Origin of the sequence: Lysobacter sp. Root983 (assembly GCF_001429345.1) — a bacterium.
Taxonomy (GTDB): Bacteria; Pseudomonadota; Gammaproteobacteria; order Xanthomonadales; family Xanthomonadaceae; genus Lysobacter.
Map to the genome: position 1 here is coordinate 472,362 of NZ_LMJO01000017.1, position 110,360 is coordinate 582,721.

Sequence of the window (110,360 nt, forward strand, 5' to 3'; positions counted from 1 at the left end):
TCGGGCGACAGCGCGTACCAGTGCAGCCAGCCGTTTTCTTCCGAACTGAACAGCAGGCGGCCATCGCGGCCCCAGCGCAGCGGCTCGGGCACCGCGAACTGGGCGTAGCCGCCGGCTGTGTCGCCCGAGCGGAACAAGCGACGCGCCACGCCGCTGTCGGCATCGGCGACCCAGACCTCGAAGGGGTTGGCCGCGGTCAGATCGAAGGCCTGGCCCGGACGCGTGCCGGCCGTGCGCAGGAAGGCGATGCGCTTGCCGTCCGGCGACCAAACCGGCGCGCTGTCGTTGTTGTAGTCCGGGGCGATCCAGCGCACCGAGCGCGCAGCCAGATCGAGCACGCCGATGAAGCTGTGATCGCCGCGGTTGCTGACGAACAGCAGACGGCCGCCGTCCGGCGAGAAGCCCGCCGCACTGTTGGCGCCGCGCGTCTTCAGCAGCGCTTCCACGCACCAGGCCGGCGCCTTGGCGAACGCATGCGCATAGCAACCCACGCCCTTGCCCTGCACGATCAGCGCGTCGCCGCCGGGCGCGAAACTCACGCTACGGCCCGCGGCCACGCGCTTGGGCGCGATCGCGCCGTCGGTAGGCACCGCCCATACCGCCTGTTCGGCGCCGTCGGGATCGCCGGTGGGATTGCTGGCGTTGCCGGCCGCGTCCGGACCGCCGCCGCGCACATAAGCCAGGGTGCGGCCGTCCGCGCTGAGCGCAAGCGAGCTCAGCAACTGGCCGTCGTCTTCGCTGTAATCGGTGAGCTTGCGCGGCGCGAACTCCGGCGCGCGCGCGACCCAGAGGTTGCGCGCGCCGCGCTCGTTGGCGACCCAGGCGATGACCGGCGCCTTGGCCGCGGCCACCGGCGCTTCCGGCTGCGGTGCGGACAGCAGGTCGGCGATCTCCATGCCCTGCGCCGAAGGCGCGCCGACCAGCGCGCCGACCAGCATCCAACCCTGCCACCGCTGCCTCATGCGTTTCGCTCCGTGATTGTTGTATAGAGTGTTCGGTACGGCCGCTACCGCGCCTCAACGCATCAGCACCACTTCCTCGGCGCTGGTGGGATGGATCGCGATGGTGTCGCGCAGGTCCTCGAGGGAAATGCCGCGTTTGAGCGCGACCGCGAAGCCCTGCAGGATTTCGTCGGCGGCCTCGCCCATCAGGTGGATGCCGACCACGTGGCGCTCGTCGCCGATGCAGATCAGTTTGAACAAACTGCGCTGCGGAGAATTGGCCAAAGCGTGCAACATCGGCCGGAAGCCGGCGCGGTACACGTGCACCTGGTCGCCGTGGCGCTCGCGCGCCTGCGCTTCGGTCAGGCCGACCTGGCCGATCGGCGGATGCGAGAACACCACGGTGGGAATGTCGCGCTGGTCCAGCAGCGCGCTGGCGCCGCCGTAGAGGCGGTCCATGAGCCGGCGCGCGGCCGCGATCGCGACCGGGGTCAGGGCGGGATCGGCGGTGACGTCGCCGACCGCGTGAATGCCTTCGACGTTGGTGGAATGGCGCACGTCGACCTGGACATAGCCGTCCGCATCGACGAGCACGCCGGCCGCCTCCAGGTCCAGCGACGCAGTGTTGGCCCTGCGCCCGGTCGCGAACAGCAGGCGGTCGTAGCGCTCGCTCAGCGCACCGCCGGTATCGCGCAGGCGCACGCCCTCGCCGTCGCGCTCGACCGCGGACAGGTGGTAGCCCAACTGCAGATGCACGCCGGCGTGGCGGTAATCCTCGGCCAACTGATCGACCAGTTCGCCATCGAAACCGTCCAGCAGCCTGCCGCGCACCAGCAGATCGACGTGGCTGCCCAGCGCCTGCAGCAGGCCGGCCAGTTCGACCGCGATGTAGCCGCCGCCGACGATGGCCACGCGCTCGGGCGCGGCGGTCCATTGGAAGAAATCGTCGGACACGCCGCCCAGCTCGGCGCCCGGCAGCGGCGGCCGCAGCGGATGCCCGCCGGTGGCGATCAGGATGTTGCCCGCGCTCAGGCGCACGCCGTCCATGCATTCGACGGTGCGCGCATCGATGAAGCGCGCGCGCATCGGCGCGACCACGATACCGGCCGCGTCGAGGCGGCGGCGGTAGCTGTCGTGGATGTTGGCGATGTAGCGCTGGCGATGGGCGATGAAGGTCGGCCAGTCCAGCGCCGGCGCTTCGCCGACGTCGAAGCCCAGATCGCGCGCCATGCGCAGGCGGCCGGCGACATCGGCGGCCAGCCACATCGCCTTCTTCGGCACGCAGCCGACGTTGACGCAGGTGCCGCCCAGCAGATGCGGTTCCAGCAGGGCGACGCGGGCGCCGTGTTCGGCGGCGCGGAAGGCGCCGGCCAGGCCGCCCGAGCCGCCGCCGATCACGATCAGGTCGAAGTCGCGTAGTACGTCGCTCATGCGAATCGCTCCGGTCGATAGGGCGTGGGATCGATCGCGGGCGCGCGCCCGCCGATCAGGTCGGCGACGAGTTGGCCGGTGCCGGCGCTCATGCTCACGCCCATCATGCCGTGTCCGGTGGCCAGCCACAGGCCATCGCGGCCGGGCACGCGGCCGATCAGCGGAATGTCGTCGCTGCTCATCGGACGCCAGCCGTACCAGCGCTCGCGTTCGACCGGGCCGACCGGCTCGTGCAGATACTCAGCCGCGCCGCGCTCCAGCGCGGCCAGGCGACGCGGATTGAGGCTGTCGTCGTAGCCGGAGAATTCCATGGTGCTGCCCAGGCGGTAGCCGCTGCCCCAGGTGGTCACGCAGACCTTGCGCTCGCGCAGCACCACCGGCCGGCGCGGCACGCGCGCCGGGCGGTCGTAGGTGATCGAATAGCCTTTGCCGGGCTGGATCGCGCGCTTGAGTCCGGCCAGACCGATCGCATCGGATAGCTGCGGCGACCAGGCACCCAGTGCGAGCACGACCTCGCGCGCATGCAGCGCCCCCTGGCTGGTGCCCAGCGCGACGCCCGCGCCGTCGGTGTCCAGCGTCTGCAGGCGGCAGCCCTCGACGATCACGCCGCCACGCGCGCGCACCGCCTGCGCCAACGCATCGACGTAGCGATCCGGGCGCAGCACCGCATCGTGGTCGAAGCGGATCGCGCCGGCCAGGCCGGGCTTGAAGGCGGGATCTTCGGCCTCGTAGCGGCGGCCGTCGATCAGTTCGATGCGGATGCCGAGCTCGCGCAGCAGGTCGAGTTCGATCTGACCGGCGGCGAACGTGCGCTCGTCGCGGAACACGTAGTCGACGCCGCTTTGTTCGAACTCGCACTGCAGGCCGTAATCGCGCACCCAGTCCTGCAGCCGCTCGCGCGAGTCGTTGAGCAGCGCCGATTTGGCCAGCGCGCTCTGGCGCCAGTCGCGCGCATTGCAGCGCAGCGCGAAACGCAGCAGCCAGCCCCACAGGCGCGGGTCCAGGCGCGGGTGCACGTACAGCGGCGCATCCGGGGTGAGCATCCAGCGCAGCGCCTGCGCGATCACGCCGGGCGCGGCCAGGGGCGTGGCGTGACTAGGCGTGATCGTTCCACAGTTTCCGTGCGAACTGCCGCTGCCCAGGGTGTTGGCTTCGAGCACGCAGACCCGCCGCCCGTCGTTCAGCAAGGCCAGCGCCGAGGCCAGGCCGATGACGCCGCCGCCGACGACGGCGATGTCCGTGTCGCGCACCGCGTCCGCACGCGCGTTTTGCAGGGATTCACTCGACAAGGCAGTGCTCGGGTCGATCGAAGATCCGGAAGTGTGACCGCAATCCAGCGGCGGGTGTCATTCGCGGCTTGCGCCAACGAAAAACGCGTCGCCCGGGCACTTACGGTTCAAAGACTCGGCGAGCCGACCCCGCAGCGATGCGCCGGCCCGCGTGAGTAACGGAATAAACAGTAACGGATGTGGACTCCATCCACCAACCATCTTTCGACACTTTGGGGAATCACGCACATGCAAGCGAAGACCGCCCTGCTTAGCGCCGCCATCGTCGGCGCGCTCACCCTGCTGGCCAGCCAGTCCGAAACGCTCTCCAACGCCGTGCAACGCCACGCGCCCGGTTTGGGCCAGGCCGCGACCGCCGACGTCGGCCGCACCGCCCATTCGCATCCCGCCGGCAGCGGCCTGCAGCCCCTGCTGGCGCGAGCAGCCGACGGCGCGCGCCCCGGCAGCGAGCAGATGTTCGCCTCGACCTCGCCCGCCGAAGCCGACGCCTCGCCGGCCGCCGACCGCGCGCGCGGCCTGCTCGAAGGCCCGGCCGCGCGCGAAGCGCACCGCGTCGCCGCCGACGGCTTCGTCGCCCGCGACGTGATCGTCGACCGCGACGGCACCGAGCACGTGCGCATGGACCGCAGCTATCAGGGCCTGCCGGTGATCGGCGGCGACATGGTCGTGCATACGCGCAACGGCAAGCTGCTCTCGATCACCCAGGGCGACGAGATGAAGACCTTCGCGCGCCCAGGCATCAAGCCCACGCTGAGCGCGGCCCAGGCCGAGATCGAAGCCGGCGCGGCCTTCGACGGCTCGGTGACCGAAATCGAATCGACGCGCCTGGTGGTGTTCGCACGCGGCGGGCAGCCTACCCTGGCCTATCAGGTCGACCTGCTCGGCGATCGCCGCAACGATCAGGCGCCGGGCAACATGACCTATTACCTCGACGCCGCCAACGGCAAGGTGCTGCTGGAAGACGACCGCTTCCACTCCGCCGCGGCCACCGGCACCGGCAAGACCCTGACCCTGGGCAACGTCGGCATCGGCACCAACTCGGTCAGCGGCGGTTTCCAGATGACCGACGTCACCCGCGGCAGCGGCTCGACCTGGGACGCGAACAACCGTCAGAGCACCTCCGGCGCCACGCTGTTCAGCGACAGCGACAACAGCTGGGGCAACAACACCGTCTCCGACCGCGCCACCGTCGCCGCCGACGCCCACTACGGCGTGGCCGCGACCTGGGACTATTACAAGAACACCCACGCCCGCAACGGCATTTCCAACAACGGCGTGGGCGCCAAGAGCTACGTCCATTACGGCACCAACTACGTCAACGCCGGCTGGAACGGCGTGATGGTCTACGGCGACGGCGACGGCGTGACCTACCGTCCGCTGGTGGCGCTGGACGTGGCCGGCCACGAGATGACCCATGGCGTGACCGGCGCCACCGCGCGCCTGGGCTACTACAACGTCAAGGACGCCGGCGGCCTCAACGAGGCGGTGTCGGACATCTTCGGCACCCTGGTGGAGTTCACTGTCAACAACGTCAACGACCCCGGCGACTTCGTGATCGGCGAGGAGATCTTCATCAGCAATCCCGGCGATAAGAAGGGGCTGCGCCTGATGTTCAAGCAGGACGCCGACGGCAAGTCCTTCGCCTGCTATCCGTCCGGCGGTTTCAGCGCCTCGCTGGCCTATCAGCGCGGACCGCACGATCCGCACAACACTTCCGGCGTCGGCAACCGCCAGTTCTATCTGCTCAGCCAGGGCGCCGTGGCGCCCAGCGGCTTCGGCTATACCAATGCGCAGATGGTCTGCAACGGCGACACCAGCCTCGTCGGCATCGGCCGCGCCAAGGCCGGCGCGATCTGGTACCGCGCGCTGACCCGTTACTTCGTGTCCAGCACCACCTATCCGCAGGCGCGCACCGGCACCCTGCAGGCGGCGGCGGATCTGTACGGCAACGGTTCGGCCGAGTACCAGGCCGTGGCGCGCGCCTGGTCGGCGGCGGCGGTGAACTGATCCGGATCGCAGGCTCCACCCGAACGGCCCGCACCCGCGGGCCGTTCGCGTTCAGGGCAGCGCGGGCAGGACCGGCCGGCGCAGCGCGGGCCGACGCGCGTAGGTGAACCAGCGCCACAACCATTCCATCGGGCCGTAACGCAAGCGCGCGAACCACAGACGCGCGAACGCCAGTTGCAAGCCGAACAGCACGCAGGCGCCCAGCACCTGCGCCACGCGCGAGGCCTCGCCCCACAGGCCCAGGCCGTAGCCGTAGAACACCAGGGTGCCGATCACCGACTGCATCAGGTACAGGGTCAGCGCCATGCGCCCGGCCGGCGCGAACGCCAGCGGCCAGCGCGCGCCGCGCTCGAGCGCGCGCACGATCCAGGCCAGGTAGGCCAGCGACATCAGCGGCGCGGCCAGCATCTGCAAGGTGGTGGCGAACATGTCCGAGGCGCTCAAGGTCCTACCGGTAAGCACCGGCTCGCTGTCCACCGCCAGCCCGATCAGGGTGATCGCCAGGCCCAGCGGCCCCGCGCCCCAGCGCAAGGCGGCGTAGAAGCGCGGATAGCGCGCGGGCGCGACGATGGCGCCGCTGCGCACGAACCAGGCGCCGATCGCGAACAGGCCCAGCGCCATCGGCACGAACATCCAGTAGCTGGGCAGGGTCGCCGCCACGAAGTAGTCCCAGCGCAAGGCGCTGGCCTGCGCGTAGCTGCCCTGCGCATAAGCCGCGATCTCGCGTGCGCGCAGGGCCTGATCGACCGCGAAGTCGCCCAGGTCCGCCGCGTCCTGGCCGACCAGCGCGATCGCCAGCGAGCTCAGCAGCAGCATCGCCACCAGCATCAGGTTCAACAAGGCGCCGATCGGCCACAGCGCGCCCTGCGGCGCGTTGCGCAGGAGCAGCAACGCGAACGCCGCCAGCGCGTAAGAGACCAGGATGTCGCCGGACCAGATCGCGAGCGCATGGATCAGGCCGATCGCCAGCAGGCCCACGCTGCGGCGCAGGTACAGCGGCAGGAAATCGACGCCGGCCGCACGCGCGCGTTCGCTCATGCTGGCGAAGCCCATGCCGAACAGCAGCGCGAACAGGGTCCAGAACTTGCCCTGCACGAAGATATAGACGAAGCCGTCGGCCAGCCGATCCGGCCAGGCCTGCGCGGGCGCGATGCCGGTGCCGACGTCGAACAGGGAGCCGGTGAAGGATTCGACGTTCATCAGCAGCACGCCGAGCAGGGCGATGCCGCGCAGCGCGTCGAGGCTGACGATGCGCTGGCTGGACGCGAGCGGGCCCAGGGCGGCCGGAGCTTGGGAATTCATGCCGGCACTCTACGCGCCGTACCCAGCGCGGCGGATCGGCTGGAAGTTGGGGGCAATGAGTGTGCCAGCAACGAAAACGGCCCGCAGCGCGGGCCGTTTTCTTGTCGATGCGCGGCGCAGCTTAGTGCTGGTGACCGCCGTCGCCGTGCACGTGGCCGTGCTCGACTTCCTCGGCGCTGGCCTCGCGCACTTCCACGATCTCGACCGCGAAATGCAGGTCCTTGCCGGCCATCGGGTGGTTGAGGTCGACGTCGACCACGCTCATGCCGACCTTCTGGATCGTCACCGCGCGCGGGCCGAAGTTGGTCGGCAGCACGGCCTGCATGCCCGGCTCCAGGCGCGCGTCCTTGAAATACTTCTTCGGCACGCGCTGGGTCAGGCCTTCCTGACGCACCCCGTAGGCATCGGCGGCGGCCACGTCGACTTCGAACTTCTCGCCGGCCTCGCGACCGTCCATGGCGGTCTCCAGGCCCGGGATGATGTTGCCGTGGCCGATCAGGATCGCCAGCGGATCGCGGCCTTCCGAGCTCTCCAGCGGCTCCTGGCCCAGCTCGTGGGCAGCGCGCTCGGAGACGGTGTAGTGGAAACGGACGACGCGATCTTTCTCGATTTTCATTGCGGGACTCGACTGGCGGCCGACACAGCGGCGCGGATGGGTAAGAAAGCGGCGACGGCGGTAGGCCGGCGCGGCGAAGGCTTGTCGTCGCCGGCGCCAGCCGCCAAGCTAACGGCCGTGACGAAGGCCGCGCATTATCCCGGCAACACCGCCCCCGCGCCAGCGCGCGGCACGAGCCCGTGGCCGGTCGCGGCGCCGCGCTGGCTGGCGATCGGCCTGGCCTGCGCCCTGCTCGCGGCCTGCGGCGGCGGTCGCGAAACCGTGCGCCGCCCCGCTCCGACCATCAGCCCGCGGGTCTGGCCGGTCGTCGAGCCGGCCGACCCGGCCTCGGCCAATGCGGTGCTGATGCGCGCGATCAGCCTGGTCGGCACGCCCTACCGCTACGGCGGCAATACTCCCGAGGGCGGCTTCGACTGCTCCGGCCTGGTCAACTACGTCTACCGCGACATGCTGGCGCTGAATCTGCCGCGGACCTCGCGCGACCTGGCCGGCTTCCAGGGCCCGAAGATCGCGCCCGAGCGCCTGGCGGCCGCCGACCTGGTGTTTTTCGGCAGTTCCGGCAACGTCAGCCACGTCGGCATCTACGTCGGCGAGGGCCGCTTCGTGCACGCCCCCAGCACCGGCGGCACGGTCCGCCTGGACCGTCTGGACGGCCCCTACTGGCGCGACCATTACAGCGGGGCGAAACGGGTTCTGAAGTAGTCGGCGGCCAAAATGTGAGCAAAATCACAGGCTTGTTAACGGACTGCTAACGAAATTTGAACCTTCTGCTCCCTTTCGGCAGGCATGATCGCTCGGTGTTGATTCAGTGATGACCGCGTGACGACCCAGCTTCTCCGCCAAGGCCGCCCAGCAGCCACCACCGCCCCCCGCCTTGCGCGGGCCGCATTCCGCATTGCATTTGCCCTCTGCCTGGCCGCCCTGGCGCTGCCGGCGCTGGCGCAGGAGCAGCCCTCCGCCGTGGCCTCGCTGGCCGGCGGTTCGGCCATGAGCGGCGACTCCGCCGACACCCCGGCCCCGGCCACCCGCCACCTGCTGCCCGACGCGATGACCCTGCCGGATCGCGCCCTGCTGCTGGCCACCGATCTCAACCGTCTGCTGGCGCCCGGCGCCGCGAACCTCAACAAGACCAACGCCAGCGCCGCTCCGGCCGGCGAAGGCCGCATCAAGGGCATGCTGCAGCGCGCCCTGGCCCTGCTCGGCACGCCCTACCGCTGGGGCGGCAACTCTCCGGACAAGGGTTTCGATTGCAGCGGCCTGGTCGGCTACGTGTTCCGCAACGCCCTGGGCATCGAGCTGCCGCGCGTCTCGCGCGAGATGGCCAAGACCGGCGAGCTGATCAGCGACCGCGACGACCTCAGCGAAGGCGATCTGGTGTTCTTCGGCCGCAAGGGCCGGGTCGACCACGTCGGCATCTACCTCGGCGAAGGCCGCTTCGTGCACGCCCCGCGCACCGGCAAGGACGTTACCGTGTCCAGCCTGGACACCGGCTACTGGAGCGGCAAGTTCATGGAAGCGCGCCGGGTCGAAGGGATCTGAAGCGCCAAGCCGCTAAATCTCCAATAAGAAGGCCGCCTCAGGGCGGCCTTTTTTGTTCCTGCCTCGCCCCTACCCACCTCCGCCTTTTCAACGGGGGAGCCGCCTAAGGGCTCACAGCGGGTCGGAACTCTGGCTGAGGTAGCGCTCCACCGTCGCCTCGATGCCCTTGCTCAGCTCCATCACCTTGAGCGCGTACTCGGCCAGGCGCTTGTCGTCCTCGCTGGTCGGGGTCCAGGGCGGCACCGGGGTTGGCTTGCCTTCGACCTGGTCCATGGCCACGAACACGATCACGCAGTGGGTGCACAGCCGCTCCTCGGGCTCGCCGTCGTCCAGGCCCGGGTCGCGCGCTTTCACGTCGACCGCGAAATGCATGCTGGTGGTGCCGGTGTGGATCAGCTTGGTGTGCACGGTGACCAGGTCGCTGATCCGGATCGGGGCGACGAAGCGGATCCCGCCCACCGCGACGGTCACGCTGTACTTGCCGCTCCAGCCGACCGCGGCGGCATAGCCGGCCTGGTCGATCCACTTCATCACCATGCCGCCGTGGACCTTGCCGCCGTAATTGACGTCGGTGGGCTGGGCGAGGAATCGCAGGTTCAGTTCGCGCTGTTGGCCTTTCATGCCGCCACTCCCTTGCACAGATGACGGACCACGGCCGCGCCGACGCCGAGCACGGCGCCGCGCAGGCGTTCGTCGGTAAGCACCCCGGTCTCGGGCAGGCGCTCGGCGGCCGCGCCCACCGCGACCTGCTGCGGCACCACCAGCAGGCCGAGCTTGGACAGCGCGTCGCGCAGCACCAGCAGCGAACGGATTCCGCCCAGCGGCCCCGGCGAGGCCGAGACGATGCCGGCCATCTTGTCCTGGAACAGCAGGGTGCCGGAGCGGCCGTCGGCGGTGGCGCGCGACATCCAGTCCAGAGTGTTCTTGACCAGCGCCGGCATCGAGCCGTTGTACTCGGGCGTGCTGATCAGCAGGCCGTCGCAGCCGGCCATCAGCGCCTGCAAGCGGTGCACGTTGTCGGGCATGCCGGCGGCCTCGAGATCGCCGTCGTAGACCGGCAGCGAGTAGTCGCGCAGATCGATCAGCTCGACGTCCGCGCCCGCGGCGCGCGCGCCTTCGGCCAGGATCGGGATCAGGCGGCGGTTGTAGGAAGCCTGACGCAGGCTGCCGGCGAAGGCGAGCAGGCGCGGACGCGGCGGCGGGGTGGCGATAGTGCGATCGGCGTCGGGCGCGCGCGGATCGGAGGGGCTGGCGGACATGCGCTGGCTCCGTGAGTCGGGGCGCCGATTATGCGCACAGCCGCCGTGCTTGCGGCGATACGCGCGACCGGCGATGCTCGCCGCGATCGCTCGGGGAGACAGGACATGGGACGCACGATACTGGCGGTGCTGGCAGGGCTGGTGGTGGCCTGGATCACGATCACGCTGTGCGAGTTCGGCGGAGTGATCCTGCATCCGCCTGCGCCGGGCACGAACCTGGCCGACCCCGACGCGCTGGCCGCGCACATCGCCGGCGCGCCGCCGGCCGCGATGGCGCTGGTGCTGTTGGGCTGGGTCGCGGGCGCCTTCGACGGCGGCCTGGTCGCGGCGCTGATCTCGCGCCTGCACAAGCGCGGCGCGGCCCTGAGCATCGGCGTGCTGGTGGTGCTGGGCGTGATCGCCAACAGCCTGATGATCCCGCACCCGCTGTGGATGACCGTCGCCGGCCTGCTGCTGCCGATCCCGGCGGCCTGGCTGGCCTCGCGCCTGGCCGGCGGCCGACGCAAGGACGCCGCATGAGTCGCGGCGAGGTGCGCAACGCCGGCAAGGCGATCCTCTACACCGTCGGCCTGTTCGCGGCCGCGTTCGCGATCGGCGCCTGGCTGGCCGGCTACGCCGCACCCGGCCACGAAGCCGCGTGGTGGATCAGCGGCGCATTGCTCGCGGTCGGTCTGGTGGTCGGTCTGAAAGTATTGGAAGCCGCGGCGCTGCTGGCCGCGCCCTTCTGGCTGGCCAAGATGGCCGCGCGCTGGGCGGTCACCGGCAAACCGCTGGACCCGCGCAAGGACGGCGACCGCCACGACTGGATCGCCTATCTGCTGTTCGTTCCCTCCTACGCCTTGTTCGCGCTGCTGACCGGCGCCGGCATCGGCTTCGTCAGCGGCGGCCTCGGCTTCTTTTTGAGCGCGCTACTGTACGGCGCGGTCGGAGTGGTGCTGGGCGCGGTGGCGGCGAAGATCCTGTTGAAGCATGCGTTGGATGCGGGCTGACCCACATGCCTTCCAAGTCCGTCTCCCCGGTCGGCTGGTACGTGGGTTCTTACTTGCTGCGTTTCGTCGAGTTGAACGATCCGGGCAAAGACGATCCTCAGCAGGAGTTCCTCACCTGGGAAAACACGGTCATCGTTCAGGCCGACAATCTGGATCACGCCTACGACAAGATCGTGGCGCTGGCGGCATTCGAAACGGAGTCCTACCAGGGCGGCCCGGAGGGCGTACCGGTGCGTTGGGTATTCGAGGGAATGACCGAGCTACTGCCGATCTACGAAGAACTCGCGGATGGCGCCGAAATCATGTGGGCCGAACACGAGCCCACACGACTGGAACATCTGCGGCAACGCATTTGCAGCCGGGACGAACTCATCAGGCCGTCGGCGGATGACGCGGAGCCCTCGCCTTCGGGCTAGTGATAGTCGGGACGACGGCGCTGGCACACGCCGTGTCGCGACGATGCGGTTCGCCTTTGGCTCACCGCATCCTACGGGCTGTCGTCGACGCTCCGACCGCGCTCTGAAGTCACTTCTTCCGGCCCAGGCAAATGGTGCTTGGGCTCTCGCGGAGATGATGGTCGCAGGAGCAACGGCATTTGCGCCTGCAGCGCTGCACTACCCTCACCCCACCCCTCTCCCGCAAGCGGGAGAGGGGGCTCAATGCTAGAGCGTGGCGTAGACGCGAAGCAGGCCGCCTGCCAACTCACTTCGCCGGCGCGACGAACTCTCCATAGGCCTTGAGCTGCTCAGCCACCGCCTTGCCATCACCGACCACCACGATCGACTGATCGGCCGGCACGAAATACTTCTTGGCCAAGGCCTGCACCTGCCCAGCATCCACCGCTCGAATGCGCGGCACATACTGCCCCAGGAAATCCGACGGCAGCCCCATCAGCCACTGATTGGCCAAGGTCGCCGCGACCGAACCCTGCTGCTGGTTGCTGATCATGTAACCGCCCGCGATGTAACGCTTGGTGTCCTCCAGCTCCTGCGCCGGCACCGCTTCCTGGCCCAGACGCTCGAACTCGTGGAAGAACTCCTTCAGCGCCGCGCCGGTGACCTCGTTGCGCACGTCCGCGCCGCCCTGCACGCGCCCGCCGGCGCGCGCGGCCTGCAGGCCCGCGCTGGCGCCGTAGGTGTAGCCCTTGTCCTCGCGCAGGTTCTGATTGACGCGGCTGCTGAAACCGCCGCCCAGCACCGTGCTGGCCAACTGCATCGGCACGTAGTCGGGATCGGTGACCGGAATCGCCGGGCGGCCCAGGCGCAGCGTCGACTGCACGCTGCCGTCGCGCTGGATCAGCACGAAACTGGGCTTGGCCTCGCGACGCGCGGGCGCCGTGTCGGCGATCGCCTCGCCGCTGGCCTTCCAGTCGCCGAAGGAGGCCTGCGCGAACTTGAAGCCGTCCTCGGGCGTGACCCGGCCGGTGATCACCAGCAAGGCGCGATCGGGACGGAAACGGCGCGCGTGCTCGGCGCGCAGCTGCTGCGGTGTGATCGCCGAGATCATGCTCTCGGTCGGCTGCGTGCGCGCGTAGGGATGGTCGCCGTAGGTAGCCGTCAGCAGTGCGCGCGAAGCCTTGAACGAGGGCTGCGCTTCGGCCGCCTTCAGCGCCTGCAGGGCGTTGGCCTGGGCCAGCTTGACCTCGCCGTCCGGGAACGCCGGCGTGCGCGCGATCTCGGCCAACAGGGCCAGCATCGGCGCGGCGTTGGACACCAGCGCATCGCCGTAAAGGTTGATGCCGTCGTTGTTGGCCGAAGCGCCGACGCTGCCGCCGTAGCCTTGCGCCGCTTCGGCGATGGCCTTGGAATTGCGCTGCGCGGTGCCCTCGTTGAGCAGGCCCGCGAGCTGCGCGGCGAAGCCGGACGCGTCGGCCGCATCGGCGGCGTAGCCGGCGTTGCGGATCGCCAGCACGTAGTCGACGCGCGGCATGCCGTCGCGCGGCAGCACCCACACCTCCAGGCCGTTGGACAGCGTCTTCTTGACGATGTTGGGCACGGGCAGCGGGCGGTCGGGCGCGTATGCGGGCAACTGCGCGGGCAGCGCGGCCTTGGGGCCGGCCTGCGCGGCGCCGGCGAAAGCCAGGCTCAAGGAGATCGCGACGGCGATCAGGTTCGGATGGGTCTTCATCGTCGTCTCCTCAGTTCTTCTTGGCGGCGGCGGGCGCGGCGGCCGGGGCCAGCATCGCCGCGGGCTTGCGGTCGATCACGGTGCGGTTGGCCGGGGTCAGATAGGTCTTGGCCACGCGCTGTACGTCGGCCGAGGTCACGCCTTCGATCCAGCCCGGAATCTGGTTGACCACCCCGGCATCGCCCCACAGGGTCTGCAGCTTGGCCAGCGCGTCGGCGCGGTCGATGAAGGTCTCCAGGCCGTTGTACCAATTGGCCAGCAGCTGGGTCTTGACCCGCTTCAGCGCGGCATCGTCCACGCCCTGATCGGCGACCTTGGCGATCTCTTCGTCGAACGCCTTGAGCAGCGCGTCGGCGCTGGAGGTGGGCTTGTACAGCGCGTTGACCACGAACAGGGTCGGGCCGTCGTATTCCCACTCGCTGGTCAGGCCGTACAGCAGCTCCATGTTGAGCGCGAGCTCGCGCCCCTTGACCGTGCCCTGATAGAAGCGCGAAGCGTCGCCGTCGGCGAGCAGCGCGCCCAGCACCGCCATCGGCGCCTGGTCCTTGCTGCCGCGGTCGGGCATCTTCCAGCCCACCGCGATCGCCGGCACCTGGGCCAGCGCGTCGGATTGGACGATGCGCTTCTCCTGGGTGTTGAGGCCTTCGCGATAGTCCGGCGCGGCCGGCGTCTTGCGCGCCGGGATCTCGCCGAAGTACTTCTGCGCCAGCGCGAAGCCCTGCTCCGGCGTGATGTCGCCGGCCAGGCCGAGCACGGCGTTGTTGGGGCCGTAATAGTCGCGGTGGAACGCGGCCACGTCCTCGAGGCTGGCGTTCTCCAGGTCCTGGAAGCTGCCGTAGCCGTCGTGGTTGTTCTCCCACTTCTGGAACGCCTGCTGGCCGATGTCGATCCACATGAAGCCGCCGTAGGGCTGGTTCTTCACGTTGACCCGGATCTCTTCCTTGACCACGTCCTGCTGGTTCTTGAGCGTGGTCGGGTTGAAGTCCAGGGTCTTCATGCGGTCGGCTTCGAGCCACAGGATCGGCTCCAGGGCCGAGGCCGGCGCGACTTCGATGTAGTTGGTGAAGTCGGCACGGGTGGAGCCGTTGTTGCGGCCGCCACCGCCGGTGATCACCCGGTCGAACACGCCTTCCTTCGCGTTCGGCGTGCCTTCGAACATCAGGTGCTCGAACAAGTGGGCGAAGCCGGTGCGGTTCTTGGGCTCCAGGCGCATGCCGACGTGGTAGACCACGCTGACGCCGACCGTGGGCGAGGTGTGATCCTCGGACACGACCACGGTCAGACCGTTGTCGAGTTTCTTGACCGCGACCGGCAAGGTCCAGCGATCGGCGTCGGCCGCAAATGCGGCCGAAGTCGTCGTCAGGCCGGCCAGCAGCAGCGCGAGATGGCGCAGGCGCATGGAAGTCTCCGTTTTCCCCAGAAGACGCCCACCCTAACCTTGCCCGGCACCGGCATACCGGGCCAGAAGTCACGTGAAGACGCGGCGCTTAACGCGGACCGGGCGCGATGCGGGAATAAGCTGCAAAATCGCGCGCCGATGCTGGCTGCGCCTGCGCGAATCGCCGACACTGTGCGCCCCCTCGCATGCCCCGAACCCGCCCGATGCCATCGCTGCGCCAAGCCGCACTCGCTCTCGCCCTGTCCCTGGTCGCCATAGGAAATGCCGCCGCCGGCAGCACCGCCGCCGAAGCCCTGCTCCCCGAAGCCAGTGCCTATTCCAGCCGGGACAGCTGGCGCCAGCCGGTGGCGCCGTTCCGCATCGCCGAACGCAGCTGGTACATCGGCACCGCCGGCTTGAGCGCGGTCCTGATCAAGACCGACGCCGGCGCCGTGCTGATCGACACCGGCCTGCCGCAGGCCGGCGACATGCTGCTGAAGCACATGCGCGCACTCGGCGTCGAACCTTCGCAGCTCAAACTGATCCTGCACAGCCACGCCCATATCGACCACATCGGCGCCCTGGCGCAGATACAGCGCGCGACCGGCGCCCAGGTGGTCGGCAACGCCGAGGCCGCGGTGCTGCTGGCGCGCGGCGGCAGCGACGACATCCACTTCGGCGAGGGCATGCTGTTCCCGCCGGTGCAGGTCCAGCGCATCGTCATGGACGGCGAAACCGTCGAGCTCGGCGGCCTGCGCTTCACCGCCCATTTCACCCCGGCGCACACGCCCGGCAGCATCAGCTGGACCTGGGACGACCGCATCGACGGCAAGCCCGCCCACATCGCCTACGCCGACAGTCTGAGCGCGCCCGGCTACCAGTTGGTCGACAACCCGCGCTATCCGCGCATCGCCGACGACTACCGGCGCGGTTTCGCCGCCGTGCGCGCCCTGCCCTGCGACCTGCTGCTAACGCCGCACCCGGACGCCAGCGGCTGGGACCCGGCCGACACCGCCGCCCCGCACAAAACCCCGATGAGCTGCCGCGCCTACGCCGACAAGGCCGAGCGCGCGTTCGACAAGACCCTGGCCGAACAAACCGCCAAGGCCAAGGAAGCCCGCTGATGCCCTACACCCCCATCGTCGCCACCCTGGGCTATGTGCTGTCGCCGGACGGGCGCGAGGCGCTGATGGTCCACCGCAACGCGCGTCCCGACGACCACCAGCTGGGCAAGTACAACGGCCTGGGCGGCAAGCTCGAGCGCGACGAGGACGTGGTGGCGGGCATGCGCCGCGAGATCTTCGAAGAGGCCGGCATCGTCTGCGACGAGCTGCACCTGCGCGGCACCATCAGCTGGCCGGGCTTCGGCAAGCACGGCGAGGACTGGCTGGGTTTCATCTTCACCATCACCCGCTATACCGGCACGCCGTTCGCGAGCAATCCCGAGGGCACGCTGGAATGGGTGCCGCTGGAGCGCCTGCACGACCTGCCGATGTGGGAAGGCGACCGCGAATTCCTGCCGCTGGTGTTCGACGCCGACCCGCGCGCCTTCCACGGCGTGATGCCGTACCGCGACGGCCGCATGCAGTCCTGGCGCTACTCTCGCGCTTGAAGCCGGCGCGCTTGAAGCCGGCGCGCTTGAAGCCGGCGCGCTTGAAGCCGGCGCGCTTGAAGCCGGCGCGCCTGAAACCTCAGCGTCGCGCCTCGGTCGCCATGCGCAGCGCCAGCGCGGCCAGCACCGTGCCCATCAGCCAGCGCTGCACCGACAACCAGGTCGGGTGACGGCCGAGAAACGCGGCCATGGCGCCGGCGCTGATCGCGATCGCCGCGTTGACGGTCACGCTGATCGCGATCTGCAGGCTGCCCAGGGCCACCGACTGCGCCAGCACGCTGCCCTTGGCCGGATCGATGAACTGCGGCAGCAACGACAGATACAGCACCGCCGCCTTGGGATTGAGCAGGTTGGTCATCAGGCCCATCGCGAACAGGCGCCGCGGGCTGTCCTGCGGCAACTCGCGCACCTGGAACGGCGAGCGCCCACCCGGCTTCAGCGCCTGCCAGGCCAGGTAGCCCAGATAGACCGCGCCGGCCATGCGCAGCGCGTCGTAGGCGTAAGGCACCGCCATCACCAGCGCGGTGATGCCCAGCGCCGCGCACAGCATGTAGAACACGAAGCCCAGCGCGACGCCGCCCAGCGAGATCAGGCCCGCCTTGGGCCCCTGGCAGATCGAGCGCGAAATCAGATAGACCATGTTCGGCCCGGGTGCGAGCACCATGCCCAGCGCGATCAGGGCGAAGGCGATCAGATTGGCGGTGTCGGGCATCGCAGGGGCTCCGGGAAGTAACGCGCCGCGCGATCGTCGTGCGGCACGGGATCAGGCGCTGTCCTTGCCGGCCGCCTCGACCGACTCCAGGCCGACGTTGGTCGACGCCGCCTCGTAGACCGCACGGTCGAGCAGGCCGGTTTCCTTGGCCACCAGCACCGGCACCAGCATCTGCCCGGTCACGTTGGTCATGGTGCGCATCATGTCGAGCACGCGGTCGATCGCGTACAGATAGCCGATGGTCTCCAGCGGCAGGCCGGCGGCGCTGAGCACCACCGTCGCCATCACCACCGCCGTGCCCGGCACGCCGGCGGTGCCGAAGCTGCCCAGCACCGAGGCCAGCATGATCACCAGGTACTGCGACAGCGACAGGTCCAGGTCCGCGTACTGGGCGATGAACACCGCCGCCATCGCCGGATAGATCGCGCCGCAGCCGTCCATCTTGATGGTCGCGCCCAGCGGCACCGCGAACGCGGCGTAGTTCTTATCCACGCCCAGGTTGTGGGTAACGCTGCGCAGCGAGACCGGCAGCGCGGCAAAACTCGACGAGGCCACGAACGCGACCTGCATGCCCGGGAACGCGCCGCGGAAGAACTTCAACGGATTCAGCCCGTGCGCCAGCAGCAGCGCGCTGTACACCACCGCGATGTGCAGGCCGCAGGCCAGGTACAGCGCGATCACGAACTTGCCCAGCGGCAGCAGCTTCTCGAAACCGTAGCCGCCGATCAGCGCCGCGATCAGGCCGAAGGTGCCCAGCGGCGTGAACTCCAGCACGAAGCGGGTGATCTGGATCATGGTGTCGCTGGCTTCGCCGGCGAGCTTGCGCAGCCCGGCCACGCGATCGCCCAGCTTGACCAGGGCGAAGCCGATCAGCCCGGCGAAGAAGATCACCTGCAGGACCTTGCCCTCGGCCATGGCATGGAAGGGATTGGACGGCACCACGCCCAGCAGCACGTCGATCGCGGGTGGCACCTCCTTGGGCTTGTAGTCCCCGGCGATCTGCAGCGTGCCCACGCCCTCGCCCGGCGCCACCAGATGCGCGACCGTCAGGCCGACGCCGACCGCGAGCACCGCGGTGAACGCGAACCAGGCGAAGGTGCGCCCGCCCAGCGCGGCCACCGATTTCTGTCCATGCAGGGAGGCGACCGCGTTGATCACCGCGAACAGCACCAGCGGCACCGCGATCATCTTGATCAGGGTCACGTAGAGCTTGCCCAGCGGCCCGAACCAGGTCTCGGCCGCGGGGCCCATCAGCCAGCCGGCGAGCGCGCCGAGCACGAAACCGCCCAGCACCCGTTGCCAGAACGGGATCTTGAACCAGGCCGACACCAGGGTCATGCGCATACCTCGCCGCGACGAACCAGCACCTTAGCCGAGGCGCCCGACCGCGGCGACCCCCGCCGGTGCAACACCGGTATCCCATTCCAGCAACAACCGCAGGTCATAATCGCGGTTTCGTCCGCCACCGGTCCCCGAGATGTCCCGTACGCGCACCGCCTGCCTCGCCCTCGCCGTCACCCTGTCCCTCAGCGCCTGCGCCAGTTCGGCGCCACCGCGTGCCGCCAGCGCCGCCGCCGTGGGCGCCGCGACGCTCGCGGTCGACGTGCCCACCATCCGCCATCCCCAGGACGAAACCCCGCAGTGGTGGTTCCGCGACGGCGCCAGCCAGGCCGCCGCGCGCGGCGCGATGGGCGGCAAGGCCAAGAACGTGATCCTGTTCGTCGGCGACGGCATGAGCCTGACCACGGTGGCCGCCGCGCGCATCTACGAAGGACAGAAGAAGGGCGGCCCGGGCGAGGAGAACCGCCTGAGCTGGGAGCGCTTCCCCTCCACCGCGCTCAGCAAGACCTACAACACCGACTCGCAGACCCCGGACTCGGCCGGCACCATGAGCGCCATGGCCACCGGCGTGAAGACGCGCGCGGGCGTGCTCAGCATCGGCCAGCAGGCCGCGCGCGGCAGCTGCACCGGCGCCCTGGCCGCGCCGATCCTGAGCTTGTGGGAACTCGCCGCCGGCAGCGGCCTGGCCACCGGCGTGGTCACCACCACCCGCGTCACCCACGCCACCCCGGGCGCGACCTTCAGCCATTCGGCCGACCGCAACTGGGAGAACGACGCCGACCTGCCCGAAGACGCCAAGACCGCCGGCTGCCACGACATCGCCCGGCAGATGATCGAATCGCCCTATGGCAACGGCCCGGACGTGCTGATGGGCGGCGGCCGCACCAACTTCATGACCGTCGAGCAGCGCGATCCCGAGTACGACGACAAGGTCGGCCAGCGCCTCGACGGCCGCGACCTGATCGCGAGCTGGAAGCAGCGGCACCCGGACGGAAGCTACGTCTGGAACGCCAAGCAGTTCGCGGCCGCGCCGGCCGGCAAGCCGCTGCTGGGCCTGTTCGAACCCGACCACATGCAGTTCGATCACGACCGCCCCAAGGACGGCGCCGGCGAACCCAGCCTGGCCGAGATGACCCGCGCCGCGATCGCGCGCCTCAACCGCCTCAGCGCCGACAAGGGCGACAGCGGCTGGGTGCTGCTGGTCGAGGGCGGCCGCATCGACCACGCCCACCACTACGGCAACGCCTACCGCGCGCTCACCGAAACCGTCGCCCTCAGCGACGCGGTGCGCGCCGCCAGCGAAGCGACCTCCGCCGACGACACCCTGATCCTGGTCACCGCCGACCATTCGCACACACTCAGCTTCGTCGGCTATCCGGTGCGCGGCAATCCGATCCTGGGCAAGGTGCGCGGCACCAGCGGCGAAGACGGCGACGCCGCCGACTACGCGCGCGACTCGCTGGGCATGCCCTACACCACCCTCAACTACAGCAACGGCCCCGGCTACGTCGGCGCCAGCGCGCAGCAGCCCGAAGGCCCCAAGCGCTTCCTGCACACCGCCAGCGGCACCCAGCAGGCCGAGCACGGCCGCCCGGATCTGACCAAGGTGGACACCGAAAATCCCGACTACCTGCAGGAATCGCTGGTGCCGACCAGCAACGAATCCCACGGCGGCGACGACGTCGGCATCTGGGCCCGAGGCCCCGGCAGCGACGCGGTGCGCGGCAGCGTCGAACAGAACACGATCTTCCACTTCATGCTGCAAGCCATGCCGAAGCTGCGCGCGGCGCTGTGCGCCAAGGGCGACTGCGATGCGCAGCAGGTGCCGGTGACGCTGCCCAAGCCGGAAGATTTCAAGAGTCGCTGAGAGTCTCGCGGCGCATCGGGGGCACTCCCCGAACCCAGCCTGACCGCATCGCGGTCGGGCGTTGGGTGCAACGCGAGTCGATGGCGCGCGAGTGTGCACCCCACCCGTTTTCGTGGGGATGACAACCAAAGGCGTCCTTAGCTTCGATGGCCACTACGCGCGCACCTGCGGTTCCGTCCTAAAGGCACTGGATCCCCGCCTTCGCGGGGATGACGGCAAAAGCAGAGCCGAGCTGTACCAGCGGTTGCCGTTGCCGTTGCCGTTGCCGCGGCATTTGAATCCAAAAGCAACGCACTCACCCGACCAACCGTAGACCCGTAGGGCGGCGCGCAGGACGCGCGCCGTTTTTCGAATGGACAGGGATGTCCATTCGAAAAATCCCGGCGAAAGCCCAGAACTCGCAGGGGAGGGTTGGTCACGCTAGCCCTTCTCTTTGGTTACGTTCTCTTGGGCTAGCAAGAGAAAGTAACCCGCATGCGCAGCAGGCGGAAGCCTTTGACTTCCGTGAAGAACCCGCGCAAAGCAAAGCAAAAGCAAATCCTCCCNTCGCAGGGGAGGGTTGGTCACGCTAGCCCTTCTCTTTGGTTACGTTCTCTTGGGCTAGCAAGAGAAAGTAACCCGCATGCGCAGCAGGCGGAAGCCTTTGATCTTCGGTCAGAAGAGGCGACAGCAAAGCAAAAGCAAATCCTCCCCAACCCTCCTTTGACAAAGGAGGGAGCTAAGAGCTAAGGGCTAGGAGCTAAGAGCAAGCGGTCGGCGTTCGGTCGCACTCGAACCTGCGGTTCGTACGCGCGCGCCTAGAACGGCTTGGCCAACACCAGATACACCACGCCGACCAGCAACAACACCGGCAGCTCATTGAACAAACGCAGCGTCCTAGAGCCAGGCAGCGCCCGCCCCTTATCGACCCTCTTGAGCCAGCGCCCGGACACGATGTAGTGCCCCAGCATCAACACCACCAGCGTCAACTTGGCATGTAGCCACTCCCCGGTGATGCCGAAATGCAGCCATAAGGTCAGTCCCAGCAGCGCCGCCAGCCCGAACATGATGTGACCGAAGCGATACAGGCGCCGGCCCATCAACACCAGGCGCGCCCGCACCGCCGGCTCGTCGCCGACTTCGGCCAGATTGACCAGGATCCGCGGCAGATAGAACACCCCGGCCATCCATGCCATCACGAACACGACATGGGCGGTCTTGGTCCAGAAATACGCATTCATCGCAGGCTTCCTGTGGGTGGCGGTTGCGGGCCGGGCGCGCGGCCGCGCTAGGATGCCACGCCGCCGCCCGCGGACGACGCCACCGCCCCGATGCAGGACACGATGAGCAAACAGTACGACCGCGACTACTTCCAACGCTGGTACCGCGACCCCGAGATCGGCGGCCGCGCGCGCCTGGAGCGCAAGGTCGCCCTGGCCGTGGCCAGCGCCGAATACCATCTGGAGCGCCCGATCCGCAGCGTGCTCGACATCGGCGCCGGCGAGGCCGCCTGGCGTGCGCCGCTGCTGAAGTTGCGCCCGAAGCTGCGCTACCTGGGCTTCGACAGCAGCGAGTACGCGGTCGCCCGCCACGGCGCGCGCCGCAACCTGCACTACGCGCATTTCGGCGATTTCGAGACCCTGCGCCCCTGCCCGCCGGTCGACCTGCTGGTGTGCAGCGACGTGCTGCACTACCTGACCCCGCGCGAACTCGAACGCGGCCTGCCCGGGCTGGCCGAGCTCTGCGGCGGGGTCGCGTTCCTGGAGACCTTCACCCGCGAGGACGGCGTCGACGGCGACACGGTCGGCTTCAAGCGCCGCCCGGCCCGCTATTACCGCGAACGCTTCCAGGCGGTCGGCTTCGCCCCGCTGGGCTCGCATCTGTGGCTGGCCCCCGGGCTGCGCGAAGGCGCGGCCGCCCTGGAAACCGCGGGCTGAACGCCGACCCCGGCTTAACCCCGGGCCCTCCGCTATCGGCTATGCTGCGCCGCAGCAAACCGCCGTTCGCTCACCGTCGTTCCTGGGGATCCGCCCGATGCTGCTTTACCAGATGCACGAACTCGGCCGCGCCTGGCTGGCGCCGATGACCTACTGGGCCGATGCCGGCTCCAAGATGTTCGCCGCCCCCGGCAGCTGGCTGTCCACCGTGCCCGGCGCCTCGCGCGTGGCCGCGGGCTACGAGTTGCTGTACCGGATCGGCAAGGACTACGAGAAGCCCGAGTTCGGCATCCACTCGCTGCAGATCGACGGCGACACCTACCCGGTGATCGAGCGCGAGATGAAGCGCAAGCCGTTCTGCCGCCTGCTGCGCTTCAAGCGCTACGCCGACGACGCCGACAACATCGCCGAGCTCAAGGACGATCCGCCGGTGCTGGTGGTCGCGCCGCTGTCGGGCCACCACAGCACCCTGCTGCGCGACACCGTCAAGACCCTGCTGCGCGACCACAAGGTCTACATCACCGACTGGATCGACGCGCGCATGGTGCCGGCCAGCGAGGGCGCCTTCACCCTCGACGACTACGTCGCCTACATCCAGGAATTCATCCGTCTGATCGGCGCCGAGAAGCTGCACGTGATCAGCGTCTGCCAGCCGACCGTGCCGGTGCTGGCGGCGGTGTCGCTGATGGCCGCGCGCGGCGAAACCACGCCGCGTTCGCTGGTGATGATGGGCGGCCCGATCGACACCCGCGAAAGCCCGACCCAGGTCAACGACCTGGCCGTGCACAAGCCGCTGTGGTGGTTCGAGGGCAACCTGATCCATCACGTGCCGGCCAACTACCCCGGCAGCGGCCGCCGCGTGTATCCGGGCTTCCTCCAGCACAGCGGCTTCGTGGCCATGAATCCGGAGCGCCACTTCCAGTCGCACTGGGATTTCTATCAGGACCTGCTCAAGGGCGACCTCGAGGACGCGGCCTCGCACCGGCGCTTCTACGACGAGTACAACGCCGTGCTCGACATGCCGGCCGAGTACTACCTCGACACCATCCGCGTCGTGTTCCAGGAACATCTGCTGCCGCGCGGCCTGTGGGACGTGGCCGGCGAGCGCGTGAACCCCGCCGCGATCGGCAAGACCGCGCTGCTGACCATCGAAGGCGAGCTCGACGACATCTCCGGCCAGGGCCAGACCCGCGCCGCGCACCGCCTGTGCACCGGCATCGCCGAGGCCGACCATCAGCATATCGAGGTCAAGGGCGCGGGCCACTACGGCATCTTCAGCGGCCGCCGCTGGCGCGAGCAGGTGTATCCGCAGGTACGCGACTTCATCGCCAAGTACGCGGCGTAAGGGCTAGCGACCCTCCCCTCTCTTCCGCTGTGCGGGAGAGTGGACATAACGAAGGCCCGGCGGAGCGATCCATCGGGCCTTCGCTTTTTCGCCATGCGCATGCCACGACAACCGCATCATCCGCATGCTGGCTACCCCGCGACGATGCGGTTCGCTTTCGCTCACCGCATCCTACGACAGGCAATTGCGGATCGGTTGTTCCCGCCTCTTCCTTGCCGTTGCTGTTGCATTCAAATCCCAAAGCCACGCACTCGCACGACCAACCGTAGACCCGAAGGGCGGCGCGCAGGACGCGCGCCGTTTTTCGAATGGACAGGGATGTCCATTCGAAAAATCCCGGTGCAGGCACCGCGCTCGCAGGGGAGGGTTGGTCACGCTAACCCTTCTCTTTGGTTACTTTCTCTTGGGTTAGCAAGAGAAAGTGACCCGCATGCGCAGCAGGCGGAAGCCTTTGACCTTCGGTCAGAAGAAGCGACAGCAAAGCAACAGCAAATCCTCCCCAACCCGCCCGGCCAACAGGCATAGCCTGCCGGCGTTCACCCGTGCACGAACCTGCGGTTCGTAAGCCACACGGCTTCACCCTTTTACAAAGGAGGGAGCTACAAGCAAGAGCCTGCCGGCATTCAGCCGTGCTCGAACCTGCGGTTCGTAAGCCGCACGGCTTCACCCTTTGATAAAGGAGGGAGTCAAAGGCAGAAAAGCCTTCGCTGAGGCCTCACCCTTTGTTGGGTGGGTCAAGAGGGACTCGCTTAGCCTCAAAAACGACGAAGGCCTGGCGGAACGATCCGCCAGACCTTCGCGTTTTACCTACGCTCCGCTCAGTTGTACTGCGAAGACTTCACCAGCAGATGCTTGGCCAGCGCACCGTGGAAGATCGCGACGCCGCGGGCGATGTGCAGGGTCACGAACAGCAGCACCACGCCCAGGGCCACCGACAGCGGCCAGGTCCACGGCGCCGAGTGCATCACGTTGACGCTGTCGATCCAGAAACCGGCCTGATGGCTGCCCAGCAGCACCGCGATCGGCGCCAGGATCAGCGACAGCGACACGCTCAGGCCGGTCACCGCGATGGTGAAGTAGAGGATGCCCAGCGGCATCATCAGTAGCATGTACAGCAGCGTGCCCCAGGTGCGCGGATCGACGAACATGTCCTTGATGCGGTCGAACAGCGGCTTGCCGCGTCCGCTGTACAAGGGCCTGCGCGGCATGCGCTCGCCCAGCATCACCTCGACCAGGCGCCCCTCGACCAGCGACAGCACCCGCACCGAGCCCAGGAACAGGATCACGAACGGAATGCCGATGATCAGCAATGCCAGGCCCGCCGACAGCGAGGCGCCGGTGACCACCCAGGTGAAGTAGAAGATGCCGGTGGCCAGCGACAGCAGCATGTAGAACAGCGCCGCGTAGGTGCGCGGCTCGGCGATCACGCCGAAGAACTGGCCCAGCGCCGACTTGCGCGGCTGCGGCCGCGGCGTGCGCAAGGCGGTCTGCACCGTGACCTCGGTGTCGCGGTAGATTTCGGCGACCTCGTCGGGCGCGCCGTAGCTGCCGGCGACCGAGGCGATCACGTCGGCCTCGCTCTTGCCGGGATTCTCGGCCATCTCCGAGCGCAGGTATTCCTCGGCGTCGTACAGCGCGTCCTGGACCAGGGCCGGGTCGGCGCCGCCCAGCGCCGCGCGCAAGCGCTCCAGGTAATCGGGGATCGAAGTCGGAAGCGGAGTGGCGTGGCTGGCGTTCATACGGACGGTCCTTCAAGGACGGAATCGACGGAATCTCGGGTGGCGCGCCAGGCCGCGGTCCATTCGTGCAGGACCTCGCGACCGGCGTCGGTGATGCGGTAGTAGCGGCGCGGCGGTCCCGACACCGAGGGCTCGACGTGGCTGTCGAGCAGGCCGGCGGCGCCCAGGTTGCGCAGCACCGGATACAGCGCGCTCTGCTTGCCGCTGAGCACGCCCTCGCCTTCGCGCTCCAGGCGCTTGGCGATCTGATAGCCGTACATCGGCTCCTGCGCGCCGCCGAGCACGGCCAGCAAAGCCAGCGACACGGTGCCGGCGCTGAGCTCTTTCTGGAACTTGCGGAGATGGAGTTCTAGGTCGGTCATGGCCCGGTCCTACTAGCTTGGTGTCCACAGTAGTGCGAACTTCGCTATACCGCGCATGCCATTAGTAACTAGGCCTTACTACCGCTCCCGATCGGCCGCCGCGCTACCCTGCCGGTCCCGCCGATACGGAGTCCGCCATGGACCTGCCCCGCCCCGGTCCCGCGCATGCGCGGCTGATGCGTCTGGCCGGCCGCTGGAGCGGCGAGGAGCAGCTTTCGCCTTCGCCCTGGGGCCCCGGCGGCCGCGCGATCGGACGCAGCCAATGCCGGCCCTCGCTGGACGGCATGGCCCTGATCCAGGACTACGAGGAGGAGCGCGACGGCCAGGTCGTGTTCCGCGGCCATGGCGTGTTCCTGGTCGAACCCGGCAGCCAGGCCGTGCTGTGGTGGTGGTTCGACAGCATGGGCTTCCCGCCCGAACCCGCGCGCGGCGACTGGGACGGCGAGGTGCTGCGCCTGGAGAAGACCACTGCGCGCGGCGAAGCGCGCTACCGCTACGAGTTCGGTCAGGATCGCTACCGCTTCGTGATCGAGAACCGCTTTCCGGGCCAGGACGAGTTCACCGAATTCATGCGCGGCGACTACACTCGCTCGACCTGAAGGGGAGAACCTACGATGCGTTCGAAGCCGTACTCGTCCAAGCCCTCGGCGTGGCTGTCGCCGCTGCTGATCGCCGCGACCCTGTCCCTGCCGCTGGCCGCCGCGGCCGCCGACGCGGCCAAGCCGCGCTCGATGCAGGAGATCCTCGACGCCACCAAGCCCACCGACTGGCGGGCGCTGGATCCGCGCGACACCCTCTACCTCAATCTGCCGCGCGGCCGCGTGGTGATCGAGCTGGCGCCCGACTTCGCGCCCGCCCACGTCGCGAACATCCGTGCGCTCGCGCGCAACGGCTATTGGAACGGGCTGAGCATCAACCGCTCGCAGGACAACTTCGTCGTGCAATGGGGCGATCCGGCCGAGGACGACAAGAGCCGCAAGCCGCTGGGCAAGGGCACCAAGGCCAAGCTGCCGGCGGAATTCGCGCGCAGCAGCGACAAGCTGCCCTTCCACGTCCTGCCCGACCCGGACGGCTGGGCGCCGCAGGTCGGCTTCGCCGACGGTTTCCCGGCCGCGCGCGATACCTCGGCCAAGTCGGCCTGGCTCGCGCATTGCTACGGCATGGTCGGCGCCGGCCGCGACGTCGCCGCCGATTCCAGCAACGGCACCGAACTGTACGTGGTGATCGGCCAGTCGCCGCGCCAGCTCGACCGCAACATCACCGTGGTCGGCCGCGTGGTCCAGGGCATGGAGCTGCTGTCGGTGCTGCCGCGCGGCACCGGCGCGCTGGGCTTCTACGAGAATCCGGCCCAACGCGTGCCGATCGCCTCGATCCGCCTGGCCGCCGACCTGCCCAAGAAGGATCGGGTCGGGATCGAAGTGCTGCGCACCGACAGCGCCGCCTTCGACGAGATCATCGAGTCGCGCCGCAACCGCCGCGACGAGTGGTACAAGCAGCCGGCCGGCCACATCGACCTGTGCAACGTGCCGCTGCCCACGCGCGAAGTCAGCGAAAAGGCCCCGGCCGCCAAGCCCGCCAAACCCGCCAAGGGCAAGGCCAAGTAAGCCGCGCGCCGCCGCGACGCTCAGCCGTCGCGGCGGTGGTTCAGCACCTGATGCTGGAACAGGCACATCCGCACCACGCTGCGGTAGCGGCCGTCGCTGAAGAACTCGTCCACCAGCACACCCTCGCGCTGGAAACCCGCGCCCTCGTAGATCGCGATCGCGCGCAGGTTATCCACGTCTACCAGCAAGTACAGCTTGTACAGGTTCAGCACCCGGAACGCGTAGCTGATCGCCAGCCGGGTCGCCGCACGCGCATAGCCGCGGCGCTGCTGCTCGGGCGAAATCATGATCAGGAACTCGCCGCGCCGATGCAGGTGGTCGATCTCGACCAGCTCGACCAGGCCCACGCGTTCGCCGTGCGCGTCCTCGACGATGAAGCGGCGCTCGGACTGGTCGTGGATGTGCTTGCGGAACAGTTCCTCCAGCTCGACGAAGGACTCGTAGGGCTCCTCGAACCAGTAACCCATCACGCTGCGATTGTTGTTGAGCTGATGGACGAAGTGCAGGTCGCTGCGCTCCAGCGGACGCAGGGTCACCGAGGGCGCGGGGGCGGATTCGCTCGTGTTCATGCGCGCACCCTACTCCATCGCCGTGGACGCCGGATGACGCGCGCGCGGCGCCGATTCCGCGCCGTCACATGGCCTTAGCCCGGCCACGCCTAGCCTCGTTTCTGCTCTCCCGCGATAGGAACCAACCATGCCCCTGCTGCGACTGCGCGTGACCGGTAGCGAAGACGATGCCCGCGCCATCGGCAACCTCCTGGTGAGCCTGGACGGCATCGAACACGTCGAGGAAGTCGCCGACCTGATGCCGCGCATGGACGACTCCGATTCCAGCTCGGCCGGCCTGCCCGACGACCGCGGCCCTGGCACCCACGAGCTCGAAATCGACGCCCCCAACCGCGCCAGCGCGGAGAAAGTGCGCGAGGCGGTGGAGGCGCTGGCGTTCGATCTGGATGTGCTGGTCGAGTTCGAGAGCGAAGAGGAGCGCTGACCCAGCTGGCGCAGCTTTGCGATCCGTTCTTGGCGAGCGCTGTCGAGACATGAGCGGCGGGGTCGCGCGACTCACAAGCCAATCCCCCTCAATCCCCCTTTTCCAAAGGGGGAAGACAAACGGGGCTGTCGCTCGCGGTCAGTGCATCGCTTTGAGCGCCGCGGTCGCGCCCGGCAGCAGCACGCGCAGGCGCGCATCGTCGGAGATGTCGGCGCTGACGTAGATCGCCTGCAGGAACGCGAGCAGGTCGTGGCGGCGCGCCAGCCAGGCCGGGTCGCGGTAGGCCTGCTTGGCATCGCCCAGGCGCGCCGGCAAGGCGGTGAACCACGCCGTCCATTGCGCCTCGTCGCGAAAACCGCGCCGCGCCGCGTACAGCACCGGCGCCGCCAGCCGCTCGGACTCGCCAAAAACGTAGGCATGCCCGCTTTCGGGCACCGCCTGGGCCGCGACCGCATCGACGATCGCGGCCAACTGGGCCTCGTCCAGCGCCGGATTCAAGCTCAATTGCATCAGCCAGTCGGCGCCATGGGCGACGCCGTGGCGCCAGCCGTTGCGCGCGTCGTAACCGCGATAGTCGCGCACCGAGGTTTCGTAACGCACCGCGCGCGCGACCATCGTGGCGCGCTCCTGCGCGCTCATCCAGGCCGCGACGCGATCGGTGCGCGCGACCTCGGCCAACACCAGGGCCGCGAACGGATGCACATAGCCTTCGCCTTCCGGCCCGTCCAGGCGGAAGTACAGAAGGTCGCTCAATCGGCGCAGCGCCGGGGCCGGCAAGGCACCCTTGCGCATCCAGGCCGACAAGGCCTCATAGGCGATGCCGTCGCGCAAGGTCGGATCGGGATCGCCGAGACAGAACACCAGCCCCTGCGCCAACGCCTCGAGGCGGACCGGATCGGCGAGCGCGAATTCCTCGCGCTTCAAGGTCTCCAAGGCCGCGCGGTCCCAGCCCTGCGGGGGACAAGCGAAGGACGGCGACGCAGCGGCGTATCCCGGCGCGGCGAGCAGCAGCAGCCAGCACGCGACGGCGCGCACTCAGGCCGCCTTGCGGCCGCGTCGGCGCAACAGACGCAGCAACCACAGCGCGCCCAGCACCACCACGCCCAAGGGCAGCAGCACCGCGAAGGCGCGGATCATCCAGGCCACCACGCCGGTCACGATCGCGCCGAAATCGCCCAGGGCCTGGCCGATCTCACTGCGGTTGGCCTGCGATTGCGGCGCGTTGAAGCGCAGCGTGAGCAACTGGGTGTCGACCCGGCGCTGCTGCTGCGCGCCTTCCTGCTGCGCGCCCTGCAACTGCGCCTCGATCTGGGCGATCTGGGTCGAGAGCACCATCATGTCCTGGATCTTCAGATCGTGGCGGCCCTGGAACTCCAGCAGCCGCGCGTGTTCCTTGCGCAGGCGATCCTGCAGCAAGGTGTTGTCGCGCATCACCACGGCCAGATCCTCGGCATGGGTGTTGCGGCTGGCGATCTCGTCGCCCTTGCCGGCCAGCGCGATCAGCGGGTCCACGCCCGCAGGCACCACCCGCACCTGCAGGCTGGCGCTGGGGACGTCGCCGCCCTGCTGCTGCAGGCCCAGCACCGCGCAGGGACCGAACTTGCCGCCGTTGCAGGCGTCCTGGGCCGCGCGCAGGCGCTTGGGTATCTCGGCCGCCTCGATCTTGAGGTCGACCTCGTGCTCGTAGGCCAGCTTCACGCCCAGATCGGCGGCGCCACCCGCCGCGCGGCCGGGCGAAGCGGCGGTGCTTTCGGGCGAAGCGGCGGCCGCCTCTTCCTGCGGCGCATGTTTGCTGCAAGCGGCCGCGGCCGCCAAGGTCAAGGCCAACGCGGCCGTGGTCCAAACGCTGCGCATCGCGATTCTCCCCGAGCCCCCTGTGGGCTGGGCCGACTATGACATCGCCGCGATGGGCGCCACCAGCGGGGGTGGCGCCCGACGTTCAGCGCGCCGCAAGCCGGCCCTGTCGCGACGGTCGCTCGGCCCGATTACGCCGGAGGCCGGGGAATGTTGATGACCTGCGGGTCGCATTCGAACGACTGTCCGGTCTTCTCGTCCTCGACCGTCACGCCGAAGTAGATCGCCTGCGCGGTCTTGTTCTGGGCCTCTAGCTGCAGCGAGCGGTTCTGGATCCGCAGGGTCGCGTACTCCGGCGCCGCCCTGTTGTCGTTGCTGATGCGCACCGAGCGCATTTTGAAGCGCGCCGCCGTGCTGGGCACGAACACCACGTCGATGGTGCCGGCCTGGTCGATCTCGTAACTGGCGCGGTCGAAACCGCAGACGTAAGCCGCGTCCGGCGTATGCGGAAAGCCCTGGTTCTCGCCTACGTGGGTAACGGAAAGAAAGATGGTGAGGATGATGCCGCCAACCGGGTCTGCCATGACCTGCTCCTTGTCGGTACTGCCGTGGGGTTTCCTGTCCACGCGGACTGGAAACCGGTCCGTCGCGCGCACCCCGGCGGGTACGCGCGACGCCGGCCCATGCTAGCAACGAGGCATCGCAGCCGCTGCCGATCCGCGTCGCGAAGCACGGGCTCGCAAGCGCCGGTCCTGCATCGGCCGCCTCAGAACCGGTGCTTGAAGCCCACCGTCACGAACCGCCCCAGCCCGTCGTACTGGGTGATGTCGTAGGGCAGCGCGCCGCCGGCCGGATCGAACGGCGGATCGCGGTCGGTCAGGTTCTGCACCGACAGGTACAGCGTGCTGTCGCGCAGGCCTTGGTAAGCCAGGTACAGATCGAAGGTGTGGCTGTCGTCGACCTTGCCGCGCAGGCCTGGGTTGCTGCGCGCGTCCACCACCTGCTGGGCATAGCCGCCGATGTAGCGCCACGACAGCTGCGCGTTCCAGTCGCCGCGGTTCACGCCCAGCGAGGTGATGCCGCGCCACTTCGGCAGCGCGCCGAAGCGGTTGCCGCCCGCGCCCTCCAGCGCCGCCTGGCCGGCGACCTGCGGCTGTTCGTAGCTCAGCAATCGGGTCCAGCTGCCGTCCAGGGTCCAGTCGGTCGCGCCCGCGTGCCAGACCTGGCGGCCCTCGATATCGAAACCGGTGGTGGTCAACGTGCCCTGGTTGGCGTAGCGGTTCTCGATCAGCTGCAGGCGGCCCTGCGCATCGCGGGTGACGCGACCGGGATAGGCGGTCGGGTTCGACACGATCGCCTGCAGGCTGTCGGGTCCGATCAGATCGCGTTGGCGGATGCGATACAGGTCCACGCCCAGGCTGGTGTCGGCGCTGGGCGACCACAGCACGCCGAGATTGACGTTGCTGGAGCGCTCGGCGTCGAGGTCGGGATTGCCCGCGCGCAGGATGGTGACGCCGCGCGAACCGCCGGGCTGCACCGGATCGTAGGGATCGATCACGCTGCCGTAGCTGATGGTGGTGCTCTGCGCGATCTCCGGCAGCGACGGCGCGCGGAAGCCGCGCGAGGCGTTGAGGCGCAGCAGCCAGTCCTCGTTGGGCTGCCAGCGCAGGCCCAGCTTGGGCGAGAACGCGCTGCCGAAGTCGCTGTAGTGATCGCCGCGCCCGGCCAGCTGCACTTCGACGGTGTCGAAGGGCTTGAGGCTGAACTCCACGAACGCGGCCGAGACCCGGCGCTGGCCGTCGATCAGGTTGATCGCCGGACGCAGCTCGGTGCCCGACAGCACCTGCGGACTGGTGCGCGCGTCCTGGGCCTCGTCGCGGAACTCCACACCCGCGGCCACGCCCACGTCGCCGGCGCGCCACTGCCAGGGGAAGCCCGACACCTTGGCGTTGACCGTGGCCAGGCGATAGGTGCCGGGGCGACGCGTGGACAAGCGCAGGGTCTCCAGCGCGCCGGGCGTGCGGCCCGGATTCAAGAAGTCGTAACTGCCGTCGGCCAGCACGCGCTCGAACGCGTAGCGGTCGACGAAGTTGCGCACGTACTCGCGCTGGCGGCTCTCGGAATAGTTGGCCGCCAGCTCCCAATCCCAGACCTCGCCGCGTCCACGCAGGCCGACCAGGGTGCGCTGGAACTGCGATTGGTTGATCTTGTAGCGCGGGCCGAGGTCGAGGAAGGTGGTTTCGAACGGCGTCGGCACGCCGTAGGGATTGTTCGGATGCCCCACCGGCAGCACCACCGGGATATCGACCAGGCGCCCGGTGTTGCGATCGTAGGCGCGCAGGCCCGCGCCCACCGACAAGGGCGCGCCGAAGTAGGTGCCGTTGTGGCTGGTGCTGTAGAGCAGCTCGGCGAAACCCTGCACCGAATCGTTGAACCAATAGTCGCCGGCCAGCGAGGCCTGATAGCGCTCCGCGTCGGGCAGCAGGGTGCGATAGGGCTGGGTGTTGAACGCGCAGGCTTCGCCGGGCAGCGGGCTGCCGAAGTCGGCGTAGGGCCGCGCCACGGTGCCAGGCTGGCAATTCGGGAAACGCTGCGGCGCGCGCGGGTTGCTCAAGTAAGCGCCGCCCTGGGTGGACCAGCCGGCGAGCCGGCCGCCCGGCTGATCGCGGTAGTCGCCATCGCGGGTCAGATCGCGTTCGTCGGCATCCAGGCGGCCGCGGTCCAGCACGTCCAGACTGAAGCGTAGGCTGTAGCCGTCCTTGTCGGGATCGCCGACGCCGGCGCGCAGGCCCAGACTGCGCTGGTCGATGCCGCCCTCGGTGGCCGCGCCGTAGGCCGCGTCCAGCTCCACGCCTTCGATCTTGCGGCGCAGGATGATGTTGACCACGCCGGCGATCGCATCCGAACCGTACAGCGCCGAGGCGCCGTCCTTGAGCACTTCGATGCGCTCGACCGCGCCCAGCGGCAGGGCGTTGAGATCGACGAAATTGTCCTGGGTGTTCTGGGCGAAACCATAGGCCGCAACGCGATAGCCGTTGACCAGCACCAGGGTGTTCTTCTGGCTCAGGCCGCGCAGCGACACGCCCGCCGAACCGTTGGCGAAGCTGCCGGTGTACTGCTCGTTGAAGCTGTTGCCGCTGTTGGCGGTGAGGCTGCGCAACAGGTCCGACACGGTGACCTTGCCGCTGCGCTCGATCTGGGCGCGGTCCAGCACCAGCACTGGATTGACGCCGGCTTCGTCGCTGCGGCGCAGGTTGGTGCCGGTGACCTGGACCGCGTCCAGGGTGACGCCGGCGTCGGCGGCGGCTTCGTCGGCCTGCGCCAGCGGCGCGGCCAGGGCCAGCGCCAAGGCCAGAATCAAAGGTCGGCGGCGCGGGGAAGGCGAAACGGAAAACGACATGCAAGCACTCCAATAGACGGACAAGGAAAGGCAAGAGAGACGAAAGGTCCGTCCGTAGCGGCACGCCGCAGCGCACCCGCGCCACCACGCGTGCGGCGCGACCTGGGAGAGGGAGAGATAGCCGCGAGTCGAATGCGCTCGCGTGCCGCTCCGGACGGTGAGCGGTGGCAGGCTCAGCCCGTGACGGGCATCGCCTGCGATCTACACCGGGCGACGCGGTCGCGCGGCGGAGCGATGAGGAGGCGGCGCGCAGGCAGCGCGCGGAGATCGAAGTGCGGGGTCATGCGGAACTCGTGCGGGGACGGCGGCGTTACGGAAGGCAGGTGTCGCGCTCAGCGACGACACGACTCCGTACAGCGCAGGGCGCCCGCCGGCAGGCGGCGGAAACGCGGGTTCACAGGTCCGATGACGATCACGGTTCGCAGGTCTTGCTCGATGCCGCGAGCGGCGGCGGTGGAGAATTTGTTGCATCGCGGCATGCGAGCGTCAAGCCGGGTTTCGACGCCGGCCGCGGCTCGCGACACGTCATGCCGGGATTTCCAAACGAAGCCTGAACGTGCGGCGCGCGCGAGCCGGTCGGCTATGCTGCACGCGAGGCCACGGCCCGATCAGCGAACCACGATGTCCGACGACAAGCCCATCGACCACTACGACAAACCCGCCGGCGGCTGGGATGCCCTGCGCAGTTCCTGGCAGGCGCTGCGCGACCAGCAGGTCGTGATCAAAGGCGCCGGCACTCTGCTCAAAGCCAATCAGCCCAAGGGTTTCGATTGCCCGGGCTGCGCCTGGCCGGACCGCAACGCGCATTCGACCTTCGAGTTCTGCGAGAACGGGGTTAAAGCGGTCGCCAACGAGGCCACGTCCAAGCGGGTGACGCGCGAGTTCTTCGCCGCCCACAGCGTCGCCGAGCTGGCAGACATGGACGACCGCGCGCTCGAGGCGCAGGGCCGGCTGACCGAGCCGATGTCCTATGACCCCATAAGCGATCGTTATGTGCCGATCGCCTGGGAACAGGCGTTCGCACGCATCGCCGGGGCCCTGCAAGGCCTGGACAGCGCGAACGAAGCGATCTTCTACACCTCCGGACGCACCTCCAACGAGGCCGCGTTCCTGTACCAGTTGTTCGTGCGCGAGTACGGCACCAACAACCTGCCCGACTGCTCCAACATGTGCCACGAGCCCTCGGGCGTGGCCCTGACCGAACAGTTGGGCAGCGGCAAGGGCTCGGTCACCCTGGACGACTTCGAACGCGCCGAGGCGATCTTCGTGTTCGGCCAGAACCCCGGCACCAACCACCCGCGCATGCTCGGCGAGCTGCGCAGCGCGGCCAAGCGCGGCTGCCGCATCGTCGCCTTCAATCCGCTGCGCGAGCGCGGCCTGGAACGCTTCGCCGACCCGCAGTCGCCCACCGAAATGCTCAGCGGCGGCAGCACCCGCATCGCCAGCGAGTACTACCAGCCGCGCATCGGCGGCGACCTCGCCGTCGCCACCGCGCTGGCCAAGCAGGTGGTCGAGGCCGGCGCGGTCGACCAGGCCTTCGTCCACACCTATACCCGCGGCTACGACGCCTTCGCCGACGCCCTGCGCGCGACCCCGTGGCCGGCGCTGGAACGCGAATCGGGCCTGAGCCGCGAACAGCTGGAGCAGGCCGGGCGCATCTACATCGACAGCCGCGCGACCATCCTGTGCTGGGGCATGGGCATCACCCAGCACCGGCGCAGCGTGGCCACCATCCAGATGCTGGCCAACCTGCTGCTGCTGCGCGGCAACATCGGCAAGCCCGGCGCCGGCCCCTGCCCGGTGCGCGGCCACTCCAATGTGCAGGGCGACCGCACGATGGGCATCTACGAACAGCCCTCGGCGCGCTTCCTGGACAAACTCGGCGCGGCGTTCGGCTTCGCGCCGCCGCGCGAACACGGCTACGACACCCTGGCCGCGATCGAGGCCATGCGCGACGGCCGCGGCAAAGTGTTCTTCGCCATGGGCGGCAATTTCGCCGCCGCCACGCCCGACACCGGCCTGGTCTACGAAGCGCTGCGCAACTGCGCGCTGACCGTGCACGTGAGCACCAAGCTCAATCGCTCGCATCTGGTCCACGGCCGCGAGGCCTTGATCCTGCCCTGCCTGGGCCGCACCGAGATCGACCTGCAAGCCACCGGCCCGCAGGCGGTCACGGTCGAGGATTCGATGAGCATGGTGCACCTGTCCTCTGGCATGAACCCGCCGGCCTCGCCGCAGCTGCTGTCCGAGCCCGCGATCGTCGCCCGCCTGGCCGCCGCCACCCTGCCCGACAGCGCGACGCCCTGGCTGGCCCTGGTCGAGGACTACGACCGCATCCGCGAGCGCATCGCCCAGGTCGTCGACGGCTTCGAGGATTTCAACCGCCGCGTGCGCACGCCCGGCGGCTTCCATCTGCGCCATCCGGGCCGCGAACGCGAATTCCCGACCGCGACCGGCAAGGCGCAGTTCTTCGTGCATGCGCTGGCCGACGCCGACGCCGACGCGAGCGCGCCGGCCCTGTTGCAGCTGATGACGGTGCGCTCGCACGATCAGTACAACACCACCGTCTACGGCCTGGACGACCGCTACCGCGGCGTGCACGGCCTGCGCCGCGTCTGCTTCATCGGCCGCGAGGACCTGGAAGCGCTGGGGTATGCCGACGGCGATCTGATCGACATCACCTCGGTCTGGGACGACGGCCGCGGCGGCATCGAGGAGCGCCGGGTCGAAGGTTTCCGCCTGGTCGAATACGACATTCCGCGCGGCTGCCTGGCCGCCTACTTCCCCGAGACCAATCCGCTGGTGCCGCTGGGCAGCCATGCCGAACGCGCGCGCACGCCGGCGTCGAAATCGATCCCGGTGCGACTGAGCCGCAGCGCCGTCGCCGTCGCGCGATGAGCGAGGACCCCGCCCTGGACTTGCTGCGCCTGTTGGCCGAGGAGGACCGCCAATCCATCCATCGCGTCGCCAAGCGCCTGGGCCTGGGACTGAGCGAGCTGCAGCGCCTGCTGGCCGCGCTGGGCGACGACCCGCGCTACGACGGACTCGACCTGATCGTGCAGCAGCGCGAGGGCGAGCGCGTGCTGCTGGCGCTCACCGACAAGGGCCGCCGCCTGTGCGGCCAGGCATGAACGACGCCCTGCATTCGGTGCGCACCCTGCGCTTGCACGGCGACGCGCGCGGCGAACATGAGGACGCGGTCGTGGTCGAAGCGCCGGTCGCGCTGCTCTACAACGGCCTCGCATTCGCGGTGATGATGGCCACGCCGGAATCGCTGGAGGACTTCGCGCTCGGCTTCGCGCTCAGCGAAGGCATCGTCGCCGCGCCGCAGGAGTACCGCCTGGTCGACGTGGTGCGCAGCGAGGCCGGCGTCGCCCTGCACGGCGCGATCCCGCAATCGCGCTACGACGCCATCGCCGACCGCCGCCGCAACCTGGAGGGCCGCAGCGGCTGCGGCCTGTGCGGGGTCGAATCGCTGCGCGAAGCGGTGCGTCCGGTCGCGCGCGTGGACAACCCCCTGCTCGTCGGTCGCGCCGAGATCCGCGCCGCCCTCGACGCGCTGGCCGCACAGCAACCCTTGAACGCGCGCAGCGGCGGCGTCCACGCCGCCGGCTTCGCCCACCCCGGCGGCCTGCTGGTGCGCGAGGACGTCGGCCGCCACAACGCCCTCGACAAGCTGATCGGCGCGATGGCGCGCTCGGCGCCCGCGCTGGACCCGCGCACGGGCTTCCTGGTCATGACCTCGCGCGCGTCCTACGAACTGCTGCACAAGGCCGCCACCGCCGGCATCGGCCTGGTCGTGGCGATCTCGGCCCCCACCGACCTGGCCATCCGCACCGCCGAGGACTCCGGCATCACCCTGGCCGCGTTCGCGCGCGGGGATTCGTTGAACGTCTACACGCAGCCCGGACGCATCGTCAGCGACTGAGGAGCGGGCACGAGCTCAGCGCAGATGCTTGTCGAGGAACCCCAACACGCGCTCGTAGTACTGACGCTTGGATTTCTCGCCGTAGAAGCCATGGGTTTCCTGGGAGGGGAAGTAGCCCTCGTAGGGCTTCCCTGCCTCCTCGAGCGCGCGCTTCATCATCCGCAGATGCTCGGGCGACACGCGCTCATCGCGCATGCCCTGCACCAACATCAGATCGGCCTTGATCTTGGCGGCATGTGCGGTCGGCGACTGACGGCGCAATTCGGCCATGTCGTCGCCCAGGGTCCGATCCAAGTAGGCACGGCCCCAGCGCGAACGCTGCACGTCGCCCCAACGATGCATGGTGGGTAGATCGTAGGGGCCGGCGAAACCGATCGCGCAGCGGTAAAGGTCGGGCTCGCGCGCGGCCGCCATCAGCGCCGCATAGCCGCCGTAGCTGGCGCCCCAGAGACAGATGCGCTCGGCGTCGACGCCGGCGTCCGCGATGGCCCAGCGGGTGGCGTCGTTGAGATCATCGATCATCTTCGCGCCCCATTGGCGATGGCCCGACTCGACGAAATCGCGCCCCCGTCCGCCCGAACCGCGGAAATTCACTCGCAACACCGCGTAGCCGCGCGTCGCCAGCATCTGTACCTCGTCGTCGTAGCCCCAGTCGTCCTGGATATCGAAGGGGCCACCGTGCGGCATCACCACTAACGGCAGCGGCGCTGCGGGCGACTTGGTGGGGGCGGTCAACCAACCGCGCAAGACCACACCGTCGCGGTTCTTGAGCTCGATCGCGCGCGTGGGCGCCATCTGCGCCGCCGTCAGCCAGGGCCGGCGCTTGGCGAGCAACTTCAGGTCGCCGCTGGCGGTGTCCAGCAAGTAATAGCGATCGGGTTCGCGCGGGCTGCTGACGGTGACCACCGCCGACCGGCCGTCGCGGGTGGCGCTGGTCACACGTGCGAATTCGCCCGGAAACGCGGTTTCCATGTCGGCGGTGAGCGCCGCATGCGGATGCGAGGCGTCGAAGAAGCGGGTCTTGGGTCGCAGGCCGCCGTAGACCGCGCCGATCGGCTCGTGACCATCGAACGACCAGACCAAGCGCTGCGGGTCGCTGTCGGGGTCGCTGGCGACGACGCTGCGTTCGCCGCTGGCCAGATCGATGCGTTCGATCACATCCGGCCCTTGTTTCCGCTCGCTCCACAGGTAGCCGTAGCGGCCGTCGTAGCTGGTGCCCACCGGCAGGACTTCGACGCCGCTGACGGTCTCGTCGTTGATCTGGGTCCAGTCTTCGCCGCGCAGCAGGTAGACCTGCTGGCGGTCGTCGGTTTCCCAGGCCCAGCTGAAGCGCACCGTCCCCTTGCGGTCGGCAAGGAAGTCGGCGTTCGGGATCGGTGCGTCGACGATCTCCTCGCGCTTGCCGGCGCCGTCCTTGCTGACCCGGACCACGCGGGTCCAGCATTCCTTGATCGTGACCTTGCGGCAATCCGAAATCAGCATGCGCTCGGGATCGTCGACCAACGCGTCGATCACGTTGCCGGCGAAGGCGCGCCCCTTGCTGTTGTCCACGTCCAGCGAGCGCAGCACGCCCAGGCTGTAGGGCTGATCGCGCGTGCCCCAGCGCACCGAGGTGGAGGCGAACAAACGCGTATCCGACACCCAGGTTTCGCTGTCGACGAAACCGTCCTTGCCCGGATCCAGCTGAGCGGCGATCTGCATATCGCTGCGACGCACCACCACCAGCACGGTGCGGTCGTCCAGAGGCACGCGCGCGGCCAGGTAATCTCCGCGTGGCGACAGGGTCAGCGACTCGTACTGCGGCCGGCGCAGGAACTCGCCCAGGCGATCGGTAGTGGAGGCCGGCACGGCGGGCGCGGCCCCGGCCACGCCCGCGGCCAGCGGCAGCGCGCAGGACGCGGCCAAGAGTAGTAGGCGCATCGATGTCCCCGTCGCCGCAGGTAGCGCGGCCGTCGTCGCGCACGATAACGCAGCCGCATCGGCAAAGCCCGGGGGCGACCAACGGCCTATGCGGAGCGCCCCAGGCGCGCGATATCCTGCGCGGATCGCGGCGTCCGCCGCCCCCTCGAGACCCCGTATGCGCCTGTTGCGTAAGTCGCCGCTAGCCCTGGCCCTGCTGGCCGTAACCCTGGCCGCCTGCCAGCCGAAGACGGCCGACGCGCCGCAGGCGCCCGCGGCCGCCGCCAGCGCCGCGGCGACCACCTCCGACGCCGCCGTCGACGCCCGCTTCGCCGAACTGTCCAAGCAGTGGCTGGACGGCTGGCTGGAGCTGAACCCGGTGTCCGCGACCCAGATCGGCGAGCACCGCTACGACAGCGAGGTCGACGACCTCAGCGAGGCCGGCCGCAAGGCACAGGTCGATTTCGCCAAGAAGCTGCTGGGCGAGTTGGACACGGTGGATCTGAGCAAGCTCTCGCGCGAGAACCAGATCGACGCGGCGATCCTGCGCAACCAGCTGCGCTCGGACGTGTGGGGCATCGAAACCCTGCAGGGCTGGGCCTGGGACCCGCAGGTCTATAGCGGTCTGGCCGGCGGCGCGATCTACAACCTGATGGCGCGCGAGTTCGCGCCGATGCCGCAGCGTCTGAAGTCGGCGACGGTGCGCATGGAGAAGATCCCGCAGATCTTCGCCCAGGCGCGCGCCAACCTCGACCCGACGCGGGTGCCGAAGATCCACGCCGAGACCGTCGCCAAGCAGAACGCCGGCGTGCTCAGTCTGGTCGATACCTTCATCGTGCCCAATGCGGGCCAGCTGCAGGGCGCGGACCGCAAGCGCCTGGACGCGGCCGTCGCCGGCCTGCGCAAGGCCGTGGCCGAGCAGCAGAAGTGGCTCGACGAAACCCTGGTGCCGAACGCCAAGGGCAACTTCCGCATCGGCCAGACCCTGTACGACGAAAAGCTGCAGTACTCGCTGAACTCGTCGCTGTCGCGCGCCGAAATCAAGCAACGCGCCGAGGCCGAGCTGGTGCGCGTGCGCGGCGACATGTACGCGATCGCGCAGCAGGTGCTCAAGGACAAGCCGGGCGCGCCCGCGCTGCCGGACAAGCCCAGTGCGCCGGAGCAGCAGAAGGCGATCGAAGCCGCGCTGGAGCTGGCCTATGCCGAGAAGCCCGCGCGCGACAAGGTGGTCGATTTCGCCAAGCAGACCCTGGCCGACGCCACCGCGTTCACCCGCGCCAAGGACCTGGTCACGGTGCCCAACGATCCGGTCAAGATCATCCTGATGCCGGAGTTCCAGCGCGGCGTGGCGGTGGCGTACTGCGATTCGCCGGGCCCGCTGGATCGCGGCCTGGACACCTACTATGCGATCTCGCCGATTCCGGACGACTGGAGCGACAAGCAGGTCGATTCGTTCCTGCGCGAATACAACAACCGCATGATCCACCTGCTGTCGATCCACGAGGCGATGCCGGGCCACTACCTGGAAGGCGCGCACTCGGCCAAGTCGCCGTCGACGTTGCGCGCGGTGCTGCGCTCGGGCCTGTTCGCCGAGGGCTGGGCGGTCTACACCGAGGACATGATGGCCGACGCCGGCTATCTGGATAACGACCCGCTGTTCCGTCTGGTCCAGCTCAAGTTCTACCTGCGCACCATCGCCAACGCCATCCTCGACCAGGGCGTCCAGGTCGACAACTGGACCAAGGAACAGGCGATGGAGCTGATGACCCAGCAGGCCTTCCAGCAGGCCAGCGAGGCCGAAGGCAAGTGGGTGCGCGCGCAGCTGACCTCGGCGCAGCTGCCGACCTATTTCGTCGGCGCGCAGGAGCACTTCGACATGCGCAAGGCGGTGGAGACCAAGCTGGGCGCGCAGTTCAACGCCAAGGCCTACCACGATCAGGTGCTGTCCTACGGCGCGCCGCCGGTGCGGTTCGTGCGGCAGATGATGTTGAACGAACCGATCAAGTGACGCGACGGGCCGTGCGCAATGCGCACGGCTTTGCCATCGCGTCATCCCCGCGAAAGCGCGGATCCGGCGACTTTAGTACGAGGCCAGCAGCGCATCGCTAGCGACACCGAAGACCGGCGCATTCATGCGCCGGTCTTTTTTTGCCCGTTCGATCGACGGCAGGGTCGGTCGGCGATTCCCAAAGCGCGACGGTGGCGGGGCGCTGACCGTCCCCGGCCCCGCCGATCGCGGCTCAATGATCGCGCCCGTTCCACGGCACGATCTTCAGCGTCGTCAGGTCGACGCCGTCCAGGCAGCGCACATTGATGCAGCCCATCGCCGAACCGTCCGGCCCCTTGCCTTCGCTGAAGGGCGAGATCCCGCAGTTCGGGCAGAAGTGGTGCGCGATCACACCGGTGTTGAAGCGGTAGGTGCCCAGTTCGGCTTCGTCGGTGGTCAGGCGCAGCGCCGCACGCGGCACGAACCAGAGCAGACCGCCGCGACGGCGGCACATCGAGCAATTGCAGTCCAAGGCCTGATCGATATCGCCGTCGACTTCGTAAGCGACCTTGCCGCAATGGCAACTGCCGGTGTGGGTGGTCATCCTGATGCTCCCTGTGCCTGTCGCGCCACCGTCGGCGCGACGTGAGCTTAACGTTTCGGCGCTATGCTCGCCTGCGTTCCGCACCTATCACTCTCGGACGGCGAAACACCGATGAGCCCCACGCGCAGCAAGAAGCCCGCCCCCGCCGGCGATCTGTTCTCCGCGCCTCCCGCCGACGACGGCAGCGGCGGCGACACGCGTCATGTCCCGCCGGTGGACGGCATCCGCGTCGGCATCGGCGGCTGGACCTACGCGCCCTGGCGCGACAACTTCTATCCCAAGGGCTTGGTGCAGCGGCGCGAGCTGGAATACGCGAGCCGCGAGTTGAGCAGCATCGAGATCAACGGCACCTTCTACAGCGCGCAGAAACCGGCCACTTACGCCAAGTGGGCGGCGGAAACGCCGGACGTCTTCGCGTTCTCGCTCAAGGCCCCCGGGCGGATCACCCAGTCCGGCGCACTGGCGCGCAACATCAAGGCCGCGCAGGCCTTCATCGACGGCGGCCTGGCCGAGTTCGGCCAGCGCCTGGGCCCGATCCTGTGGCAGCTGGCGCCCAGCCGCAGTTTCGACGCCGACGACGTCGCCGCCTTCCTCGACGGCCTGCCGCGCGAGCTCGACGGCCGGGCCCTGCGCCACGTGCTGGAAGTGCGCCACGACAGCTTCCGCGATCCCGCCTACCTGCGCCTCGCGCGCGAGCGTCGGGTCGCCACCGTCTACACCGACTCCAGCGACTACCCCTCGCTGGCCGACATCACCGGCGACTTCGTGTACGCGCGGCTGATGCGTTCGCGCGCCGAAGTCGCGACCGGCTATCCCGAATCCGAGCTCGACGATTGGGCGCGACGCGCGCGCGCATGGGCCGAAGGCGGCGATCCGGCCGACCTGGCGCATGTCGGCGCCGTCGGCGAGGCCGGCGCGCGCCCGCGCGAGGTCTATCTGTATTTCATCAGCGCCGCCAAGGCACGCAATCCGGCCGCGGCGATGGCCCTGTTGCAGCGTCTCGGCGCGCGCTGAGTCCCGCGACGGCGGTGCCGTCGCGGGCACATGGCTAACGGCACTGTCCGCAGCCCGCACCACGGGCGAGGCTGCGGTCTGTCCACGTCTTCCCCGCAACGCGAGTACGCGCCATGGCCAGCCGTCGGGATTTCCTCGCCACCGCCACCCTCACTGCCACCGGATTGGCGCTGGCGCCTCTGGCTGCGTGCAGCCAGGACACGCCGCGCCCCCTGGACAACGGCCCGAACAAACCGGCCGGCGCGCTCACCGCCGAGCAACCGTTCCGCGGCCCACTGCTGAAACGCGCCATTCCCTCCAGCGGCGAGCGACTGCCCGTGATCGGCATGGGCACCTCGGGCAGCTTCGAGGTCGGCGCCGGCGCGGACGCGCGCGAGCCCCTGCGCGAGGTGCTCAAGCGATTCATCGATGCCGGCGCGACCGTGATCGACACCGCGCCGACCTATTCCAGCGCCGAGGACGTGCTCGGCGACCTGCTGGCCGAAACGCGGGCGCGGCCCAAGCTGTTCCTGGCCACCAAGCTGTCCGGCGTGAGCGGCCGCGACGAAGGCCTGGCCCAGTTCGGCGAATCCTTGCGCCGCCTGAAGACCGACAAGATCGACCTGCTGCAGGTGCATAACCTGCGCGATACCCGCACTCAGCTCGCGCTGGCGCGCGAGCTCAAGCAGCAAGGCAAGGTGCGTTACGTCGGCCTGACCCACTACCGCGACGATGCCCACGCGCAACTCGCCCAGGACATGCGCTCGCTCAAGCCCGAGTTCGTGCAGATCAACTATTCGCCGGTCGCGCGCGCCGCCGAACGCACGATCTTCCCGCTCGCGCGCGAGCTGGGCATCGCGGTGATCGTCAACCGCGCCTTCGAGGACGGCCGCTTGTTCGCGCAGGTACGCGACAAGCCGCTGCCGGAGTGGGCGGCGGAGGTCGGCGCCGGTTCCTGGGCGCAACTGTTCCTGAAGTTCGTACTCAGCGAACCTGCGGTGACGGTGGTGATTCCGGCCACCTCCAAACCCAAGAACCAGACCGACAATCTTCAGGCCGGCGTCGGCGCCATGCTGGACGCCAAGCAGCGTGCGGCCCTGATCGCGGCGATCGGTTGAAGCGTGCATGAGCGCGGCCGCGCCGACGCGTCAGCTGGCCCGCCTGTTCGGTATCGACCAACGCGAGGCCGAGCCTGCGGCGGCCGGCGCGCTGTTGTTCTTCCTGCTGTTCGCCGGCTATTTCATGCTGCGCCCGGTGCGCGAGACCATGGGCATCGCCGGCGGCGTGGACAACCTGCAGTGGCTGTTCACCGGCACCTTCGTCGCCACGCTGGCGGTGATGCCGCTGTTCGGCTGGGTGGCCGGACGCGTGCAGCGCCGCCACGTACTGCCCTGGACCTTCGGCTTCTTCGCCCTGAACCTGGCCGGGTTCGCGCTGGGCTTCCACTGGGCGCCGGACAATCTGTGGTTCGCGCGCAGCTTCTACATCTGGCTGTCGGTGTTCAATCTGATCGCGATCTCGGTGGCCTGGAGCGTGTTGGCCGATCTGTTCCCGACCGCGCAGGCCAAGCGCGTGTTCGCGCTGATGGCATCCGGCGCGAGCTTCGGCGGCCTGCTCGGCCCCTTGCTGGGCGTGGTCCTGGTCGGCCGCATCGGCCATGCCGGATTGTTGTGGCTGTCGGCGGCGCTGCTGGTCGCAGCTATCTATGTCGCACGGCGCTTGCAGCGCTGGCGCGACGCCCACCCCCTGCATGCCGAAGCCAGCGCCGCGGCGCGCGCGCGTCCGCTCGGCGGCAGCCCCTTCGCCGGCTTCACCGACGTACTGCGCTCGCCCTACCTGCTCGGCATCGCCGCCTTTGTGTTGTTGCTGGCCAGCGTCAGCACCTTTCTCTATTTCGAGCAGGCGCGGCTGGTCGAACTCACCTATCCCGACCGCACCGACCAGACCCGCGTATTCGGCACCATCGACGTGCTGGTGCAGAGCCTGGCGATCCTGTCGCAGTTGTTCCTGACCGGTCGCCTGGCGCAGCGGCTGGGGATAGGCGTGCTGCTGGTGGCGGTGCCGGTGGTGACGGTGTTCGGCTTCCTGTGGCTGGCGCTGGCACCGACCTTCGCGGTGCTGGCGGTGGTGATGGTGGTGCGCCGCGCCGGCGAATACGCCTTCGTGCGGCCGGGCCGCGAGATGCTGTTCACCTCGGTGCCGACCCAGGCCAAGTACAAGGCCAAGAACTTCATCGACTCGGTGGTCTATCGCGGCGCCGATGCGGTCAGCGGCTGGGCCAAGGCCCTGGTCGACGCGGTCGCCCAGCAACCGGCCCTGGCTGCCCTGATCGGCGCGGCGATCGCGCTGGCCTGGGCCTGCACCGGCTTCGGGCTAGCCCGCGCGCAAGCGCGCCAGACCGCCACCGAGGCACTCCTGCCCCAGGACGCCTCGGCTACGCGCTGAGCGCACTCATTGCGCCGCTTCCAGCGCGTCCAAGTCGGCGCCCACGATCAACTCCAGATTGCGGCTGACCTGGTCCGCGTCCCAATCCCACCAGGCGATGCGCAGCAAGCGTTCGATCTGCGCCGGCTCGTAGCGCATGCGCAGCACCCGCGCCGGATTGCCGCCGACGATGGCGTAAGGCGGCACGTCCGCGCTCACCACCGAGCGCGCGGCGATGATGGCGCCGTCGCCGACGCGCACGCCGGGCATCAGCATGGCTTGGTAGCCGATCCAGACGTCGTTGCCGACCACCGTATCGCCCTTGTACGGCAGCTCCTCGGGCAGCGGCGTGCTGCGCTCCCAGCCGTTGCCGAAGATATTGAAGGGATAGGTCGAGAACCCCGACATGCGATGGTTGGCGCCGTTCATCACGAAGGTCGCGCCGCGCGCGATCGCGCAGTAGCGGCCGATGATCAGGCGGTCGCCGATGAAGGGGAACAGGTACAGCACGTTGCGGGCGAACCCTTCCGAATCCTCGGGATCGTCGTAGTAGCTGTACTCGCCGACCTGGATCTGCGGGTTGTCGACGGTATTGCGGATGTAGCAGATCTGCGGAAAACCCCGCATCGGATGCGGGTCGTTGGGATCGGGGCCGTGCATGCGGGCTCCTGCGTGCGTGACGAGGCGGAAGTATGCCAGCCACCTGTCGACACCGGATTCACCGCATTTCGTTCATACCGTAGACGTCGTAGCGTTCGATACGGCCCACGCGCGCGATCGCTTCCTGCACGCGCCTGCGCGCGATGAGTTCGGCCTTACCTGCGCACCAGGTGCGATCGCCCGGCAGAGGTTCGGCTTGGCGGTAGGCCTGCAGCCACTCCAGAATGTCGCCGCGCTCTTCCGGCGAGGCCAGCAGTTCCAGCAGCGCCAACTCGGCCTCGTCCAGGCGCGCGGCAATAAGCAGCGCATCCAGATAGGTCTCCTGCGAATCCTTGCGATGCTCGCGCAGATAGTTAAGCGCGCGCTGTACGCCATCGGCATCATGCTTTTGCAGCGCTCCGCGCAGTTGCACCGAGACCTGGACCATCCTCCCGTAACCGCTGATGTCGTCGCCCGCGCGCGCCGCCGCGGCCAAGGCTTCATCGGAGCGGCCCAGGGAGGCGTAGAAGTCGCCCAGGTTCAAGGTCTGGCTGACGTTGGCGCCGCCGTCTTCGGTGTGAAGCGAGGCGCGGCGCAATTCCAGCAGCGCCTCGTCTAGATGGCCGAGACGGCGCAGGGCGATGGCGCGGTTGTTCATCAGCCAGACTTCGTCACCCAGATTCTTATACGGCGCCTGGCCGGCCGGCGCTTCGGCGATGCTCGCCAACACTTGACTGGAATGGGTCAGCGCCGCCTCGGTCCGGCCCGCGGTCAGCAGGGCGTAGCTAAGCTGCCTGCTCAGTTCCAGCGAATCGGGCTGTACCTCGGATAGCGAGCGGTAGAGCTCCACTTCCTGCGCGGCCGCGTTTTCGACGTCGAACGCCCCGGCATCGCGATCCACGATCGCGTCGAAGCGCTTGTCGGCGCGCAGCTTGACCAGTTCGATCGGCGTGGACACGCGCCGGATCGCCGCAGTTGCGGCATCGGCCTGCCCACGGTCGATGCGCATCACCGCCAGCTCGTACCAGGCCAGACTTGCACCCTGCCCTTTGCGGCGCCAGTTGGCGTCGTACAAGGCCTGCAACAAATCCAGGCGCACCTGCGAACGCGGCTCCAGCCGGAAGATCAGCGGGAAGATATGCTGGTCGTCGAGGTTGTCCAGTAAGTCCGGCCAATGCTCGATCAAATGGATCAGCGATTCGGCCGCCGCCGTGTTGTCGCCCTGCATGCGCTCCAGGATCGACAGGCGAAACCAATCGTCGGCGTCGCCAGGATCGGTGGCGACGGCGCGCCGGTGCAGTTCCAGCGAATGCTGGTACTGCTCCATGCGCCAAGCGTTCAGGCCGGCGATCGACAAGGTGCGGCGTTGCTCTTCGGCGGACAGGCGGGCGAACCGCCTATCGCCGATGGCCGCGCTCAAGGCACGGTCGGCTTCCTTGCGGTATGCGCATTCGGCCAGGGTCAAGGCGGCAATACGGCGCTTCTCGTAAGTCCGGAAGAAGAACGGCTTGCGTGCTTTCTCCGCGATGACGGCCTGTGCGCCAAGATGCTCGCATTCGCTTTGCGCGAACGCCGTCGGACCGAAGCACAAGATCAGAGTCAGTGCGACACCAGTCCTGCGAAGTGTGCCGCGCATGTCGTTCCCCTACCGGCGCGCTGCGCCGACGGCTCTCCAAGATACGGGCAGGTTAGCCGAAGTAGTACCGCCGTTGGCGGACCGCGCAGGACGTATACACGCGTCGGCACGGCGCCGGCGCGCTCAGCGATACATCGGCTGGCGCTCGATACGCCCCACTTTCGACACCGCTTCCTGCACATCTTTGCGTGCCCCCGATCTCCAGACCCTGCCCGCACCAGGCGCGCTCGGAAGGCTGCGACGCAGGCACCTCGAAGTCCTGCAGCATTACCAGCATGTCGATGCGGTCCGTGAGCGACCGCAACTGCTCGATCAGGACCTGCGCGATGCAACCGCACACTGGCCTGGACCATCTTCCCCGAGCCGCTCATATTCGATCCGGCGCGCACGGCCGTGGCCAGGGCCATGCTTGCGCGCTGCCTTCCAACGCCGACGCGCGGTGGGCGATCCACCGCGCGCCGTCAGGCTCAATACGCGATGCTGAAACGACGTCGGCTATGCGCCGGCTGCTCCAGTTCGTCGATCAAGGCCAGCGCGTAGTCCTCGACCGAAATCGCGGAATTGCCGGCCTCGTCGACCAACAACTGCTCGCCGCCCAGGCGGAAGCGGCCGGTGCGCTCGCCGGGCGAGATCAGGGCCGCCGGGCTGAGGAAGGTCCAGTCCAGGGTGGGCTCGGCGCGCAGCGATTCGAGCACGTCGCGGCCGCCCAAGGCGGCGCCCTTCCACTGCGCGGGAAAGTCCGGGGTATCGACCAGCTGCACGCCGGGCGCGACCTCCAGGCTGCCGGCGCCGCCGACCACCAGCAGACGCGGCACGCCGGCCTGCTTGGTCGCGGCGACGATGGCCGCCGAGCCGCGGTTGAAGTAGCCGCGTACGTCGTCCTGGGCATGGCCGCTGAAGGCGCTGATCACGGCCTCGTGGCCGGCCAGTTGCTGGGCCAGGCGGTCCTGGTCGAGCACGTCGGTGGCGAACACGCTCAGGCCAGCTTGCGCGCTCAGCTTTTCCGGGTGGCCGACCAGGGCGGTGACCCGGTGGCCGCGCGACAGGGCTTCGTTACGCAGCGCCGAGCCGATGAAGCCGCTGGCGCCGATCAGGGCGATGTGCATGGGAATGCTCCGTTGGGGTTAGGTGGCGCTAGTATTCCCACTGCAAGATCGCCCGATAAGACGCGTATATGGACTAGAACTATGAAGCTGGACTTCACGATAGACCGCCTCAAGCGCATGGCCCTGTACGCCCGCGTGGTCGAGCTGGGCTCGATGAGCGCAGCCGCGCGCGAACTGGACATGACCCCGTCGGCGGTGAGCCAGCAGTTGCGGCGGCTGGAAGAAGAGATCGGCGTGGTCCTGCTGCACCGCTCCACCCGCAAGCTCACCACCACCGAGGCCGGGCAGGCCTACTACGAGGATTGCGCGGGCATGCTGCACGCCGCGCGCGCGGCCGAGCGCCGGCTCGGCGATCTGCGCGACGAACCGCGCGGCGAGTTGCGGGTGGCGGTGCCGGCGGGTTTCGCCAGCCATCTCGCCGGCGCGTTGGCGCCCTTGTTGCGCGCGCATCCGGCGTTGTCGCTGCGCCTGTTCGCCGAGGATCGCCAGATCGATCTGATCGGCGAGCGCATCGATCTGGCGGTGCGCGTGGGCCGCCTGGTCGATTCCAACCTGGTCGCACGCCGCCTGGCCGAGTGGAACTATCTGCTCGCGACCACGCCCGCCTACGCACAGGCGCACGGGCTGCCGCGCACGCCGGAGGAGCTGGGCCAGCACCCGATGCTGATCCTGAGCGTGATCAACCAGCCCGAATACGTGGAACTGCACCGCCCCGGCGAGCCGATGCGGCGCGTGCGCGTGGGCGGACGCATCGTCGGCAACAGCGCCGAGGCCCTGAAACAGATGATGCTGCAAGGCCTGGGCATCATGCGCCTGCCCGGCCCCGACGCGGCGCCGCTGTTGGCCGACGGCCGCGCGCTGCGGGTGCTGCCCGAATGGTCGATGGCGCCGCTGGGCGTGTACGCGGTCACCGCCCAGCGCGATTCGCAACCGGCCAAGGTGCGGCTGGCGATCGCCGCCTTGCAGGCCTATCTGGCCGAGTGACTAGTCCAACCGCGCCAGCGCGCGCACCGGGAAGGTACCGGCGCCGCGCACCTTGGGCGGCACCGCGCTGAAACGGAAGCCCTCGTCCGGCAGCGCGGCCAGATTGCGCAGGTGCTCGACGATCAGGATGTCGGCGCCCAGCAAGGTGCTGTGCACCGGTCGCGCGCGGCCGCGGGTGTCGTCGATGTTCATCGAATCGATGCCGACCAGCTTGACCCCGCACTCGCGCAGATACACCGCCGCGTCCTCGGTCAGGAACGGATGCCCGACCGCGTAGGCGGGATCGGCCCAATGCGCGTCCCAACCGGTGTGCACGAGTACGGCGCGTCCGCGCAATTCCTTGTCGCGGAACCAGGACGCGTCGATCGCGTTGACCTGGCGGTGGTCGGCGCGCACCACGATGCCCTCCAGATCCGCGCAGGCCTCGGGCTTGAGCTCGGACAGATCGTGGCCGTGCGCATAACGGTGCGAAGGGCAGTCGATGTAGGTGCCGGTGTTGGCGACCATCTCGATGCGCGCGATCTGGAACTCGGTGCCTTCCTCGTAAATCGCGCGCGACGCTTCGCGGCTGAGGTAATCGCACACGCGCGCGGCGGGCATGCCCGGATACGTGACCAGGCCGTCCTCGATGGTGTGGCTGAGGTCAACGTAGATGCGCCGCCCCGGATCGGCCGCATCGGTCTTGCGCTTGTGCGCCTCGACGATGATCGCCTTGTTGAGGATGCGCGCCTGGCCGACCATCAGCAGGCGCAGGTCCTGCACGATGTAGTCGACCAGGGCGGCGTCGGCGATGTCGTCGCCATCGATGTCGAGGCGGAAATCCTGGCCCTGGATGCCGCCGCCGTTGGTGAACTCGATTTCGAAATCGAAGCGGACGCGGTGCTGCACGGGATCGCGGTAGCTGTCGTTCATGTCTCAGGCTCCCTCAGCGCGCGCTGCGCTGGCTGATCGCGACGCTGCCCAGAATCATCGCGCCGGCGATGCCCATGGTCAGGGTCAGCGGCTCGTCCAGCAGCATCCAGGCCCAGGCCACGCCGAACACCGGAATCAGGTACGTCACGGTGGACGCGCGGTTGGCGCCGATGCGCGCGATCAAGCGGTAGTACATGACGAAGGCTGCGCCGGTGCAGAGCACGCCCAACATCGCCGCCGAGAACCAGGACTTCATCGGGATGTCGTGCGTGGGCCAGCTGCTGAGCGCGAACGGCAGGGTCAGCAGCGCCGCGGAACCGAGCGTGGCCGAAGCGACCGCTGCCGGCGGCAGGCCGCTGAGATGGCGACGCACCAGGTTGATGCCGATGCCGTACAGGAAGGCCGCACCCGCACCGGCCGCCACCGCCCAGCTGATGCTGGCGCCCGCGGTCTTGCCGCTGGCCAGCACCACCACGCCGGCGAAGCCGACCAGCAAGGCCACGCTGCGGCGCGCACCGATCTTCTCGCCGAAGAACAAAAACCCGACCAGCGCGGTGAACAGCACCGTCATCGCATTGGCGATCGCGCCGATGCCGGCCGGCGCGCGCTGCGCGGCCCAGGCGAACAGCATGAAGGGCACCGCCGAATTGATCGCGCCGATCAAGGCGATCTTCGGCCAGATCCTGGCCGGGAACTGCGCGCGCGAGCGCCACAGAAACGGCAGCAGCACCAGCGAACCCAGGGCCAGTCGCACTTCGACCAGCGGCATCGCGCCGAAGTCTTGGACAGCGATGCGCATGAACAGGAACGAGGCGCCCCAGATCGCGCCCAGCACGCCCAGTTCCAGCGGGGTCAGCCAGGCCCGCGTCGCGGGGGTCGGCAAGGAGACGGCGGTGTCGATGGAAGGCATGACGGGGCTCGCGTGGGGGCGGAGGGAGGTGCGCGTGGTTCGAATGCCGAAACTGATCGATGCAGGCCGGGTAAGGCCGGTACGGGGATGCCTGCGGAGCCGCCAGGCGGTCCCGCCGCACCGTGCCACCGCGGCCGGCCCGGGCAACAGCCAAATTGCTGGCTGAGACCATTGTCCTCACCCGTATCGCCATCACAAGCGCATACTTTGGAGGTCAGGCACAAACAGGATTTGAGGCTACCCATGGCCCTGCGTTCCGACTTGCTGCCGGCGCTGGCGGCGTTCGAAGCCGCCGCCCGTCACCAGAATTTCGCCCATGCCGCCGAAGAGCTGCACCTGACCGCCAGCGCGGTCAGCCACCATGTGCGCAAGCTCGAAGCGCGGCTGGAAGTCAGCCTGTTCCAACGCCACGCGCGCGGCGTGTCGCTGACCGCCGAAGGCCGCCAGCTCGCCGACGCCGCGGGTTCGGCCATGGCCGACATGGAAGGCGTGCTGCGCAGCCTGCGGGTCGCGCGTGCCGAGCACGACAAAGTGCGCATCACCACCCTGCACTCGCTGGCCTACACCTGGCTGCTGCCGCGCCTGCCCTCGTTCGTCGCCGCGCATCCGCAGCTGCGCTTGAGCGTGGACACCGAGATCGCGCTGACCCGGTTCGACGAAGGCGGCCCCGACCTGGGCATCCGCCACGGCCCCGGCCACTGGCCGGGCCTGACCGCGCATCACCTGATGGACGACTACCTATTCCCGGTCGCCTCGCCCCGGCTGCCCGGCGTGTCCGAACTCGACGAGGCCGCGCATGTCGCGCGCCTGCCGCTGATCTCCGACCACGCACGCCAGGGCTGGCACGACTGGTTCCGCGGCGCGGAAGTGCACGGCGTCAAGTTGGACGAACGCTACAGCTTCAGCGACACCACCGACGCGCTGGCCGCCGCGGTCCACGGCCTGGGCGCCGCGCTGGCGCGCCAGCAAGTGGCGGTGCCGTACCTGGCCTCGGGCCAGTTGGTGCGCCTGCCGGGCCCCGCGATCAAGGCGCGCTGGGGTTATTACGCGGTCTACCCCGCGCACCGCCGCCTGCGCGCGTCAGCGCGCTTGTTTCTGGAGTGGCTGCTGGCGGTGGAGAAGGACTGAGGCCGCGTCGCCGCATCCCGCCGCCTTCTGTGGGAGCGGCGTGAGCCGCGATTGAAACCACACCCGCCATCGAAGGTTTCGTCGCAGCCATGCAGGCGCGGTCGCGGCTTACGCCGCTCCTACCCCAAAGCAACGCCCCAAGCTCGCGAGATCGCCACGCCCAACTCCCTGTAGGAGCGGCGTGAGCCGCGACCCGGAACCCACTCGCCGTCGCTGGTCTCGTCGCAGCCGCGAATATGCGGTCGCGGCTTACGCCGCTCCTACCCCAAGGCAGGCACGAACGATCCTCGACGCTACCTAGCCGGACGCTTCGCGCGCGACTTCTTCTTCGTCGGCGCATTCGCCTTGCGCAAGGCGGCGGCGTAGGCCAGGTCCAGCCACGGCCGCAGCTCCTCGGCCGAATCCAGCGCCGACTCCGGCACCGACCAATAGCTCAGCGCGACGAGTTCCTTCTGCTTGTGATAAACGAACGGCGCGCAGCCCGCGGCTTCGAACTGCGCGCGGCTGACATCGTCGACCTTGACGTACAGCGCGTCGTCGTCGACCAAGGCGAAGATCACGCCGTCGCGGTACAAGCCATGCCCGCCGAACATGCGCCGCGACGTGACCGTGCCGAAGCCGGCCATCAAGTCGCGCAGATAATCGAGATAGTCGTTGCTCATGCCTGCTGCGCTCCTTCCGACGCGAACGCCGGAAGGATACGCCGGCCGGCGCCGCCGAATTGCGCCGATCGGGACCGATCGGCGCATGCCGACCGGACCCTGCCGATCAGACCATGCCCATTAAAACCGGTGCCACAGCCTCACGAAGTAGGCCGCGCCGTTGAGGCCGAACTGCACGCTGTCGAACACGTGGCCGTTGTCGGTCTCGTTCGGGTCCTGACGGGTCGGCTTGACGTCGAACACGTTGGCGCCGCCGACGGTGAGCTTGGTGTTCTCGCTGAAGGCGTAGGTCACGCTGACGTCGGCCGAGGTCTTGGCTTCGTAACGCGCGTTGGGCACGCCGCCGGCGGTGCCGGTGAAGGTGCCCAGGGTCTGCGCGCCGAAGTAGATCACCTTCAGGTCGCCCTCCCAGGCGCCGCGCGAATAATCGAAGCCGACCACGGCCTTGGACTTGGGCGCGCCCTGCTCGATGAACAAGCGCTCGCGCTCGGACAGCAGCACGTCCTCGCGCCCGACCAGGGCGGGCGGCGCGTGGATGCCGGTGACCTTGGTGCGGTTGACATTGAGGGCGACGAAGGTGCCCAACTTGCCGCCGCCCCATTCGGCCTCGTGATTGAAGGTCAGGTCCACGCCCTCGGTCTTGGTATCGACCGAATTGACGAAGAACTGGGCCTGGCCCACGCCCAGCGAATCCAGGATCGCGCCGATGGTGGGATCGCTGGTGTCGAAGCGGCCGCTGAGCACGATGCGGTCGTCGATGTTGATGCGATAGGCGTCGAGCGTGAACGAGGTGTTCGCGGTCGGCGACCAGGTCAAGCCGAGGGTGTAGTTCTTCGAGGTCTCGTCCTTCAGCAGCGGCAGGCCCGCGGCGTTGGCGATGGTGCCGCCGTTGGGCGCGATCACCACGTCGACCGGTTCGCCGTTGATGAAGTCGGTGATGGTCGAGGAGAAGTACTTCTGCTGCAGCGACGGCGCGCGGAAGCCGGTGCTGGCCGAGGCGCGCAGCATCAGGGTGTCGGTGGCGCGGAAGCCGGCGGCGAGCTTGCCGGTCAGGGTGTCGCCGAAGTCGCTGTAGTCCTCGTAGCGCAAGGCGAAGCCGGTGGTCAGGCGATCGCTGAAATCGGCTTCCAGGTCGACATAGGCGGCCCAGCTGTCGCGCTCGTGGCTGCCCGCGTCGCTGGGCTGGAAGCCCGGGAAGCCCTGGCTGCCCGCGTTGCCGCCCACGCCGACGCCGTCGGCGTCGATGTAGGAGCCCGGCTCGCCGGCGAAGATGCTGTAGCGCTCGTCGCGACGTTCCAGGCCGAAGGCGGCGTTGAAGCCGTGGAAGACCGTGTCGTAGTAGCGGCTGACGTCGAAGTTGTAGGTGTTCTGGCGGAACGAGAAGCCGCCCGCGTCGAAGCTGCTGGCGCTGATGCCGCGGCCGCCGTTGAGCAGGTCGAGGTTGGCGATCGAGGCGTTGAGGGTGTGGTTGATGTCGTAGCGCAGCTCGTTGTAGCCGTAGGTGGCCGACAGATCGGCCTGCCACTCGCCCATGCCCCAACGCAGGCCGACGGTGCCGAAGCGGTCTTCCAGATCGCCGTCGATGAAGGGCACGAAACCGTTCGGATACATCGCCTCGGAGTTGCGCGAGGGGATGTCTTCCGAACCGATGCCCTCGCGCGCGAACGCGGCCGAGGACGCATCGCGGTTCTGCAGGCCGGCGGTGAAGTACAGGGTCGCGTTGTCGGTCAGCGGCTTTTCGCCGTTGAGGAACAAGGTCTGATTGCGGATCTTGGAGTCGCCGATGATGCGCGGGCTGCCCTTGGGCTCGGAGCGGTCGGAACGGCCGCGGTCCTGATACTCCAAGGTGATGCCGAGCACGCCGTCCGTGCCCAGGCCGACGCCGCAGTAGCCCGACGCCAGCCAGTTCTCGCCGTCGCCGCGCGAGTACTGGCCCCAGCCGGCCACCGCTTCGCAGCCCTTGCGCTTCTTCAGGGCGATGTTCATCACGCCCGCGATCGCGTCCGAGCCGTACTGGGCGGCGGCGCCGTCGCGCAGGATCTCGACGCTGTCGATCGCCATCAGCGGGATGGTGTTGAGGTCGGTGCCGGTGTTGCCGCGATTGCGCGCGCCGAACAGGTTGACCAGGGCGGTGGTGTGGTGGCGCTTGCCGTTGACCAGCACCAGGGTCTGGTCCGAACCCAGGCCGCGCAGCGCGGCCGAGTCGATCAGGTCGGCGCCGTCGGCGCCGGTCTGACGGGTGGAATTGAACGAGGGCGCCGCGTACTGCAGCGACTGCGCCAGGTCGAACTGGGCGCCTTCCTCGGTGGCCTGCGCCATCGGCAGCACGTCCACCGGCGAGATCGAGGCGGTGTCGGACGAGCGCTGGCTGCGGCGCGAGCCCAGCACGGACACGGTGTCCAGGGTTTTGGCCTCACTGGCCGGCTCGGCCGGCGCTTGCGCGTCCTGGGCCAGGGCCGGCGCGGCGACGGCGAGGCCGCCGGCCAGGCAGATCGCGTAATGGACGGCACGGAACAAACGAGTGCGGTGTTGCGTCATTGGCCTGACCCCAGGTACCGGAATTGGCACCTAGCCTAAGCCGACTCGCCCCCGAATGGCCAAGATTCGTAAAGATTCCGCTAAGAATCTGCAAAGCAGTTCCGGTATACGCGGCCGCCCGACTCAGTCCGACCCGCGCCGGCGCCCCAGCAGCCGGTCGACGCCGAGCAGACCGGCACCGAAGACCAGGAACAGGATCAGCACTCCGACCGAGTTGCGCAGCACCGCCGGCCAGCCCAGCGCGCCCACATCCAGGAATGGATACGGGTACTCGTGCACGACCTGCCCGCGCAGGAAGGCCCAGACCACGTACAAGGCCGGGAACCACAGCCAGCGCCCGAGATCGCGCCAGCCCAGGCCGCCGTGCGGCAGCGCCGCCAGCCACCAGGCCAGATACAGCGCCGGCGTCGCGTAGTGCAGCCCGCTGTCGACCCACCACTGCGCGCCCTGCGGCTGCCAGAGGTGGCGCAGGATGGTGACGTAGACCGTACCGGTCACCCCGATCGCCAGCGCGATCCCGCCGCGCACGCGCGCGCTGGCCAACCAGCGCGCCAGGCCCGAGCCGCCGCCGAACACCGCCACCGCGCAGGTCGCGCTGACCAGCAGGTTGCTGAGGATGGTGAAGTAGCTCAGGTAGCGCACCGTCGCGAACGCCGGCCCCACCGTGTCCCAGGTGTTGGCGATGAGCAGCCAGTACTGGCCGACCAGGGAGGCCAGCGAGACCGCGCCGACCAGCGCGGCGAAGGCGCGACCCGCCGGGCCGATCGGAGGGGCGGCGCCGGCGCCGGACGCGGAACGGGTATCGCTGACTGGCATGACCGTGCGCTCTCCGCTGGTGTGCGGCGCAGCGTCGCATGCGCGCGCCCGCGGCGCATCCGCGCCAAAGGGCGATAATACGGCTCACCCCACGACCGCGAAACCGATGACCCCGACGGCCAAGGCGCAAGTCCAGATCCACTTCTGCGTGCTGCTGTGGGGCTTCACCGCGATCCTGGGCAAGCTGATCTCGCTGCCGGCGCTGCCGCTGGTGTGGTCGCGCATGCTGATCGTGGTGGTCGCGCTGGCCCTGCTGCCCAAGGTCTGGCGCGGCCTGCGCGCGATGCCGGCGCGGCTGCTGTGGTCCTACGCCGGCATCGGCGTGCTGGTGGCGCTGCATTGGCTGACCTTCTACGGCGCGATCAAGCTCGCCAACGCCTCCGTCGCAGCGACCTGCATCGCGTTGGCGACGGTGTTCACCGCCCTGATCGAACCCAAACTGGCCAAACGGCCATTCTCTAAGCGCGAATTGGCCCTGGGTGTGGCGGTGCTGCCGGGCGTGGCCCTGGTGGTGGGCGGCGTGCCGCACGAGATGCGCGCGGGGATCGCGGTCGGCGCGGTGTCCGCGTTGCTGGTGGCGTTGTTCTCCTCGCTCAACAAGCGCCTGGTCGAGCACGGCGATCCGCTAACCGTGACCGCACTGGAACTCGGCGCCGGCACCCTCGCCCTAACCGTGCTGGCGCCGGTGATGCCGCTGCTGTTCCCGGCCTTCGCCGGCGATCTGCTGGTGCTGCCGGGCCTGCGCGACGCGGTGCTGCTGGTGATCCTGGCGCTGGTGTGCACGCTGCTGCCGTTCGCGCTGTCGCTGGTGGCGCTGCGCCACATGACCGCGTTCGCGGCCCAACTCGCGATCAACCTGGAACCGGTGTACGCGATCGTGCTCGCCATCGCCCTGCTGGGCGAACAGCGCGAACTCAGCGGCCTGTTCTACGTGGGCGTGGCGATCATCCTGTCGGCGGTGTTCGTGCACCCGCTGATCAGCCGCCCGCGCGCGGTGTCGCAGCCGGAGTTGCTGGGGACAGCCGAGGCCAAGAACCTGTCCGAGTAGGAAACCACGGTCCGTACTGGGCTCGCCCGCTCACTCGCGCTCAAGCCACGCCTTCGCCAAGCGCGGAACGGCTTGGGCCGCATTGCCGCGAATGAACTCGAATCCATAAGGTATCTCGTCCATCTCCAGCGAGATCAGCACTTTCTCTGCCGAGTCCGCAGCCGCGTCGACTAGCGTGGCGGCCGGATAGACCGTGAGCGAAGTGCCCACCACCATCACCTTGGCGGCTGTGGCGATGTGTTGCCAGGCTAGCTCCATGTGTTGGGTCTGTTCCCCAAACCACACGATATCCGGCCTGAGCTGACTGCCCTCCTCGCACACCTGACCAAGCAGGATAGGAGCGTCCTTGATGCGATACCGCTTGGGCGTGTCCGAGGTGCTGCGCGCGTACGCGAGCTCCCCGTGCAGGTGGATGACCTTGCTGGATCCGGCGCGCTCATGAAGTTCATCGACGTTCTGGGTGATTACGACGACTTCATAAGCCGACTCCAGAGCGGCGATGGCGAGATGGGCCGGATTCGGCTCGGCTGCCCAGGCCTTGGCGCGGCGCTCATTGTAGAAAGCCAGCACCGCCTCGGGCCGCTTCCTCCAGCCTTCGAGGCTTGCGACCTCCTGCCAGGAGTAGTTGTTCCACAGGCCCTTCGAATCGCGGAACGTGGGCAGACCGCTCTCCGCGCTCAGGCCGGAGCCCGACAGAACCACCACTTTATTCGCTTGAATCTCTGGCTTCATAGCGGTACGAGCACCGAGTCAGTCCGTCCCATCGGACGACTGATCGCCAAACGCCCCGCCGCCGTCATGCCGGAAGGCCTCAAACGGCAGCTGTACCGGCGAAAGCAGGAAGGAAACCCCATCCTCTTCTTGTTTGACATGCCATAGCACCAATCCCTCGGGCTTGATGCCGGAATCGAACCGGAATACGAAGGGCGGAAGCCAGAGCAACTGGATATCCCCGTCGCCCTCCCAGCCCATGGCCAGAAAACGGTCCTTGGCCGCCGCTATGTAGGCCGCGGCTTGCGACCCGACGAAAGCGGAGGGCGCCTGCGTGAAGTGCAGATTGTCGATCCACTCGAATATGTAGCCATGGAAGGAACGCAAAGCTTCGGGGCCGTAGGAAATCGCGTTCTGCTTTGGAATCGAATAGCCCACCGATGACGCCCCTGCCCTTATCCACGCTTGACCGAATTTACGCCGCCGGCGCCGGGCTCACAGCTGCCACAAGCCATGATCGTTGCCGCCCTGCAGATAGATGGCGAAGGTGCCGTGGCCGGGTATGGGCGTGGGCTCGACCGCGACGAAGCCACCCGCTTGCACCACGGCGGCGACTGCCGCCTCGATATCCGCTACCAGCCAGTAAGGCCGCACCACCGGCTCCTCGGTGGTCCGCAAGGGTGCGCGCACGCCGACCAGGCCGCCGCCGGCCAAAGGCGCGGTACGCGCATGGCCTAATCCGGGATCGGGCGCGCCGAAGCGCACGCCGTTGGCCGCCTCGTAGGCGGCGCATACGGATTCGACATCCTTGCTCACGATTTCCAGATAGTAGACCTGCACGTTCCTCTCCTTAAGCGTTGCTGCCCGATGCCAACGGATACAACTCGCGCAGGATTCGGCTCTCTTCGTTGGAAGGCATACCTTGGTCGGCCAGATCGACGGCATGCACCGTCACCTCGAGGTGCCAAGCGAAAATATCCGTATGCTCGAACGACAACAGTGCATCGTTGACGACCACAACTGCGGGTAAATCCCGCCTAGTCGTGTCGAACAGCGTGTAGACCGGCTCCGGCAATGTGATGGTCACGGTGTCTGCCGACATGGACGCTGGCTCCTGAATCCGACCGTCGCGGCCGCACGCGGCTGGATCAAGACTCCGAGTCTATCGCTTCTTACACTGCGAATTGACCCACGTCGCCGCGTCCTGTATCGGGTGGTCCGTTTGCACGTCCGGGACCAGCACGGTTTCGTAGGCATTCCCGTTGCGGTCCAGGGTCGCGGCGGTGGTAAGCATCAGCCTCCCGCCGTTGGGCAGTGGAATGGTCGCGTTCGCCGTCGAGTATCCCGCCGTAGGCGTGCCGAAATAGCGGACATTGGCCTGACCGCGAAACATGATGGAGGTGATCTCGCCGGAACTCGCCGTTTCCTTGCCGATCACGAATGCCACGTAGCGCGGGAGTCGTTGCGGCGTGAGAGTCATCGATGCATTGAGGAAATGCTCGCCGCCGCCAAGCGTGATCTTGCCGCCGCGGTACGCGATCTCGGTGTCGTCGCCTTTCGCGCTCCGGAAGCCGCCCAGCCTGCCTTCGCTCAACAGCGGCGCCAGGCCGACCAGCATCGGCCACATGTTGCCGCCCTCGTTCGAGGAAAAATCCAGCACCAGGCCGCAGGTGGGTTGTTCCAGCGAAGCGATCAGGGCATTGCGCACGCTGGACGCAGCTGCGGTCGAATCCTTGCCGCTCCAGGCGTTGATCTGCAGTACCGGTACGCCCTGCGCCGCCGGTAGCGCGACCGCGATCGGCTGCGGTGCGGCGGGTGCGGTGGGTGCGGCGGATGGAGTTGGAGCGGGAGCCGGCGGTCGGCTCGCGGTGGGCGACTCGTACCAGGTATGGCGGTCGCCCAAGGCACGGACCACGAACTGGACGGCGGCGTCTTCGCCCTCGGCTCGCTCGACCGCCGCGGCCTCGGCCTCCACGCGCGGCCAGTCGACGCGCGAAGAGCGATAGGCCTCATCCTTGGTCACGGCGATGACCGCGCTCAGCGTTTCGGAAGCCACGGCCGGGCACGCCGGCGCCAACAACAACAACAAGGGCAGGAGCGATCGCATGCGGGTCGGCTGCATCGGGGTGTTGACCGATTGTGGGTACAGCCGCGCGAGCCGGTCAATCGAAGCCGGCCGACCGCAGGGCCAGCGACTCCCCTTTCGGCTCGGCCCTGCCTCGATGGCTCTCCCCGCAGACACGGCCGCCCGCGCCGATTATCCTGCCGTTCGTCCACGCGAACCGATCGCACCGAGGAAGCCCCATGAACCCGAATACCCAACAGGATCTCGCCCGACTGTTCATGCGCATCGTCCTGGGCGCGCTGATCCTGCTGCACGGCATCGCCAAGCTCAAAGGCGGCATGGGCGGCATCGTCGGCCTGGTCGAGTCGCACGGGCTGCCCGGCTTCCTCGGCTACGGCGTGCTGCTGGGCGAGGTGCTGGCGCCGATCCTGTTGATCGTGGGCTGGCACGCACGCGTCGGCGGCGCGCTGATCGCGGTCAACATGCTGTTCGCGATCTTCCTGGTCCACCTGGGCCAGTTGAACCAGCTCAACGACCAGGGCGGCTGGGCCCTGGAGCTGCAGGTGATGTTCCTGGTCTCCGGCCTGGCGATCGCCCTGCTCGGCCCGGGCAGCTTCAGCGCCAACGGCAAGTAAGCGCGGCGCTCATTCCTCGGACGCGACCACTCGGTTGCGTCCACCGCGCTTGGCCGCGTACAGGGCCTGGTCGGCGCGGGTGAACAACTGCTCGGCGGTTTCGCCGGCGCGCGCCACAGCGACGCCGATGCTGGTGGTCACCGCCAGGGTCTGGGTGGTGTGTTCCACCGACTCGCGCAGGTATTCGCATTGCAGGGCCGCGTCGCTGAGGCCGCGGTCGTGGATCAGCCACACGAACTCCTCGCCGCCGTAGCGCGCGACCAGGCCGCTGCCGCCGCTGGCCGAACGCAGCACGCGTGCGACGTCGCTGAGCACCTCGTCGCCGACCGCGTGGCCGTGGACGTCGTTGACGATCTTGAAGTGGTCGATGTCCAGCACCGCCACCGCGACCTGGCGCCCCGCCAGCAGGGCCTGCTCCAAGGCGACGCCGAACGCACGCCGGTTGGCCAGCCCGGTCAAGGCGTCGGTGCGGGTCTGCTCGGTGAGGTCGGCGTTCTGCGCTTCCAGTTCCTGCTGGTAGTGCTGCAATTGCTCCTCGTACCAGGCGCGCTCATTGAGCTGATGGCTGAGTTCGCGACTGACCCGGCGCAGTTCCATCAGATGGGTGACCTGGCGCGACAGCGCCTGCAGCGCGGCGATCTGGAACGGTGCCAACTCGCGCGGCTGGTCGTCGAGCACGCACAGGGTGCCCAGCGCGTAGCCGTCGGAACTGACCAGCGGCGCGCCGGCGTAAAAGCGGATATTGGGGTCGCCGGTAACCAGCGGGTTGCCCTGGAAGCGCGCGTCGTCGCGCGCGTCGGGCACCACCATCACGTTCGACGGCTCCAGGATCGCGTGCGCGCAGAAGGCGTAGTCGCGCGAGGTCTCCTCGGTCTCCAGGCCACGCCGGCCCTTGAACCATTGGCGGTCGGCGTCGATCAGCGACACCGTGCTCATCGGCGTGGCGCAGATCGCCCCGGCGATCGCAGTCAGGTCGTCGAAAGCCGAGTCCGGCGGCGTGTCCAGGATCGCGTAACGCTGCAGCGCGGCCAGGCGCTCGGCTTCGTTGGCGGGCTTTTGCGGCTTGATCATCGTCACTCTCGTAGCCAGTGGCGGCGTCGCGGCCGTGACGCGGCGACCGCCGCAGCTTCGCGCAAACGCGCGTGCCCCGCCAGTCTCCGCCGTTTCCCGTATCGGTTTCCTACAGTTTATGCACGCGGAACTTGCGCCCCTTGATCTTGCCTTCACGCAGACGCGCCAGCGCCTGCGCGGCCTGCGCGCGCGCGACGGCGACATAGGAGCGGGTCGGAAACACGTCGATCTTGCCGACCTGATCGGCCTTGAGCCCGGCATCGCCGGTGAGCGCGCCGAGCACGTCGCCGGGGCGCAGCTTGTCGGTGCGGCCGGCGTCGATGCGCAGGGTCGCCATCGGCGCCACCGGCACGTTGCTGGCGCGGCCGGCCAGCGGCGCGGCGCGTTCCCAACGCAACGGCCGGCCCTGGCGTTCTTCGATCGGCTGCGCGCGCGCGATCTCGCGCGGGCTGCACAGGCTCAGGGCCACGCCGCCGCGGCCGGCGCGACCGGTGCGGCCGATGCGATGGATGTAGACGTCCGGATCGGTCGGCAGTTCGTAGTTCACCACCGCGGCCAAGTCCTGCACGTCCAGGCCGCGCGCGGCCACGTCGCTGGCGACCAGCACGTTGCAGCTGCGGTTGGCGAAACGCACCAGCACTTCGTCGCGGTCGCGCTGCTCCATATCGCCGTGCAGGGCCAGCGCGGTGAAGCCGTAGTGGCTCAGCGAGCCGACCACTTCCTCGGTGTCGCGGCGCATGTTGCAGAACACCACACAGGAATCCGGGCGGAACTCCAGCAGCAGCGCGGCCAGCAGCGGGGTCTTCCTGGCCGGCTCGACTTCGTAGAAATGCTGTTCGACCACCGGCTGCCCGGCGGCGCCTTCGACCGTGACCTCGACCGGCTCGCGCATCATCTTCGCGGCCAGGGTGCGGATCGCGTCGGGGAAGGTGGCCGAGAACAGCAGGGTCTGGCGCTTGCGCGGGGTCTTGCCGACCAGCTCGCGGATCGGCTCCTCGAATCCCATGTCGAGCATGCGGTCGGCTTCGTCCAGCACCAGCACCGACACCGCATCCAGGCGCAGGGCCTGCTTGCGCACCAGCTCCTGCAGGCGGCCCGGCGTACCGACCACCACGTGCGGTGCGTGCTCCAGCGAGGCCAACTGCGGGCCCAGCGGCATGCCGCCGCAGAGCACCGAGACCTTGAGGTTGGGAATCGCGAAGGCGAGCTTGCGCAGCTGGCGACCGACCTGGTCGGCCAGCTCGCGCGTGGGACACAGCACCAACGCCTGGGTGCGGCCGTCGGCGGGGTCCAGTCGGTGCAGCAGGCCCAGGCCGAAGGCGGCGGTCTTGCCGCTGCCTGTCGGGGCCTGCGCGATCAGGTCGCGGCCCTCCAACAGGGCCGGCAGGCCCTGGGCCTGGATGGGGGTCATGCGCTCGTAACCGAGCGCGGCCACGCCCTGCAACAAGGCGGGCGACAGCGGGAGGGAGGCGAAATCGTCGTTCTGGCTCATGCGCCATGATCGCAGCATTGGCCCGAGCCTGCGCTCCAACCTCGCCGCGCGGCCCCGGCGCGCCGTATGCTGCCGGCGCCGGCACGGCCCAGGGAAGGCCGCCGCCGGGAGACCGGCCGCAAGATCTGTCGCCACACGGAGCGCGCGCATGGAACCGCAATTCCTCCATATCCGGGTCCTGCTGGGCATCATCCTGGGCCTGGCGATCACCACCCTGCTCAAGGGCCTGGCGCGCTTCGTCCAGCACCCCGGCCGCGATCGCATCTACTGGGTGCACCTGGGCTGGGCGGTGTCGATGTTCATCCTGCTCACCCATTTCTGGTGGTGGGAGTTCCGCCTGATCCACGTGCATGCCTGGACCATCACCGCCTACGCGTTCCTGATCGTCTACGTGGTCGTGCTGTTCCTGCTGTGCACCCTGCTGTTTCCCGACGACATCGGCGACTACAGCGGCTGGCAGGATTACTTCCAGTCGCGGCGCAAGTGGTTCTTCGGGATCATGGCGCTGAGCTACCTGATCGACTTCATCGACACCACGATCAAGGGCAGCATCTACTTCGAAAGCCGCGGCCCCGAGTACCCGCTGCGCAATCTGGGTTTCGTGCTGATGTGCCTGATCGCGATGCGCACGCGTTCGGAGTGGTTCCACCGTGCGTTCGTGGTCGCGGGCATTCTCTACGAGCTGTCCTGGATCTACCGTCTGTACGACTTCGTCGACTGAAGCATCGGAGCGCAAGGCATGGATGCGGAAACCCTCAAGGTGCTGATCGCGGTGGTCGGCGCCAGCGCCTCGTTCTGCTGGGGCGTGTGGACCTGGCGCACTGCCCGCCGCGATCAGCTGCAGGCCATGCGCGAAGAAGGCGAGCGCAAGGCCGAGGCCCGGCGCATCGAGGCGACCCGGCCGTTCCTGGAGAAACAGCTCGAGTTGTACGCGGAAGCGGCGCGGGTGTGCGCGCGCATCGCGTCCGCGCACGACCACGGCGACGCGGTCGCGCGCTTCTGGGAGCTGTATTGGGGCGAGCTGGCGCTGGTCGAGAACCGCGAGGTCGAGGCCGGCATGGTGCTGTTCGGCCAAGCGTTGCAGTACATGCCCGAGGACCGCTCGGAGCTGCGCCATCGCGCGCTGGAACTGGCGGCCGCCTGCCGCGCCTCTCTGGCCCGCTCCTGGGGCGTGGACGCCTGGGTCGCGCCGGACCTCGCCTCCGAGCGCGGCGCGCCGCCGCGGGCCTGACGCCCGCGGGCCCGCGGGCCCGCGAGCGCCGCATCGCCGCCTGTCGGCGGCCGCTTGACAAGCGCGGCGCTCGCAAATAAACATTTAGCAAATTAGTTAAATGCTGAATACAGCCGGCGCCGCCCCAGCCTGGGAGCGGTCCGCGCCCAGACCAGGGGATCGCCATGAACGCACTGCCCGACAGCCTGAGCACCCATCGCGTGCGCGCTCACCCCGATGCCGAAGCCGCGGTGCGCGCGGTCAGCGTAGGGGCGGTGGTCTGGGAACCGGTGCGCTCGGTGTGGTTCAGCGCCATGGTGCTGGGTGCGATCGTCGGCGGTGCCTGGTACTTCAGCTGGTCGGCCCTGGCCCTGTTCGTGCTCAGCACCGCCACCGTGCTGCTGCTCGGCCACTCGCTGGGCATGCACCGCAAACTGATCCACGACAGCTACGACTGCCCGAAGTGGCTGGAGTACCTGCTGGTCTACTGCGGCGTGCAGGTCGGCCTGGCCGGGCCTTTAGGCCTGGTGCGCACCCACGACCTGCGCGACTACGCCCAACGCCTGCCGCACTGCCACGACTACCTCGCCCACCGGCAACCGTTCCTGATCGACGCCTGGTGGCAGCTGCACTGCGAACTGCGGCTGGCCGATCCGCCGCAGATCGCGATCGAAGCGCGCATCGCCGACGACCGGTTCTATCGCTTCCTGCAGCGCAGCTGGATGGCTCAGCACCTGCCTTGGGCGCTGCTGTTCTTCGCCCTGGGCGGTTGGGGCTGGGTGTTCTGGGGCGTGTGCGCACGCGTGAGCGCGGGCGTGTTCGGGCACTGGCTGATCGGCTATTTCGCCCACAACCATGGCGGCATGCACCACGAAGTGCGCGGCGCCGCGGTACAGGGCCACAACGTGCGCTTCGCCTCGCTGCTGACCATGGGTGAGAGCTGGCACAACAACCATCATGCGTTCCCGGGCTCGGCGCGTTTGGGGCTGTATCCGGGCGAATGGGATCCGGGCTGGTGGACGCTGCGCGCGTTGGCGCGTGTCGGCCTGGTCGGTCGCCTGCGCGAGCCCGCCGACCTGCCGCCGCGTCCGGAGCTGCACCGGCTGCCCGAGCCCGCAGCCACGCCCTGCGCGTTCTGCCAGGGTCTGCGCGCGCGGGGGCTGTCATGAGCGCGGCGCCGCCGATCGGGAAAGTTCGTTGGCTGTACGGCAATTGGTTATGGCCGCTGCTATGCGGTGTGCTGGTCGGTCTGGGCTTACGCTTGATCTTCAGCGCGGACGCCGGAGAGCCCTACGCGACCATGCTGATTTCGTTCCTGCTGCTCGCGCCGTTTGTGGTCGGCATGGTGGCCGTCTATGTGGTCGAGCGGCAAACCCGCAAGGACTTGGGTTTCCACTTCGGCATGGGCGCGCTCGCCAATGTGTTCTTCGTGATCGGAACCATGGCCGTGGGCCTGGAAGGCGCGATCTGCGTCGTCCTCGCAGCCCCTATCTTCGCGATCATCGGCGCGCTCGGCGGCTTGTGCATGGGCCTGATCTGCCGCCTGACGAAATGGCCGGGCACCTCGCTGTACGGGGCCGCCTTGCTGCCGCTGGTGCTGGGCGCCGTGGAGAACCCGCATCCCCAAGGCCGCATCGAACGTATCGAGCGGGAGGTTTTCGTGGCCGCGCCGCCAGCGGAAGTCTGGCGCCAGCTGATGACCGCGGACGCGATCCGACCCGATGAAGTCGATGCCGCCTGGACCTACCGCATCGGCGTGCCCAAGCCCCTGGCCGGCATCGTGCGCCAGACGCCGACCGGCCTGGTTCGCGATGTGCGCATGGGCAAAGGCATCCACTTCCAGCAGATGTCGACCGACTGGCAGCCGCAGCGCTACGTGAACTGGCGATACCATTTCGACGACGATTCCGTGCCCCCCGGCGCGCTGGACGATCACGTGCGCATCGGCGGCGAGTACTTCGACCTGCTCGACACGCGCTACACCCTGACCCCGCGCGACGGCGGCACCGAACTGGCGATGAGCCTGGACTACCGCGTCAGCACCGCCTTCGATTGGTATGCCGCGCCGCTGGGGCGCTGGCTGCTGGGCGGCCAGAGCGAGACCCTGCTGTCGTTCTATCGGCGCCGCGCCGAAGCCGGCCACCGCCCGGCCGCGCCGCCGCCCGGCTGACCGCCCCGCCCTCGGCCGCGCCCGGCTGTGATGTTTCGCCCCTCCCCGCGAATCATGTGTTCGACTAGGGCGGAAGCGGCGGCATCGGCATGAAGGGTTTGGAGGGGGCGGTCGGCATGGACAACGCACGGCAACGCTTCGGCGAACTGCTGGATGCGCATCGCAAAATCGTCTTCAAGGTCGGCAATACCTATTGCCGGCACCCCGACGATCGCGCCGACCTGGCCCAGGAGATCGCGACCCAGTTGTGGCGCGCCTATCCCGGCTACGACCCGTCGCGGCCGTTCTCGACCTGGATGTACCGGATCGCGCTGAACGTGGCGATTTCGTTCGTGCGCAGCGACGGCCCGCGCCAACGCAATGCGGTGCCGCTGGACGAAGACCTGCACGAACTCGCCGACGAATCCGCCGGCGACCACGAGAGCGCGCAGCGCGTGCGCGACCTGCACCGCTTCATCGGCCAGTTGGAACCGCTCAACCGCGCCTTGCTGCTGCTCTACCTGGAAGACCGCAGTTACCGCGAGATCGCCGAGGTGCTCGGCATCAGCGAGACCAACGTGGCCACCAAGATCAGCCGTCTCAAACAACGCATACGCAGCGAAATGCCGGACTGACGGCGACGCGCGCATCCCTTTCCACCACGCGGCACACAACACGATGAGCGCAACGACGATGGAACTAGACGATCTCAAACAAGCCTGGCAGGACCTCGACCGCAAGCTCGAGCGCCAGCACGCCATGGACCTGCTGCGCTTCCGCGAAGAACGCGGCAAGCGCCTGAAATCCGGCCTGTGGCCGCTGGTCGTGGGCCAGGGGCTGCAGATGCTGATGGGGCTGGCGGTGCTGCTGCTGGGCGTGGATTTCTGGACCAGCCACCGCGAGGTCCCCCACCTGTTCGTGTGCGGCCTGATCCTGCACGTCTACGGCGTGGCCCTGATCGCCTGCGGCGGCATGGTGCAGGCCATGATCGCGGCGGTGGACTACTCGGCGCCGGTGCTGGACATCCAGAAACGCCTGGCGCGGCTGCGCAAGTTCTACGTGCGCACCGGCATGGTCGTGGGCCTGGCCTGGTGGCTGATCTGGATGCCGTTCATGACCGTGGTCTTCATGGTGCTGTTCGGCGCGGACATGTACGTCAATGCGCCCTCGGTGTTCGCGATCGGCGGGGCGATCGGCGTCGTCGGCCTGCTCGCGACCTGGTGGTTGCACCGCTGGTCGCGCCACCCCAGCCGGCCGCGCCTGGCCAAGGCCATGGAAGACAGCATCACCGGCCGCAGCCTGCGCCGTGCCCAAGCGATCGCCGACGAGATCGCACGCTTCGAGCGCGACTGACGCGCATCAGGCCCGCGCTACGCGCCGGCCGCAATCGCATGCGATACCGCGCCGCTACGGCGGCGCCATTCCCCCAGCGGCCGGCTCAACCGGCCGCTTTTTTGGCGCGCCGGCTCTCGCGCTTGAGCGGGCCGCCGACCGGGCAGATCTCGAACGCGAACTGGGTCAGGGTATTGACCAGGTTGTCGGGCACCAGCTTGTAGACCACGAACTGCCCGCGCCGCTCGCTGGAAATCAGGCCGGCGTTGACCAGCACCGACAGGTGGCGCGAGACCGCCGGCGCGCTCATGTTGAAACGCGCGGCGATGTCGCCGGCCGGCAGTTCCTGCTCGGACAGATAGGCCAGAATCTGCCGCCGCGGCGTGGACGCCAGCGCCTCGAAGATCTTGTCCTGTTTCATAACTGAGCGCTCATGGCTGGGCTTTCATGGTCGGAATGACGACGGCCCGCGAGGGCCGGCGCGCACGGTCGATGCGGTGCGGGAACATCATAGCCTTCCGCACCGCGCGGGTATGAGCGCGGGCGAACCGGCCCCGCGCGGCGCCGCACGCGCGCAAGCCGCGGCGGGTGCGCGCACCCGTCGCGGCCTGGACTTGCGGCGCGGTCGCGCGTCGCAAGCCGGCCTCAACCGCGGCCCGGCAGCGGCGGCGGCGCGCCGCGCGCGGCGGCTTCGGCGACGCGCTCTTCGTAGCGCTGCTCGTTCATCCAGCCCGACACCACCCGGCCGTAGCGCGAAATCATCATCATGTTGAAGAAGTGCATGGCGCCCAGCATCAGCACCGACACGCCGATCTTGCTGCCGATATGGGCGATCGGGTTGCTGAGCAGGGCGTCGGCGTTCCAGCCGTCCAGGCGGATCGCGATCACGCCGATGTTGATCAGGTAGAAGCCCACCACGAGCAGATGGTTGGTGGACTTGGCCAGCACTTCGTTCTGGCCGAAGCACATCACCAGGAACACCTCGCCGTTGCGCGACAGGGTGCGGGCCACCCAGATCGTCATGGCGACGGAGATGGCCAGGTAGGCGAGCAGGCCGACTTGGGTGACTAGGGCTTCATCGATCATGGCGGTGCACCTCTATGGTTTAGTCATTTGCTTATTTAACTAAAATGCTAAATCAATCGAGGACGAAGTCAAGCGCCGTTCGTCGGCGTGCGCCGGGCCGAGCGGCCGGGGCGCGGGCCTCGTGGAAGCGAAGCGCCGGTCGAGGCCGGGAGCGTGGGGCGGTACGCGAGGGACGGCGCTGAAACGCCGGGGCGCCCGCTTGCGGGCGGCGACGCCCGCCGGATCGGTCACGGCTGGGCGCTGAGGGCAGGACGTCGCGCGCCGCGGACGCCCTGCCCGGTGCTTGCTAGACGCGGATCAGACCCGCGCGCGCTTGGGGAAACCGACCATGCGCTTGAGGTCTTCGTCCCACAGCTTCAATCGCGCGCACTTCAGGCTGGACCACAGGGTCAGCTTGGGCGCGGCCTGCAGCAGCGGGCTGGACTCGTAGGCCTCGCGCAGACGGTAGTTGGGGATGCGGCTGGCGAGGTGGTGGATGTGGTGGTAACCGATGTTGCCGGTGAACCAATGCATCACCCGCGGCAGGTCGTAGAACGAGCTGCCGGCGATCGCGGCCTCGTGCGAGTTCCAGTCGTCCTTACGGGTCCAGTAGGCATCCTCGAAGGTGTGCTGCACATAGAACAGCCACACGCCCATCGCGCCGGCCAGCAGCACGATCGGCAGGTGCACCAGCAGCACGGTGTGCCAGCCGATGGTGAAGCCCATCGCGACGAAGGCCACGATCAGCATCAGGTTGTTCAGCAGCACGCTCGCCCATTCCTTCTTCCAGGTGAAGGGCAGATCGAACGGGAAGCGGTGCTTGAGCACGAACTGGTACAGCGGGCCGATGCCCAGCAGCACCGGCGTGCTGCGGTAGAAGCGGTAGCTCATGCGGCCCAGCCAGGAACGCGCGCGGTACTCGGCGACGGTCAGGGTCTCGATGTCGCCCATCTCGCGGCGGTCGAGGTTGCCCGAGGTGCCGTGGTGCACGGCATGGGTCTTCTTCCAGTAGCCGTAGGGGAACAGGGTCACCAGGCCCAGGCAGCGGCCGACGATGTCGTTGGCGCGGCTGCTGGCGAAGAAGGAACCGTGCCCGCAGTCGTGCTGGATGATGAAGATGCGCACGTACAGGCCGGCGGAGGGCAGCGCCAGCAGTAGCGTCCAGCCGTAGCCCCATTGCGCCACCACGCTCCAGGCCATCAGGGTCCACAGTGCGGCGAACGGAATCAGGGTGTTGATCAGTTGCCAGACCGCCCGTCCCAGGTGCGGTTTGGCGAAGCGCGCGCACAGTTGGCGCAGGTTGGTTACGGCGGCGTGCGATTCGTCTGCGGCGCTCAAGCGGATTCTCCAGAGGAAGACCCATTGTCGGCGTCGCTACGTGTCCTAGCAATGACGTTCGTTGGCGTATGGTTGTGATGGCCATTCAGATTCGCGGCGCCGGCGCGATCGCCGCTACCCTATCGGCATGGCCGTCTGGCACGTCTACCTCATCGAATGCCGCGACGGCAGCGTCTACACCGGGATCGCGGTGGACGTGGACCGCCGTTACGCCCAGCACGCGGCCGGCAAAGGCGCCCGCTACACGCGCTCGCACCCGCCCCTGCGACTGCTGAACAGCTTCGCCTACCCCGACCGCTCGACCGCCTTGCGCGCGGAATACGCGATCAAGCAGCTCAGCCCCGAGCGCAAACGCGCCCTGGGCGCCGGCGCTCAGGCGCCGCCGGGCTGAACCTGGACCTGAACCGAACGGGGTCGGTCACTCAGACAACGCGGCGACGCTCTACCACCGAAACCACCGACACCCTGCTCCACTACGCCCTGAAGTTGATCCCCGCCTACACCGAGATGACAGCAAAAAGCCGCCTGCTGCCATTGCGGTCGCAGTTGCGGTTGCGGTTGCGGTTGCGGTTGCCGTTGCCGTTGCGGTTGCCGTTGCGGTTGCCGTTGCCGTTGCGGTTGCCGTTGCCGTTGCCGTTGCCGTTGCCGTTGCATTCAAATCCAAAAGCCCCGCACTCACCCGACCAACCGTAGACCCGAAGGGCGGCGCGCAGGACGCGCGCCGTTTTTCGAATGGACAGGGATGTCCATTCGAAAAATCCCGGCGAAAGCCTCGAATTCGCAGGGGAGGGTTGGTCACGCTAGCCCTTCTCTTTGGTTACTTTCTCTTGGGCTAGCAAGAGAAAGTAACCCGCATGCGCAGCAGGCGGAAGCCTTTGACTTCCGTAAAGAACCCACGCAAAGCAAAGCAACAGCAAATCCTCCCCAACCCTCCTTTTCCAAAGGAGGGAGTCAAAAGCAAACGAGCGGATCAAAGACGAAAGCGAACCTACTCGCGGTAGGACGCGTTAGGAATCAACACAATCTTCCCCGCCCGCTCCCCCGCGGCCGCCGCCGCAACCGCCTGCTTGATCTGATCGATCCCGTAGGTCGCCTGCACCCGCGCATGCAACTTGCCCTGCGCGATCAGCCCCGCCAACTCCGCGAACACCGCCGCACGCCGCTCCGGCGGCGCGGTGCGATACCAACGCGCCAACCAGAACCCGCGCAGCGCGACATCGCGGAATACCAGCGAAGCCGGCGACAGCGCACAGGCCTCCCCGCTCATGGCCCCGTAGTTGACCAACACCCCACCCTCGCCCAGCGACTGCGCCAAACGCTCGGTCGCGACGCCGCCCACCGCGTCCACGCCCAGCCGGATCGTCGCCCCGCCGGTGACCTCGCGCACGCGCTTGGCCAGATCGTCGCCGTCGACCAGCACCGCGTCGGCGCCCAGCGCCAGCACGCCCTCGCGCGCCGACTCGCGCCGCACCACGTTGACCGTCTTCAGACCGCGCAGCGCCGCCAACTGCACCAGATAACCGCCGACCGCCGAATTGGCCGCGTTCTGGATCACCCACTCGCCCGGCGCCAGATCGACGAACTCGGACAGCAACAGGCTCGCGGTCGGCGGATTGACCGTGATCATCGACAGCTGTACCGGATCGGCATCGTCCGGCAAGGGCAGCAGCGCGCGCGCATTGACGACCATGTGGGTGGCCCAGGTGCCGCCGCTGGGCGGCAACAGCACGGTGCGCCCGACCGCGGGCGCGCTCACGTCGTCGGCCAGGGCCAGCACCCGACCCACGCCTTCGTTGCCGCCGACCGCCGGCAAGGGCGGCAGCAGCCCGTACTGGCCGGTCAGGGTGAGCAGATCGGAGGGATTGATCGGCGCGGCCAACACCTCGACCAGGGCCTGCCCCGGCGCCAGCGCCGGTAGCTCGCTATCCACCGCTTCGATCACGTCCTGCGGCACCGGACCGCGCGTCGCATACCTGGCCTGTTTCATGGCCGCCTCTCCCAGTGATCGCCCGTCGAGGGCCGGAACGCTCACGTTACCGCGCTCGTGCGGCTTGCGCGCGGACGCCGGCGCTGCGACCCTGCCCGTCGTTCTCCACGCGCCGGTGCCATGTCCCCGATCGAATTCGAACTCGACCGCGATCACGTCGAACTCAACCAGTTGCTGAAGCTGGTCGGCCTGGCCCACAGCGGCGGCACCGGCAAGGCCATCGTCGCCAGCGGCGCGGTCAGCGTCGACGGCCAGGTCGAGCTGCGCAAGACCTGCAAGATCCACGCCGGCCAGGTGGTGCGCCTGCAGGGCGTGGAAATCCGGGTGATCGCGCCGCGCTGAGGCGCCGATTCGACACGTCGATCGCCCCCTGACTTTGGTTGGGCGACGAACGGCAGCGGACCCGGCGACGGCCATCGCGCACCATGCGCCGATGCACAGCCCGTCCTCGCCCGGCGCCCGCCGCCGCCACGCCACGATCGCCCTCGCGGTCGCCGCCCTCGCCTATCTGGCTTCGCTGTACGTGTTGCAGCGATTGCCGGGCGCGAGCCTGGCCGATCCGCTGTTCCTGTTCGCCGTGATCGGGATCGCGTTCCCCGCGCTGGCCTGGGCCTTGACCCGCAAGCCGCGCCACCCGCCGCGTCCGCAGGGCCGCGCGCGCCTGCCGGGCGTGCTGGTCTATCTGGCGATGTTCTCGCTGCTGATCCTGGGCTGGGGTTTCAGCGCGCTCAACGAGGCGGTGCCCGAGGATCCGGCGCAGTCGATCGCCAAGCTCGCCTTGAAGCTGCTGACCATGGTGGTGCTGCCGGCCTGGCTGTTCCTACGTCTGCGCGAGCGCGGCCAGGCGCCGTTCGGCGCACGCCGGCTGTGGCTGGTGTTCGTGCTGATGTCGCTGGCCTATCTGGCGATGCAGGCGGTGTTCGGGCGCGGCCTGATGTCGCTGTCGCAGCTCGCGCCGGCCGCGACCACCTTGGCGTGGGCGATCCCGCTGTGCTTCGTCTGGCAGACCGTGGAAGCGGGACTGTGCGAGGAACTGCTGTTCCGGCGCGTGCTGCAGGAGCATTTCGCGCTCGCGACCGGCTCGCAGGTCGCGGCGATCGCCTGGGCCTCGTTGCTGTTCGGCCTGGCCCATGCGCCCGGCTTGTACCTGCGCGGCGCCAGCCTGCTCGAAGGCGTCGCCGCGCCGACGCCGGGCTGGGCCATCGCCTATTCGATCGTGATGATCGCGCCGGCCGGCATCGCCTTCGGCGTGCTGTGGGCGCGCACGCGCTCGCTGTGGCTGATCGTGCCGCTGCACGGCATGGTCGACCTGATCCCGCAGCTGGCGCCTTTCATCCGCGAGTGGACCGGTGCCGCCTGAGGCGTGGCGGGCTCAGGCGATCGGCAGATCTTCGTCCGCGCGGCACAGGGCATCGTGCAGCTGGCGTATGTCGTCGGCCTTGGGGTCGGCGACGCCGGAGCCGAACGTCGCCACGTAGCGGCAGGCGCCGTAATTCAAGGCGGCCTGCGCGTACTCGGCCAACCACGCCTGGCGTTCGCGCAGTTGCGCGTGCTCGGATGTCCACACCGCCTTGGGCGGCACGATCTTGCGCTTCAGGCCCACGCGCCAGGGCTTGGGGCTGACGCGGGCGCGGAAACAGTTCTGCACCGCGCACATGGTCGCGTACACCGGGTCGGCGCCGAGCGCGCGGAAACTTTCGACGACTTCCGGCTCGCGCGGTCCGAACGTGCGGTGCAAGGCCAGCAGACGAAAACCCGCCGGCGTCCGATACAGGCGCAGCAGCCAGTCCGGGCGCGCGGCGACGAAGGCATCGATGCGATGACGGGCGCGCGCCTCCGGCCCGCCGTTGGCCGCGTGGGCGCGCTTGCGCAACCACCCCACGATGATCCTGGCGACGATGAAGCCGGCGAACAAGGCGCCGATGCCGTAGCCGATGGATCGCGTCCACAGCCCCAGCGCCAGCGCGACCGCGGCCACCACCGCCATCGTCGTCCTCGACAGTCCGTCGTTGGCCGGCTCGTCGAAATCGACGTCCGCGAACAGCACGTCCGGGGTGTTGAGGCACAAGGCGCCGTAGCTGTTGCGGGTGATCACCGCGTCGCCGTGGCGGTCGACGATCTCTTCGCGGATCGGCAGGCCTTGGGCGCCGCCGTAGCCGACCTTGCGCTCCAGGCGCGGCAGGGGTTCGCCGGCGACGATGCGGTCGAAGGCCTCGCGCACGCGCGCATCGGCATGCGCCTGGGCCTCGGCCGGGCCGATGTCCGACCAGCCGAAGCGGCGCACGGTGAACTGGCGGCGGTGCGTGCGCTGCTGCAGGCGCGCCTCCGCCCAATAGGCTGGAACGATCATTCGTACTCGCGGTCCCCGGTTCGTTCGCCGATTCTAGCCTCGACGGGCGCGGTCACCGTGGTCACGCCCGAACCTGCATCGGATGGCACAGACTTTGCACGAACACGCCACAAGGCCTGGGCTGCGCCCCGAATCGATGCATTCGCCCCACGGACGCGTCCTGAATCCGACGCCGGTCACGTTATCATGGGCTAGTGAGTCGCCACGCCCGACGGTCCGCCGTCGGCACGCTCGCTTGGGGATCGACCCTCCGCCCGATGGCCCGCCATCGCGGCGACGGCCGGACAGGACGAACGGACTCCACTGGGTGCCGGCACACGCCGGCTTTTTCGTAGTCGTTGAAGGAATAACCGCACAATGAAGACCGCACACAGGGGAATCTCGCTCGGCAGCGTCTCGCTGCTGGCATGCGCGCTGGGCCTGGGCCTGACGCTGACCGCCACCCCCGCTTCGGCACAGCGCAAGAGCGCACAGGAACAGCGCGCCGAGAAGACCGCGCAGATTCCGACCTGCAGCAAGAGCCTGGGCACGATCTCGGTCATCGAACCGGAGGATTCGGTCAATTGGTGGACCGGCCAGCAGCTGCCCGCACCGAGCAAGCTGATCAAGGTGTTCGTGAACAAGTCGCGCTGCTTCACCCTGGTCGATCGCGGCGCCGGCATGGACATGGCCATGCGCGAACGCGAACTCGCCGCCAGCGGCCAGCTGCGCGGCCGCTCCAACGTCGGCAAGGGCCAGATCAAGGCCGCCGACTACGTGCTGGTCCCCGACCTGATCGCGCAGAACAACGACGCCGGCGGCAATGCCATCGGTGGCCTGCTCGGCGGCTTGATCGGCGGCAAGGCCGGCGCGGTCGCGGGCAACCTCAACTTCCGCAAGAAGACCGCGGACGTGGTGCTGACCCTGACCGACGTGCGTTCCTCCGAGCAGGTCGCGATGGCCGAAGGCCACGCCAAGAAGACCGATATCGGCTTCGGCGCCAGCGGCGCGCTGTTCGGCAGCAGCGGCCTGGGTGGCGCGGGCGTGTCGGGTTACGCCAACACCGAGCTGGGCCAGGTCATCACCCTGGCGTATCTGCAGGCCTACACCGACCTGGTCGGCGAACTCGGCGGCGTGTCCGGCAATGCCTCGGCATCCAACGCCCAGCAGGCCGTGACCGTGGTCAAGCCCGGCCGTCTGTACACCGATGCCAGCGGCAAGGGCAAGGTGGTGCGTTCGCTCGACGTCGGCATGATGCTCTACCCCACCGGCAACAAGCAGGGCGCGATGTGGGAAGTCGAGGACGAGATGGGCAACAAGGGTTGGGTGACCTCGCTGGCGCTCGAACTGTCCAAGTAAGTCCATCGCCGTCGCGATGAAGCAGGGGCCGCCGCGAGGCGGCCCTTCGCTTTGCGGCTCAGCGTTCCGGCCAATGCCAGGCGGGCGCGTCCAGCAGGCCCTGCCCGGCCAGGGTGGTGCGGCTCATCGCCTTCTCCAGCCGCAAGGTGTTGCAGCCGGGTTCCTGCTCCAGCGCGGCGATCAAACGGGTCGCGTGCGACACCACCCAGACCTGAGTGCGGCGCGCGGCGTGCGCGATCAGACGCGCCAGCGCCGGCAGCAGATCCGGATGCAGGCTGGTCTCGGGTTCGTTGAGCACCATCAGCGGCGGCGGCCGCGGCGTATGCAGGGCCGCGATCCACAACAGATAGCGCAAGGTGCCGTCGGACAGCTCGGCCGCCGACAGCGGCCGCAGCAGGCCGTGCTGGCTGAACTCCAGGCTGAAGCGGCCGTCGGCGCCGACCACGTTCACATGCGCGCCCGGGAACGCGTCGGCCACCGCGGCGTGCAACGCCTGCGGATCGCCGATCTCGACGATGGTCTGCCAGGCCGCGGCGAGGTCGCGGCCGTCGTGACTGAGCACCGGCGTGCGCGTGCCCAGCTGCGGCAGGCGCGCCGGCGACTCGCCGTCGGCGCGGAAATGATCGTAGAAGCGCCAGCCGCGGATGGTCTCGCGCAGGCTCAGCACCTCCGGCGCGCCGACCGGGTCGGCGATCTGGCCGTACAGGCTCTCGAAGGCATTGAGGTGTTCGGCGACCACCCGCCAGCCGCGGCCGTCGCGCACGCGCGCGGTCGCGCCGCGACGATCGACCAGCAGATTGGATGCGCGCAGGAACGGCCCGCTCCAGATCGCCTCGCGCTTGATTTCGGGATCCAGCGAAAACGCCGACAGCGACGGCGGCGGCAAGCCCAGATCGATCGCGTAACCGAATTCGTCGCCGGCGAAGCCCAGGCGCAGCGACACCGCTTTCTGGCGCGCCGCGCCCTGCATCGGCACTTCGCCGCGCTGCATGCGCGCCGACAATTCTTCGGGCCCGGCCCAGAGCGTGGAGCGCAGGCCGCCTTCGCGCGCCAGCGCCGGCACCACCCCGCCCTGCGCGGTCTCGGCGAGCAGGCGCAGCGCGCGGTACAGGTTGGACTTGCCGCTGCCGTTGGCGCCGGTGACCAGGTTCAAACGCCCCATCGGCACGACCAGATCGTGCAGGGAACGGTAGTGGGCGATCGCGAGCGTGCTCAGCATGGGCGCAGGGTATCGAATCGGCGGGAGGCCGCGCGCATTGGAGCCCGGCCGCATCTCAGGCCCTGCGACCGCGGCCCGCTCGAGCATGTTTCATCCAGCCTTGAGCGGGTCGCAGGCATGATCGGCAGGCCAGTCGCCACGGCTGCGCACCTGTCCCCAGACACGGAGGATGTATGAGCTACGTCGACGGTTTCGTCCTGGCGGTACCGCGCAAGAATCTCACCGCCTACAAGCGCCTCGCGCGCAAATCCGGCAAGGTCTGGCGCGAGCACGGCGCGCTCGCCTACGTCGAATGCGTCGCCGACGACGTCAAGCCGGGCAAGGTCACCTCCTTCCCGCAGGCGGTGAAGCTCAAGACCGACGAGGTGGTGGTGTTCTCCTGGGTGGTCTACAAATCGCGCGCCCAGCGCGACAAGGTGGTGGAAAAGGTCATGAAGGACCCGCGCCTGGGCGACACCATGGACCCGAAGAAGCTGCCCTTCGACGGCATGCGCATGTTCTGGGGCGGGTTCAAACCGATCCTGGAGCTGTGAACGCGCGCGCCTGCAGCCCCGCGCCCGGCGTGTCGGGATTGCGCGGCGGAGGCGCCAGCCCCAGCGCGGCCGAACGCACCGCGGCCTGGGTGCGGTGGCGCACGCCCAGCTTCGCGAGGATGTGCTCGACATGGGTCTTGGCGGTGCCGCAGGCGATGCCTAAGCGATCGCCGATCTGGCGGTTGGTCAGCCCTTGCGCCAGCAACGCCAGCACCTGGCCTTCGCGCTCGGTGAGGCGCTCGTCGATCGGAAAATGCGCGGCCTCGACATCGCCGCGCGGTCCCTTGCGCTGCGGACGCTCGCGCCACGCGCGCTGGATCGCGCCCAGCAGTTCGGTGCGCGTGGTGTCCTTGAAGACATAGGCCTGTGCCCCCGCGCTGCGCGCTTCGCGCACGTGCTCGAGGCTGTCGTGCAGGCTGATCACCACGATATCGCGCGTGAGCGGCTGCCAGGCCAGATGGCGCAGCACCTGGCAGCCGTCGATACCGGCCATGCGTACGTCCAGCAGGATCAGATCCGGGCGCAGGCGCTCGGCCAGTTCGATCGCGGCGCCGCCGTCGCCGGCTTCGGCGATCACCTGCAACCAGCGCAAGCCGCCCAACAGCGTGCGCAGGCCGGCGCGCACGATCTCGTGATCGTCCACGATCAACACACGCAAGGGCAGGTTCAAAACGATCGGCATGCGGCTTCCCTCCGGCAACCTCGGCGTGCGGACGCGCGCCCCGTCCGGCGTTACGCCGCGACGAGCGCACGGCCACCGACGTCCCCGGGTCGCGGCGGTCCGCAGCGGCCATCCACGCCAGCATCGCGCGAAACCCCGTCCGCAGCCGATCTTCCGGCCGCGCGATCGGCGAGAACAGCCACGCGAATCACACTACGGTCGAGGACATGGCCCGGCATACGCCGATCGGCAGAGCCGCGCTCCGCTGTTCAGCGGGCGTAGGCGCGGCGGGCGGCGGCTAGTTTGCGGCGGCCGCGATGGGAATTTGGTGTGCGTCGCGGCGCCCACCCAACCCATTCGGAGCCCGAAATGACACATCGTCTGATGTTCTTGTCCACCATTTGTGCGTCTTTTTTACTCACATCCGCGGGCGCTAGCGCTGCCGGGTCCACGCCTTGGGGCTACGAGCACGGCACCGTCGACTGGGGCGGCCTGCATCCGAGCTACGCCCTGTGCTCGTCGGGCACGCGCCAATCGCCGATCGATGTGATCCGTTCCAATGCGCGCGTCATGAGCCTGCCCAGCCTGAACTTCAACTACTCGACCTCCGCTAACGTCACGGTCCACAACGACGGCCACACCATCCGCACCGAGGCGCCGTCCGGCAACACGCTGACCATCGCGGGCAAGAGTTACACGCTGGTCCAGTTCCACGTCCACACGCCCAGCGAGAACTACATCGACGGCGAGCAGTACCCGCTGGAACTGCATTTCGTGCATACCGCCACCGACGGGTCGGGCGCGATCGCGGTGGTGGGCGTACTGTTCGACGAAGGCGCGCGCGATCCGCAGTTGGACAAGATCATCGCGGCGATGCCCGCGCACGAAGGCCAGTCGGCACCGGCCCAGGCCCTGAACCTGCGCGCGCTGATCCCGAGCGGGCGCAGCTATCGGTTCAGCGGTTCCCTGACCACGCCGGACTGTCGCGAGAACCTCGCCTGGCACGTGATGGGCAGGGTTCGCACCGCCAGCCTGAGCCAGTTGGCCGCATTCTCGGCGCGCTTCAGCGGACCCGAATTCCCGGAAGGCAACCGCCGCCCGGTGCAGCCGCTGAACGGCCGCGTCGTCAGCACCGAAGCCGGCGACTGAGCGCGCGGCCGCGGCTTTACCCTGCGCGGCCGTGCTGAAACAATCGGGCGCATCCGCACTACCGTCGGGGAGGACGGATGCGCTCGAATCTCAGCTGGTGGCTGGCGTTGTTGGCGACGCCCGGCCTGTCCTCTTGCGGCGAACCTCCGGCGGGCGCGCCCGCGGCCGACGGCACGGGCGCACGCGTCGCGTTCGCCGATCCCGCCGCCAGCCGCGTCAGCGTGGAGCGCGGACCGTTGCCGCCGCGGTACGCCGCCGCGCTGCCGTCCACGGCCGCCGACCTGCAAGGCTGGTGGGAGGACCGCGGCCGCTTCCCACCGATCATGCATGCCAGCGACGGCATCGCCAGCGGCGATGCGGGCTGGATCGCGCGCCTGCGCCGCAGCGCCGACGAGGTGCCGGCCGCGGACGTCGCCGCCTGGACCGCGCAATGGCAGCAGCAGCTGCGCTATGGCGAAGCCACGCCGGCGTTCTGCACGGCCACGCGCGCGATCGCTGGCGAAGCCGATTCCACCTTGCGGCGCGCGCTGATGCCGAGCTTCGCCGAGCGCTGCGCCGGCCCCGCCGACAGCGCCGCGGTGCTGCGCGCCGACACGCCGGACGCGGCGGTGCTGGCCTACTACGACAGCCACAACGGCGGCACCGGCCCACGGCCACCCTTCAGCCCGCGTCTGGAGCGCACCGCGCGCGCGGCCATGCTGGGCGAGGACGAAACGATCGCGCGCCAGGCCGCGTTCGTGCTCGCGGAACTGCACCAGCCTGAGGCCACGGCCGCGCTGGAACGCCTGCACGCGCAGATCCGCGACCCGCAACGCGCCGACGAGGTCGCGATGGCGTTCGCGCGCACCGAGCAGGGCAGCGGCCAGCCACAATTGCAGGCGGCCTGTGCGCGCCGCGTCGACGATCCGATCTGCACCGGGCTGGGCAAACCGCCAACTCCGAAGGAGGCCGCGACGCCCAAGCCCGCCGCCCTGGCCCAGGTGCGCGCGCGCATCGACCAGTTGCAGGCGCTGGGCTTCGTGCGCGTCGGCGAGGTCGATCCGACCCAGGTCGAAGGCGCGGACACCGAGGCGGTGCTGCAAGCGGCCGGCTACGCGCACTGGTTCGATGTCGAGACCGGCCAGTTCCCGAACGCGCACGACAGCCTGCTGCGCGAACTCGCCGCGCTGGTGCGGCCTTCGCTGAGCGGCGTCGTGTTCGAGGAGCTCGCGCCCGAGGACGACGAGGGCCCCTACCAGCTGGTCGCCTACGCCGACGGCATGATCTACCGCACCCGCGCCGAGAACCAGGGCGATTGGTACGACGTCGACGCCGTGCTGCGCTTGCTGGACGCGCTGCTGCGGGCGCGCAAGTCCCAGGACCGTTATCTGGCGCTGGATACCGGCGACCAGACCCTGATCGTGGTCGGCGGACCGCGCGCCGCGATCGACGCGGCGCTGAGGCAGAAGCTGCTGACGCCGGGCGACCCGGCCGAGGCCGAGCGCGCGGGCAAGGCGTTCGAGACGCAGGTGCTGCAGCAGTTGCGCAGTAAATCCGCCGACTGAAAGCCCGGCGTCGTAAGCGCGAACGGCCCGCGAGCGCGGGCCGTTCGCGTTTGCGCTTGGATCAGACCTGCACCGTCTTCCAACGCCCGCGCGCGAACAACCACAGCGTGAACAGACCCACCGAGGTCTCCGATACGAATACCGCCCAGAACACGCCGGACTGCTGCCAGTTCAAGCTGATCGCCAGGAAATACGACAGCGGGATCTGGATCAGCCAGAAGAACACCACATTGATCTTGGTCGGGGTCATGGTGTCGCCGGCGCCGTTGAAGGCCTGCACGGTGACCATCCACCAGCCGTAGACGAAGAACGAATAGGACAGGATGCGCAGCCATTCGGCGCCGACCGCGATCACCTTGGCGTCTTCGGTGAACAAGCCGATCAGCTGCTGCGGGAACACGAAGAACAGCACCGACACGATCACCAGGTAGGCCATGTTGTACCAGCCGATGCGCCACACCGCGGCCTCGGCGCGCTCGGGTTGTTCGGCGCCCAGGTTCTGTCCCACCAGCGTCGCCGCCGCGTTGGACATGCCCCAGGCCGGCATCATCGTGAACATCATCAGTCGGATCGCGATGGTGGCGCCGGCCACCGCCTCGCTGCCGACGCTGGCCAGGATGCGCATCAGGAAGATCCACGAGGTCATCGCCACGATCATCTGGCCGATGCCGCCCAGCGAGGTGCGCACCACATGCCACAGCAGCGCGCCCCGCCAGACCAGTTGCGCGGCCACGACGCGGATGTGCTTGCCGCCGTGGAACAGCACCCACAACTGGAACGCCACGCCCGCGCCGCGGCCGATGTTGGTGGCGATGGCCGCGCCCTCGATGCCCAGCGCCGGCACCGGCCCCAGGCCGAAGATCAGCAAGGGGCACAGCAGGATGTTCAGGCCGTTGGACAGCCACAGCACGCGCATCGCGATGGCCGCGTCGCCGGCGCCGCGGAAGATCGCGTTGATGACGAACAGCAGCATGATCACCGCGTTACCGCCCAGCATCCATTGGGTGTAGCGGTAGCCGTGCTCAATGCTCCAGGCATCGGCGCCCATCAGCCGCAGCAGGTCCTGGGCGTAGACGATGCCGAGTATGGCCGGCAGCACCGACACCAGCACGGCGACGAAGATCGCCTGCACCGCGGTCACCGCCGCGTCCTCGCGCTTGCCCTCGCCGACGCGGCGCGCGACCAGCGCGGTCACCGCCATCGCCAGGCCCATCGCGACCGCGTACAGCAGGAACAGATAGCTTTCGGTCAGGCCCACCGTCGCCACCGCGGACGGGCCGAGCTTGGCGACGAAGAAGATGTCGACCACCGCGAAGGTCGACTCCAGCACCAGCTCCAGCACCATCGGCACCGCCAGCAGGAACACCGCGCGCCGCAGCGGGATCTTGGTGTAATCGGCGTTGGTGCCGCGCACGGCCTCGCGGATCTCGCTCCACAGCGAGCCGGTGGGCACGTGCGGCGCGGCGGCCGGATCGGATTCTGGAACGGTTGGGGTTTGCTGACTCATCGGGACCTATCCATGCGCTGGAGGGACGGGAGTACGGCGGAGGCCGTCGTACCTGCTTACGGGTACGACGAACCAGGAGCGGCGAATTCGACATGCGACGAACGATTCATCGTCGCTCGCCCCCGCAGCCGACCCATCGCCCCGCGCATCCTGGCGCGCGGTTGTCTCAAAGGCTGGGACGGCGCCCCTATTCAGCCATGCCGCGACGAATACGGAAACTGTCGAAAAGTTCGAAACGTTGCGTCGCAAGGCGTCGATCAATGCGCGCACCGACGATCGGAGCACACCCAACGCCCGCTCATCGTGCTCTCCAGGTCGTCCGACCACACGCATCGGCGGCTGGTGCGTCACGAGAGCACGCAGCACCGATACGGTAACCGCGCCGTTCTCACCCCCTCGCGATCCGCACGGCTACCGGAACCAGAACGCATACACCGGCCCCACGCAGAAAAAGGTATAGACGCGATGTCGATCCCAGCCCCGCTCGTTCGTCGGACACAGTGAGGGCTACACCTCGCCTAGGAGACTACCCATGACCGGCACCGTCCGTTTGCACCGCGTTTTCACCGCCCCGGCCGAGCGCGTCTATCGCGCCTTCCTCGATGCCGCGGCTCTGTCCAAGTGGCTGCCGCCCGACGGCTTCACCTGCACCGTGCACGAGCTGGACGCGCGCGTCGGCGGCAAGTACCGCATGAGTTTCAGCAATTTCTCGACCGATCAGGGCCACAGCTTCGGCGGCACCTATCTGGAGTTGGTGCCGAACGAGCGCATCGTCCACGACGATCGTTTCGACGCCCCCGAGCTGCCCGGCACCATGGTCACCACCATCAGCCTGCGTCCCGTGTCCTGCGGCACCGAGCTGCAGGTGGTCCAGGAAGGCATCCCCGATGCGATCCCGCCGGAGCAGTGCTATCTGGGCTGGCAGGAATCGCTGACCCTGCTGGAACGCCTGGTGGAACCGACGATACCGGGCTGATCGCGGCCGCACCACGCAAGCGAAGACGGCCCGATCGCCGGGCCGTCCATTCGCTCGATGCTCACCCGAAGCCCCAAGGAGCGGTGCAAGTCGCGACCACGGGGTAGCCGCGCAGGCCGCCGGTTTCGCCGCGCTTGCAGGGGCGCGGCGCGGCTGGCGCCGCTCTTACAGGAGGCGACCGCGGCATCCGCGGCCGCCACTGGCTCACAGCATCGGCAGCTTCAGGCCCTGCTCCTTGGCGCAGGCCTGGGCGATCTCGTAACCCGCATCGGCATGGCGCATCACGCCGGTGCCGGGGTCGTTCCACAGCACGCGCGCGATGCGCTTATCGGCCTCGACGCTGCCGTCGCAGACGATGACCACGCCGGAGTGCTGCGAATAACCCATGCCGACGCCGCCGCCGTGGTGCAGCGAGACCCAGGTCGCGCCGCCGGCCACGTTGAGCATGGCGTTGAGCAGCGGCCAATCGCTGACCGCATCGCTGCCGTCCTTCATCGCCTCGGTCTCGCGGTTGGGCGAGGCCACGCTGCCGCTGTCGAGGTGATCGCGGCCGATCACCACCGGCGCCTTGAGCTCGCCGTTGCGGACCATCTCGTTGAAGGCCAGGCCGAGCTTGTGGCGCAGGCCCAGACCGACCCAGCAGATGCGCGCCGGCAGGCCCTGGAAGCTGATGCGCTCCTTGGCCATATCCAGCCAACGGTGCAGGTGGGCGTCGTCGGCGATGATCTCCTTGACCTTGGCGTCGGTCTTGTAGATGTCCTCGGGATCGCCGCTGAGCGCGACCCAGCGGAACGGGCCGACACCGCGGCAGAACAGCGGGCGTACATAGGCCGGCACGAAGCCCGGGAAATCGAACGCGTTCTCGCAGCCCACGTCCTGGGCCATCTGGCGGATGTTGTTGCCGTAGTCGAAGGTCGGGATGCCTTGGCGTTGGAACGCGAGCATCGCCTCCACGTGCACGCGCATCGATTGCTTGGCCGCATCGCGCACGCCCTCGGGATCGGTCTTCTGCGCGGCCAGCCACTGCTCGACGCTCCAGCCGATCGGCAGGTAACCGTGGACCGGATCGTGGGCGCTGGTCTGGTCGGTGACCGCGTCCGGCCGCACGCCGCGGCGCACCAGTTCGGGCAGCACTTCGGCGGCATTGCCCAGCAGCGCGATCGAGCGCGCCTCGCCGGCGGCGGTGTACTTGGCGATGCGCGCCAGCGCGTCGTCCAGGTCGCTGGCCTGCTCGTCGACGTAACGGGTGCGCAGGCGCATGTCGATGCTGCTCTGCTTGCATTCGATGTTCAGCGAACAGGCGCCGGCCAGCGATGCCGCCAGCGGCTGCGCGCCGCCCATGCCGCCCAGGCCCGCGGTCAGGATCCACTTGCCCTTGAGATCGCCACCGTAGTGCTGGCGGCCCATTTCGACGAAGGTTTCGTAGGTGCCCTGGACGATGCCCTGCGAGCCGATGTAGATCCAGCTGCCGGCGGTCATCTGGCCGTACATCATCAGGCCCTTCTTATCGAGCTCGTTGAAATGCTCCCAGGTCGCCCAGTGCGGGACCAGGTTGGAGTTGGCCAGCAGCACGCGCGGCGCGTCGGCGTGGGTGGGGAACACGCCGACCGGCTTGCCCGACTGGATCAGCAGGGTTTCGTTGTCCTCCAGCTCGCGCAGCGATTTCAGGATCGCGTCGAACGAGGGCCAGTCGCGCGCGGCGCGGCCGATGCCGCCGTAGACCACCAGCTCGGCCGGGTTCTCGGCCACTTCCGGATCCAGGTTGTTCTGGATCATGCGGTAGGCCGCCTCGCTCAACCACGACTTGCAGGTCTTGTCGCTGCCGCGCGGGGCGCGGATGACGCGGGTGGGGTCGTTGCGGCTGGCTGCGGACATGGCGGTTTCCGGCATTCGAGGGTGTAGGAAATTATCGCGCCGCGTTCCGAGCGCCCGCCAGCGCGGGCGACGCGAATGCGCGCCCGCGCCGGCCGATTTCGCCCCGATTCGCCAGGTCGGAGGAAAAATGTATACGCTGTATACATGAGCGCGCCCGCCACCGCCGACCGGATCCTGCGCGCCGCCCGCGCCCTGTTCGAGCGCGACGGCGCCGCCGCGGTCAGCATGCGTCGGGTCGCCGAGGCGGTCGGAATCACGCCGATGGCGATCTACCGCCACTTCCCCAATCGCGAAGCCCTGCTCAAGCGCATCAGCGACGACAGCTTCCAGGAGATCGCGCATCACTGGAGCGCGCGCAAAGAAGGCGGCGACGTGATCGCGCGCCTGATGGCGATCCAGCGCATCTACCTCGACTACGCGCTCGCCCATCCGCATTTGTTCGACCACGCCTTTTCGATCCGGCGCGAGGACGCGCGCCGCTACCCCGACGATTTCCGCGCGCGCCGCTCGCCCACCTTGAACGTGGCCGCCGACGTGGTGATCGAGGCGCAGCAGGCCGGCCTGCTGAAAGCCGGCGACCCCTGGGACATCGCGATGACGCTGTGGGCGCAGTCGCACGGCCTGATCTCGCTCTACCGCGGCGGCCGTTTCAACTACGACGACCGTCAGTTCCGCACCTTCTACGAGGCTTCGCTGGGACGAGTGCTGGATGGACTCAGGGCTTGAGCGTTGGCAGGAGCCCCTACGAGCCTCGCTCACACAGACGCCGTTGCGCGGCTGTGGGGYAGGAGCGGCGTAAGCCGCCGTTGCGCGGCTGTGGGGTAGGAGCGGCGTAAGCCGCCGTTGCGCGGCTGTGGGGTAGGAGCGGCGTAAGCCGCGACCGCGCTGCTGCGCCTGCGACGAAACTGCCCACTTATCGAGACAGGGAGGATCAGCTAACTGCATTGCGCCGGCCACTGTGAGATCACGGTCGCGGCTCACGCCGCTCCTACCCGAAACCCAGTTCGGTCCGGAGCCTGATCGATACTGCGTGAACCAGATACGAAAACGCCCGGCCGGAGCCGGGCGTCGCGGAAAGCGGCAGGCGCGTATCAGTGGATCGACGGATCCAACTGGCGCAGTGCCTCGGCGATGTCGGTCTGACCGGTGCGATCGATGTCCTCACGGGTGTAGACGCGGCCGTTGGCGGCGACGCAGCCCTTGCGGCCCTTGCCGTTGGTCGCCGAACGGTCGCGAATATGCGTGCCGGTCTGGCGCAGGCAGTTGCGATCGACTTCGGCCTTGGACTGGGCGTCGGCCTGGGTACCGGAGGTACCGTCGGTACGGACCTGCGTCGACACGTCGGTCCGTGCCGAAGTCGTTTGGCCCGAGGTCGTCTGGGCCGAAGTCGTTACGCCCGCCGTCGTGTGTCCGGACGTGGTCTGGGTCGGAGCGGTGGTCTGCGCCGAGGCCGCGAAGGCGCAGGCAGCGAGCAGGCTGGCGAGCAATACACGTTTCATACGACACCTCGAACGCGCTGGGGAGATCGACGGCCGTAGCCGTCGTAAAGCCACCATACGCCTCCGGGCACGCTCGGTGCGTGCCACCGCCGCCCGCGTTTAGGCGTTCGTCAGCCTCGCGGACAGGCCGTACGCCGGGCGTCGCGGAACGCCATCGCTTCGGCCGAGGTCACCGGCCGGCCTTCGATGCCGTCGTCGAACAGGACCCGCCAGACGCCGTCGCGATCGCGGTGCCAGACCGAGTGGAAGCTGCCGATCGAAAAGCGCTGTTTGGCGTCCGGTGCGCGGTCCTCGAACAAGGACGGCCCACTGGACCAGGCCACGTCCGCGGCCCCACCGATGGTCACGCGCGTGGGGTACCACTCCAGCCGCACCGCCTTGCCTTCGATGATGCCGGCCCAACGCTCGGCGATGGCCTTGCGGCCGCGCGTGGGCGCGCGACGACTGGCGCCGAACGCGGCCCCGGACTGCAGGTGCTCCGCGAATGCGACCGCATCGTGGTCGGCGACCGACTTGGCGAAGCTGAGCTCGCGCGCCCAAACCTCGCATTCCTTGGCACTGAGCTCGGGCAGCGTGCTCGGCGGCGGCGGAGGGTTCTCCATTACCACCGGCGCGGGCCCGGTCTGCGCCCAAACCGGCGCCCCCACGGCCAGGAATAGCGCCGCGACGGCGCAGCGAACGGCGGTACGGCGCATGGCGACTCTCCGGGCAAAGGGCCAGGCCACTATCGGCACAGGCGCCCGGCGCCGCCAGCGACGGAAGTCATGCCGACGTCTGGACGCAATCTGCGCCCGTTATGATCCGGCCATGCGCTCCTATCTGCCGGCGGCCGCGACCGCCCTGCTCGCCCTTTTCCTCGCCGCCTGCGCCACCCGCGCGCCGCAACCGGCCGCGGCCGAACCCGCACCGGTGCTGTTGATCTCGATCGACGGCTTCCGCAACGACTACTTCGAGCGCGGCATTTCGCCCAACCTCGAACGCATCGCGCGCGACGGCGTGCGCGCGGCGTGGATGAATCCCTCCTATCCCTCGCTGACCTTCCCGAATCACTACACCATCGTCACCGGCCTGCGCCCGGACCACCACGGCATCGTCCACAACAGCATGTGGGAAGACGGCCTGGGCGATTTCCGGGTCGCCGACCGCAAGGCCGTGGGCGACACCCGCTGGTGGGGCGGCGAGCCGATCTGGGTCGGCGCCGAGAAAGCGGGCCTACGCAGCGCGACCTTGTTCTGGCCCGGCAGCGAGGCGCCGGTGCAGGGCCGTAGGCCGACGCGCTGGCGGCCGTTCGACGAAACCGTCTCGGCCGATGCGCGCGTGAACGAAGTGCTGGGCTGGCTGGGCGAACCGGCGGCGACGCGGCCGCGCGTGATCACGCTGTACTTCGATGCCCTGGACAAAGCCGGACACGAGCACGGCCCGGATTCGGACGAGGCGCGCGACGCCATCCGCACGATCGACGCCGCGATCGGACGCCTGCTCGACGGCCTGGCTGCGCGCGACCAGCTCGAACGGGTGAACCTGATCGTGGTCTCGGACCATGGCATGGCCACGGTCGCGCCGGGCCACGCGATCGCGGTCGAGGACATGGTGTCGATGCAGGAGGCGACCGTGGTGTCGATCGGACAGTCGATTGGCATCGTGCCCAAGCCCGGCCAGGAAGCGACGGTAGCGGCGAAGCTGGTCGGCCGCCACGAACAATACGACTGCTGGCGCAAGCAGGACCTGCCCGCGCGCTGGCATTACGGCCGCCATCCGCGCGTGCCGGCGATCGTATGCCAGATGCACGAAGGCTGGGACGCGATCCAGCGCTCGGCACTGGCGAAACGTCCGAACGCGAACCGCGGCTCGCACGGCTACGACCCGGCGCTGCCGTCGATGCGTGCGATCTTCCTCGCGCGCGGCCCCGCGTTCCGGCGTGGCGCGACCCTGCCCGCGTTCGACAACGTCGACGTCTATCCGCTGCTGGCGCGCCTGGCCGGCATTCGTCCGGCGCGCAACGACGGCGACATCGCGCCACTGCTGCCGGCCCTGCGCGACGACCAGCAGCGGCCTTAGCGGACCTCGATCGTCCAGGCCACGTTGCGCACGGGCGGCACGTCCTTTTCCCAGGCCCGGCGGTAATCCATGCGCAGCTCGCCCTGGCCCTTGGCGACGGCGCGGAAGCGCCAGGTCTGGGTGCCGCCACCGCCGACCGCGCCGGGATTCGACAAGACCATCGAGGGTTCGCCGACCTGTTCCAGCGTGCCCGCCGCGGCGGCCTGGTCGACGATCCAGCCGTAGCCGGTGCTGGGATTCGCCTCGACCTGGACCACGACGGTTTCGCCCACGCTCAACACCACCGGCGCGGCGCTGTCGGCGGCGCTGAGCACGCGCTCGGCGCCGGACGCCGGCGCGGAGCCTGCGCCGTTGCCGCTGGCGCAGGCCGCCAGGCTCAGCGCGAGCGCGCAGCCGACAAACAGATGACGAGAATTCATGGCGGAGCTCCCTGCTCGGACGGTGCCGCGGAGTATGCATCGCGGTCGCCGAAACCGCCGTGACGCGGCCTCCACGTCCATGTCCGAATCCGGCGAGTCCTAGCCCCGCGACGGTGCTAGCCTGGGTTCCATGCCGACCTTCCCCGCCCCCGTCGCCCAGGACAGCCTGCCGCACTGGCGCGTCTGCGAACAGGCGCGTCTGAGCCGCGACCCGCGCTTCGACGGCCTGTTCTTCACCGCCGTCACCAGCACCCGCATCTATTGCCGGCCGGTGTGCCCGGCGCCCGCGGCCAAGCGCGAGAACGTCCTCTATTACGGCAACGCCGCGGCCGCCGAAGCCGCCGGTTTCCGCCCCTGCCTGCGCTGCCGTCCCGAGCTGTCGCCCAGCGACGGCGCCTGGCGCCGCGGCGACGCCGCGGTCGCGCGCGCGCTCAAGCTGATCGACCAGGGCCTGCTCGCCGAACATCCGCTGTCGGCGCTGGCCGAACGCGTCGGCCTGGGCGAGCGGCAACTGCGGCGCTTGTTCGTGGAGCGTCTGGGTGCGGCGCCGATCGGCGTGCACGGCACGCGCCGCTTGCTGTTCGCCAAGCAGTTGTTGACCGAGACCGCGCTGCCGATCACCGAAGTCGCGATGGCCGCCGGCTTCGGCAGCCTGCGCCGCTTCAATGCCACGTTTCTCGAGGCCTACCGCATGGCCCCGCGCGATCTGCGCCGGCGCCCGAACGAGAACGCCGGCGCCGGCGACGACGTGCTGACCCTGCGCCTGGGTTACCGCCCGCCCTACGACTTCGCGACCATGCTGGATTTCCTGCGCGGTCGCGCCCTGCCCGGCGTGGAAAGCGTCGACGAGCACAGCTACGCGCGCGTGATCGGCCCGATCGAACGGCCGGGCTGGCTGCGGGTGAGCGCCTGGCCCGGCGGCGAACACGCGCTGAAACTGGAACTGCACGGGCCGGCGCCCTCGCAGTTGTTGGAGATCATCAACCGCCTGCGTCGCATGTTCGATCTGGACGCCGATCCGAACGCGATCGCCGACGCGCTGTCGGTGGACCCGCGCCTGCGCCCATTGTTGAAGAAGCGCCCTGGGCTGCGCCTGCCCAGCGGCTGGGACGGTTTCGAAATCGCGGTGCGCGCGATCCTCGGCCAGCAGGTCAGCGTGGCCGCCGCGCGCACCCTCGCCGCGCGCCTGGCCCAGCGTTTCGGCCAGGCCCTGCCGCATCCGTTCGCGCCGGGCCTGGAGCATCTGTTCCCGACCCCGGACGCGCTGGTCGACGCCGACCTCAGCCAGATCGGCCTGACCCGCGCGCGCGCCGACACCGTGCGCACGGTCGCGCGCGCCCTGCTCGACGGCCGCGTCGACAGCGGCGTGGGTTTCGGCGCCGAGCGCACCCTGGACGATTTCGCCGCGCGCTGGGTGGCGCTGCCCGGCATCGGTCCCTGGACCGCCAACTACATCGCGATGCGCGCGCTGGGCCACCCCGACGCCTTCCCCGCCGACGACCTGGTGCTGCAGAAAGCCGTGCCCGAGGACGGCAGCCGCATGAGCGCGAAGGCGCTGATCGCGCGCGCCGAGGCTTGGCGGCCGTGGCGCGCCTATGCGGTGATCCACCTGTGGCGCGATTCCATGGGCGCGCCCAAGCCGGTCGCCAAGCCGATCGCGCCACGCGCACGCACGCGCAGCCGCGCGCAGGCCGCCGCCGAAGCGAGGAGCGATGCCGAATGATCCCGCCACGCCGCGAGCGCCCGTCGCGCCGCGCCGTCGCCGCAACCGCGAGGCCGCGCGCATGAGCCAGATCCGCCTCAAGGACGGCCCCATCACTTATCGCCACATCGACAGCCCGGTGGGCCCGCTGCTGCTCGCCAGCGGCGACGACGGCCTGCGCCTGATCGAGTTCGAAGCGCCCTGGCACCCGGCCGCGATCGATGCGCGCTGGCAGCCAGGCGACAACGCCGTGCTCAGCGAAACGCAGAAGCAGCTCGACGAATACTTCGCCGGCACGCGGCGCGCGTTCGACCTGCCGTTGGCGCCGCACGGCACCGCGTTCCAGCTGCAATGCTGGCGCACGCTGGCGCTGATCCCCTGGGGCCAGACCTGGAGTTACGGCCAGATGGCGCGACACCTGGGCCAGGCCAGCGCAATGCGCGCCGTCGGCGCCGCCAACGGCCGCAACCCGCTGCCCATCGTGCTGCCCTGCCACCGCGTGATCGGCGCCGACGGCAGCCTCACCGGCTTCGGTGGCGGCCTGCCGACCAAACGTTTCCTGCTGGAACTGGAAGGCGCGCTCGCCCCGGCGAACGATTTGTTCGGCTAGTCACCGCGCGTCTCCGGCTCCCGCCCCCTGTGGGAGCGGCGTAAGCCGCGATAGCGAGACCGCACTGTCGACGAATGTCGCGCCACGTGACGAACGCCTCCTTGCGGGGGCGTTCTCGCTTGCAGTGCGTTGCGGATCGTCGGTTTCGTCGCGCGTTGCAGCTGCGCGATCGCGGCTCACGCCGCTCCCACAGCAAGCGGGTCGCGGGCACAGGCGCGATCAGGCGGTTTCCAACAACACCCGCATCGCGCGCTGGTACGCGGCCGCGACCGCGTCGCGATCACGATGGCGCCCATCGGCGACGACGCGGCGGCCGCCGACCCAGGTCTCGCGCACCGCCGGTCGGTTGCCGGCGAACAGCCAGCGGTCCAGCGCATCCTCGTCCTGCGCGCCGGCGAAGATCGGCGCCTGCGCATCCAGCACCAGCGCATCGGCGTATTCGCCGACCGCAAGGCTGCCGATCGCGTGCCCGGTCGAATCCGCGGCGCTCGCGGCGACCCCGCGCATCAGGGTTTCGCCGACGCTGGGCACCGCCGCGTCCACGGCGATATTGCGCCGGCGCGTGATCAGGCGCTGGCCGTATTCCAGCCAACGCAGCTCCTCGATCGGCGACACCGAGATATGCGAGTCCGAACCCACGCCCCAGCGCCCGCCCGCGTCCAGATAGTCGCGCAAGGGGAACAGGCCGTCGCCGAGATTGCCCTCGGTGGTGGTGCAGATCGCCACCGTCGCGCCGCTGCGCGCGATCGCCTGCGTCTCGTCCTCGTCCAGGTGGGTGGCGTGGACCAGGGTCCAGCGCTCGTCGACCGGGGCGTGATCGAGCAGCCAGCGCACCGGCCGCGCCTTGCGGATGGCCAGGCAGTCCTCGACCTCGGCGACCTGTTCGGCGATGTGGATGTGCACACGGCTGTCGGCCGGCAGCGCGGCCAGCGTCTCGGCCATCGCCTGCGGCGGCACCGCACGCAGGCTGTGCAGCGAACAGCCCACGCGCAGGCCGTGACCGACATCGCCACGCAGGCGCTGCAACAGGTCCAGATAGTCCTCGACCTGGTGGCCGAAGCGGCGCTGGCGTTCGCTCAGCGGGCGCTCGTCGAAACCGCCGGTCATGTACAGCACCGGCAACAGGGTCAGGCGGATGCCGGTGTCGCGCGCGGCCGCGATCAAGGCGCGCGACATCGCGGCCGGATCGTCGTAACGGCGGCCGTCGGGCGCGTGATGCAGGTAATGGAACTCGCAGACCGTGGTGTAGCCGGCCTCCAGCATCTCGACATAGAGCTGCGAAGCCACCGCATACAAGGTATCGGGCGAGAAGCCGGCGGCGAAGCGGTACATGGTCTCGCGCCAGGTCCAGAAGCTGTCGCGCGGATCGGTCTGGCGCTCGGCCATGCCGGCCATCGCGCGCTGGAACGCGTGCGAATGCAGGTTGGCGATGCCGGGCACCAGGCGCGCCGCATCGGCGACCGGCGCGACGCCGTCCACGGCGAGGATGCGACCGTCGTCGTCCAGGCGCAGCCCGGTGTCGTGGCGCCAACCGGCGGGGGTCCACAGCGTGGTCGCGTCGAGATTTTCCATGCGCCGGATTCTACAGACCCGCCCTACGTACGCGCTGCGCGCAGCGTCGCGACGCGCCGCAGGCGCCCGATCGCACGCGCTCCGCCAGACACCCGCTCCGTTAGAATCGAGCCATGAACCGCCCCAGCCCCCACGCCGCCTCCGCCGGCGACGCCCTGCCGCCGCAGGACCTGCCCCTGGATGGACTGATCGTCGGCGCCTCGCTGGCCACCTTGGATGCGGACGAAGGCTACGGCGAGATCGCCGACGCCGCCCTGGGCTGGCGCGACGGCATCCTGCGCTACGTCGGCCCACGCGCCGGCCTACCCGGCGACCCGGCCACGCTGGCCGCGCAGGTGATCGTCGCCGACGGCTGGATCACCCCCGGCCTGGTCGACTGCCACACCCACCTGGTGTTCGCCGGCGACCGTGCGCGCGAGTTCGAACTGCGCCTGCAGGGCGCCAGCTACGAGGAGATCGCGCGCAACGGCGGCGGCATCGTGTCCACCGTGCGCGCCACCCGCGCCGCCGACGAGGACGAGCTGCTGCGGCAATCGCTGCCGCGCGCGCAGGCGCTGATCGCCGACGGCGCGACCACCCTGGAGATCAAGTCCGGCTACGGCCTGGACTACGAACACGAACGCAAGATGCTGCGCGTCGCGCGCCGCATCGGTGAGGTGCTGGGCGTGAGCGTGCGCACCACCTATTTGGGCGCGCACGCGCTGCCGCCCGAGTTCGCCGGCCGCGCCGACGACTACGTGGCCGCGGTGTGCGGCTGGATGCGTCCGCTGCACGAGGAAGGCCTGGTCGACGCGGTCGACGCCTTCTGCGAAGGCATCGGCTTCAGCCCAGCCCAGACCCGGCGCGTGTTCGAGACCGCGCGCGCGCTGGGCCTGCCGGTCAAGCTGCACGCCGATCAGCTCAGCGACCTCGGCGGCGCCGCGCTGGCGGCCGAGTTCTCCGGCCTGTCGGCCGACCATGTCGAGTACACCTCGCAAGCCAGCGTGCGCGCGATGGCCGAGCACGGCACGGTCGCGGTGCTGCTGCCGGGCGCGTTCCATGTGCTACGCGAGACCCGCCTGCCTCCGCTGGACGCGTTCCGTGAACACGGCGTGGCCATGGCCGTGGCCACCGACTGCAACCCCGGCACCTCGCCGCTGCAGTCGCTGCGCCAGGCCATGCAGCTGGCCTGCGCGCATTTCCGCCTGACCCCGTTGGAGGCGCTGCGTGGCGCCACCGTGCATGCCGCGCGCGCGCTGGGCTACGACGACCGCGGCGCGTTGCGCGTGGGCGCGCGCGCCGACTTCGTGCGCTGGCGCATCGGCCATCCCTCCGAGTTGTGCTATTGGCTGGGCGGCGCGCTCGCGGGCGAGGTCTACGCCAACGGACGCCGTATCGCCGGCGGTACGACCGAGTAAAGCGTCTCCTTTCCCAAACCTCGAGGTTTCCGCATGCGCTCTCTGCTCGTCGCCGCCTGTACCCTCGCCCTGTTCGCCGGCCACGCCCGCGCCGACGAGGCTCTGAGCCCGGCGCAGAAACTCGCGCGCGCCGCGACCATCGTCGACACCCATATCGACGCGCCGACCGAGCTGCTCAAGCATTGGAACGACCTCGGCCTGGATTCGCCCAAGGTCGAGTTCGACTATCCGCGCGCGCGCCAGGGCGGCCTGGATGTCGCCTTCATGTCGATCTATACCTCGCCCGAGCAGGACAAGGACGGCAGCGCCTGGCAGGTCGCCAGCACCCAGATCGACGCGGTCGAGGCCATGGTCGGGCGGCACCCGGACAAGTTCGCGATCCTGCGTTCGCCGCAGGATTACGCACGCCTGATCGACGGCGGTCGGGTACTGCTGGCGCTGGGCATGGAGAACGGCGCGCCGATCGGCGACGACCTGGCGCGCCTGAAGCAGTTCCACGCGCGCGGCGTGCGCTACATCACCCTGGCCCATAGCCACAGCAACCGCATCGCCGACGGCTCCTACAGTCTGGAACGGCCGTGGAAGGGCGTGAGCCCGTTCGGCCTGGAGGTGATCGCGGAAATGAACCGCTTGGGCATCATGGTCGACGTCTCGCACCTGTCCGACGACGCCACCCGCGCCGCGCTGGCCGCCAGCCGCGCGCCGGTGATTGCCAGCCATTCCGGCCTGCGCCATTTCACCCCCGACTTCGAGCGCAACCTCAGCGACGAACTCGCGCTGGCGATCGCCAAGCAAGGCGGCGTGGTCCAGATCACCTTCGGCAATGCCTTCGTCGACCCCAAGACCGCCGCCGACACCACCGCCTATTTCCGCGCGCGGCCCGAGTTCGACCGCGCCCGCACCGACGCGGCCGCGCGCGGCGAAACGCCGCCCAGCGCCGAGGAATTCGATAAGGAATGGGAGCGCACGCACCCGGCGCAGCAGGTCAAGATCGACGCGGTGCTGGACCAGATCGACTATGCGGTGAAGCTGCTGGGTGCCGACCACGTCGGCATCGGCTCCGACTTCGACGGCGTCAGCGGCGCGTTGCCAGAAGGCCTGCGCAGCGTCGGCGACTACCCGAACTTGATCGCCGGTCTGCAGGCGCGCGGACACAAGGACGAGGACATCCGCAAGATCCTGGGCGAGAACCTGCTGCGGGTGTGGCGCGAAGTCGAGAAGGTCGCGGCTGCGGGCAAGTAAGGCCAGTCAGCGCGCTGCGCTCCGATCCCGTAGCTAGCGGCCCTCACCCCAACCCTCTCCCGCCGCGCGGGAGAGGGGGCACATTCGCGACAGTCGACGTAACGCCGGAAGCGACGCTGCATCGCCGCCGGTAAAGCGCCAGTCACGCCGTTTGCCGTTTGCCGTTTGCTGTTGCTGTTGCTGTTGCTGTTGCTGTTGCTGTTGCTGCGGCATTCAAATCCAAAAGCGCCGCATTCACACGACCAACTGTAGACCCGTAGGGCGGCGCGCAGGACGCGCGCCGTTTTTCGAATGGACAGGGATGTCCATTCGAAAAATCCCGGCGAAAGCCCCGAACTCGCAGGGGAGGGTTGGTCNCGTAGACCCGAAGGGCGGCGCGCAGGACGCGCGCCGTTTTTCGAATGGACAGGGATGTCCATTCGAAAAATCCCGGCGAAAGCCCCGAACTCGCAGGGGAGGGTTGGTCAGGCCAGCCCTTCTCTTTGGTCACTTTCTCTTGGGCTAGCAAGAGAAAGTGACCCGCATGCGCAGCAGGCGGAAGCCGTTGACTTTCGTGACGAAGAGACGAAAGCAAAGCAACAGCAAATCCTCCCCAACCCTCCTTTTACAAAGGAGGGAGCTAAGAGCAAGAGAAAGTGACCCGCATGCGCAGCAGGCGGAAGCCTTTGACCTTCGGTCAGAAGAGGCGACAGCAGAGCAAAAGCAAATCCTCCCCAACCCTCCTTTTATAAAGGAGGGAGCTAGCAGCAAGAGCCTGCTGGCGCTCACTTGCGGTTCGCAAGCCGCACGGCTTCACCCTTTGCAAAGGAGGGGGCCAGAAGCGAAGGAGCGGACTTGCGTGCAGGAAGACGCCAACACCGGATGCTCAACTCCGCCGAAGCAAAGCGGCCCCCACCCTCGCGGGAATGACGAGCAAGCGCCAAAGCACTCCTTGCGTAATCACAAGCGAGCAGGGCCACGGAGGCCCGGCATCCCCATCGCCCCGCCCCACAGCCTCAAAACAAAAAACCCCGCCGAAGCGGGGTTTTCAGCGCAGCGTCGAAACCGACGCTTACTCCTTGGCAGCGGCCTTCTTGGCCACGACCTTCTTGGCTACCGGCGCCTTCGCAGCCGGGGCCTTCGCGGTCTTCTTCGCGGCCGGCGCGGCGGCCGTGCCGGCGGCCTTGGTCACGGCCTTGCGGGCGTTGCCGTAGCTGGAGTTGTAGCGCTTGCCCTTGGCGGTCTTGCGGTCGCCTTTACCCATGGTCGTGCTCCTGAATTATTCGTTAGTGCGGTATGCGGTCGCGCGCCGGACGGGCGCGGTCGACGTAAGGATCCGGCCCACGCGTCGCGCGCGAGGCTGCGAAGCCTAGCACAAGCGGCTTTCGCGGTCCCGGCCGGCCCTCAGTGGGCGCAGCTGGCGTCGTGCACGTGGCCGTGATTGAGCCGCAGATTGGCCAGATGGGCCAGCCCGACCAGGGTACCGCCCAGGGTCATCACGATCGCGTGCGGCACCACCGAATGGTGCAGCGGCGCGTACAGCACGCCCAGCCACAGCACCAGCAGGCCCGGCGCCAGTAACGACAGGGCGCGCACGGCGTGGTGGCGGCGATAGCCCCAGACCACGCTGAACAGACCCAGCAGGGTCGCGAACACCACGAAGGCCAGCTCGAAGCTGTCGTCGAACCAGCCGGCCACGCCCAGGGTGGGCAGGACCGCGATCAGCAGCGGCAGCAAGGCGCAATGGACCGCGCACAACAAGGAGCCGAAGGCGCCGAGGCGGTCGAGGAAACTGCGGGGACGTAGGGGAGGCATCAGCAACGCGAGCAAGGGCGGGGTGACTTCTGGGAGGGTGCAAATCGCATTTCGTTACTATATAACATTCCACGTCCTCCCGTCACCTGCCCGGATCATGCCCCCCATGCTAGCCCGTCGCCCGCGCCGCAGCCTGCTTGCGATCGCCCTCACCCTCGCCCTGCCGCTCGCCGGCCCCGCCCTCGCCCAGCAAGCGCCCGACCAGGCCTCCGGCAGCGACACCGCCAGCGACAAACGCCACGACCAGCCCACCGACCTGGACTCGGTGGTGGTGACCGCCTCGCCGCTGCGCGCCAGCGCCGAGGATCTGGCCCAACCCGTCGAGGTGCTGTCCGGCGAGAAGCTGGACGAAGCCCGCGGCGCGACCCTGGGCGAAACCATCGGCAAGCTGCCCGGCGTACAGAGCTCCAACTTCGGCGCCGGCGTCGGCCGCCCTATCATCCGCGGCCTCGAAGGCCCGCGCGTGGGCGTGCTGTCCGGCGGCATGGCCACCCAGGACGTGTCGACCGTCAGCCAGGACCACAACGTCAGCGTCGAGCCCTTCCTGGCCGATCAGATCGAAGTCCTGAAAGGCCCGGCCACCCTGCTCTACGGCAGCGGCGCGATCGGCGGCGTGGTCAACGTGGTCGATGGCCGCATCGCCGAAAAACCGCTGGACGAAACCGTGTCCGGTCGCGCCGAGGTGCGCCACGATACGGTCAACGACGGCTTCACCGGTATGGCCCGCGTCGACGCCATGGGCGCCGACGGCGCGCTGGTGCTGCACGCCGACGGCGTGTACCGCAACAACAAGGATTACCAGACCCCGCTGGGCCGGCAGCGCAACAGCTTCGTCGATACCAAGACCGGCGCGCTGGGCGCGTCGCTGGTCGGCGACCTGGGCTTCCTCGGCTTCTCGGCCTCGCGCTACGAGGACAGCTACGGCAACCCGGGCGAGCCCGGCGATATCGCCGCGGGCGAAGCCGGCGTGCACCTGGAAATGAAGCAGAGCCGCTTCGAGAGCAAGGCCGGCATCAACCAGGAGTTCGGCATCTTCAGCGGCCTGCGCGCCAGCGTCGCCCACACCGATTACGAGCACGTCGAATTCGAGGGCGAGGAAGTCGGCACCCGCTTCACCAACGAAGCCACCGAAGGCCGGCTGGAGCTGACCCACAAGCCGTTCGGCGGCTGGATCGGCGCGTTCGGCCTGCAGGGCTACGACCGCACCTTCGAGGCGATCGGCGAAGAGGCCTTCGTACCGCGCACCCGCACCAAGGGTTACGGCGCGTTCGTGACCGAGCAGAACGAATGGGATGCGCTGCAAGTCGAATTGGGCGCGCGCGTCGACCGCATCGAGAGCAATCCGGCCACCGGCTTCGATCGCTCGTTCACCCCGCTCAGCCTGTCGGCCGGCGCGATCTGGAAGTTCAACGAGGCCTGGCGCCTGAGCCTCAACCTGGACCGCGCCGAACGCGCGCCGGCCGAAGAGGAACTGTTCGCTGACGGCCCGCACGTGGCCACCGCTTCGTTCGAGATCGGCGACGCCGATCTGCGCAAGGAGCGCGCCAACCAGTTCGAACTCGGCCTGCATTACCACGGCGCGCGTTTCGAGGCCAAGCTCTCGGCCTACCAGACCAACTTCGACGGCTTCATCTACCTCAGCGACACCGGCCTGATCGAGGACGACCTGCCGGTGCGCCAGTGGAGCCAGGCCGATGCGCGCTTCCGCGGCTTCGAGGCCGAGGCGATCGCGCACGTGTTCGACGGCGACGCCGGCAAGTTCGACGTGCGCGTGTTCGGCGATCGCGTGCGCGCGACCCTGGACGAAGGCGGCAACCTGCCGCGCATCGCGCCGGCGCGTTTCGGCGGCGAGCTGCGCTGGAACGCGTCCTCGTGGCGCGCCTCGCTGGGCGCCACGCGGTACATGAAGCAGGACGACGTGGCCGTGGGCGAAACCCCGACCGACGGCTACACCCTGGTCGACGCCCACCTCGCCTACCACTGGGACACCGATCAACTGGGCTGGGAGCTGTTCCTGGACGGCACCAACCTGACCGATCAGGAAGCGCGCGTGCACACCTCCTTCCTCAAGGACACGGTGGTGTTGCCGGGCCGCGGCGTGGCCTTCGGCGTGCGCATGTTCTTCTGATCGCGATTTCGCGTTGGCGATCGCCGCACGGATCGACGCGCGGCATCGCGGCCCGCGCATGAACTCGGACGTTTAGGCAGCGTGCCCGCCGCGTCGCCGTCCCGCTCCGCGGACGGCGACGCTGGCGGACACGTACGTCCTTAGCGCGAGGTCTTCCTGGCCTTGGCCGCGGGCTTCGCGGATTTGGTCTGCTTGAGCGCCTTGCCGGGCTTGGCGCCGGGGCGCGTGGGCCGTGACACCGGCTTGCCGGCCTTCACCGACTGAGCGCGCAGCGACTGCAGCTGCGCCGCGCTGGCTTCCAATGCCTTGCCCACGTACTCGACGATAACGCCCTCCGCCGCCTGCAGGCTCTCGGCGATGGCGTCGATCGCCAGGCCGTCGTGATCGCGCATGAGCGATGCCAGCTTCTGCTCGTCCTCGGGCAGCTTCGCGGCCAACAGATTGACCAGAGTGCCCGCCACCGCCCGACGCAAGTCCTGCAAGGGCAGCAGCGAGGGTGCGCCGCCCTCCTTGGCCTCGCCGCGCACGCGCGCACTGTCGAGCAATTCGGCCAGGCCAGAACCGCGACCAGCGGTGGCCAACATGCCGTCCACCAGGTCCGCCAACGCGCCCGGGCCCGCACGCGCCAGCAACACTTCCTCCACCACCCGGCCCAGCTTCAACAGCGGATCCCAGGGACAGGGATGCGGCAGCGGCAGGCGCAGCTCGGCGATCTCGTAGTCGTAGCGGATCGCCGCGGCGGTCAGGAACGGCCAGCAGTAACGGCGGCCGATCGGCGCCAACCAACGCACGGTGTTGAGGTAGTAGCTGCGGATCTTCTGGTATTCCGGCGTCGGCATGCCGCCGGCGTATAGCCCGGTCCGTGGCAGCCCGGTGGTCGGGTCGTTGCCCGCGCCGGAACCGTTGAGGTTGATGTTCACGAAGTGGTGCCAGGTCGCGTCGCACACGATGCGGCCGGCGCCGGCCGGGTCGCCGTCGTAGGCCGAGATCGCGCCGAAGCTGCGCGGATAGACCGGCGGCTTGGTGCCGCTGGAGGTCGGCGCGCCGCTGACGATGAAGCGTCCGGCCGACATCGAGACCGCCACCACCACCGGCGCGATCCGCGCACCACCGCCGCTGGGCGCGGGCCATTCCTCGATGCCCGCGAAGTTGCCGGCGACCGGCGTCGGCGCCAGGCAGCGGCTTTCGTGCGGATGGTCGGGCAGATAGTCCACCGCGCCGGAACTGTGGCGCAGCACCGGATGCACCGCCCAGGTCGAGGCCACGAAGGGATCGCCGCCGTTGGAGAAGAACACGGGGAACATGCGCTGCGGAATCGCGTCGGCCTGATCGTTGAACTGCTTGATGCCGTCGGCGCCCGGTTCCAGCACGGTGTCGTGGCGGTCCACGGTCGCCATCGGAATGCTGGCCCAATCGCGCATCGAGCGGATCCGCGGCAGGTTGGCGCCCATGCCCGCGCCGATGGTGTCGTGGTCGCCGGTGGCGAACATGCCGCCGCCGTCGCGCATGAACTGGGCGATACGCTGCTGCTCGGCGGGCTGCAAGGCCGAGGTGCTGAAGGCGAACAGCCAGATCTGGTCGTAGTTGGCGACGGTCACCGCGGTGGCGGCGGTCGCGAAGTCGTAGCTACCAGCGATGCTGAGGCCGGGGCCGGAGCCGGAACGGTGCGCGGTGGTCACGGTGTGGCCGGCGTTGCGCACCACCTGCACGAACTCGGACAGCCCGAAACCGGCGGTGCCGAAGTCGAGCGAGCTGTCGGCGACCATCAGGATGCGTTGCGGACAGGGGAACTTGTAGAGGATATCGATGTACGGATTGCCGTGGATGAAGATATCGCCGGGCATGAACTGCTCCTTGTCGTGTCGACTGTAGGCGCGCTGTGCGCGTCGCCGGTGCAGCGGCCTCATGGCCGCATAACTCCCTGTGCGAAGGTGAACGCAACGCGCGTTGCGGATCGGCCAAGCCATGCCGATGCGCGCGGGCGCCCCGCTCGCTGACCTCCCGGGCCCGCGCACCGCGTTTGGCGTTCATCCAGCGGCAGACGCTTGCGCCGATGCCCGAAATATGGGTATATGCACGCTAATCACATGCATATGCACCCAATGCCGACCTCCCGCGCCTCGAAAGTCCGCAGCAAGCCCACCGCCGACGATGATCCGCGCGCGCGCGACAGCGCGATGTCGCCCTGCACCTGCTTCCGCGTGCGCAAGCTGACCCGGCTGATGAGCCAGCGCTACGACCAGGCGCTGGCGCCGGCCGCGCTCAACCTCAATCAGTATTCGATCTTGCGCCGCGTCGGTGGCGAGCCGCGCAGCATCGGCGAGTTCGCGCGCGAGCTCGGCATGGACCGCAGCACGCTCAGCCGCGATCTCAAGCCGCTGCTCGCCGCCGGCTGGCTCGCCAGCGCGGCCGGTGAGGATGCGCGCCAGCGCCGGGTCCAGGTCACCGCCGCCGGCAAGCGCGCGATCGCGCGCGCGATCCCGCTGTGGCAGGCCGCGCAGGACGCCATCGAACGCGAACTCGGTCGCGAAGCCCTGCTCGCGCTGCATGCGCACCTCGATCTTGCGATCGCCCAACTGCAAGGACCCCGCGCATGAGCGCCGATGCCGCCGTTCCGTCCGCCGCCGCGCCTGCGATCCGCTATTGGCCGCTGGTGCTGGCCGCCACCGCGATGCTGATGATCACCATGGGCGTGCGCCAGTCGCTGGGCCTGTTCGTGAAGCCGCTCGGCGCCAGCACCGGCCTGGGCATCGCCCAGATCAGCTTCGCGCTGGCGATCGGCCAATTCGTGTGGGGCGCGGTGCAGCCGGTGTTCGGCGCCATCGCCGATCAGCGCGGCCCCGGCCGGGTGCTGGTGTTCGGCAGCGTGCTGCTGGTCGCGGGCATGGCGCTGACGCCGATGTTCGCGTCCGAATGGGGCCTGCTGCTGACCCTGGGCGTGTTGGCCGCGGCCGGCGCGGGCGCGGGCAGTTTTTCGATCCTGATCGGCGCGACCGCGGCGCGGGTGCCGGCGCAGAACCGTTCCATGGCCGCGGGCGTGATCAACGCCGGCGGCTCGTTCGGGCAGTTCCTGTTCGCGCCGTTCGCGCAGGCGGTGATCAGCGCCGCGGGCTGGGCCGCGGGCATGTGGGCATTGGCGGTGGCGGCCCTGGCGACGCTGCCTCTGGCCTGGCCGCTGCGCCGGCGCGCAGCGCCCGCCAGCGCGGCGACCGCGACGGCCGCACCCGGCATCGGCCTGCGCGAGCAGGTGCGCATCGCGCTACGCGACCGCAGTTACTGGTGCCTGCACATCGGCTTCTTCACCTGCGGCTTCCACATCGCCTTCCTGGTCACTCACCTGCCCGGCGAGATCGCGCTGTGCGGTCTGCCCGACAGCGTGTCGGCGGTGGCCCTGGCCCTGATCGGCCTGTTCAACGTCGCCGGCAGCCTGGCCGCGGGCGCGCTGGGCCAGCGCTATCGCATGAAGTACCTGCTGGCGGCGATGTACGCCAGCCGCGCGGCGATGATCGGCATCTATCTGGTGTCGCCGCCCACGCCGACCACCTTCTTCATCTTCGCCGCCGGCCTGGGCCTGACCTGGCTGGCCACGGTGCCGCCGACCGCGGGCCTGGTCGGCAAACTGTTCGGGCCGCGCTACCTGGGCACCTTGTTCGGCCTGACCCTGCTGTCGCACCAGATCGGCGGTTTCTTCGGCGCCTGGTTCGGCGGTTTGGCGATGGCGAAGTTCGGCGACTACACCTGGATGTGGTACGCCGACATCGTGCTGGCCCTGCTGGCCGCCGCCGCGAACCTGCCGATCCGCGAGGCGCGCGTGCAGCGCGCGCTGGCGACGGCCTGAGTCGTCGCGGTTCTACTTGCCCCTGGGAGACGTGCGCTTTCTGTGGGAGCGGCGTAAGCCGCGATTAGCGCCACCGTACCGGGTAAGGCCATCGCGGCTTACGCCGCTCCCACAGGACAGGAAGCGAATTACGCGCTCAAGCCGCCTGCTTGGCCACGCAGTCCGCGCACATGCCGTGCACTTCCAGGGTCTGCGCCTGCGGCGCGAAACCCAGCGCGCGGGCGCGCGCTTCCAGCAGATCGACGATGCGCTCGTCTTCCAGTTCGGTCGCCGACTGGCAGCTGTCGCAGATCAGGAACGGCACCGCGTGCTGGGCGCCGCCCGGGTGATGGCAGCCCACGAAGGCGTTGATCGAGGCCAGCTTGTGGATGAAGCCGTGCTCGAGCAGGAAGTCCAGCGCGCGATATACCGTCGGCGGCGCGGCCGCGTCGTGGGTGGCCTTCATGCGATCGAGAAGATCGTAGGCCTTCATCGGCTTGCCGGCGTCGGCGATCAGACGCAGGGCGTGGGCGCGGATCGGCGTGAGCCGCAGCCCGCGCTGCTCGCAGGCCCGCTCCACCTCGTGCACGAAGGCGTCGCCGTCGTGGACGTGGTGCTTGGGGTCGGTGCAGGCGGTGTGGCTGCTCATGGCGGGCTCCGGTGGCGCGGCGCTGACGCGTCCTAGGCTGGGATCTTAATGAGGGCGGCGTCGATGCGCTGCAAGGCCTGGGCCTGACCGGCCAGATAGACCGTGTGCGAGATGTCCGGGCTGACCTGGGTGCCGGTGATGGCCACGCGCAGCGGCTGGGCGACCTTGCCCATGCCGATGCCCAGGGCCTCGGCGGCGGCATGCAGGGCCGCGGCCACGGCCTCGGCGGTCCAGGCCTCCAGCGCGGCCAGGCGCGTGCGCGCCTCGGCCAGCGGGGCCTGGGCGGCGGCGTTGAGATGCTTGGCGACCGCGGCCTCGTCGTACTGCTGCAGCGGGCGATACCAGACCCCGGCGCGCTCGGCCATGTCCTTGAGGGTCTGCACGCGGTCGCGCAGCGCGATCACCACGTCGGCCGGCGCCGGGCCGGCGGCGAGGTCGTAACCGTTGTTCAGCAGGTGCCACTCCAGGTGCTTGCCGACCTCGACCGGATCGTCGTTCTTGAGGTATTGCTGGTTCAGCCAGCCCAGCTTGGCCGAATCCAGGCGCGAGGCCTTGGAGTTCACGTCCTCGAGCTTGAACAGGCGGGTCATCTCCTCGATTGAGAAGATTTCCTGATCGCCGTGCGACCAGCCCAGGCGCACCAGGTAGTTCAGCAGCGCGTGCGGCAGATAGCCCTCGTCGCGGTACTGCATCACATCGGCCGCGCCGGTGCGCTTGGACAGCTTGTTGCCGTCCTCGTCCAGGATCATCGGCAGGTGCGAGAAATGCGGCACCGGCGCGCCCAGCGCGCGGTAGATGTTGATCTGGCGCGGGGTGTTATTGACGTGGTCGTCGCCGCGCACGACATCGGTGATGCCCATGTCCAGGTCGTCGACCACGACCGCGAAGTTGTAGGTCGGGTAGCCGTCGGCGCGGAAGATCACCAGATCGTCGAGCTCGCTGTTGGCGATCTCGATGGTGCCCTTGACCTTGTCGTCGAACGCGACGGTGCCATCGAGCGGATTCTTGAAGCGGATCACCCGGTTCGGATCGTCGCGGTAGGGCGCGTTGCGGTCGCGGTAGGCGCCGTTGTAGCGCGGCTTCTCCTTGGCCGCCATCGCGGCGTCGCGCGCGGCCGCTAGCTCTTCGCGGGTCTCGTAGGCGTAATAGGCGGTGCCGGCCGCGACCATCTGCTCGGCGACCTCGCGATAACGCGCCAGGCGCTGGGTCTGGTAGATCGGGCCCTCGTCGTAGCCCAGGCCCAGCCAGTCCATCGCCTCCAGGATCGCGTCGATCGCGGCCTGGGTGCTGCGCTCCTGGTCGGTGTCCTCGATGCGCAGGATGAACTGGCCGCCCGCGCGGCGCGCTTCCAGCCAGCAGTACAGCGCGGTGCGCGCGCCGCCGATGTGCAGGTAGCCGGTGGGACTGGGAGCGAAGCGGGTGCGGCAGGTCATGCGGGGCTCGGATGGATCGGGGAATCGGGCATTTTAACGGAGTGGCCGTGGCGCTGCCGGCCGCGCCGCCAGCGCAGCGCCTCGAGGCGCGAACCGGCACGAATCCGGGCCTGGGCCGCCCGCGCGCGCCGCGCCCGGCCTGCCGCTCGGCGCCGGTGCCCTAAACTAGGCCGATGACGACCCTTTTCATTTCCGACCTGCACCTGGACGCGGAACGCCCGCAGACCACCGCCCTGTTCGGCCAATTCCTGCGCTCGGAGGCCCGAGGCGCCGACGCCCTGTACATCCTGGGCGACCTGTTCGAAGCCTGGGTCGGCGACGACGACCCCTCCGAGACCGGCGCCTACGTGGCCGCCGAGCTGCGCGCGCTGGCCGACAGCGGCGTGCCAGTGTCGTTCATCCGCGGCAATCGCGATTTCCTGCTCGGCGAGGATTACGCGCGCCGCGCCGGCATGCGCATCCTGCCCGACCCGGCGGTGGTGGTGCTGTACGGCCAGCCGACCCTGATCCAGCACGGCGACCTGCTGTGCACCGACGATCTGGCCTACCAGCAGTTCCGCGCCCAGACCCGCGACCCGGCCTGGCAGGCGCAGTTCCTGGCCCAGCCGCTGGCCGCGCGATTGGCCTTCGCGCAGCAGGCGCGCGCGGCCAGCAAGGCCCACCAGTCCGGCCTGCGCGACGCTGGCACCATGGAAACCATCACCGACGTCTCGCCGGCCACCGTCGACAGCGTGTTCGCGCGCTACGGCCTGGTCCGCATGATCCACGGCCACACCCACCGCCCCGCCGTGCACGAACTGGACGTGGCGGGCAGCGCGCGCCAGCGCGTGGTGCTGGGCGACTGGTACGACCAGGGCTCGGTGCTGCGGGTGAACCGCGATGGTCTGCAACTGCAGGCGCTGAGCTGAACTTCTCAGCGTCGCCTCGGAGCGACCTAGAGTGCGGTGGCAACCGCACCGTCGCGGGCGCCCGATTCGGCGCGAAGGTGCGGTTCGCCCAGGGCTCACCGCACCCTACGATTTCGTCGCTGTGGCAGGTCGAAGCAAGCATCTCCCCCTAGGAGAGATGCCACCTCATCAGAACTTCACTTCCGCGGTCAGGAACATCTGCCGCGGCGCGCCCGATTGCAGCGTGTAGTTCAGACCGTTCGGGTCGGAGGTCACGAAGCCGTTGGTGCCGATGCTGCCGAAGTAGTCTTCGTCGAACAGGTTGGTGACGTTGAGCTGCAGCTTGAACGCATCCGCCCAGCTCAGTTCGGTCCACTCGTAGGACACGGCGGCGTCGGCGACCCAGAACGAACCGACCTTGGAATCGTTGAGATAGGTCAGGTAGCGCTTGTCGGTGTACTTGGCGCCGATCTGGGCCGAGAAGCCGTCGCGGCTCCAGCGCAGCTCGGTCGCGTACAGGCGCTTGGGCGCGTCGACCACGTCCTTGCCCTTGGCCGGAATCAAGGTGGTGCCGTCCAGGTAGTCCGAGGCGTATTCGGACTTGTTGAAGGCCAGCGAGTTGTACCAGCTCAGGCCCTCGATCGGCGTCCACAGCACGGTCAGTTCGGCGCCGCGGGTCTCGACGTCGCCGACGTTGGCGAAGCTGGACGCGCAGCCGACGATGCCGGCGCAGCGCGCGATCGCGAGCAGGCGGTTCTCGAAGTCGACGCGGTACAGCGCCACCGACGCTTCCAGGCCGTCGCGGCTGGTGCGCAGGCCGGCCTCGATGGTGCGCGAGGTTTCCGGTTCCAGCGTCGCCACGGCGGCATTGAACGCGGCCTGCGAGGTCGAATGCGGGCCGTTCACGCCGGTGCGGAACGCGGCCATGTTCTCGCTGTAGGAGCCGAAGATCTCCTCGTGTTCGCTGAACTGCCAGCGCGCGCCGACCTGCGGCAGGAAGTTGTCCTCCGCTTCGAGCTTGCCGCCGGCGCGGCTGCCGATCAGGTTCTTGCCGTCGGTCTCCACGCGCGTGCCCTTGAAGCCGGCATCGATCGCCAGGCGGCCGTCGATGAACTCCATGTGGTCGGTGATGTAGAACTGGCGCGTGTCGGTGTCGAAGCGCTGGCGGAACACGCGTGCGTCGGGATCGCGCAGAAAGTAGATGCCGTTGGGCGGGGTGTCGCGGCGCAGGTTGTAGAAGTTGCGCTGCACGCCGTGGGCGTTGCGCTCCAGCCACAGACCGGCCTGCAGGCGATGGTTGCCGATCTGCCAGGTCAGGCTGGGGGTGATGCCGGTGCGCTCGATGTCGTATTCCGTGGTGCGCATCGCGATCGGCACGGTCGGCGAGGACGCGTAGGGCGTGGCCCAATGGCCCTGGCCTTCGTTGCGGTGGTAATAGGCGGTGGCGGCGAAGCTCAGGTCTTCGCTGGCCGACCAGTCGGCCGAGACGTACAGCAGGTCGTCGTCGCGCAGGCCGCGGGCGATGTAGTAGGCATCGTCGAGGCTGTTCACGCCGCCGCGGAAGATGCCGCCGGCGGCGTCGATCGCGCGCTGCCAGTCGCCGGCGTAGTTGTCCCAATCCATGCCCAGGCGGCGCGCCGAATCCAGCGACAGGTCGGCGTAGTCGGTCTCGCGCCGGCGCGAGGTCGCGGCATAGCCGGTGAGCTTGAGGTCCTCGGTCGCATAGACCAACTTGGCGTTGAACTGAGCGTTGCGCTGCGGGCCCTCGCCTTTCCACTTGTCGGTGGTGTGGAAGGCGCCGCTGAGGTAGGCGCTGAAGCCGTTGTGGTCGCCGGTGTCGACGCGCGCGTAGCTGCGGCGGGTGGCGTCGCTGCCGAAGGTCTGGGCCAGGCGCACGCCGTAGTCGGCGGACGGGTCGCTACTGAAGAAGCGCAGGGTGCCGCCGAGGTTGCCGCTGGAGGCGGTGTCGATCGCGCCGCTGCCCTGCGACAGCTCGGCGCCGGACAGGTTCTCGCTGATGATCGCGCGGCTGATGTGCAGGCCGTTGTGGTTGCCGTAGCTCATGTCGCCCAGCGGCACCCCGTCGAGGGTGAAGCCCAACTGCTGCTGCGAGAAGCCGCGGATGCTGAGCTTGCTCGACCATTCGTAGTTGCCCCAGGGATCGGAGCTCTGGAAATGCACGCCCGGCAGCTTGGCCATGACCTTGAGCGGGCTGGTGCCGGCGGCTTCGCGCTGCAGGTCGGCGCGGCCCAGCGACTGGACCTGACGGGTCTGGCCGGTACCCACCACCGAGACCGCATCCAGCGTGGTGGCGTCGTCCATGGCCGCGGCGGACGCGGCGTCGGCATCGGGCTGCGCGGCGGGCCTCTCGGCGCGTGCGGCGGCGGTGTACAGGCACAGCAGGATCGAGGCGGCGAGGATCGTCGTCTTCGTCGTCATGTCGGGGATTTCCATCGGGGAGGCCGCCGCGCGTTGGCACGTATCACTCCGGGCGGCATGCAGAGCGAAGCCGCGGAAGTCTGTCGATATCGTGTGTACGCGAGATTGCAGTCAGAAGGCAGTTCGTCCGACAACGCTGCGCAGCGCACGCTCCCCAGCCCGATTCGCGCGCCAGCACCATGAATCGTCCACGCGCTGTCTGTGGGAGCGGCGTAAGCCGCGATCGAATGCCGACGTGCTTCCGGCTCGCGTCGCAAGTGGGTTCCATCGCGGCTTACGCCGCTCCCACAGACAGCGGGCGCACGCGCGGCGCGGCGATACGCCTGCGGCCTACCTGATTTCGGCGATTGCCGCGCCCGATTGCGCGCGGAACCATCGCAGCATCCGACACCCCCGGAGTCCGCCATGCCCAATGCCTCGCGCGCCGTCGTCACCGATTGGATGCGGTACGTCGACGACAGCCGCTACCTGTCCGAGCTCAGCATCCCCGGCACCCACGACAGCGTGACCGCGCTGTACCGCAGCGACATCGGCATGAAAGAGGGCTGGACCCGCTGCCAGGACCTGGATATCGAAGCCCAGCTGCGGCAAGGCATCCGATTTCTCGACATACGCTTGCGCTACGACAACGCGGTGTCGCCGCCGGTGCTGCGGCTGTGCCACGGCTCGTCCGACATGGAGCGCACGTTCGACTATGTGCTGGGCGTCTGCGAGCGCTTCCTGGCCGCGC

106 protein-coding genes (2 of these 106 cut by a window edge) are annotated in these 110,360 nt (G+C 68.9%); 51 read left to right on the forward strand and 55 right to left on the reverse strand.

What is annotated here, in order from left to right; genetic code table 11:
- The 3 genes in view from ASE43_RS18055 to ASE43_RS18065 are tightly spaced (at most 54 nt apart) and all read right to left on the reverse strand, a layout consistent with a single transcriptional unit that may run on beyond the window.
- Positions 1-962, reverse strand: partial view of a prolyl oligopeptidase family serine peptidase gene (locus tag ASE43_RS18055; RefSeq protein ID WP_082607357.1) — the 5' portion only. The gene continues 1,117 nt to the left of window position 1, outside the view; the window shows 962 of its 2,079 coding nt (coding positions 1-962); the start codon lies at positions 960-962; its stop codon lies beyond the left edge, outside the window.
- A gap of 54 nt (positions 963-1,016) precedes the next feature.
- Complete coding sequence (gene gorA, locus ASE43_RS18060; RefSeq protein ID WP_057161424.1) at positions 1,017-2,372, reverse strand: glutathione-disulfide reductase; 1,356 nt, start codon at positions 2,370-2,372, stop codon at positions 1,017-1,019.
- Positions 2,369-3,661 carry an FAD-dependent oxidoreductase gene (locus ASE43_RS18065; RefSeq protein ID WP_200956282.1) on the reverse strand — a complete coding sequence of 431 codons (1,293 nt, stop codon included), beginning with the start codon at positions 3,659-3,661 and terminating at the stop codon, positions 2,369-2,371. The genes gorA and ASE43_RS18065 overlap by 4 nt, the downstream gene beginning before the upstream one ends.
- A 228-nt stretch (positions 3,662-3,889) precedes the next feature.
- Here ASE43_RS18065 and ASE43_RS18070 point away from each other — a divergent pair, with 228 nt between their 5' ends.
- A complete protein-coding gene (locus tag ASE43_RS18070) occupies positions 3,890-5,668 on the forward strand; it encodes a M4 family metallopeptidase (RefSeq protein WP_235568792.1) in 1,779 nt (592 codons plus the stop codon).
- 51 nt (positions 5,669-5,719) lie between these two features.
- Here ASE43_RS18070 and ASE43_RS18075 read toward each other — a convergent pair whose 3' ends face one another.
- Together ASE43_RS18075 and ASE43_RS18080 are read right to left on the reverse strand one after the other, a co-directional pair.
- Positions 5,720-6,970, reverse strand: a complete 1,251-nt coding sequence (locus ASE43_RS18075) for a DUF418 domain-containing protein (RefSeq protein WP_057161425.1) — start codon at positions 6,968-6,970, stop codon at positions 5,720-5,722.
- Between the two features lie 121 nt (positions 6,971-7,091).
- Positions 7,092-7,586: a peptidylprolyl isomerase gene (locus tag ASE43_RS18080; RefSeq protein ID WP_056172755.1), complete on the reverse strand. Its 495-nt coding sequence runs from the start codon at positions 7,584-7,586 to the stop codon at positions 7,092-7,094.
- 36 nt (positions 7,587-7,622) lie between these two features.
- Here ASE43_RS18080 and ASE43_RS18085 point away from each other — a divergent pair, with 36 nt between their 5' ends.
- Together ASE43_RS18085 and ASE43_RS18090 are read left to right on the forward strand one after the other, a co-directional pair.
- Positions 7,623-8,288 (forward strand): C40 family peptidase, encoded by a 666-nt coding sequence (locus ASE43_RS18085; RefSeq protein ID WP_082607358.1) that lies wholly within the window; start codon positions 7,623-7,625, stop codon positions 8,286-8,288.
- Between the two features lie 192 nt (positions 8,289-8,480).
- Positions 8,481-9,125, forward strand: a complete 645-nt coding sequence (locus ASE43_RS18090) for a C40 family peptidase (RefSeq protein WP_235567165.1) — start codon at positions 8,481-8,483, stop codon at positions 9,123-9,125.
- A gap of 111 nt (positions 9,126-9,236) precedes the next feature.
- On the opposite strand, the gene ASE43_RS18095 is transcribed toward ASE43_RS18090, so the two are convergent.
- Together ASE43_RS18095 and ASE43_RS18100 are read right to left on the reverse strand one after the other, a co-directional pair.
- Positions 9,237-9,746 carry a hotdog domain-containing protein gene (locus ASE43_RS18095; RefSeq protein ID WP_056172749.1) on the reverse strand — a complete coding sequence of 170 codons (510 nt, stop codon included), beginning with the start codon at positions 9,744-9,746 and terminating at the stop codon, positions 9,237-9,239.
- Positions 9,743-10,384, reverse strand: a complete 642-nt coding sequence (locus ASE43_RS18100) for an NAD(P)H-dependent oxidoreductase (protein ID WP_082607359.1) — start codon at positions 10,382-10,384, stop codon at positions 9,743-9,745. The genes ASE43_RS18095 and ASE43_RS18100 overlap by 4 nt, the downstream gene beginning before the upstream one ends.
- 105 nt (positions 10,385-10,489) lie before the next feature.
- On the opposite strand from ASE43_RS18100, the gene ASE43_RS18105 reads away from it, so the two are divergent.
- Genes ASE43_RS18105 through ASE43_RS18115 form a run of 3 tightly spaced genes read left to right on the forward strand, consistent with a single transcriptional unit; the run spans position 10,490 to position 11,789 of the window.
- Positions 10,490-10,903, forward strand: a complete 414-nt coding sequence (locus ASE43_RS18105; protein ID WP_057161426.1) for a hypothetical protein — start codon at positions 10,490-10,492, stop codon at positions 10,901-10,903.
- On the forward strand, positions 10,900-11,373 hold the full coding sequence (locus tag ASE43_RS18110) for a hypothetical protein (RefSeq protein ID WP_057161427.1): 474 nt from the start codon (positions 10,900-10,902) through the stop codon (positions 11,371-11,373). The genes ASE43_RS18105 and ASE43_RS18110 overlap by 4 nt, the downstream gene beginning before the upstream one ends.
- 5 nt (positions 11,374-11,378) lie before the next feature.
- Complete coding sequence (locus ASE43_RS18115) at positions 11,379-11,789, forward strand: DUF4288 domain-containing protein (RefSeq protein WP_057161428.1); 411 nt, start codon at positions 11,379-11,381, stop codon at positions 11,787-11,789.
- Positions 11,790-12,075: 286 nt separating this feature from the next.
- Here ASE43_RS18115 and ASE43_RS18120 read toward each other — a convergent pair whose 3' ends face one another.
- Positions 12,076-13,500 (reverse strand): pitrilysin family protein, encoded by a 1,425-nt coding sequence (locus ASE43_RS18120; RefSeq protein ID WP_056172742.1) that lies wholly within the window; start codon positions 13,498-13,500, stop codon positions 12,076-12,078.
- Positions 13,501-13,510: 10 nt separating this feature from the next.
- Positions 13,511-14,899: a pitrilysin family protein gene (locus ASE43_RS18125; protein WP_057161429.1), complete on the reverse strand. Its 1,389-nt coding sequence runs from the start codon at positions 14,897-14,899 to the stop codon at positions 13,511-13,513.
- A gap of 203 nt (positions 14,900-15,102) precedes the next feature.
- Between ASE43_RS18125 and bla the strand changes: the two genes are divergently transcribed.
- Together bla and ASE43_RS18135 are read left to right on the forward strand one after the other, a co-directional pair.
- Positions 15,103-16,002 (forward strand): subclass B3 metallo-beta-lactamase, encoded by a 900-nt coding sequence (gene bla / locus ASE43_RS18130; protein WP_157500053.1) that lies wholly within the window; start codon positions 15,103-15,105, stop codon positions 16,000-16,002.
- Positions 16,002-16,490, forward strand: a complete 489-nt coding sequence (locus ASE43_RS18135) for an 8-oxo-dGTP diphosphatase (protein WP_057161430.1) — start codon at positions 16,002-16,004, stop codon at positions 16,488-16,490. Before bla ends, ASE43_RS18135 begins: the two co-directional genes overlap by 1 nt.
- Positions 16,491-16,569: 79 nt before the next feature.
- On the opposite strand, the gene ASE43_RS18140 is transcribed toward ASE43_RS18135, so the two are convergent.
- Positions 16,570-17,202 (reverse strand): LysE family translocator, encoded by a 633-nt coding sequence (locus ASE43_RS18140; RefSeq protein WP_057161431.1) that lies wholly within the window; start codon positions 17,200-17,202, stop codon positions 16,570-16,572.
- A gap of 51 nt (positions 17,203-17,253) precedes the next feature.
- On the reverse strand, positions 17,254-18,540 hold the full coding sequence (locus ASE43_RS18145; protein ID WP_057161527.1) for a dicarboxylate/amino acid:cation symporter: 1,287 nt from the start codon (positions 18,538-18,540) through the stop codon (positions 17,254-17,256).
- 139 nt (positions 18,541-18,679) lie between these two features.
- Here ASE43_RS18145 and ASE43_RS18150 point away from each other — a divergent pair, with 139 nt between their 5' ends.
- The gene (locus tag ASE43_RS18150) at positions 18,680-20,410 is read left to right on the forward strand and encodes an alkaline phosphatase (protein WP_057161432.1); all 1,731 of its coding nucleotides are present in this window, start codon (positions 18,680-18,682) and stop codon (positions 20,408-20,410) included.
- A 362-nt stretch (positions 20,411-20,772) separates the two neighbouring features.
- Positions 20,773-20,955, forward strand: a 183-nt coding sequence (locus ASE43_RS22720; protein ID WP_235568793.1) for a hypothetical protein, incomplete at its 3' end; no start/stop codon positions are given.
- Positions 20,956-21,207: 252 nt separating this feature from the next.
- Here ASE43_RS22720 and ASE43_RS18155 read toward each other — a convergent pair.
- Positions 21,208-21,630: a CopD family protein gene (locus tag ASE43_RS18155; protein ID WP_057161433.1), complete on the reverse strand. Its 423-nt coding sequence runs from the start codon at positions 21,628-21,630 to the stop codon at positions 21,208-21,210.
- Positions 21,631-21,732: 102 nt separating this feature from the next.
- On the opposite strand from ASE43_RS18155, the gene ASE43_RS18160 reads away from it, so the two are divergent.
- The gene (locus tag ASE43_RS18160) at positions 21,733-22,326 is read left to right on the forward strand and encodes a class I SAM-dependent methyltransferase (protein ID WP_057161528.1); all 594 of its coding nucleotides are present in this window, start codon (positions 21,733-21,735) and stop codon (positions 22,324-22,326) included.
- A 100-nt stretch (positions 22,327-22,426) separates the two neighbouring features.
- A complete protein-coding gene (gene phaZ, locus ASE43_RS18165; RefSeq protein WP_056176353.1) occupies positions 22,427-23,671 on the forward strand; it encodes a polyhydroxyalkanoate depolymerase in 1,245 nt (414 codons plus the stop codon).
- An 818-nt stretch (positions 23,672-24,489) separates the two neighbouring features.
- Here phaZ and ASE43_RS18170 read toward each other — a convergent pair.
- Entirely contained in the window at positions 24,490-25,410 is a 921-nt protein-coding gene (locus tag ASE43_RS18170) for a sensor domain-containing protein (RefSeq protein ID WP_056172725.1), read from the reverse strand.
- Entirely contained in the window at positions 25,407-25,772 is a 366-nt protein-coding gene (locus ASE43_RS18175; RefSeq protein WP_056172722.1) for a PadR family transcriptional regulator, read from the reverse strand. The genes ASE43_RS18170 and ASE43_RS18175 overlap by 4 nt, the downstream gene beginning before the upstream one ends.
- 137 nt (positions 25,773-25,909) lie before the next feature.
- On the opposite strand from ASE43_RS18175, the gene ASE43_RS18180 reads away from it, so the two are divergent.
- Positions 25,910-26,371 carry a DUF1579 family protein gene (locus tag ASE43_RS18180; RefSeq protein WP_057161434.1) on the forward strand — a complete coding sequence of 154 codons (462 nt, stop codon included), beginning with the start codon at positions 25,910-25,912 and terminating at the stop codon, positions 26,369-26,371.
- A gap of 132 nt (positions 26,372-26,503) precedes the next feature.
- The gene (locus ASE43_RS18185) at positions 26,504-27,376 is read left to right on the forward strand and encodes a peptidylprolyl isomerase (RefSeq protein ID WP_235567164.1); all 873 of its coding nucleotides are present in this window, start codon (positions 26,504-26,506) and stop codon (positions 27,374-27,376) included.
- Positions 27,377-27,396: 20 nt separating this feature from the next.
- Here the strand turns inward: ASE43_RS18185 and speG are convergent, their stop codons facing one another.
- Positions 27,397-27,945, reverse strand: coding sequence for a spermidine N1-acetyltransferase (gene speG, locus ASE43_RS18190; RefSeq protein ID WP_056172715.1), 549 nt, complete (start codon positions 27,943-27,945; stop codon positions 27,397-27,399).
- A gap of 127 nt (positions 27,946-28,072) precedes the next feature.
- Between speG and ASE43_RS18195 the strand changes: the two genes are divergently transcribed.
- Entirely contained in the window at positions 28,073-28,369 is a 297-nt protein-coding gene (locus tag ASE43_RS18195) for a hypothetical protein (RefSeq protein ID WP_056172712.1), read from the forward strand.
- Between the two features lie 138 nt (positions 28,370-28,507).
- Here ASE43_RS18195 and ASE43_RS18200 read toward each other — a convergent pair whose 3' ends face one another.
- The 4 genes from ASE43_RS18200 to ASE43_RS18215 form a co-directional block, all read right to left on the reverse strand.
- Positions 28,508-29,404 carry a DUF2785 domain-containing protein gene (locus tag ASE43_RS18200; protein WP_082607360.1) on the reverse strand — a complete coding sequence of 299 codons (897 nt, stop codon included), beginning with the start codon at positions 29,402-29,404 and terminating at the stop codon, positions 28,508-28,510.
- Complete coding sequence (locus tag ASE43_RS18205) at positions 29,405-30,223, reverse strand: DUF4349 domain-containing protein (protein WP_057161435.1); 819 nt, start codon at positions 30,221-30,223, stop codon at positions 29,405-29,407.
- Positions 30,224-30,354: 131 nt separating this feature from the next.
- Positions 30,355-30,747 (reverse strand): hypothetical protein, encoded by a 393-nt coding sequence (locus ASE43_RS18210; protein WP_056172706.1) that lies wholly within the window; start codon positions 30,745-30,747, stop codon positions 30,355-30,357.
- A 182-nt stretch (positions 30,748-30,929) separates the two neighbouring features.
- A complete protein-coding gene (locus ASE43_RS18215; RefSeq protein WP_057161436.1) occupies positions 30,930-33,563 on the reverse strand; it encodes a TonB-dependent receptor in 2,634 nt (877 codons plus the stop codon).
- A gap of 621 nt (positions 33,564-34,184) precedes the next feature.
- Between ASE43_RS18215 and ASE43_RS18220 the strand changes: the two genes are divergently transcribed.
- From ASE43_RS18220 to fdhD, 3 genes are read left to right on the forward strand one after another with little or no spacing between them, the layout of a single operon-like run.
- Positions 34,185-36,461, forward strand: a complete 2,277-nt coding sequence (locus tag ASE43_RS18220; protein ID WP_056172697.1) for an FdhF/YdeP family oxidoreductase — start codon at positions 34,185-34,187, stop codon at positions 36,459-36,461.
- On the forward strand, positions 36,458-36,694 hold the full coding sequence (locus tag ASE43_RS18225; protein ID WP_056172693.1) for a helix-turn-helix domain-containing protein: 237 nt from the start codon (positions 36,458-36,460) through the stop codon (positions 36,692-36,694). The genes ASE43_RS18220 and ASE43_RS18225 overlap by 4 nt, the downstream gene beginning before the upstream one ends.
- Positions 36,691-37,491: a formate dehydrogenase accessory sulfurtransferase FdhD gene (fdhD, locus tag ASE43_RS18230; RefSeq protein WP_057161437.1), complete on the forward strand. Its 801-nt coding sequence runs from the start codon at positions 36,691-36,693 to the stop codon at positions 37,489-37,491. Before ASE43_RS18225 ends, fdhD begins: the two co-directional genes overlap by 4 nt.
- 15 nt (positions 37,492-37,506) lie before the next feature.
- Here fdhD and ASE43_RS18235 read toward each other — a convergent pair whose 3' ends face one another.
- Positions 37,507-39,411, reverse strand: coding sequence for a S9 family peptidase (locus ASE43_RS18235; protein WP_057161438.1), 1,905 nt, complete (start codon positions 39,409-39,411; stop codon positions 37,507-37,509).
- Between the two features lie 166 nt (positions 39,412-39,577).
- Here ASE43_RS18235 and ASE43_RS18240 point away from each other — a divergent pair, with 166 nt between their 5' ends.
- Positions 39,578-41,398, forward strand: coding sequence for a DUF885 domain-containing protein (locus tag ASE43_RS18240; RefSeq protein ID WP_057161529.1), 1,821 nt, complete (start codon positions 39,578-39,580; stop codon positions 41,396-41,398).
- Positions 41,399-41,630: 232 nt separating this feature from the next.
- Here ASE43_RS18240 and ASE43_RS18245 read toward each other — a convergent pair whose 3' ends face one another.
- Complete coding sequence (locus tag ASE43_RS18245; RefSeq protein WP_057161439.1) at positions 41,631-41,981, reverse strand: GFA family protein; 351 nt, start codon at positions 41,979-41,981, stop codon at positions 41,631-41,633.
- 111 nt (positions 41,982-42,092) lie between these two features.
- Here ASE43_RS18245 and ASE43_RS18250 point away from each other — a divergent pair, with 111 nt between their 5' ends.
- The 3 genes from ASE43_RS18250 (at position 42,093) to ASE43_RS18260 (ending at position 45,419) form a co-directional block, all read left to right on the forward strand.
- Positions 42,093-42,995: a DUF72 domain-containing protein gene (locus ASE43_RS18250; RefSeq protein WP_082607361.1), complete on the forward strand. Its 903-nt coding sequence runs from the start codon at positions 42,093-42,095 to the stop codon at positions 42,993-42,995.
- A 113-nt stretch (positions 42,996-43,108) separates the two neighbouring features.
- Positions 43,109-44,092 carry an aldo/keto reductase gene (locus ASE43_RS18255; protein ID WP_057161440.1) on the forward strand — a complete coding sequence of 328 codons (984 nt, stop codon included), beginning with the start codon at positions 43,109-43,111 and terminating at the stop codon, positions 44,090-44,092.
- 7 nt (positions 44,093-44,099) lie between these two features.
- Complete coding sequence (locus ASE43_RS18260) at positions 44,100-45,419, forward strand: MFS transporter (protein ID WP_082607362.1); 1,320 nt, start codon at positions 44,100-44,102, stop codon at positions 45,417-45,419.
- A gap of 6 nt (positions 45,420-45,425) precedes the next feature.
- Here the strand turns inward: ASE43_RS18260 and ASE43_RS18265 are convergent, their stop codons facing one another.
- The 3 genes from ASE43_RS18265 to ASE43_RS18280 form a co-directional block, all read right to left on the reverse strand.
- Positions 45,426-46,058 carry a Vat family streptogramin A O-acetyltransferase gene (locus tag ASE43_RS18265; RefSeq protein WP_057161441.1) on the reverse strand — a complete coding sequence of 211 codons (633 nt, stop codon included), beginning with the start codon at positions 46,056-46,058 and terminating at the stop codon, positions 45,426-45,428.
- Positions 46,059-46,116: 58 nt separating this feature from the next.
- Positions 46,117-47,673 carry a hypothetical protein gene (locus ASE43_RS18270; protein WP_157500055.1) on the reverse strand — a complete coding sequence of 519 codons (1,557 nt, stop codon included), beginning with the start codon at positions 47,671-47,673 and terminating at the stop codon, positions 46,117-46,119.
- A gap of 467 nt (positions 47,674-48,140) precedes the next feature.
- A complete protein-coding gene (locus tag ASE43_RS18280) occupies positions 48,141-48,779 on the reverse strand; it encodes an NAD(P)-dependent oxidoreductase (protein ID WP_057161444.1) in 639 nt (212 codons plus the stop codon).
- An 81-nt stretch (positions 48,780-48,860) separates the two neighbouring features.
- Between ASE43_RS18280 and ASE43_RS18285 the strand changes: the two genes are divergently transcribed.
- The gene (locus ASE43_RS18285; protein WP_200956283.1) at positions 48,861-49,763 is read left to right on the forward strand and encodes a LysR family transcriptional regulator; all 903 of its coding nucleotides are present in this window, start codon (positions 48,861-48,863) and stop codon (positions 49,761-49,763) included.
- Here ASE43_RS18285 and ASE43_RS18290 read toward each other — a convergent pair whose 3' ends face one another.
- Positions 49,764-50,675 carry a cyclase family protein gene (locus ASE43_RS18290; protein ID WP_056172670.1) on the reverse strand — a complete coding sequence of 304 codons (912 nt, stop codon included), beginning with the start codon at positions 50,673-50,675 and terminating at the stop codon, positions 49,764-49,766.
- A gap of 13 nt (positions 50,676-50,688) precedes the next feature.
- The gene (locus ASE43_RS18295) at positions 50,689-51,585 is read right to left on the reverse strand and encodes a DMT family transporter (protein ID WP_057161445.1); all 897 of its coding nucleotides are present in this window, start codon (positions 51,583-51,585) and stop codon (positions 50,689-50,691) included.
- Positions 51,586-51,828: 243 nt separating this feature from the next.
- Here ASE43_RS18295 and ASE43_RS18300 point away from each other — a divergent pair, with 243 nt between their 5' ends.
- Positions 51,829-52,713, forward strand: a complete 885-nt coding sequence (locus ASE43_RS18300) for a LysR substrate-binding domain-containing protein (protein WP_057161446.1) — start codon at positions 51,829-51,831, stop codon at positions 52,711-52,713.
- Positions 52,714-53,006: 293 nt separating this feature from the next.
- Here ASE43_RS18300 and ASE43_RS18305 read toward each other — a convergent pair whose 3' ends face one another.
- The 3 genes from ASE43_RS18305 to ASE43_RS18315 form a co-directional block, all read right to left on the reverse strand.
- Positions 53,007-53,375 carry a TfoX/Sxy family protein gene (locus ASE43_RS18305; protein WP_057161447.1) on the reverse strand — a complete coding sequence of 123 codons (369 nt, stop codon included), beginning with the start codon at positions 53,373-53,375 and terminating at the stop codon, positions 53,007-53,009.
- 120 nt (positions 53,376-53,495) lie between these two features.
- On the reverse strand, positions 53,496-55,913 hold the full coding sequence (locus ASE43_RS18310) for a TonB-dependent receptor (RefSeq protein ID WP_057161448.1): 2,418 nt from the start codon (positions 55,911-55,913) through the stop codon (positions 53,496-53,498).
- Between the two features lie 123 nt (positions 55,914-56,036).
- The gene (locus ASE43_RS18315) at positions 56,037-56,729 is read right to left on the reverse strand and encodes a Pr6Pr family membrane protein (RefSeq protein ID WP_057161449.1); all 693 of its coding nucleotides are present in this window, start codon (positions 56,727-56,729) and stop codon (positions 56,037-56,039) included.
- 106 nt (positions 56,730-56,835) lie between these two features.
- On the opposite strand from ASE43_RS18315, the gene ASE43_RS18320 reads away from it, so the two are divergent.
- Entirely contained in the window at positions 56,836-57,777 is a 942-nt protein-coding gene (locus ASE43_RS18320) for a DMT family transporter (protein ID WP_056172650.1), read from the forward strand.
- A 30-nt stretch (positions 57,778-57,807) separates the two neighbouring features.
- Here ASE43_RS18320 and ASE43_RS18325 read toward each other — a convergent pair whose 3' ends face one another.
- The 5 genes from ASE43_RS18325 to ASE43_RS18345 are packed head-to-tail and all read right to left on the reverse strand — an operon-like array spanning position 57,808 to position 60,610.
- Positions 57,808-58,509 (reverse strand): Sir2 family NAD-dependent protein deacetylase, encoded by a 702-nt coding sequence (locus ASE43_RS18325; protein ID WP_057161450.1) that lies wholly within the window; start codon positions 58,507-58,509, stop codon positions 57,808-57,810.
- A gap of 18 nt (positions 58,510-58,527) precedes the next feature.
- Positions 58,528-58,926, reverse strand: coding sequence for a hypothetical protein (locus ASE43_RS18330; RefSeq protein WP_200956284.1), 399 nt, complete (start codon positions 58,924-58,926; stop codon positions 58,528-58,530).
- Between the two features lie 57 nt (positions 58,927-58,983).
- The gene (locus ASE43_RS18335; protein WP_057161451.1) at positions 58,984-59,328 is read right to left on the reverse strand and encodes a hypothetical protein; all 345 of its coding nucleotides are present in this window, start codon (positions 59,326-59,328) and stop codon (positions 58,984-58,986) included.
- A gap of 10 nt (positions 59,329-59,338) precedes the next feature.
- Positions 59,339-59,590, reverse strand: coding sequence for a DUF695 domain-containing protein (locus ASE43_RS18340; protein WP_057161452.1), 252 nt, complete (start codon positions 59,588-59,590; stop codon positions 59,339-59,341).
- Between the two features lie 60 nt (positions 59,591-59,650).
- Positions 59,651-60,610 (reverse strand): S41 family peptidase, encoded by a 960-nt coding sequence (locus ASE43_RS18345; protein ID WP_057161453.1) that lies wholly within the window; start codon positions 60,608-60,610, stop codon positions 59,651-59,653.
- A gap of 182 nt (positions 60,611-60,792) precedes the next feature.
- On the opposite strand from ASE43_RS18345, the gene ASE43_RS18350 reads away from it, so the two are divergent.
- On the forward strand, positions 60,793-61,188 hold the full coding sequence (locus ASE43_RS18350) for a DoxX family protein (RefSeq protein WP_056172634.1): 396 nt from the start codon (positions 60,793-60,795) through the stop codon (positions 61,186-61,188).
- Between the two features lie 9 nt (positions 61,189-61,197).
- Here the strand turns inward: ASE43_RS18350 and ASE43_RS18355 are convergent, their stop codons facing one another.
- Together ASE43_RS18355 and dbpA are read right to left on the reverse strand one after the other, a co-directional pair.
- Positions 61,198-62,259 carry a sensor domain-containing diguanylate cyclase gene (locus ASE43_RS18355; RefSeq protein WP_057161454.1) on the reverse strand — a complete coding sequence of 354 codons (1,062 nt, stop codon included), beginning with the start codon at positions 62,257-62,259 and terminating at the stop codon, positions 61,198-61,200.
- A gap of 109 nt (positions 62,260-62,368) precedes the next feature.
- Positions 62,369-63,751, reverse strand: a complete 1,383-nt coding sequence (dbpA, locus tag ASE43_RS18360; RefSeq protein ID WP_056172627.1) for an ATP-dependent RNA helicase DbpA — start codon at positions 63,749-63,751, stop codon at positions 62,369-62,371.
- A 148-nt stretch (positions 63,752-63,899) separates the two neighbouring features.
- Here dbpA and ASE43_RS18365 point away from each other — a divergent pair, with 148 nt between their 5' ends.
- From ASE43_RS18365 to ASE43_RS18390, 6 genes are all read left to right on the forward strand, one after another.
- On the forward strand, positions 63,900-64,472 hold the full coding sequence (locus ASE43_RS18365; RefSeq protein WP_057161455.1) for a hypothetical protein: 573 nt from the start codon (positions 63,900-63,902) through the stop codon (positions 64,470-64,472).
- An 18-nt stretch (positions 64,473-64,490) separates the two neighbouring features.
- Positions 64,491-64,982 carry a hypothetical protein gene (locus ASE43_RS18370; protein WP_057161456.1) on the forward strand — a complete coding sequence of 164 codons (492 nt, stop codon included), beginning with the start codon at positions 64,491-64,493 and terminating at the stop codon, positions 64,980-64,982.
- Between the two features lie 164 nt (positions 64,983-65,146).
- Entirely contained in the window at positions 65,147-66,130 is a 984-nt protein-coding gene (locus tag ASE43_RS18375) for an acyl-CoA desaturase (protein WP_200956285.1), read from the forward strand.
- Positions 66,127-67,131, forward strand: a complete 1,005-nt coding sequence (locus tag ASE43_RS18380; RefSeq protein WP_157489193.1) for an SRPBCC domain-containing protein — start codon at positions 66,127-66,129, stop codon at positions 67,129-67,131. The genes ASE43_RS18375 and ASE43_RS18380 overlap by 4 nt, the downstream gene beginning before the upstream one ends.
- A gap of 116 nt (positions 67,132-67,247) precedes the next feature.
- Entirely contained in the window at positions 67,248-67,745 is a 498-nt protein-coding gene (locus ASE43_RS18385; protein ID WP_057161532.1) for a sigma-70 family RNA polymerase sigma factor, read from the forward strand.
- A gap of 58 nt (positions 67,746-67,803) precedes the next feature.
- A complete protein-coding gene (locus tag ASE43_RS18390) occupies positions 67,804-68,463 on the forward strand; it encodes a hypothetical protein (RefSeq protein WP_057161458.1) in 660 nt (219 codons plus the stop codon).
- A gap of 85 nt (positions 68,464-68,548) precedes the next feature.
- Here ASE43_RS18390 and ASE43_RS18395 read toward each other — a convergent pair whose 3' ends face one another.
- The 3 genes from ASE43_RS18395 to ASE43_RS18405 all read right to left on the reverse strand — a co-directional run bounded on the left by ASE43_RS18395 (position 68,549) and on the right by ASE43_RS18405 (position 70,845).
- The gene (locus ASE43_RS18395; protein ID WP_056172614.1) at positions 68,549-68,863 is read right to left on the reverse strand and encodes a metalloregulator ArsR/SmtB family transcription factor; all 315 of its coding nucleotides are present in this window, start codon (positions 68,861-68,863) and stop codon (positions 68,549-68,551) included.
- Between the two features lie 224 nt (positions 68,864-69,087).
- Positions 69,088-69,528 carry a hypothetical protein gene (locus tag ASE43_RS18400; RefSeq protein ID WP_175489039.1) on the reverse strand — a complete coding sequence of 147 codons (441 nt, stop codon included), beginning with the start codon at positions 69,526-69,528 and terminating at the stop codon, positions 69,088-69,090.
- A 297-nt stretch (positions 69,529-69,825) separates the two neighbouring features.
- On the reverse strand, positions 69,826-70,845 hold the full coding sequence (locus tag ASE43_RS18405) for a fatty acid desaturase (RefSeq protein ID WP_082607364.1): 1,020 nt from the start codon (positions 70,843-70,845) through the stop codon (positions 69,826-69,828).
- A gap of 127 nt (positions 70,846-70,972) precedes the next feature.
- Here ASE43_RS18405 and ASE43_RS18410 point away from each other — a divergent pair, with 127 nt between their 5' ends.
- Entirely contained in the window at positions 70,973-71,236 is a 264-nt protein-coding gene (locus ASE43_RS18410) for a GIY-YIG nuclease family protein (protein ID WP_056172611.1), read from the forward strand.
- Between the two features lie 597 nt (positions 71,237-71,833).
- Here ASE43_RS18410 and ASE43_RS18415 read toward each other — a convergent pair.
- Entirely contained in the window at positions 71,834-72,832 is a 999-nt protein-coding gene (locus ASE43_RS18415) for a zinc-dependent alcohol dehydrogenase family protein (protein ID WP_057161459.1), read from the reverse strand.
- Between the two features lie 120 nt (positions 72,833-72,952).
- Between ASE43_RS18415 and ASE43_RS18420 the strand changes: the two genes are divergently transcribed.
- A complete protein-coding gene (locus tag ASE43_RS18420; RefSeq protein ID WP_056172605.1) occupies positions 72,953-73,174 on the forward strand; it encodes an RNA-binding S4 domain-containing protein in 222 nt (73 codons plus the stop codon).
- 91 nt (positions 73,175-73,265) lie between these two features.
- Entirely contained in the window at positions 73,266-74,192 is a 927-nt protein-coding gene (locus ASE43_RS18425; protein WP_057161460.1) for a CPBP family intramembrane glutamic endopeptidase, read from the forward strand.
- Positions 74,193-74,204: 12 nt separating this feature from the next.
- Here the strand turns inward: ASE43_RS18425 and ASE43_RS18430 are convergent, their stop codons facing one another.
- Positions 74,205-75,182 (reverse strand): hypothetical protein, encoded by a 978-nt coding sequence (locus ASE43_RS18430; protein WP_057161461.1) that lies wholly within the window; start codon positions 75,180-75,182, stop codon positions 74,205-74,207.
- A gap of 357 nt (positions 75,183-75,539) precedes the next feature.
- Here ASE43_RS18430 and ASE43_RS18435 point away from each other — a divergent pair, with 357 nt between their 5' ends.
- Positions 75,540-76,520, forward strand: coding sequence for a CsgG/HfaB family protein (locus ASE43_RS18435; protein ID WP_057161462.1), 981 nt, complete (start codon positions 75,540-75,542; stop codon positions 76,518-76,520).
- Between the two features lie 58 nt (positions 76,521-76,578).
- On the opposite strand, the gene ASE43_RS18440 is transcribed toward ASE43_RS18435, so the two are convergent.
- Positions 76,579-77,739, reverse strand: a complete 1,161-nt coding sequence (locus ASE43_RS18440; RefSeq protein WP_057161463.1) for an AAA family ATPase — start codon at positions 77,737-77,739, stop codon at positions 76,579-76,581.
- Positions 77,740-77,912: 173 nt separating this feature from the next.
- On the opposite strand from ASE43_RS18440, the gene ASE43_RS18445 reads away from it, so the two are divergent.
- Complete coding sequence (locus tag ASE43_RS18445; protein ID WP_056172590.1) at positions 77,913-78,272, forward strand: DUF1428 domain-containing protein; 360 nt, start codon at positions 77,913-77,915, stop codon at positions 78,270-78,272.
- Here ASE43_RS18445 and ASE43_RS18450 read toward each other — a convergent pair.
- Positions 78,250-78,954: a response regulator transcription factor gene (locus tag ASE43_RS18450; RefSeq protein ID WP_057161464.1), complete on the reverse strand. Its 705-nt coding sequence runs from the start codon at positions 78,952-78,954 to the stop codon at positions 78,250-78,252. The genes ASE43_RS18445 and ASE43_RS18450 overlap by 23 nt on opposite strands.
- 363 nt (positions 78,955-79,317) lie before the next feature.
- Between ASE43_RS18450 and ASE43_RS18455 the strand changes: the two genes are divergently transcribed.
- Together ASE43_RS18455 and ASE43_RS18460 are read left to right on the forward strand one after the other, a co-directional pair.
- Positions 79,318-80,082 (forward strand): carbonic anhydrase family protein, encoded by a 765-nt coding sequence (locus tag ASE43_RS18455; RefSeq protein ID WP_235568810.1) that lies wholly within the window; start codon positions 79,318-79,320, stop codon positions 80,080-80,082.
- Between the two features lie 77 nt (positions 80,083-80,159).
- Positions 80,160-81,626 (forward strand): hypothetical protein, encoded by a 1,467-nt coding sequence (locus ASE43_RS18460; RefSeq protein ID WP_057161466.1) that lies wholly within the window; start codon positions 80,160-80,162, stop codon positions 81,624-81,626.
- Positions 81,627-81,687: 61 nt separating this feature from the next.
- Here ASE43_RS18460 and ASE43_RS18465 read toward each other — a convergent pair whose 3' ends face one another.
- Positions 81,688-83,133: an MATE family efflux transporter gene (locus ASE43_RS18465; RefSeq protein ID WP_082607366.1), complete on the reverse strand. Its 1,446-nt coding sequence runs from the start codon at positions 83,131-83,133 to the stop codon at positions 81,688-81,690.
- Between the two features lie 532 nt (positions 83,134-83,665).
- Between ASE43_RS18465 and ASE43_RS18470 the strand changes: the two genes are divergently transcribed.
- Positions 83,666-84,109: an SRPBCC family protein gene (locus ASE43_RS18470; RefSeq protein WP_056172571.1), complete on the forward strand. Its 444-nt coding sequence runs from the start codon at positions 83,666-83,668 to the stop codon at positions 84,107-84,109.
- Between the two features lie 204 nt (positions 84,110-84,313).
- On the opposite strand, the gene hutU is transcribed toward ASE43_RS18470, so the two are convergent.
- Positions 84,314-85,984 carry a urocanate hydratase gene (hutU, locus tag ASE43_RS18475; protein ID WP_057161533.1) on the reverse strand — a complete coding sequence of 557 codons (1,671 nt, stop codon included), beginning with the start codon at positions 85,982-85,984 and terminating at the stop codon, positions 84,314-84,316.
- A 144-nt stretch (positions 85,985-86,128) separates the two neighbouring features.
- Here hutU and ASE43_RS18480 point away from each other — a divergent pair, with 144 nt between their 5' ends.
- The gene (locus tag ASE43_RS18480) at positions 86,129-86,710 is read left to right on the forward strand and encodes a TetR/AcrR family transcriptional regulator (protein WP_056172568.1); all 582 of its coding nucleotides are present in this window, start codon (positions 86,129-86,131) and stop codon (positions 86,708-86,710) included.
- A 365-nt stretch (positions 86,711-87,075) separates the two neighbouring features.
- Here ASE43_RS18480 and ASE43_RS18485 read toward each other — a convergent pair whose 3' ends face one another.
- Both ASE43_RS18485 and ASE43_RS18490 read right to left on the reverse strand, forming a co-directional pair.
- A complete protein-coding gene (locus ASE43_RS18485; RefSeq protein ID WP_157500057.1) occupies positions 87,076-87,483 on the reverse strand; it encodes a hypothetical protein in 408 nt (135 codons plus the stop codon).
- A gap of 110 nt (positions 87,484-87,593) precedes the next feature.
- Positions 87,594-88,178 (reverse strand): DUF4440 domain-containing protein, encoded by a 585-nt coding sequence (locus ASE43_RS18490; protein ID WP_235568795.1) that lies wholly within the window; start codon positions 88,176-88,178, stop codon positions 87,594-87,596.
- Positions 88,179-88,290: 112 nt separating this feature from the next.
- Here ASE43_RS18490 and ASE43_RS18495 point away from each other — a divergent pair, with 112 nt between their 5' ends.
- Positions 88,291-89,541 carry an ectonucleotide pyrophosphatase/phosphodiesterase gene (locus tag ASE43_RS18495; protein ID WP_057161470.1) on the forward strand — a complete coding sequence of 417 codons (1,251 nt, stop codon included), beginning with the start codon at positions 88,291-88,293 and terminating at the stop codon, positions 89,539-89,541.
- Here the strand turns inward: ASE43_RS18495 and ASE43_RS18500 are convergent.
- The gene (locus ASE43_RS18500; RefSeq protein WP_057161471.1) at positions 89,538-89,960 is read right to left on the reverse strand and encodes a protease inhibitor I42 family protein; all 423 of its coding nucleotides are present in this window, start codon (positions 89,958-89,960) and stop codon (positions 89,538-89,540) included. The two genes, ASE43_RS18495 and ASE43_RS18500, sit on opposite strands and share 4 nt — an antisense overlap.
- 130 nt (positions 89,961-90,090) lie before the next feature.
- Here ASE43_RS18500 and ASE43_RS18505 point away from each other — a divergent pair, with 130 nt between their 5' ends.
- Positions 90,091-91,683 (forward strand): DNA-3-methyladenine glycosylase 2, encoded by a 1,593-nt coding sequence (locus tag ASE43_RS18505; RefSeq protein ID WP_057161472.1) that lies wholly within the window; start codon positions 90,091-90,093, stop codon positions 91,681-91,683.
- 61 nt (positions 91,684-91,744) lie between these two features.
- On the forward strand, positions 91,745-92,272 hold the full coding sequence (locus tag ASE43_RS18510) for a methylated-DNA--[protein]-cysteine S-methyltransferase (RefSeq protein WP_057161534.1): 528 nt from the start codon (positions 91,745-91,747) through the stop codon (positions 92,270-92,272).
- 219 nt (positions 92,273-92,491) lie between these two features.
- Here ASE43_RS18510 and ASE43_RS18515 read toward each other — a convergent pair whose 3' ends face one another.
- Entirely contained in the window at positions 92,492-93,844 is a 1,353-nt protein-coding gene (locus ASE43_RS18515) for a formimidoylglutamate deiminase (protein WP_057161473.1), read from the reverse strand.
- A gap of 113 nt (positions 93,845-93,957) precedes the next feature.
- On the opposite strand from ASE43_RS18515, the gene hutI reads away from it, so the two are divergent.
- A complete protein-coding gene (hutI, locus tag ASE43_RS18520; RefSeq protein WP_082607368.1) occupies positions 93,958-95,241 on the forward strand; it encodes an imidazolonepropionase in 1,284 nt (427 codons plus the stop codon).
- Positions 95,242-95,274: 33 nt separating this feature from the next.
- Positions 95,275-96,483: a dipeptidase gene (locus ASE43_RS18525; RefSeq protein ID WP_057161474.1), complete on the forward strand. Its 1,209-nt coding sequence runs from the start codon at positions 95,275-95,277 to the stop codon at positions 96,481-96,483.
- Positions 96,484-97,534: 1,051 nt separating this feature from the next.
- On the opposite strand, the gene ASE43_RS18530 is transcribed toward ASE43_RS18525, so the two are convergent.
- Both ASE43_RS18530 and ASE43_RS18535 read right to left on the reverse strand, forming a co-directional pair.
- On the reverse strand, positions 97,535-97,726 hold the full coding sequence (locus ASE43_RS18530) for a 30S ribosomal protein THX (RefSeq protein ID WP_056172544.1): 192 nt from the start codon (positions 97,724-97,726) through the stop codon (positions 97,535-97,537).
- Between the two features lie 140 nt (positions 97,727-97,866).
- Complete coding sequence (locus tag ASE43_RS18535; protein ID WP_056176324.1) at positions 97,867-98,277, reverse strand: MerC domain-containing protein; 411 nt, start codon at positions 98,275-98,277, stop codon at positions 97,867-97,869.
- Positions 98,278-98,374: 97 nt separating this feature from the next.
- Here ASE43_RS18535 and ASE43_RS18540 point away from each other — a divergent pair, with 97 nt between their 5' ends.
- Positions 98,375-100,405 carry a TonB-dependent receptor gene (locus ASE43_RS18540; RefSeq protein ID WP_056172540.1) on the forward strand — a complete coding sequence of 677 codons (2,031 nt, stop codon included), beginning with the start codon at positions 98,375-98,377 and terminating at the stop codon, positions 100,403-100,405.
- A 140-nt stretch (positions 100,406-100,545) separates the two neighbouring features.
- Here the strand turns inward: ASE43_RS18540 and ASE43_RS18545 are convergent, their stop codons facing one another.
- Entirely contained in the window at positions 100,546-102,249 is a 1,704-nt protein-coding gene (locus ASE43_RS18545) for a hypothetical protein (protein WP_157500059.1), read from the reverse strand.
- A 258-nt stretch (positions 102,250-102,507) separates the two neighbouring features.
- Between ASE43_RS18545 and ASE43_RS18550 the strand changes: the two genes are divergently transcribed.
- Together ASE43_RS18550 and ASE43_RS18555 are read left to right on the forward strand one after the other, a co-directional pair.
- A complete protein-coding gene (locus ASE43_RS18550; protein ID WP_235568797.1) occupies positions 102,508-103,002 on the forward strand; it encodes a MarR family winged helix-turn-helix transcriptional regulator in 495 nt (164 codons plus the stop codon).
- Positions 102,999-104,243, forward strand: coding sequence for an MFS transporter (locus ASE43_RS18555; protein WP_057161476.1), 1,245 nt, complete (start codon positions 102,999-103,001; stop codon positions 104,241-104,243). Before ASE43_RS18550 ends, ASE43_RS18555 begins: the two co-directional genes overlap by 4 nt.
- A 136-nt stretch (positions 104,244-104,379) precedes the next feature.
- Here ASE43_RS18555 and ASE43_RS18560 read toward each other — a convergent pair whose 3' ends face one another.
- Both ASE43_RS18560 and gltX read right to left on the reverse strand, forming a co-directional pair.
- Positions 104,380-104,871, reverse strand: a complete 492-nt coding sequence (locus ASE43_RS18560) for a transcriptional repressor (RefSeq protein WP_056172532.1) — start codon at positions 104,869-104,871, stop codon at positions 104,380-104,382.
- 32 nt (positions 104,872-104,903) lie between these two features.
- Positions 104,904-106,304, reverse strand: coding sequence for a glutamate--tRNA ligase (gene gltX / locus ASE43_RS18565; RefSeq protein ID WP_057161477.1), 1,401 nt, complete (start codon positions 106,302-106,304; stop codon positions 104,904-104,906).
- 173 nt (positions 106,305-106,477) lie between these two features.
- On the opposite strand from gltX, the gene lpxH reads away from it, so the two are divergent.
- A complete protein-coding gene (gene lpxH / locus ASE43_RS18570; RefSeq protein ID WP_057161478.1) occupies positions 106,478-107,212 on the forward strand; it encodes a UDP-2,3-diacylglucosamine diphosphatase in 735 nt (244 codons plus the stop codon).
- A gap of 168 nt (positions 107,213-107,380) precedes the next feature.
- Here the strand turns inward: lpxH and ASE43_RS18575 are convergent, their stop codons facing one another.
- Positions 107,381-109,630 (reverse strand): TonB-dependent receptor, encoded by a 2,250-nt coding sequence (locus tag ASE43_RS18575; protein ID WP_157500061.1) that lies wholly within the window; start codon positions 109,628-109,630, stop codon positions 107,381-107,383.
- 405 nt (positions 109,631-110,035) lie between these two features.
- Here ASE43_RS18575 and ASE43_RS18580 point away from each other — a divergent pair, with 405 nt between their 5' ends.
- On the forward strand, positions 110,036-110,360 hold the 5' portion of the coding sequence (locus ASE43_RS18580) for a phosphatidylinositol-specific phospholipase C domain-containing protein (protein ID WP_057161480.1). Its footprint extends 1,118 nt past the window's final position; only the first 325 of its 1,443 coding nucleotides appear in the window; its start codon is at positions 110,036-110,038; its stop codon lies off the right edge, out of view.

What these genes read in the sequence shown, in the direction of transcription:
- ASE43_RS18560 (WP_056172532.1), bottom strand. Translation starts at nt 104,871, where the DNA reads ATGAGCAGCCACACCGCCTGCACCGACCCCAAGCACCACGTCCACGAC.
- ASE43_RS18255 (WP_057161440.1), top strand. Translation starts at nt 43,109, where the DNA reads ATGGCCAGCCGTCGGGATTTCCTCGCCACCGCCACCCTCACTGCCACC.
- ASE43_RS18525 (WP_057161474.1), top strand. Translation starts at nt 95,275, where the DNA reads ATGCGCTCTCTGCTCGTCGCCGCCTGTACCCTCGCCCTGTTCGCCGGC.
- ASE43_RS18160 (WP_057161528.1), top strand. Translation starts at nt 21,733, where the DNA reads ATGAGCAAACAGTACGACCGCGACTACTTCCAACGCTGGTACCGCGAC.
- ASE43_RS18125 (WP_057161429.1), bottom strand. Translation starts at nt 14,899, where the DNA reads ATGCGCCTGCGCCATCTCGCGCTGCTGCTGGCCGGCCTGACGACGACT.
- ASE43_RS18495 (WP_057161470.1), top strand. Translation starts at nt 88,291, where the DNA reads ATGCGCTCCTATCTGCCGGCGGCCGCGACCGCCCTGCTCGCCCTTTTC.
- ASE43_RS18315 (WP_057161449.1), bottom strand. Translation starts at nt 56,729, where the DNA reads ATGCCAGTCAGCGATACCCGTTCCGCGTCCGGCGCCGGCGCCGCCCCT.
- ASE43_RS18460 (WP_057161466.1), top strand. Translation starts at nt 80,160, where the DNA reads ATGCGCTCGAATCTCAGCTGGTGGCTGGCGTTGTTGGCGACGCCCGGC.
- ASE43_RS18425 (WP_057161460.1), top strand. Translation starts at nt 73,266, where the DNA reads ATGCACAGCCCGTCCTCGCCCGGCGCCCGCCGCCGCCACGCCACGATC.
- bla (WP_157500053.1), top strand. Translation starts at nt 15,103, where the DNA reads ATGCCATCGCTGCGCCAAGCCGCACTCGCTCTCGCCCTGTCCCTGGTC.
- ASE43_RS18260 (WP_082607362.1), top strand. Translation starts at nt 44,100, where the DNA reads ATGAGCGCGGCCGCGCCGACGCGTCAGCTGGCCCGCCTGTTCGGTATC.
- ASE43_RS18100 (WP_082607359.1), bottom strand. Translation starts at nt 10,384, where the DNA reads ATGTCCGCCAGCCCCTCCGATCCGCGCGCGCCCGACGCCGATCGCACT.
- ASE43_RS18535 (WP_056176324.1), bottom strand. Translation starts at nt 98,277, where the DNA reads ATGCCTCCCCTACGTCCCCGCAGTTTCCTCGACCGCCTCGGCGCCTTC.
- ASE43_RS18430 (WP_057161461.1), bottom strand. Translation starts at nt 75,182, where the DNA reads ATGATCGTTCCAGCCTATTGGGCGGAGGCGCGCCTGCAGCAGCGCACG.
- ASE43_RS18530 (WP_056172544.1), bottom strand. Translation starts at nt 97,726, where the DNA reads ATGGGTAAAGGCGACCGCAAGACCGCCAAGGGCAAGCGCTACAACTCC.
- ASE43_RS18445 (WP_056172590.1), top strand. Translation starts at nt 77,913, where the DNA reads ATGAGCTACGTCGACGGTTTCGTCCTGGCGGTACCGCGCAAGAATCTC.
- ASE43_RS18380 (WP_157489193.1), top strand. Translation starts at nt 66,127, where the DNA reads ATGAGCGCGGCGCCGCCGATCGGGAAAGTTCGTTGGCTGTACGGCAAT.
- ASE43_RS18540 (WP_056172540.1), top strand. Translation starts at nt 98,375, where the DNA reads ATGCCCCCCATGCTAGCCCGTCGCCCGCGCCGCAGCCTGCTTGCGATC.
- ASE43_RS18250 (WP_082607361.1), top strand. Translation starts at nt 42,093, where the DNA reads ATGAGCCCCACGCGCAGCAAGAAGCCCGCCCCCGCCGGCGATCTGTTC.
- ASE43_RS18410 (WP_056172611.1), top strand. Translation starts at nt 70,973, where the DNA reads ATGGCCGTCTGGCACGTCTACCTCATCGAATGCCGCGACGGCAGCGTC.
- ASE43_RS18490 (WP_235568795.1), bottom strand. Translation starts at nt 88,178, where the DNA reads ATGCGCCGTACCGCCGTTCGCTGCGCCGTCGCGGCGCTATTCCTGGCC.
- ASE43_RS18375 (WP_200956285.1), top strand. Translation starts at nt 65,147, where the DNA reads ATGAACGCACTGCCCGACAGCCTGAGCACCCATCGCGTGCGCGCTCAC.
- ASE43_RS18395 (WP_056172614.1), bottom strand. Translation starts at nt 68,863, where the DNA reads ATGAAACAGGACAAGATCTTCGAGGCGCTGGCGTCCACGCCGCGGCGG.
- ASE43_RS18220 (WP_056172697.1), top strand. Translation starts at nt 34,185, where the DNA reads ATGTCCGACGACAAGCCCATCGACCACTACGACAAACCCGCCGGCGGC.
- gorA (WP_057161424.1), bottom strand. Translation starts at nt 2,372, where the DNA reads ATGAGCGACGTACTACGCGACTTCGACCTGATCGTGATCGGCGGCGGC.
- dbpA (WP_056172627.1), bottom strand. Translation starts at nt 63,751, where the DNA reads ATGAGCCAGAACGACGATTTCGCCTCCCTCCCGCTGTCGCCCGCCTTG.
- ASE43_RS18135 (WP_057161430.1), top strand. Translation starts at nt 16,002, where the DNA reads ATGCCCTACACCCCCATCGTCGCCACCCTGGGCTATGTGCTGTCGCCG.
- ASE43_RS18415 (WP_057161459.1), bottom strand. Translation starts at nt 72,832, where the DNA reads ATGAAACAGGCCAGGTATGCGACGCGCGGTCCGGTGCCGCAGGACGTG.
- ASE43_RS18575 (WP_157500061.1), bottom strand. Translation starts at nt 109,630, where the DNA reads ATGACGACGAAGACGACGATCCTCGCCGCCTCGATCCTGCTGTGCCTG.
- ASE43_RS18400 (WP_175489039.1), bottom strand. Translation starts at nt 69,528, where the DNA reads ATGATCGATGAAGCCCTAGTCACCCAAGTCGGCCTGCTCGCCTACCTG.
- ASE43_RS18170 (WP_056172725.1), bottom strand. Translation starts at nt 25,410, where the DNA reads ATGAACGCCAGCCACGCCACTCCGCTTCCGACTTCGATCCCCGATTAC.
- speG (WP_056172715.1), bottom strand. Translation starts at nt 27,945, where the DNA reads ATGAACACGAGCGAATCCGCCCCCGCGCCCTCGGTGACCCTGCGTCCG.
- ASE43_RS18505 (WP_057161472.1), top strand. Translation starts at nt 90,091, where the DNA reads ATGCCGACCTTCCCCGCCCCCGTCGCCCAGGACAGCCTGCCGCACTGG.
- ASE43_RS18095 (WP_056172749.1), bottom strand. Translation starts at nt 9,746, where the DNA reads ATGAAAGGCCAACAGCGCGAACTGAACCTGCGATTCCTCGCCCAGCCC.
- ASE43_RS18185 (WP_235567164.1), top strand. Translation starts at nt 26,504, where the DNA reads ATGCAGGAGATCCTCGACGCCACCAAGCCCACCGACTGGCGGGCGCTG.
- ASE43_RS18285 (WP_200956283.1), top strand. Translation starts at nt 48,861, where the DNA reads ATGAAGCTGGACTTCACGATAGACCGCCTCAAGCGCATGGCCCTGTAC.
- ASE43_RS18555 (WP_057161476.1), top strand. Translation starts at nt 102,999, where the DNA reads ATGAGCGCCGATGCCGCCGTTCCGTCCGCCGCCGCGCCTGCGATCCGC.
- ASE43_RS18070 (WP_235568792.1), top strand. Translation starts at nt 3,890, where the DNA reads ATGCAAGCGAAGACCGCCCTGCTTAGCGCCGCCATCGTCGGCGCGCTC.
- ASE43_RS18120 (WP_056172742.1), bottom strand. Translation starts at nt 13,500, where the DNA reads ATGAAGACCCATCCGAACCTGATCGCCGTCGCGATCTCCTTGAGCCTG.
- ASE43_RS18355 (WP_057161454.1), bottom strand. Translation starts at nt 62,259, where the DNA reads ATGATCAAGCCGCAAAAGCCCGCCAACGAAGCCGAGCGCCTGGCCGCG.
- ASE43_RS18180 (WP_057161434.1), top strand. Translation starts at nt 25,910, where the DNA reads ATGGACCTGCCCCGCCCCGGTCCCGCGCATGCGCGGCTGATGCGTCTG.
- ASE43_RS18105 (WP_057161426.1), top strand. Translation starts at nt 10,490, where the DNA reads ATGGGACGCACGATACTGGCGGTGCTGGCAGGGCTGGTGGTGGCCTGG.
- ASE43_RS18225 (WP_056172693.1), top strand. Translation starts at nt 36,458, where the DNA reads ATGAGCGAGGACCCCGCCCTGGACTTGCTGCGCCTGTTGGCCGAGGAG.
- ASE43_RS18245 (WP_057161439.1), bottom strand. Translation starts at nt 41,981, where the DNA reads ATGACCACCCACACCGGCAGTTGCCATTGCGGCAAGGTCGCTTACGAA.
- ASE43_RS18270 (WP_157500055.1), bottom strand. Translation starts at nt 47,673, where the DNA reads ATGCGCGGCACACTTCGCAGGACTGGTGTCGCACTGACTCTGATCTTG.
- ASE43_RS18450 (WP_057161464.1), bottom strand. Translation starts at nt 78,954, where the DNA reads ATGCCGATCGTTTTGAACCTGCCCTTGCGTGTGTTGATCGTGGACGAT.
- ASE43_RS18485 (WP_157500057.1), bottom strand. Translation starts at nt 87,483, where the DNA reads ATGAAACGTGTATTGCTCGCCAGCCTGCTCGCTGCCTGCGCCTTCGCG.
- ASE43_RS18350 (WP_056172634.1), top strand. Translation starts at nt 60,793, where the DNA reads ATGAACCCGAATACCCAACAGGATCTCGCCCGACTGTTCATGCGCATC.
- ASE43_RS18305 (WP_057161447.1), bottom strand. Translation starts at nt 53,375, where the DNA reads ATGAGCAACGACTATCTCGATTATCTGCGCGACTTGATGGCCGGCTTC.
- ASE43_RS18320 (WP_056172650.1), top strand. Translation starts at nt 56,836, where the DNA reads ATGACCCCGACGGCCAAGGCGCAAGTCCAGATCCACTTCTGCGTGCTG.
- ASE43_RS18310 (WP_057161448.1), bottom strand. Translation starts at nt 55,913, where the DNA reads ATGACGCAACACCGCACTCGTTTGTTCCGTGCCGTCCATTACGCGATC.
- ASE43_RS18280 (WP_057161444.1), bottom strand. Translation starts at nt 48,779, where the DNA reads ATGCACATCGCCCTGATCGGCGCCAGCGGCTTCATCGGCTCGGCGCTG.
- ASE43_RS18385 (WP_057161532.1), top strand. Translation starts at nt 67,248, where the DNA reads ATGGACAACGCACGGCAACGCTTCGGCGAACTGCTGGATGCGCATCGC.
- ASE43_RS18265 (WP_057161441.1), bottom strand. Translation starts at nt 46,058, where the DNA reads ATGCACGGCCCCGATCCCAACGACCCGCATCCGATGCGGGGTTTTCCG.
- ASE43_RS18080 (WP_056172755.1), bottom strand. Translation starts at nt 7,586, where the DNA reads ATGAAAATCGAGAAAGATCGCGTCGTCCGTTTCCACTACACCGTCTCC.
- ASE43_RS18115 (WP_057161428.1), top strand. Translation starts at nt 11,379, where the DNA reads ATGCCTTCCAAGTCCGTCTCCCCGGTCGGCTGGTACGTGGGTTCTTAC.
- hutU (WP_057161533.1), bottom strand. Translation starts at nt 85,984, where the DNA reads ATGTCCGCAGCCAGCCGCAACGACCCCACCCGCGTCATCCGCGCCCCG.
- ASE43_RS18150 (WP_057161432.1), top strand. Translation starts at nt 18,680, where the DNA reads ATGTCCCGTACGCGCACCGCCTGCCTCGCCCTCGCCGTCACCCTGTCC.
- ASE43_RS18440 (WP_057161463.1), bottom strand. Translation starts at nt 77,739, where the DNA reads ATGCTGAGCACGCTCGCGATCGCCCACTACCGTTCCCTGCACGATCTG.
- ASE43_RS18300 (WP_057161446.1), top strand. Translation starts at nt 51,829, where the DNA reads ATGGCCCTGCGTTCCGACTTGCTGCCGGCGCTGGCGGCGTTCGAAGCC.
- ASE43_RS18500 (WP_057161471.1), bottom strand. Translation starts at nt 89,960, where the DNA reads ATGAATTCTCGTCATCTGTTTGTCGGCTGCGCGCTCGCGCTGAGCCTG.
- ASE43_RS18510 (WP_057161534.1), top strand. Translation starts at nt 91,745, where the DNA reads ATGAGCCAGATCCGCCTCAAGGACGGCCCCATCACTTATCGCCACATC.
- ASE43_RS18420 (WP_056172605.1), top strand. Translation starts at nt 72,953, where the DNA reads ATGTCCCCGATCGAATTCGAACTCGACCGCGATCACGTCGAACTCAAC.
- ASE43_RS18435 (WP_057161462.1), top strand. Translation starts at nt 75,540, where the DNA reads ATGAAGACCGCACACAGGGGAATCTCGCTCGGCAGCGTCTCGCTGCTG.
- ASE43_RS18365 (WP_057161455.1), top strand. Translation starts at nt 63,900, where the DNA reads ATGGAACCGCAATTCCTCCATATCCGGGTCCTGCTGGGCATCATCCTG.
- ASE43_RS18390 (WP_057161458.1), top strand. Translation starts at nt 67,804, where the DNA reads ATGGAACTAGACGATCTCAAACAAGCCTGGCAGGACCTCGACCGCAAG.
- ASE43_RS18470 (WP_056172571.1), top strand. Translation starts at nt 83,666, where the DNA reads ATGACCGGCACCGTCCGTTTGCACCGCGTTTTCACCGCCCCGGCCGAG.
- ASE43_RS18325 (WP_057161450.1), bottom strand. Translation starts at nt 58,509, where the DNA reads ATGAAGCCAGAGATTCAAGCGAATAAAGTGGTGGTTCTGTCGGGCTCC.
- ASE43_RS18480 (WP_056172568.1), top strand. Translation starts at nt 86,129, where the DNA reads ATGAGCGCGCCCGCCACCGCCGACCGGATCCTGCGCGCCGCCCGCGCC.
- hutI (WP_082607368.1), top strand. Translation starts at nt 93,958, where the DNA reads ATGAACCGCCCCAGCCCCCACGCCGCCTCCGCCGGCGACGCCCTGCCG.
- ASE43_RS18295 (WP_057161445.1), bottom strand. Translation starts at nt 51,585, where the DNA reads ATGCCTTCCATCGACACCGCCGTCTCCTTGCCGACCCCCGCGACGCGG.
- ASE43_RS18515 (WP_057161473.1), bottom strand. Translation starts at nt 93,844, where the DNA reads ATGGAAAATCTCGACGCGACCACGCTGTGGACCCCCGCCGGTTGGCGC.
- ASE43_RS18110 (WP_057161427.1), top strand. Translation starts at nt 10,900, where the DNA reads ATGAGTCGCGGCGAGGTGCGCAACGCCGGCAAGGCGATCCTCTACACC.
- ASE43_RS18370 (WP_057161456.1), top strand. Translation starts at nt 64,491, where the DNA reads ATGGATGCGGAAACCCTCAAGGTGCTGATCGCGGTGGTCGGCGCCAGC.
- ASE43_RS18235 (WP_057161438.1), bottom strand. Translation starts at nt 39,411, where the DNA reads ATGCGCCTACTACTCTTGGCCGCGTCCTGCGCGCTGCCGCTGGCCGCG.
- ASE43_RS18465 (WP_082607366.1), bottom strand. Translation starts at nt 83,133, where the DNA reads ATGAGTCAGCAAACCCCAACCGTTCCAGAATCCGATCCGGCCGCCGCG.
- ASE43_RS18545 (WP_157500059.1), bottom strand. Translation starts at nt 102,249, where the DNA reads ATGCCCGGCGATATCTTCATCCACGGCAATCCGTACATCGATATCCTC.
- gltX (WP_057161477.1), bottom strand. Translation starts at nt 106,304, where the DNA reads ATGACCTGCCGCACCCGCTTCGCTCCCAGTCCCACCGGCTACCTGCAC.
- ASE43_RS18145 (WP_057161527.1), bottom strand. Translation starts at nt 18,540, where the DNA reads ATGACCCTGGTGTCGGCCTGGTTCAAGATCCCGTTCTGGCAACGGGTG.
- lpxH (WP_057161478.1), top strand. Translation starts at nt 106,478, where the DNA reads ATGACGACCCTTTTCATTTCCGACCTGCACCTGGACGCGGAACGCCCG.
- fdhD (WP_057161437.1), top strand. Translation starts at nt 36,691, where the DNA reads ATGAACGACGCCCTGCATTCGGTGCGCACCCTGCGCTTGCACGGCGAC.
- ASE43_RS18195 (WP_056172712.1), top strand. Translation starts at nt 28,073, where the DNA reads ATGCCCCTGCTGCGACTGCGCGTGACCGGTAGCGAAGACGATGCCCGC.
- ASE43_RS18550 (WP_235568797.1), top strand. Translation starts at nt 102,508, where the DNA reads ATGCCGACCTCCCGCGCCTCGAAAGTCCGCAGCAAGCCCACCGCCGAC.
- ASE43_RS18210 (WP_056172706.1), bottom strand. Translation starts at nt 30,747, where the DNA reads ATGGCAGACCCGGTTGGCGGCATCATCCTCACCATCTTTCTTTCCGTT.
- ASE43_RS18205 (WP_057161435.1), bottom strand. Translation starts at nt 30,223, where the DNA reads ATGCGCAGCGTTTGGACCACGGCCGCGTTGGCCTTGACCTTGGCGGCC.
- ASE43_RS18140 (WP_057161431.1), bottom strand. Translation starts at nt 17,202, where the DNA reads ATGCCCGACACCGCCAATCTGATCGCCTTCGCCCTGATCGCGCTGGGC.
- ASE43_RS18340 (WP_057161452.1), bottom strand. Translation starts at nt 59,590, where the DNA reads ATGTCGGCAGACACCGTGACCATCACATTGCCGGAGCCGGTCTACACG.
- ASE43_RS18290 (WP_056172670.1), bottom strand. Translation starts at nt 50,675, where the DNA reads ATGAACGACAGCTACCGCGATCCCGTGCAGCACCGCGTCCGCTTCGAT.
- ASE43_RS18215 (WP_057161436.1), bottom strand. Translation starts at nt 33,563, where the DNA reads ATGTCGTTTTCCGTTTCGCCTTCCCCGCGCCGCCGACCTTTGATTCTG.
- ASE43_RS18455 (WP_235568810.1), top strand. Translation starts at nt 79,318, where the DNA reads ATGTTCTTGTCCACCATTTGTGCGTCTTTTTTACTCACATCCGCGGGC.
- ASE43_RS18175 (WP_056172722.1), bottom strand. Translation starts at nt 25,772, where the DNA reads ATGACCGACCTAGAACTCCATCTCCGCAAGTTCCAGAAAGAGCTCAGC.
- ASE43_RS18345 (WP_057161453.1), bottom strand. Translation starts at nt 60,610, where the DNA reads ATGCAGCCGACCCGCATGCGATCGCTCCTGCCCTTGTTGTTGTTGTTG.
- ASE43_RS18075 (WP_057161425.1), bottom strand. Translation starts at nt 6,970, where the DNA reads ATGAATTCCCAAGCTCCGGCCGCCCTGGGCCCGCTCGCGTCCAGCCAG.
- ASE43_RS18085 (WP_082607358.1), top strand. Translation starts at nt 7,623, where the DNA reads ATGGGTAAGAAAGCGGCGACGGCGGTAGGCCGGCGCGGCGAAGGCTTG.
- ASE43_RS18155 (WP_057161433.1), bottom strand. Translation starts at nt 21,630, where the DNA reads ATGAATGCGTATTTCTGGACCAAGACCGCCCATGTCGTGTTCGTGATG.